Raw genomic sequence first — 115,343 nt, forward strand, 5'->3', positions numbered from 1 at the left:
TCCTATTCTTGCTGATTCTATTCCTCTCTCCGCTTTCCTATTTGGTGCCCGCTTATGCCACCGCTCCGGCCCTGATGTATGTCGGTTTGCTGATGCTAAGCAATGTATCCAAACTGGACTTTGACGATTTCGTTGACGCGATGTCCGGCTTGCTTTGTGCGGTATTTATCGTGCTGACCTGCAATATCGTCACCGGCATTATGCTGGGCTTCAGTTCACTGGTGATTGGCCGTATTTGCTCTGGCGAATGGCGTAAACTGAATCTCGGTACCGTGATTATCGCCGTCGCGCTGGTGGCATTCTATGCCGGCGGCTGGGCGATTTAGAGCTTACCCCATTAGGGCTATTTTATTGGCCATTTTGAACCTGGGCAGTGCTCAGAATCCTCACGTACTACGTGTACGCTCCGGTTCTTGCGCGCTGTCCGTGTTCAAACTGACTGCAACAATCACGCCTACTGGGATAAGTTCTTCATCCCAATCTTGTCACTTTTTATATATCCCTACTTTCTTTGTATTTTCCTGCCCTCAGCAACAGGTTTTTTCCCGTTTTATAAAAAAGTGATCTACTATCAAAAGCTGTGAGCCAGCCCTGTTTACGGGCGGGTGCGGTCAGGTCTTATGTTGTGTTGAGTCTAAGGAAAGCATGGAAATCTTTTTTACAATCCTCATTCTAATTTTGGTGGTGTCGCTTTCAGGCGTTGTCACGAGGATGCTACCGTTTCAAGTCCCCCTCCCTTTAATGCAGATTGTCTGTGGTGCCTTATTGGCCTTTCCCCACTTTGGTTTGCATGTCGATTTTGACCCGGAATTATTCCTGGTGCTGTTTATTCCGCCGTTGCTATTTGCTGATGGCTGGAAAACACCGACGCGGGAGTTTATTCATCATGGGCGGGAAATCTTTGGCTTGGCTCTGGCTTTAGTCTTAGTCACGGTGGTGGGGATTGGCTATCTGATTTACTGGATGGTACCGGGAATTCCGTTAGTGGCCGCTTTCGCGCTGGCTGCGGTATTGTCACCAACCGATGCCGTGGCGTTATCCGGTATCGTGGGGAAAGGGCGAATACCTAAATCTATTATGGGTGTGCTGGAAGGGGAGGCGTTGATGAATGATGCCTCTGGTCTGGTTGCACTGAAGTTTGCCATCGCAGTGGCGATGGGCACCATGGTGTTCACGGTCTCTGGCGCTACCTTAGAATTCCTGAAAGTGGCGATTGGCGGGCTGTTAGCGGGGGTGGCGGTGACTTGGTTGTACAGTAAGTCGCTGCGCCTGATGAGCCGCTGGAGTGGCGATGATCCGGCAACACAAATTGTTTTGCTGCTGTTGTTACCCTTTGCTTCTTATCTGATTGCTGAACATATTGGTGTTTCCGGCATCTTGGCCGCCGTGGCGGCGGGGATGACCATCAGCCAATCCGGGGTGATTCGTAATGCCCCACTGACGATGCGGTTACGCGCGGACAGTGTGTGGTCGATGCTGGAGTTTGTGTTTAACGGCATGGTGTTTATCCTGCTGGGGCTGCAATTGCCGGGGATTCTGGAAACCTCAATCGTGCAGGCTGAACTGGACCCAACCATTCAAACCTGGAACCTGTTTGCGGATGTCGCCATCATTTACGGTGCGCTGCTGGTCTTGCGTTTTGGCTGGCTGTGGTCGATGAAAAAAATCAGTAAACGCTTATTGAGCAAGCGGCCACTGGAGTTTAGCAATTACACCACGCGCGAGCTGTGGGTAGCGTCATTCGCCGGGGTACGTGGGGCGATTACCTTAGCGGGTGTGCTGTCTATCCCGCTCTTCCTCAGTGACGGCTCGGCCTTCCCATCTCGCTATCAATTGGTGTTTATCGCTACTGGCGTGATTCTGCTGTCGGTTATTGTCGGCGTCATTGCTTTACCGCCACTGCTGCGCGGTGTGGTTGTGGCAGATAAGAGCGCCAGCCGTGAAGAGATTCGTTTAGCGCGCGCCGCTGCGGCGGAAGTCGCGATTGTCAGCTTAAACAAGATGGAAGAGCGCCTGGCAGCCAGCAGTGAAGAAAATATCGACCCAGAGTTGCTCAAAGAGGTGAGCTCGCGCGTCATCGGTACTTTACGACGACGCACTGGCAGTAAAGATGAAATCGAGAACACCTTGTTGATCGAAAATCTGGAGCGGCGTTTTCGCTTAACTGCCCTACGGGCTGAGCGCGGCGAGCTGTATCACCTGCGCGCGACACAGAAAATCAGTAACGAAACCCTGCAAAAACTACTGCATGATTTGGATCTGCTGGAAGCGCTGTTGATCGAAAAAGAAGGTTAATTCCCCTCATCCGGCTGCTGCTCAGTGGCCGGTTTTATCTCCACTAACGATCCATTGGGCCAAAATTCACGGCAACGTGTAATCCACGCCTGAGCACTGTGAGAAAGGTAACTTCCTTGCCGCCAAATCAGCCCCAACTGCCACGGCATTAGTGGCTCTAAAGGCAACCATAGCAAGGCATTTTTATCCAGCCGCTGACAGATAGGTTCCGGCAAAATCGCGATACCAATATTGGCTTGCACCATGGCGGCAAGAAAATCCCACTGACCGCTGCGCACGGCGATTTGTGGGGTAAAACCTCCGGCAGTGAAAGCATCCATCAACTGACGATAAAGGGCGAAATCCTCGTTATAAATCAGGATGGGTTGGTCGGCTAATTCAGGAATACTGATGGTTGTGCGGTTGAGCCAAAATGCCGTGCGGGGGACCACGACACACAGTGGGTGGCTGAACAGCGGCAATGACGTCAGCGGTAAATCAGCATCAGCTGGCAGGGCGGTCAGCGCCAAATCCAATTCACCGGACAGCACTGCCTGTTGCACGGTTAAACCGCCGAACTCGGCAATTTGCAACTCTACCGCGGGGTAGCTGCGGCGAAATTCACTGATAAGCATCGCCATTTGTGTGCCAACCATGGGCGGAATACCTAGCCGCAGCATGCCTTTCTTCAACGAGCTAATATCTTCCAGCTCTGCTTCCAATTGTTGAAATTGGTCGAGTATTGCCAGTCCACGCTGATAGACCGCTTGTCCGCTGTCGGTCAAATGCAAGCGGCGGCCCTCACGGGTTAGCAGGCTACACTCCAGTTCGTTTTCCAGATTGCGCAGCATTTTGCTAATCGTTGGCTGAGTGACAAACAGTTTCTCTGCCGCTCGAGTGAAACTTTGCTGACGCACCACTTCGACGAAATAACGTAGCGTCCTAATATCCATCAGTTTTTCCTGTCAGTGAGTCACGCCAAAAGGGACGATGATAACTATGCCATTTAGGCATGATTATGATGATTTTAATTCATTTTTTGCAAGGTTGCCTGCGGCCTATACTGAGCACTGGCAAAATTTCCCTCTGAGGTTTCTCATGTTGTTGGCGTTACGCAGTTTTGCGCCGTCGGTTCTGACACGCTTACAGGTGCCGGTTCAGGTGGCACTGTATGCTGGTCTATTTATCATTGCTGATCAGCTGGTTAGTGTTTTCCATTTGCCATTGCCCGCTAATATCGTCGGCATGCTATTGCTGTTAGCCATGATTATGTTGCGGATTTTGCCAGTACGTTGGGTTCAGGCTGGCTCGCGTTGGTTGCTAGCCGAAATGCTGCTGTTTTTTGTGCCCGCGGTGGTGGCGGTGGTGAATTATGCTCAATTGATCATGGTGGATGGCTGGAAAATCTTTGCAGTCATCGCGGTCAGCACGACACTGACACTCGCGGCAACGGGCTTGGTAGTTGACCGGGTTTACCGTTTTGAGGTGTGGCTGCAACGCCGCAAGTCTACTCATCATGAATGATTTAATTATTAGCATTGCATGTTTTATGGCGACCTTGGCACTCTACTTCGCCAATAAAAAGCTCTATCGCCGCCGCCGTTCACTGCTACTGATGCCCTTAGTGCTGACCCCGATGGTTTTGGTGTTACTGCTGGTGGTCACCCATATCTCTTATCAAGATTATATTGGCGAAACACATTGGTTACTGTGGCTACTGGGGCCAGCGACTATCGCGTTTGCCGTGCCGGTTTATGAGAATTTATCGATAATTCGCCGCCATTGGCTCTCTCTCACTGCCGGTGTGATCACTGCCATCACAGTCGCGGTGGTCAGCTCGGTGTGGCTGGCGAAGTTATTAACGCTCTCGGAAGAAGTGCAACGTAGTTTGGCCGTGCGCTCAATTACGACCCCTTTTGCCCTGGAAGCGGCCAAGCAATTGGGCGGGCAGCCAGATTTAGTTGCACTGTTCGTCGTGATTACCGGAGTATTCGGCATGGCTGTGGGGGATTTACTGTTTCTGCGGCTGTCCGTGCGCAGTGGGCTGGCAAAAGGTGCTGGTCTGGGAGCCTCTTCCCATGGTGCTGGTACTGCTAAAGCTTACGAAATGGGGCAGCAGGAGGGCGTGGTATCCAGCCTGGTAATGATGCTCGCCGGTATTATCACCGTTATTGGCGCGCCCTTAATCGGCCATTTGCTATGGTGACAATCGGTTTTATTTTTTGCTGGAAATATTTAAAATTATATTTTATATGGTGAGCTAATTAACTTTTTGTATTTAATTTCCTGTGGGGATGTTATTTTTAAGGGGTTGTTTATTTTTTAAATAAACATTAATCTCTGTCGTCTAGAGCATTATTTTCTCTATTTACTACAAGGATACGTAGCATGATAAATTTCTCAGAATTTAATAGTAATAATGCTATAGAAGATAATGTGGTTGGTATAGCATTTACAGAGATGTTTAAGAAGAATGGCTTGCGAGCCTATGGAACTCGCGTTAAACAGGGGAAGCGAGTCGGTTGCCACAGCCATGTTAACGATGAAGAGTGGTATATTATTATCTCTGGTGAAGGCGCTATTTGGACCGCTGATGTTATTGCCGGAACGTTAAAAAATAAGCGTGTCGATCAGTTTTCTAAAGGTGCTGTATTTTGTATTTATCCTAATACAGCGCATCAACTTACTGCAAAGACTGACGTTGAATTTGTCTTTTTATGTCCAGAGTCACATATTTCCCATGACCGAATTTTGTTTGATGATATTGCGAACGATATGGACTGAAATAAATTTCAGTGAGTTAAATTTGAAGAATATAAAAAAGGGTGAGGAGAACCTCACCCACAAATACTCAATGAAAACGCCCAAAGTAATGAATACTGTTTAATCCCTTGTCAGTGAATAACTTGTGCCAGAAATGCTTTGGTGCGCTCAGATTTTGGATGAGAGAAGAATTCAGCCGGTGGCGCTTGCTCAACAATTTCTCCGCGGTCCATAAAAATAACCCGATCTGCAACGGTACGGGCAAAACCCATTTCGTGGGTGACGCACAGCATCGTCATCCCCTCATGCGCCAGACTTATCATGGTATCCAGCACCTCTTTGACCATCTCAGGGTCCAAGGCCGAAGTGGGTTCGTCAAACAGCATAATTTTCGGCTTCATACACAGCGAACGGGCAATGGCTACCCGCTGCTGTTGCCCACCAGAAAGCTGACCGGGGAACTTATGCGCATGCTCGGCAATTCGAACGCGTTGCAAATAGTGCATTGCCAACTCATCGGCTTCTTTCTTGGGTATTTTACGAACCCAGCTTGGGGCCAGAGTGCAGTTTTGCATGACGGTTAAATGTGGGAACAAATTGAAATGCTGGAATACCATGCCAACCTCGGTGCGCACTCGCTCGATGTTACGTAAATCATCGTTAAGCTCAATGCCATCCACCATGATTTTCCCCTGCTGATGCTCTTCCAAATGGTTGATGCAGCGGATCGTCGTGGATTTACCAGAGCCTGAAGGGCCACATAACACGATGCGTTCGCCGGGACGGACATGTAAATTGATATCTTTCAATACGTGGAACTGCCCGTACCACTTATTGACGTTTTCCAGCGTAATCATCATCTTATCGCCTTGGGTCGGCTGATTGTCGCTCATGTTTGGCCTCAATGTGTGGAACGTCCGGTGTGAAAGCGCTTCTCCAGATGCTGGCTATAGCGCGACATGCTGAAACAGAAAATCCAGTAAACTGCGGCGGCAAAAACATAACCCTCGGTTGACATCCCCAGCCACGCTGGGTCGACAGTGGCTTGTTGCACGCTGCTGAACAGATCAAATAAACCAATGATGATCACCAGACTGGTATCTTTAAACAGGGCGATGATGGTGTTCACCAGCCCCGGAATGACCATTTTCAGCGCCTGTGGCAGAATCACCAGCCCTTGTGTTTTCCAGTAGCCCAGCCCTAGCGACTCTGCGGCTTCAGTCTGGCCTCTGGGTAAAGCTTGCAGCCCGCCTCGCACCACTTCTGCCACATAGGCTGATTGGAACAACACCACCCCCACCAATGCGCGGATCAGCTTGTCGATGCTGGTGCCTTCCGTCATAAACAGCGGCAACATGACCGAGGACATAAACAGCACGGTAATGAGCGGCACCCCACGCCAGAATTCGATAAATACCACCGACAGAATACGTACGACCGGCATGCTGGAGCGGCGTGCCAGTGCCAGCAAGATGCCGAGCGGCAAAGCACCGGCAATACCGACGGCGGCGATGATCAGCGTGAGTGTCAGACCGCCCCATTGACGGGTTTCAACCAACGTTAGTCCGAAGAAACCGCCATATAGCATCATCCACACCAATAATGGATAGGCCACCATCCACACCACCAGATAGCGGCCACGACGTGGCATCGCGCGCCAAAACAGCGGTATCAACGTGAGCAAACCAATGATTAAGGTGGTATTGATACGCCAGCGCTGGTCGATGGGATAGAGGCCATACATAAACTGGCCAAAGCGCGCATGAATAAAGACCCAGCAGGCACCCTCGCGCGTGCAATCCGTGCGGGTTGTCCCGCGCCAGTTGGCGTGAAAAATAGCCCAATTCAGCAGCGGCGGGATCAATTGCCACATCAGCCATAAGCACAAGAGAGTCAGCAGGCTGTTGGTCCAACTGGAAAAAAGGTTCTTTCTGGCCCAAAAGACCATCCGATTCAACGGATTGCCGGGCCGCACTGCGCTGGGTGGTTCACGGCTTAATATCATCGTCATTCGCTTCCCTTAGCGCTCGACCAGCGCAATACGCCGGTTATAGAGATTCATTAAAAACGAAATAGACAGGCTGATAACCAAATAGACCGACATGGTGATGGCAATGGTTTCTATCGCCTGACCGGTTTGGTTCAGCACCGTTCCGGCAAACAGCGACACCATATCCGGGTAGCCGATTGCTGCCGCCAGTGAGGAGTTTTTGACGATATTCAAATATTGACTGGTCAGTGGCGGAATGATGACCCGCAGCGCCTGCGGCAGAATAACCTGGCGTAAGGTGACCGTATTGGGTAGCGCCAGTGAGCGTGCGGCTTCGTGTTGACCATGAGGGACGGACTGAATACCAGAGCGAATGACTTCAGCAATAAAAGTCGAGGTATAAACCGACAACGCCAACGTTAAGGCGGCCAGTTCAGGAATGAGCACCAATCCGCCTTTAAAATTAAACCCCTTAAGTTCTGGCAGCTCCCAGTGCAGCGCCGGGCCATACAGTAAATGAGCCAGTGCTGGCAGGACGATTAATAGCAGTAAACCAATAGGCCAGGTGCGATGAAATTGCCCGGTATGTAACTGGCGAAAATGGTTATAGCGAGATAATGCGATGATGAAAACAGCGGCTAGCAGCACGGCGAGTAATGCTGGCAAAAAACCGGCCGCAAACTCAGGGGACGGGAGATACAAACCGCGGTTGCTCAGGAATGCCACCCCGAAGGCATCCAAACTCTGCCTTGGCCCCGGTAAATTGCGCAAGACCGCGAAATACCAGAAAAAGATTTGTAGGAGCGGCGGAATATTACGGAATGTCTCGATATAGATAGTCGATAGTTTGCGTAATAGCCAGTTATCTGACAAACGCGCCAATCCGAGAAAGAAACCCAATATTGAAGCAAAGAAAATACACAAAACTGACACTAACAAGGTGTTGAGTAACCCCACCAGAAATACCCGGCCATAGGTATCGCCCTGTTGGTAGTCAATAAGGTGCTGAACAATGCCAAAACCGGCACTGTTATTCAGGAAGGCAAAGCCGGAGGTGATGCCCCGGGTTGAGAGGTTAGTAATAGTGTTATGGATTAGGTACGCACCGCATCCGATCAGTATCAAGAGCGCAATAATTTGATACAGCCAGGCGCGCACCGCTGGATTAGTCAGCGAAAAGGCACCTTTGACGGTTGGGCGTGGTGACATTGTGTGGGCCTCGGTCTGGGGAGTTCATCCGACAGGGCTGACCTGCCGGAAAAGTCGACTGTAATCAACGAATCGGAGGTGCGTATTGGAGGCCACCATTGTTCCACAACGCATTTTGACCGCGTTTGATTTTCAGCTCACTGCCCATCCCCACGTTACGGTCGAAGCTTTCGCCGTAGTTACCCACTTGTTTGACGATCTTAACTACCCAATCGTTAGGAACTTTCAAATCTTGGCCGTAGTTACCTTCTTGGCCTAACAGATGCGCCATATCGGGTGTGGTTGGTTTGGCCGCCAGAGCTTCGACGTTTTTCGACGTCACCCCCATTTCCTCGGCATTCAGCATGGCAAACAGGGTCCAGCGAACAATGGCGAACCAGTCTTCATCGCCACGGCGCACCACTGGGCCCAGTGGCTCTTTAGAGATAACTTCTGGCAATACGATAAATTCATCTGGTTTACCTAGCTTGATACGCAATGCATACAGTTGCGATTGGTCGGAAGCCAATGTGTCGCAGCGGCCAGAGTCCAGCGCTTTGGCGCTTTCATCGGAGCGATCGAAGGTCACTGGGGTGTATTGCATTTTGTTGGCTTTAAAGTAGTCAGCAACGTTCAACTCAGTGTCGGTACCGGCCTGAATGCAGACCGTGGCGCCGTCTAGCTCTTTGGCACTTTTCAGCCCGGCTTTATTGTGGGTCAGGAAGCCGATACCGTCATAGTAGTTCACGCCGGTAAACAACATGCCCATGCCTGCATCACGCGATGAGGTCCAGGTAGTGTTACGCGACAGAATATCGACTTCGCCAGATTGTAGGGCGGTGAAACGCTCTTTTGCCGTCAGCGGGGTGTATTTTACTTTTTCTGCATCACCGAAGATGGCGGCGGCCACGCCACGACAGACGTCAACATCAAGACCTGAGAATTTGCCGCTGGCATCTGCATAAGAGAAACCCGGTAACCCGTCACTGATACCGCATTGCACAAAACCTTTTTTCTTCACCGCATCCAAAGTAGTGCCCGCATGGGCTTGACCCGCTAATGCCACTAATGAAGCAGCAGCAACCAGCGTTGAAATCATTATTTTCTTCATGAAAGCGTCCTGTGAGGCAAAGTCGAGCCTATTTTAATTTTGTGGCGCACCCGTGATGCACCGTCGCTGTCTGTTGGCGTGTAGCCAGTTTGGTATTAGCAAACGGGATGCCAGAGTTGCACTTCATTGATCATCAGGCTAATTACTTGGGATTAACTCTTTGTAGGTGAATTCTGACAACGTGGAGTGCACATTAATGGGGCATTTGAGGGGGGATGGTGTCTTTTAGTGCAGAAAATTCTTATTTTCTTCGTGCGTCTGCGCTGAGAGCTTTAGCGCTGATTAACCCCCTGTATTGGGTCAATCGAATAACATAAAAAGCGGCATACACAGGTGAAATTCGGATTTTTTTAATCTCGAATCCGTTATCTAATCCCTTTGGGCGTGTTTTCAGCTAAACACATTAGATAAAAGGATGGGGATTATGCTTCATTATTTAACGGCCTTGATATTTGGATTGCCATGGCTGCTCAGTAATAGTTGCCTGGCACAAACGGATGTTGAATCAACCAAATGCAGCGATACGGATTTTTCTCATGTTCTGTCTTGCTATAAGGATAAATTGGCAGCAGAGCCGCTTACCTACAATTTGCTGAGCCAAGAAAATCTACCTGGGTTGGAATGGCGTCGCTATCAATTGACTTCGCAATACTGGACGCCGGAGGATTTAGTCTCTCCTGCCGCCTGGCAGCATGAGGTGGAGATCTTTATTCCCGAGGGGAGTACTTCGACGCAAGGGTTGGTGGTCATTAATAATGGTATTAACCATGGAACCGAGACTATTCCAGCCTCTGGCCCGACGGATTTTTCCATCGATACATTGCAAAATATTGCTCGTGCCACCAATACCCTAGTGATAGCGATTAGCACTATTCCCAATCAGTATCTTGAGTATCAACAGGATGGGACGCCACGGAAGGAGGATTACAGTGTTGCGCGGAGCTGGCGGCTATTTATGGAGGCACCGGAAACTCGCTCTACATTAGCGCTGAATATTCCTATGACTGCGGCAGTTTCTCAGGCCATGACCATGGCGCAGCAAGCTTTGCCGGAAAAAGCGTTAGACAGCTTTATTATAACCGGATTATCCAAGCGCGGCTGGACGACTTGGCTTACGGCCATTAATGACTCTCGGGTAAGTGCTATTGTGCCCTTTGTTATTGACCTTCTGAATACCCGTGTTGCATTAGAACATATGTATCAATCTTACGGCGGTAATTGGCCCATCGCCTTCGCGCCCTACTATCAGGACGAAATTGATAAAAAGCTGGAGACACCGGATTTCACTAAATTGATGCAGATTATTGATCCCTTGCAGTATTTGGATACGGAGTATCAGGCTCGGCTCAGTATTCCGAAATACATTATCAATGCCAGCGGTGATGATTTTTACGTGCCCGATAATACAGATTTTTATTACGATAAATTACCCGGCGTCAAAGCACTGCGGGTGGCACCCAACTCCAGTCACTATGGCATTACTGCTTTCAGCGAGCAGTCGCTGATTACCTTTGTTAATCGTCTGCACCAATCCACGTCAATGCCGCAAATGAATGCCAGTATTGGAATGAAAGATAAGATACAAACATTGACGGTGCATCTGTCTGAGGCACCAGAGAAAGCGGTGCTATGGGTGGCTGCAAATCCTGAGGCTCGTGATTTCCGCTATGCCTGTGGTGTGCGGTATACCGCATTTCCCTTGGCTATAACGCCGGAAAATACGATTGAGATGGCGCTTACGGTACCTGCCACTGGCTGGCAAGCTACGTTTATTGAAGCGACATTTAATGATGGGTTTGTTGCTACCACGCCTGTTTATGTCTTACCGAAGGATATCTATCCCAGCACTGCACCGCCAACCATCGGAGCGGCATGTAAAACGTTACCGGGGCGTAAGCTCGCGGCAGTAGACGATGTTGTGTCGCCGGATAGTGTGGTAGCGGTTACGCCGTGAGTGGATTTTTGGCAATAAAAAAACCCGGTACAGACCGGGTTTTTCTCATGCTTGGCAGTTAATAGAGTGACGACTCACCCGCAGGGCGGGTTTTGAAGCGGCGATGCAGCCAAAGGTATTGCTCTGGTGCCCGCATGATCTCTTTTTCAATCACTTTATTCATGTAACGGGCGGCAGCTATCTCATCGTCGATTGGATAATCTTCTAATGCTGGTTGAATTAGCAGGTCATAGCCGCTGCCATCTGTTTTGCGCAGTAACACTAACGGCAGCAAAGCCGGTTTTGCCAAGCGCGCCAGCATAAAGGTGCCGCTGGTGGTGGCCGCCTGATTAACGGCAAACAGTGGTGCAAAAACACTGCCTCGTGGGCCGTAATCTTGGTCTGGAGCGAACCATACCGCTTCACCTTTTTTCAAGGCTTGCACCATGCCACGGAGGTCTTTGCGATCCAGCATCGCTTTATTGGAGCGCATGCGGCCCCACGTCTGTACCAACTCCATCACTTTATTATTGTGCGGGCGGTACATGGCCATCATTGGCTGACATTGCCCCATCACGCGGCCACCCAGTTCCAGCGACATAAAATGCACGCCAATCACCAAGACACCGCGATTACCTTCTTGTGCCTTTTTCAGGTTATTCAGACCGGAGACGGTAAACCAACGTTTGACTCGGGCGTCCGACCAAAACCATGCCATACCGGTTTCTAGCAGCCCCATACCCAAGGATTCAAAATTCCCGACGATAGTGCGCTCAAGGACATTCTTGTCCATATCTGGGAAGCAAAGTTCCAGATTGCGTCGGGCGATGGAAACACGGCGTTTAAGAAAGCGCATTGAGGTGCGGCCAAGCCAAATCCCCAGTTTGTTTAGCACCGGGTAGGGCAGTTGGACTAACAGAAACAGGACGCCGAGGCCAAACCAGGTTAGCCAATAGCGCGGGTGGAGCAGGGAAATATGGAATTTCTGCGGCTTTATCATATGAACTCTATCGTTATGCGTTAAGTGCGAGCTTGTAACGCATATGGATATAACTCGATAGCGGTACATATCTTCAGACACCGTTGGTCGATTATCGTTTTCGTAGTAACGACAATTGACGCAATATTTACATTAAAAGCGGGGGTCGCGTAGTGAATGGTCACGAAAGGTGGGTGATCGATAAGCGAGGCTAGCTTTTGTCGCATTATATCATAACCGGAGTAAATGGAAGGAAAAATCAATACCGCGCCAGCATGACAGCGCGGTATTGTTACTTTTATCTCTGCCAGTGGATTACCAGAAGCCCAGCACTTTCCACCAGGCGCTACCAATAATCAGCCAGATAGGAATGACCACCAGACTCATTAAGAAGCCAATTTTCCACCAGGTTGCCAGCGGGATAAAGTTACAACCGAACAGAATTGGAGCAGGGCCGCCGGAATAATGGGTGGTTGCCATATACAGGTTACTGAACATACCAAATACTAATACTGTCAGCATGGGCGGAGCACCCGCTGCTATAGCAATGGAAACAAAAATCGCATACATGGCGCTGATATGGGCAATGGCACTGGCCATCATATAGTGGCTGTAATAGTACGCCAGCAGCAGAATACCCATCATCGGTACCCAGTTCATACCCTGTACCGAACCGGCAATCGACGATCCAAACCAGCTAATAAAGCCTAATTTATTCAGTTGGCTAGCTAGTGTGAGGAGCACCGCAAACCAAATTACCGTGTGCCATGCTTCTTTCTCGGCAATCACATCATCCCAAGCCAGTGCACCGCTCAGTAATAAGATGGCTAAACCAATAAAGGCGGTCATGGTGGCATCAATATTCAGTGCTGAGCCGCACACCCATAAGGTCACCAGCCCAATGAAGACGGATAATACGATCCACTCATTGCGGCTCATTGGCCCCATTTCTTTTAATTTTTCAATTGCCAGTGCGCGCATTTCTGGCGTTTTCTTTAATTCCGGTGGATAGAAGCGGTACAGCAGCAGCGGGATCACCGCCAGAGAGATTAAGCCGGGAACAATGGCAGCCAGTGCCCAACTGCCCCAAGTAATGGTGATACCCATTTCACCCGCCAGCTTGCCGATCATTGGGTTGCCAGCCATTGAGGTCAGGAACATTGCGCAGGTAATGGCGTTGCACTGGAAGATACATTGCACCAGAAATGCCCCGATTTTGCGCTCGGTTCCACGGTCGGGTGTTGACTCATAAGCTTCAGATATTGAACGGAACAGTGGGGTGATGATGCCACCACAACGCGCTGAAGTAGATGGCATCGCGGGGGCAAACAGTAAATCGGTCAGCACTAAACCATAAGCCAGGCCCAGTGAACTGTGACCGAGTTTACTGATAAATAGATAACCGACTCGGCGACCAAAACCCGTTTTGATAAAACCGCGTGAGATAAAGAAGGCGCACGCAATCATCCAGATAGTGGGATCAGCGAAGCCGACTAACACTTCTTTTATGCTCAACAGGCCAGTTGCCGCCACGACCGTCAAGCTGAATATAGCCATTGCACCCAGTGGATATGGCGAGAGGATCAGGCCAATAACCGTTGCCGCAAAGACCGCCATGAGGTGCCAGGCTCGCGGATCGACAGATTCAGGTACCGGGCTAAACCAGATACCTATCCCAATAAATAGGATAAGCAGCATTCTTCCTATACGTGTTTTGAATATCGACATGATTATTTACCCTGATGTTATTTTATGTACAGTGCTAATCATCGCCAGTAAAAAGAAGGTGATAATTCAATTATTAAGGCTGTGATTATATGAAGTAACTGTATCGGCAAAATAACGTAATCATTTTGATCAAAGTCATTCTTATATTCTACGGAGTATAGATGCAGGGCTGGGGAATATATTGTTCTGAACAGGGTAATTCAGACAAAATTTATCGATTACTTTACTTTTTTAATTATATTTGGCGGGATTTTATCTGTTGAAACAACATAATTTCGCATTAATAGACGAGTGGATAAGACAATTCAGATAATGGTTGGGATAAATCTTGTATATTAAATGATCTAATGAGAAATAATGTATAACGCATAAACTCAGCTTATTGAATTCCTTACTCTTGAGCCGCGAAAATTTAATATCACTATTAATCGATTGATATTCTAAGTAACAAAAAACCCGCACGAATGCGGGTTATTTTTTGGGAGTAATTTAACTGCTCAGGGCTATCACCTTCATCGCTATCGTAAATTACTCCGGTACCCTGTACCCTTGAAAATTCAGCTATATTTGCTGTAACTCCAATGAGTTGGGTATGTATTATTGACTCTTACAGAGCAATAACATTTACCGCTGATGGGCCTTTAGCGCCGTTCTCGATAGAGAACTCAACTTTTTGGCCTTCATCTAAGGTTTTGAAATCATTGCTCTGAATGGCAGAGAAGTGAACGAACACATCTTTGCTGCCGTCAGCAGGAGTGATGAAACCGAAACCTTTATCAGCGTTAAACCATTTTACTAAACCAGTCATTTTATTAGACATAGAGATACTTCCTTCATTTATATATTAATTGCCGCCATAGGCGAGCGAATAGGCTGGGGCACAACTTATGGGGCACTTAGAAGGAATTTCACGGAGAAGAGGTATCTGTCTGATAGCACTAATACGGGGAACTGCTTTACTAAAACTGCTTGGCATAAATGTTACTGTCAACCGGTACTGCTTTGTTACTTGGGGAGCGGCTACTCTGCTCGGGTCTGGCCGTCATCGCTGTCGGCAGCCTGCTCCCCGAATCATACTGTATTAATTACAGTGCGATTACGTTTACCGCTGATGGGCCTTTAGCGCCATTCTCGATAGAGAACTCAACTTTTTGGCCTTCATCTAAGGTTTTGAAATCATTGCTCTGGATGGCAGAGAAGTGAACGAACACATCTTTGCTGCCGTCAGCAGGAGTGATGAAACCGAAACCTTTACCAGCGTCAAACCATTTTACTAAACCAGTCATTTTATTAGACATAGAGATACTTCCTTCAATTATTTTTGCCACAATTGTGTAGCGAACGTGGTCTGTCTTTCAGAGGGTAACTTACTTAGGCACTTAGGAGGAGACTCACGGAGAAGGGATATCTATGGATAACGCTTGAACTGAGGACTGCTTTACTAAAACTGCTTTCATAAGGTCTGTGTTCCAAACCGATGAAGCTATTTAACCACAACACATTCCTCGTGGCAACCTAATATTTGACTACCATAACGAATATCAATGGTTTTTTCATCTGGATATCAATGGTAAATGTTGATTTTAATGTGATAAAACAGCTGATTACGCCGATAAAAGCCGGTGATAAATTTTAATTATTTTAGGTGTTTGATGCTAGACGCCGGAGGAGGTAATCCCCCGGCATTTGAATTTAACGAGGAGAAACGGTGACAGTACCGCTGCGATCACTGGCAATGATAACGCGTTGGCCGGCACTGAAGCGGGTTGGCCCCTGTGCCTGAACGACAACAATGCTGCTGCCATCATCCCGACGAATTTCCAATTGCACACCTTCACTACGGTTCATTGCGCTCTGCACACCCTGACCCGCCATACCACCAGCAACCGCACCACCTGCTGTTGCCAGGCTATTACCACGGCCACCGCCGATGGTATTACCTAAGAACCCACCGACCACGGCACCACCAATGGCCCCGGCTACATTATTCTCACTGCCACCCTGGATGGTTACCGGGCGAGCGGAGACGATAGTGCCATAGGTCACTGTCTGTACTTGCCGTGCCTGAGAGGCCGTGAAAGTATCACCAGATGCCGTTCTGTTGTTGGCACATCCACTTAATACGGTAGCGGCGAGCGCTACAACAATAATCAGTTTATTCATATTTAACCCCTATGTTTAGCACAAGTCAGATGTTGGTGATGCTTCAGCCATACCCCTCTTATTTGACGTTGCAGCGGTGTTGACTGTTTGTACTTATACGCCAACTACATTGAGTATAGATAGTTGTTAGTTATGACTATAGCGTGATAATGATTCATTTGAGGAGATAATATTAAGCAGATGTAATATAGGCGAGTTCCCGGTTTCTATTCGTGTTACCGTCAATGCTAATTATGGCTCTCTATTGCTTCAGGAATGCTGTCTTGTCACGCTCGATTCTTTCTACCAAGATTTTTCGCCTCGACCTCGGTCGCTTAATCCTTATTCTGGCTGTGATGAGTGCTTTTGTGACACTGGCGAATAGCTTTTATGCGAGTTATCGGGTGCAGCGACAGCTACTGATTGATAATACTTTGGAAGCCAATCGTGTCTATGCCACTAAGCTGGCGTCCAGCACCGAAATTTTTCTGAGAAGTGCGCAACGGCAACTTCATTACAGCAGCATGATTGCGGCAAAGCATTTCGACGATCAGGCGCTTCTGCAAGCTGAAACCGCGCGGCTAAAATACCAAACTGATAGCTTCAACTCGGTGGTCGTGACTGATGCTCACGGGGTTGTCCGCGCTACCTCACCTGATAGCCTCCAATTACTGGGCCATACCCTGACGTCACCTGGCTCAGTGGAAGCGCTCAAATTACGCCGCCCAATAATCAGCCGACCTTACATGTCAGCAGCCAATAATCTGGTGATCAATATTTCGACACCAATTATCACGCCGGATGGACGCTATCGCGGTTATATCGGCGGCACTATTTATCTGCGCAAACAAAGCATTCTAAACGAGTTACTGGGTGAGCATTATTATCGCGATGGTTCTTACATCGTGGTGCTGGATAATGAACGGCGGATTCTGTATCACCGCGATGCGAATCGTATCGGGGAAATTCTTGAGTCTAAACCCCTTACCGAGATGGCGAAAAACGCCACTAACGGCAGTTTGATGGTGACGAACACCGATGGTGAGTCAATGCTGGCGGGCTATGCCATCGTTGAGCCATCAGACTGGCAAATCATTACATTGCGGCCAGAGGCGGCGACCTTAAAACCCCTGGAAGGACTTATGCTGAAGGGGTTGGGCCATATCACGCCGCTGGCATTACTCACATTGATGGGCGTTTGGCTATTATCACGGCTGATTGCTCGCCCGTTGTGGCTGCTTGCGGGCAGTGCCAATGCCATGGACAAACCCGATATTGCCAGCAGTATCAAAGAAATACCTTCATGGTATTTTGAGGCCACCCAGCTTAAGCGGGCGCTGTTGATTGGTATCAGCCTACTGCAAAAGAAAATTGGTAAACTGCGGTTTGAAGCACAAACCGATCCCATGACCGGGCTGTATAACCGACGCGGGCTGGCCACGACACTTGAGCCAATCTCACAACTGGAACAGCACTTTTCTGTTATTGCGCTGGATATTGACCATTTTAAAGCGATTAATGACTCTTACGGTCATGATGTGGGGGATGAGGTTATCAAGCAGGTAGCGGTTCAGATCCGTGAAAGCTCTCGTGATACCGATATCCTGTGCCGTAGTGGCGGGGAAGAGTTCCTGATATTGCTGCCGGGCACCACTCCTGATGTGGCGATACAGGTCGCCAACCGGCTGCGCCACAATGTAGAAATGATGGTGATGCCAAACATTCGGCCTATCACTATTTCATTAGGGGTGGCGTACTGGAGTGGCGATGGGATGCCAGAGGATGCACTAAAAAGGGCGGATGAAGCATTATATCGCGCTAAAGATCAGGGTCGTAATCGGGTCGAAATTAGCTAATAAAAAAGGCGCGCTCCGTGTGGAGTACGCCTTTTTAAACAACACCTTAACTGACTAGTATCAGTTCATGCCGTATTTTTTCAATTTCTTACGCAGCGTGCCACGGTTGATGCCCATCATCAGGGCAGCACGGGTTTGGTTGCCACGGGTGTATTGCATCACCATGTCCAACAATGGCTGTTCAACTTCAGCCAGTACCAACTCATACAGGTCACTCACATCCTGACCATTCAGTTGAGCAAAATAGTTCTTCAGTGCTTGTTTAACCGAGTCACGCAAAGGCTTTTGAGTCACCTGATCTTGTGAATTTACGGTTGCAACGGTCAGTACGTCAGAATTTACGCGTTGTTCGAACATAGTTCTGTCAGCTCTTTTTTCTGTTTACGCAAGATTTTCGAAATATGCCTCCAACGCCTCCAGCTGTTCGCTGGCATCCTCAATGGCGTTGAATGTGCGCCGAAACTGGTCGTTAGGGGCGTGCTCCTGGAGATACCAAGAGACGTGCTTACGTGCAATACGAAATCCCTTGCCTGGACCATAAAAGTCGTGCAATTCCCGTATATGCCCATTTAACAAGCGCTGCACTTCGCCAAGTGGCATCGGTGGCAACAACTCCCCAGTGTCCAGGTAATGCTGGATTTCCCGGAAGATCCAAGGTCTTCCCTGAGCGGCACGTCCTATCATCAGGGCATCAGCCCCAGTGTAGTCGAGCACCGCTCTGGCTTTATGCGGGTCAGTGATGTCACCATTCGCGATAACGGGAATGGAAACAATCTGCTTAACTGCCCGAATGCTGTCGTATTCCGCCTCGCCATTAAACAGACAAGAACGGGTTCGGCCATGAATTGTCAGAGCTTGTATACCACAGCTTTCAGCTAGTTGGGCAATTTCTATACAGTTACGGTGTTCTGGCGACCAACCAGTCCGGATCTTCAACGTTACCGGCACATCTACCGCATTAACTACTGCGGAGAGGATCTGTTTGACCAGATCAGGATGCTGCAATAATGCCGATCCTGCCAGTTTGCGGTTCACTTTCTTGGCCGGACATCCCATATTGATGTCAATAATTTGGGCACCATTCGCCACATTAATTCTGGCGGCTGCTGCCATATCATCCGGGTCGTTACCGGCAATTTGCACGGTACGAATTCCAGGCTCATCACTATGAACCATGCGCAAACGCGACTTATCCGTCCGCCATACCTCTGGATTAGAGGAGAGCATTTCAGATACAGCCATCCCAGCCCCCATGCCATGACATAGCGCTCTGAAGGGGCGATCTGTGATACCCGCCATCGGGGCGGCAATCAGGCAATTTGTAAGCTGGAAGTGTCCAATACGCATAGACAAAGAATGACCACACTGTGTCCGTAAGGGCGCGTATATTACGCATTTTTGCGCTCAGATGAAAGGCCAAACTTTGACCAATTGATGAAAAAAGAGCGATAAATAACGGACTAAACTTGGCTAATTAATTATTTATTTATATATAACATGGCGTTAGTGCAAATTGGTTAATTTGTGCGCTTTAATATTTTCTATCAAACAACATAATTATCGACTGCGGACATAGCATAATATCGGTTGAAAGTGCTGATTTATTCAGCAAATCAAAGATAAAGCGCAGATATAAATGAGTCAGACATCTCATTTCGGTTAAAAATAGTGCCTGACGGATTGCGATCTGATGCCGGGAAATGCTAGCGGTTGCTCGTCGATTGAGTGAACCTCTATACCGAGGCTCACTCTACAAGTGAGTCACATCGCCAATAGCTTTCGATGTAATAATCTGTTCGCGCAGTATTATTTTTTGATACCGGTAATACGGCACCACTCTTCTTTCTCGGCCACCGGGTCTAGAGTGAATTTATCTTCGTAGGCCTGTGCCACGCCAGCCGCTTGTGTCGCCAGCACGCCTGACAGCCCAAGATGGCCGCCCGCAACCGGTAGGACACTGATCAGCGGTGCCAATTCCCGCAGCGGGCCTGCCAGAATATTGGCCACCACCACATCAGCAGATAAATCTGCTGGCTGGTCTTTTGACAGATACAGCTCCAAACGCTCTGAAACGCCATTACGCTGCGCGTTATCGCGACTGGCTTGGATAGCCTGCGGATCGATATCAATGCCAATAGCGCGCGTTGCACCGAGTTTTAGAGCTGCAATTGCCAGGATGCCGGAGCCACAACCAAAGTCGATAACGGTTTTACCGACCAAATCCAGACCATCGAGCCATTGCAAGCAGAGTGCCGTGGTTGGGTGGGTGCCGGTACCAAAGGCCAAACCCGGGTCCAGCATCACGTTCACGGCAGTTGGGTCGGGCACATCGCGCCAGCTTGGGCAGATCCACAGACGCTCACCAAAACGCATCGGATGGAAGTTATCCATCCATTCACGTTCCCAATCTTTATCTTCCAACTGCTCAATCTTGTGGATAAAGCCTTTACCGAGTTGCGGATTGTATTCCAGCATAGCAACCACTTCGGCCATGTCGGTCTCGGCATCATACAGGCCAATGACATCAGTATCGCCCCACAGGCGGGTCTCTCCCGGCAGAGGTTCAAACACCGGGTTATCGTGGGTATCTTGAAAAGTGACTGAAACTGCGCCACTTTCTACCAGCGCATCGCCAAGGGATTCGGCCTGATTACCGCTGGTGTTTAACTTGAGTTGGATCCAAGGCATAGCAATTCTCTCAAGGCCCCGTTTAGCCTAAGGCGATAAATGGGGCCATTTAAATTAGTTTTTAATCCGCGCTGACCACTGCGGGCTGGCGTGTTTTTGCTCGGTCACCAAACTGGTTGCCGATGTAAAACGCCAGCAGATTCAGTGCCAGCGATGGCACTATCGGGTGCAGACCGGCTATCTTAATATCGAAACTGGCCAGTACTGTATAGCATACCGCACCGACAATCATTGAGCTAAGAGCACCGTGGGCATTGGCGCGCTCCCAGTACAATCCCAGCACCAATGGCCAGAGGAATACCGCTTCAAGGCCGCCAAAGGCTAAGAGATTCAGCCAGATAATCATTTCTGGTGGGCGCCAAGCAGCAAGCAGCAATAACAGCCCAAGAATCAGTGTCGACATGCTGGAAATGCGGGTCAGCTTGCGTTCGTTCTTCAGCTCTTGTGGCCTTAGATTGAGGTATAAATCTTTCACAATAGTGGCCGACGATTGCAGCAGCTGGGCATTAATGGTCGACATAATCGCCGCCATAGGAGCCGCGAGAAAGATCCCGGCGGCAAAAGGTGGCAGCACGGTGATCATCAGTGTGGGGATCACCTGATCCGGGATCTTCAGATCCGGCAAGATAGCCCGGCCCAGTGCACCCGCTAAATGCATACCAAACATCAAGATGGCGACGACGATGGTGCCAATGATAATGCCACGGTGTACCGCTTTGCTATCACGATACGAAATACAACGCACCGCGGTATGTGGCAAGCCAATGACTCCAAAACAGACCAGGATCCAGAAAGAGGCCATAAATGGCAGGTCGAGGATCTGATCGCCGCCCTGAGGAGAGACCAATGCAGGGTCAATGTGCTGTAAAGTCTCAACCGCTTTATGTAGCCCGCCAGCTGCATGGATAACCGCCACTAACAGCAAAATGGTGCCGACCAACATCACCAGCCCTTGTAGGGCATCGTTGAGCACACTGGCTCGGAAGCCACCAAAAGAGGTGTATAGCGCGATACTGATGCCGAAGATCAATAAACCGGTGTCGTAAGGGATCCCAGCGGCGGTTTCCAGCAAGCGGGCTCCACCGATAAACTGCACTGTCATGGCCCCGACAAAGGCAACCAGTAAGCTGAGGCTAGCCAACCACACCAATAAGCGGCTCTGATAGCGGGCATACAGCATGTCGTTGAGGGTTACGGCATTATAACGGCGTGCCAGAATGGCAAACTTCTTACCTAACACGCCCAGCGATAGCCAGACCGCGGGCAGCTGAATCATCGCCAGCAATACCCAGCCCAACCCATACTTATAGGCAGCACCCGGCCCACCGATAAATGAACTGGCGCTGATATAAGTCGCGGTCAGGGTCATTGCCAGTACGAATCCCCCCATCGAGCGGCTGCCGATAAAGTATTCGTTGAGAAAATTCCCGGTCTGGCGGCGAGTATAAGCATAAATGGACAGGCCAAATACCATAACCAGATAGCCCACTAACGGCAGGATGACATCAGTTTGCATTGTCGTCCTCCAATGGGATATCGCGAAATATCACGCGCACCATTAAGTAGCACAGCACGATAAACAGCAGCGGCAGTGCAATACAGGCGGCTTCAAACCAGGCGGGCAGGCCGCTTAACCCAGGAATATTGCCCGGTAAATAGGCAGTTATTATCCAGCCCGCCAGATACGCCAGCGTCAAGCCAAAGGCCCAGCGTGCTTCTTTGTTTGCCTGTAGGAACCTTGTGTCCATTTTTCCCCTTCTTATTTGGCTTTGTAGCGGTGTTAGCCGCATCCATTGAAACGCCAGCTATGTCAATCAAAAGAAAAAGCCGGTCAGCATGATATTTCATAAACAGATTATTGTTTAGCTGAAATATCGTAAGCCTATTTATTCAGTTGCTTAACCTAATCAGAATGACGAGGTGTCTGGCAACACTTTCAGCCGATCTCTTCTTGTCTTGTGTGTATGCGTGTGTAGAATAAATATCAGGTTAGGAGGACATATGAAATCGACTGACCTGATAAAAGAGCTAATGGCCGCGGGGTGTGAACTTAAACGGCATAATGGAGGAAGCCACCAAATATGGTGGTCGCCAATAACAGGAAAGACATTTCCTGTACCACATCCGAAAAAGGATTTACCCATTGGTACTATTAGGTCTATCAAGAAAATGGCGGGGATCTGATCCCCGCCGACTTTGGAGGCTCATATGTTATTTTCAGTAGGTGTAGAGACACCAAAAGATGAAAAAACCGCATACGGTATAATTGTTCCGGCGTTTTCTGCTTATGAATACGGATGTTTCTCAGCTGCTGATGTTCAGGAAGATATTGCCGTTATGGCTAGAGAAGCTATTTTGCTAACCGTTGAAGATATGATTCTCAGCGGGAAGTTCTCGGTTGAAGATATCAAGGATGCTGGTTTTATGGTTTATGCGGCTAATCCTGAATATTCATTTTGCGATACATGGTTTGTTATTGATGTTGATCTATCTGAGTTTGAAGGGAAACAGCAACGGATTAACATTGCGCTGCCAGATATTTTAATAAAGCGGATTGATTATTTTGTGCGAAATAAAAAATCAATTTATCGCGATAGAAGCCATTTTTTTGCCGAGGCGGCGCGACATGAACTCACTCAAGATAATGAAATATCATCAGTTTCATCAAAATAAAATATCTTTTATTTCAATTTATTAGGCAATAAAAAAGGCCGGTGATTTACCGGCCTTGATAGAAAAATCAAAAGCATGAAAGACGCAATATCAGGTTTCTTGTAACCCGAGTTTTTTCTCCAGATAGTGGATATTGGTTCCACCGTGCTGGAAGTTTTCGTCGTTCATGATGCGCTGCTGCAACTCAACGTTGGTTTTAATGCCATCGATAATGAGTTCTGCCAGCGCATTCTTCATACGGGCAATAGCCACATCGCGGTTTTCGCCATAAGTGATCAGCTTGCCGATCATCGAGTCATAATACGGCGGTACAGTATAGCCGGCGTAAATATGAGACTCCCAACGCACACCAAAACCGCCCGGCGCATGGAAACGGGTAATTTTACCCGGACTTGGCAGGAAGGTATTTGGGTCTTCGGCGTTGATACGGCATTCTACTGCGTGGCCGTGAACTTTCACTTCATCTTGTTTGATGGAGAGAGGTTGGCCAGCAGCAATACGCAGCTGTTCTTTAATCAAGTCGACACCGGTGATCATTTCGGTAACCGGGTGCTCAACCTGAATACGGGTGTTCATTTCGATGAAATAGAACTCGCCGTTTTCATACAGGAACTCGAAAGTACCGGCGCCACGATAGCCGATTTCCACACAGGCTTTCGCACAGCGCTCACCGATATAACGGCGCATTTCGCTGGTGATGCCAGGTGCTGGAGCCTCTTCAACCACTTTCTGGTGACGGCGCTGCATAGAACAGTCACGTTCTGCCAGATAGATAGCACTACCCTGACCATCAGCCAAAATCTGAATTTCGATATGGCGTGGGTTCTCAAGGTATTTTTCCATATAAACCATGTCGTTATTGAAAGCTGCTTTAGCTTCCGCACGCGTCATGTTGATGGATTGCTCAAGATCTTTATCGTGACGAACCACACGCATACCACGACCACCGCCACCGCCAGATGCCTTGATAATGACCGGATAACCGATTCGTTTGGCAAAGGCTTTGTTTTTGGTAGTATCGTCGCTCAGTGGGCCGTCAGAGCCTGGTACGCAAGGTACACCGGCTTTCTTCATCGCGCTGATAGCAGAAACTTTATCACCCATCAGGCGGATGGTTTCGGCACGCGGCCCGATGAAGATGAAACCTGAACGTTCTACCTGTTCGGCAAAATCAGCATTTTCAGACAGGAAACCATAGCCGGGGTGAATAGCCACCGCGCCGGTGATCTCAGCAGCAGAAATGATTGCCGGGATATTCAGATAACTTTTAACAGAAGGCGCGGGACCGATACAGACAGTCTCGTCAGCCAATAACACGTGCTTAAGATCACGGTCTGCGGTGGAGTGAACTGCCACAGTTTTGATCCCCAGCTCTTTACAAGCTCGCAGGATACGCAGCGCAATCTCACCGCGGTTAGCGATTACGATTTTATCAAGCATGGAACGCCTCGTTACTCGATGACGACAAGAGGCTCGTCGAATTCAACCGGTTGACCGTTTTCAACCAGAATGGCTTTTACAGTACCGGATTTATCTGCTTCGATTTGGTTCATCATTTTCATCGCTTCAACGATGCAAAGAGTGTCACCAGCAGAAACTTTCTGACCTACTTCAATGAAGGCTTTAGCATCCGGGCTCGGGGTGCGGTAGAAAGTACCGACCATTGGGGAGCGCACGATATGGCCACTGATAGCTGCTGGTGCAGCGGCTTCAGCAGCTGGTGCTGGAGCTACGGCGGCGGCCAGAGCTGGCTGCTGCTGTGGTGCAGCAAAAGCATACGGCTGTTGCATCATTGGGTAGTTTGGTGCGGCGGGAGCACGACTGATACGTACTGACTCTTCGCCTTCTGAGATTTCCAGCTCTGAAATGCCGGACTCTTCAACCAGTTCGATCAGTTTCTTAATCTTACGAATATCCATGAGTGTGATTCCGTACTCTTTATGTGTTGCAATTATACCCATCATGCTTCGAGTTGCATGTGTGTTGACTGCCTTCGTTCACCCCAATCACTTACTTATGTAAGCTCACGGGACTCGCTCAGTTGCCGCCTTCCCACAACTCGAATTATTTCGGGTCTAGTTGGATTGTGACAAGCGATTTACCGCTGCCTGTAAAGCAAAGTTGTAGCCATCTGCGCCAAGTCCGCAGATTACGCCAACTGCAATATCAGAGAGATATGAATGATGACGGAATGGCTCCCGAGCATGCACGTTAGATAGGTGGATCTCGATAAACGGGATCTCCACACCTAACAACGCATCACGCAGCGCGACACTGGTGTGCGTAAATGCTGCCGGGTTGATCAGGATAAAGTCGGTATTACCCCGTGCCTGGTGAATTCTATCGATCAGCGCATGTTCTGCATTTGACTGCAAATGGGACAGCACCACATCCATTCCCTGAGCCTGAGTCTCTAACTGGCTGACAATATCAGTCAACGTAGTGTAACCGTACTTTTCCGGTTCACGTGTCCCAAGCATATTCAAGTTAGGGCCATTCAGAAGCAAAATGTGAAACTTATCCGACATTGTGCTGGTATCTCCGGCAATTAGTACATCATCGTAAAAAATAACCTGATGTCACCGATTTGTCACCTTTTTACGACGAATTTGACACTGCGATCGGCACTAAGGTCGAGCATTATAATGATATCGTAGCAATTAGCAGCTAAATACTGGTCTTATCAGCGAAGATATTCAATAGAAAAGAATACGAATTGTGCGTTCACTACCTAATTATGTCCTCCGTACATGATGTTGCACGGAGGTTAACGGGGTGCGCAGACTCAACTGACTGACGCTCACTGATAATGCCGAGAACTTTGGCTATAAAGCGTGGAGAACGCGGGTAAGTTCCAACTTTTAGCGGCACCATTGCCGAAATTTCTTATAACGCAGTGCCAATAATATGGCTGCTGTCACGGCATAAATAATGGGTAGGGGTGACAGAGTTTTCACCGACCAAAGATAATGAATCGGCGCGAGAATGGCGACAACATACACCAAATTATGCAGCTTTTGCCAGTTAGCTCCCATTTTTCGTTGTGCCCACAAGGTGGATGTCACAGCCAGTGACAGTAACAATAACCAACTAATGATGCCCAATGTCAGGTAGGGGCGAGTGACCAATTCACGGCCTAATAGGCCAATATTGCTCAGCCCTAGTTCCAGTACCGAATAGCTAACCAGATGTAATGTGCCCCAGGCAAAACACCATAACCCCAACAGCCGGCGACAGCGGATCAGCAGCGGTTGCTTGCCGTAGCGGGCCAACGGCGTGACCACCAGAGTTGCCAATAACAGTTTAAGGGTCATACGGCCGGTAAAGTGCTGAATATCTTTAGCGGGATCGGCACTAAACCAACCTTGGTCAACAGAGAGCACCAACCACAGGAAAGGCAGGGATGCTGCCAGCCAGATTGCGACCTTTAGCCATTTAATTTGCCGTAAGCTAAGCCGCATTAGAAATTCTCCCGTAGATCCAAGCCACGATAAAGGGAGGCGACTTGATCGGCATAACCATTAAACAGTAGGGTCGGCTGGCGCTGTACATCAAGGATGCCGCCGGAGCCAATAAAGCGCTCGGTTGCCTGTGACCAGCGCGGGTGGTCGACATGTGGATTTACATTGGCATAAAAACCATACTCGTCGGGTGCGCTCAGGTTCCAGGTCGTTGGGGGCTGGTCATGAGTCAGGCGAATATGAACAATGGATTTTATTCCTTTAAAGCCATATTTCCACGGCGTGATAAGCCGCAGCGGCGCACCATTTTGCGGAGGCAGAGCCTTGCCATAAACACCGAGTGTCATAAAGGCCAGTGGGTGCATGGCCTCGTCCAGTCGTAGCCCCTCTACATAAGGATATTTCAGGCCACCGCCAATAAAGCGATCTTCTTGCCCCGGCATTTGATCCGGTGCATAAAGTGTTTGGAAGGCGACGTAGCGAGCATTGCTGGTCGGTTCAACCAGCTTCAATAATTTCCCCAATTCAAACCCAATCCACGGCACTACCATTGACCAAGCCTCTACGCAGCGCATGCGATAAATGCGCTCCTCCAGAGGAAAGCGTTTCATCAGGTCATCAATATCGAGAGTCATCGGTTTTGCGACGTCGCCGTCGATCTTTATCTGCCAACCTTCGGTTTTGAGCGTACCGGCATTAGCGGCAGGATCAGCTTTATCTTGGCCGAATTCATAGAAGTTATTGTAACCGGTAACTTTATCTTCCGGGGTCATCGCCAAATTTGGGTGGTAAACCGTTGATTTGGTGAAATCCAGCGGCTTGCCCGATGGCGCTTTGGGGCGGTCATTACCTTTAAACCATGCCAGCAAATCGGCCTGCGCAGAGGTAGGCAGCGCAAGTGTAGCTGCGGTGATACCGAGGGCTTGCAATACCTTCCGACGCTGATAAAAAATGCTCTCTGGAGTCACATCAGCTTCAGTCAGTTTGCGCGGCACATTATGAGTGCTGGAAGCGTTGCTCTTGGAATTGAATAAAAAATTGCGCATAACATTACTCCATCAGAGTGGAAGTCACCCTTAATAGTAATAATCATGGCGGGTTATGGGAATAAGTGCGAGTAAACGAAGGAAAATTTCATATTTCCAATTGTTGCCATATGAAACCGGAGGTTTAAACCCCCGGCTTATTGATTAGCGAACTTTAACCAGTGTTCTGCCGGTAACATCGTTTGCCAGTAAACGCTCGGCAATGGCGGGGGCATCCGCCAATGTGATGGATTGCGATGCTTGAAGATAGAAACTTTCCGGCAAAATCTTCTGTAGCCGTTGCCAAGCTTGTAGACGCCGTTGTTGCGGTGTCATGACTGAATCCACACCTTGCAAGCGCACATTACGTAGAATAAATGGCATAACGGTTGTTGGTAACGTATAGCCACCGGCCAGGCCACAAGCGGCAACCGTACTGTTGTAATTCATTTGCGCCAGGATTTTAGCCAGCACTTTGTCACCCACAGTATCAATCGCGCCAGCCCACAGCTGTTTCTCCAGAGGGCGCGAAGCATCAAGATAGTCATTGCGGGATAACACCCGCTGAGCACCCAGACTTTTCAGGTAGTCGCTGTTACTGTCGCGGCCAGAAATAGCGGCAATGTTATAACCCAGAGCCGAAAGTAAGGCGATTGCAGTACTACCCACACCGCCACTGGCCCCACTCACGACCACTTCGCCGCTTTCAGGGGTTACGCCACCTTCTTCCAATGCCATCACGCATAACATAGCCGTGAAGCCAGCCGTGCCAATAATCATTGCTTTGCGAGGTTCTAGCCCTTCGGGCATCGGCACCAGCCAGTCGCCATTAACACGCGCCTGCTCGGCCAAACCGCCCCAATGGTTTTCACCGACACCCCAGCCAGTCAGCAACACGGATTGCCCAACATGAAAACGTGGATCTTCGCTGCTGTGGACGGTACCGGCAAAATCAATACCGGGAACCATAGGGAATTCGCGGATAATTTTCCCTTTGCCCGTGATAGCCAGCGCATCTTTATAATTCAGGCTAGACCAATTGACATCAACGGTGACATTACCGGCAGGGAGTTGTGACGGAGATATTTCACGCACTTCTGCGGTAGTACGGCCTTCAGTTTGCTCAAGGACAAGCGCTCGCATGTGGCACTCCAAAAATTCAAAAGAAGTATGAGTTAAGAGTGAGCCAATATAGCGACAACATCAACCTTCTAGCCTGATCAAAAACAAAAATCAGGCTATTGATCCTGACCCTGACTATCCTTTAGGTTGTGGGAGCTGAACTTCAGGGAAAAAGGCTGAGTTATTACGTTTTTGTCGCATTATGAAGTAAAAAGTCAGTATTATGATGCCTTTCTGTCATATAGTGTTTTCCTCGAGGGAACTGAGGCTTGTTTTTCACTTAATTGCGCTTCGCAAGGCTAAGGGATGCGATTTACAACCAAATTATCTGTGTTTATGACACTGCTGGTCGTTGTGGCCATGTGTCTGGTGTTACTGGGTAGCACCGCAAGTTTCTTTTATCTGTGTCAGAAAAAAATGGAGCATCGCCTTCAAGGCATTGTGACTGCTTATGATCAGTCACTGCTACAGCAACCTGCTGATAAAGAACGTGAATGGTTGCCTATCATGATGCGGACTCTGGGTGTGTTGGAAGTCAGTATCCAGAATGAAAACAGCACGCTTTATCAACTCAAGCTTCCTGCCATTTATGCTCCGTGGAATAGCCAAAGCCGCTACCGTAGTCTGGCGGTTCCGATGCTGCATCAGCCGGGGGCTTCGATGCATTTCACTTATATCGATCCCTTAAGCAGCTACGCCCGTTCCCTGTATGCGGCAGCCATTTTGTCATTGGCGGTCATTGTTATCGCGATGACACTGTTATTAAGTTTCCGCTGGTTGCGTGAGCAGACCGCAGGTCAGGAGAAGCTTGAGTGGCGGGCGAAGCGAATCCTTAATGGCGAGCGTGAACATGCCATTCGTAGTGAAGGCCATGAATGGCCGCCTTGTGCCAGCCGTGCCATTGACCATCTATTGGCAGAGTTAATCGAAGTGAGGGAAGAGCGCAATCGTGTTGATACATTGATACGGACTTTTGCGGCCCAAGATGCCCAAACCGGCTTCAGTAACCGCCAGTTTTTTGATAATCAATTGACGACTCAAATGGAAGAACCGGGTGCTCATGGCGTCGTGATGATGGTGCAGTTGCCTGATTTTGATAGCTTAACTGAAACGGATGACCATCAAAAGGTACAAGAATTGATGCATTCGTTAATTAACCTGCTTTCCACATTTGTTGCCCGTCATCCCTCGGCATTACTGGCTCGTTATCATCAAAGCGATATTGCCATATTACTCCCGCATAAAACGCTAAAAGATGCCGATGTCATGGCCGCTCAGCTGGTGCATGCAGTGGGATCGTTGCCCGACCCTCATGTTATTGACCGTGAGTCATTGCTGCATATTGGCATTGTGGCGTATCGCAGCGGCGATTCAGCAGAAGAGATTATGGATAATGCTGGACAAGCGACCAAAAATGCGGCGATGTATGGGGGGAATGGCTGGTATGTCTTCGATACTCAAGTGTCAGAAAAAGGGCGCGGCAGTGTCAAGTGGCGCACGTTGTTGGAGCAGACATTGGCTAACGGCGGTCCTCGGCTTTATCAGAAGCCGGTCGTGACGGTTGACGGGAAAATTCATCATCGCGAAATAATCAGCCGTATATATGATGGCGAGCAAGAGCTACGGGCAGCTGAATTTATGCCTCTGGTGCAACTGTTCGGTTTGGGCGAACGTTATGATCGTCAAAAAATTGATCGGATAATTCCTTTATTAGCTTTATGGCCGGACGAAACTCTGGCATTTTCTATCTGCGTTGATTCATTATTGCAACGTCCTTTCCAGCGCTGGCTGCGGGATACACTGCTCCAGTGTAGAAAATCTGATAGAGAGCGAATTATCTTTGAACTTGCAGAGGCAGATGTGTGTCAATATATCAGCCAAATCCGTCCGATGATGCGTTTGCTACTCGGTGTAGGCTGCAAGGTTATGGTGTCACAGGCCGGATTGACGGTTGTAAGCACCTCATACATTAAGTCTCTGCGGGTTGAAATGATCAAGCTTCATCCGGGATTAGTAAGAAATATTAATTTACGTTACGAAAATCAGTTGTTTGTCGATAGCCTGACCGGTGCTTGTGCAGGAACCCATGCGAAAGTTTTCGCCGCAGAAGTTCTTACCCGTGAAGAATGGCAAACTCTGAAAGAGAAAGGTGTTTACGGTGGACAAGGCAATTTTTTTGCTCCGCCAACCCTTTTGAACCCCGGAAAGAAAAAATATTCGTATTAGGGCCATGTTTAGCCTGATCGTTGAGCAAAAATTAACGTAGAATGTGCCAGTCATTTCCGTAAATCGTTGGTGGGCGCTTACTTCCGACGAGAATCAGGTTAAATGTTAGATTTTATGTGCTGTGTTACGCCGGTCGTTGCGCAGAATCCGTGTTGTGCCGAAGGTTTATTCAACCTTTTCAAGCTGCCTGGGTTCTGAACGGAACGAGACGTCAATAACGCAGCTACTTTTTCACCGAATCAGGACGTTTTTGCGCCTTGTCGCTGCTTCGTGTGGTTGGTAAAGTAGGCGGATTTTATTTTCCGCCCCCAGCTTGCAGGATTATCCTTTCGTTATGTTTAAGAAATTTCGTGGCATGTTTTCCAACGACTTGTCCATCGACTTGGGTACCGCCAATACCCTTATATATGTTAAAGGACAAGGCATTGTACTGAATGAACCTTCAGTGGTTGCTATTCGCCAGGATCGTGCCGGTTCACCGAAGAGCGTTGCGGCTGTGGGCCATGATGCCAAACAGATGCTGGGGCGTACCCCCGGCAATATCGCAGCTATTCGTCCGATGAAAGATGGCGTTATCGCCGACTTCTTTGTCACTGAAAAAATGCTGCAACACTTTATTAAGCAAGTTCACAGCAACAGCTTTATGCGCCCAAGTCCGCGTGTATTGGTGTGCGTACCGGTCGGGGCAACTCAGGTTGAGCGCCGTGCGATCCGTGAATCTGCTCAGGGCGCAGGCGCTCGTGAAGTGTTTCTGATTGAAGAACCTATGGCTGCGGCCATTGGCGCGGGCTTACCTGTTTCTGAAGCGACCGGTTCAATGGTGGTGGATATTGGTGGCGGTACCACAGAAGTGGCCGTTATCTCTCTGAATGGTGTGGTTTACTCTTCTTCCGTACGTATCGGTGGTGACCGTTTCGATGAAGCTATCATTAATTATGTGCGCCGTAACTACGGTTCACTGATTGGTGAAGCAACTGCCGAACGTATCAAACACAGCATCGGTTCTGCTTATCCGGGTGATGAAGTTCTGGAAATTGAAGTCCGTGGCCGTAACCTTGCAGAAGGTGTACCACGTGGCTTTACTCTGAATTCCAATGAAATCCTTGAAGCGCTGCAAGAGCCATTGACGGGTATTGTCAGTGCGGTGATGGTAGCGCTGGAACAGTGTCCGCCAGAACTGGCGTCGGACATCTCTGAACGCGGTATGGTGTTGACCGGTGGTGGCGCATTGCTGCGTAACCTGGATCGCTTGCTGATGGAAGAGACCGGTATCCCGGTGGTGGTGGCAGAAGATCCATTGACCTGCGTTGCCCGCGGTGGTGGTAAAGCGCTGGAAATGATCGACATGCATGGCGGCGATTTGTTCAGCGAAGAATAGTCAGCCAAAAGGAGAAGGGCCGGTCGGATAAATCGATACCCAAGGTAAGAAGTCATTGGCGTTACAGCCAGGCAATAAACACATTCGAATGCGCTGGCATCAGTCAGTCATTTGGGTGAGTCGCCATCATCTGCTGTAACGTCAAGTACGAAAGGGTGATTCAGATTTGGCGCTTCCTCCTTTATGCCGTCAAGGAATACCCATAATTTATGAAGCCGATTTTTAGCCGGGGTCCATCCCTGCAACTGCGGTTGTTCTTTGCCGTTCTTGCAGCCATTATTTTAGTTATAGCGGATAGTCGATTAGGTACATTTGTTAAAATACGTACCTATATGGACACCGCCGTTAGTCCTTTCTATTTTCTGGCCAATGGGCCACGCAAAGTTCTCGACAATGTTTCTGAAACTCTGGCTACCCATCAACAATTGGAGCTGGAAAATCGTGCATTGCGGCAAGAACTGTTGCTGAAAAATACTGACCTCCAGTTACTTGGGCAATTTAAGCAGGAAAATAACCGCTTACGTGAATTGCTCGGATCCCCGCTGCGTCAGGATGAACAGAAAATGGTGACTCAGGTGATGTCCAGCGGGACAGATCCCTATAGTGACCAAGTGGTTATCGATAAAGGCTCTAATAATGGTGTGTACGAAGGCCAGCCGGTTATCAGTGACCGTGGCGTCGTAGGCCAGGTCGTAGCGGTGAGTAAATTAACCAGCCGCGTATTATTGATTTGCGATACTTCCCACGCGCTACCTATTCAGGTACTGCGAAATGATATTCGGGTTATTGCTGCCGGCAGTGGTTGTACTGATGATTTGCTATTAGAGCACTTGCCTAGCAATACAGATATTCGTGTCGGTGATGTGTTAGTGACATCCGGCTTGGGGGGACGTTTCCCTGAAGGCTATCCTGTGGCGGTGGTTTCGTCGGTCAAAGTTGACAACCAGCGCGCTTATACGGTGATTCAAGCTCGCCCGACCGCTGACTTGCAGCGCTTACGTTACCTGTTGCTCTTGTGGGGCGCTGATCGTAATGGTGATGTACCATTGCCGCCTGATGAAGTTCGCCGTGTGGCAAATGAACGCTTGGCTCCCATGATGTCACAAGTATTGCCGGCCGCAGATGCTATGGGGCCTCCGGCACCGCCTGCGGTGACAACACCACCAGCAGTGACTGCTCCGGGAGTATCACCATGAACCGTTACAGCAGCAATGGCCGTTGGGTGATCTGGTTGTCCTTCCTCATTGCCATGGTGCTACAAATTATGCCGTGGCCTGAACAGATTTATATGTTTCGGCCTTCATGGCTGGCATTAGTCTTAATTTATTGGGTGATGGCATTACCGCATCGGGTGAATGTTGGCACCGGCTTTATTCTCGGGCTGATTATGGACCTTATTTTAGGTTCAACCCTCGGGGTCCGGGCTCTGGCGCTTAGCATTATCGCTTATCTGGTGGCATTTAAATTTCAGCTATTTCGCAATATGGCATTGTGGCAGCAGGCGCTCATTGTGATGCTGCTTTCGCTGACGATGGATGTGGTGGTGTTCTGGTCCGAGTTTTTAGTCAGTAATGTCTCATTCCGGCCTGAAGTATTCTGGAGTAGTGTAGTCAACGGCATTTTGTGGCCTTGGCTATTTTTGTTAATGCGTAAAATTCGCCGCCAATTTGCGGTGCAATAAGGACTTAAGACTCATGACCGCCCTGTATCTCGCTTCTGGCTCTCCGCGTCGCCGTGAATTACTGACCCTGCTTGGTGTGCCTTTTGAGGTGCTAAAAACTGAGGTTAAAGAGCAACGCCATCCAGAAGAGAGTGCGCAAGAATATGTTCGGCGTTTGGCAGAAGATAAAGCACGGGCAGGGGTGAGGGTCGCACCACAGGATTTGCCAGTTTTAGGGGCGGATACTATTGTGGTGTTAAATGGGCAAGTATTAGAAAAACCACGAGATAAAGCACACGCACAACAAATACTCAGTGCATTGTCCGGCCAACAACATCAAGTTATTACTGCGGTGTCGCTGGCTGACCGACAAGACATATTATCTGCCATGGTTGTGACAGATGTGACATTTCGCGTGTTATCCCAGTTGGAAATCAGTGACTATATTGCTACCGGTGAACCCATGGACAAAGCGGGCGCGTACGGTATTCAGGGGAAAGGTGGTTGTTTCGTCAGGTCCATTACCGGCAGTTATCATGCCGTGGTGGGGCTGCCGTTGGTAGAAACCCATGAATTACTAAGTAATTTCATTGCGCTACGTAATGTGAGAGGAATACATGACAGCTGAATTACTGGTCAATATTACACCGTCTGAAACGCGGGTTGCCTACATTGACGGTGGCATCCTGCAAGAAATACATATCGAACGTGAAGCCAAAAGAGGGATCGTTGGCAATATCTATAAGGGCCGTGTCAGCCGGGTTTTACCGGGCATGCAAGCGGCTTTTGTGGATATAGGTCTGGATAAGGCCGCTTTCCTCCATGCTTCCGATATCATGCCCCACACTGAATGCGTGGCTGGGGATGAGCAGAAAAACTTCAATGTGCGCGACATTGCTGAACTGGTTCGCCAGGGGCAGGATTTAATGGTGCAAGTGGTGAAAGACCCGCTCGGCACTAAAGGCGCACGTCTGACCACCGATATCACCCTACCTTCCCGCTATCTGGTGTTAATGCCAGGGGCCGCCCATGTGGGGGTTTCGCAGCGCATAGAAAGTGAAGCGGAACGTGAGCGCCTGAAGAAAACCGTGGCGGAGTACTGCGATGAGCAGGGCGGTTTTATTATCCGCACGGCCGCAGAAGGGATTGGTGAAGAGGAACTTGCCGCTGATGCCGCTTTCCTCAAACGTTTGTGGACCAAGGTTCAGGAGCGGAAAAAACGCAATATCACTAAATATAAACTGTATGGCGAGATGGCTCTGGCGCAGCGCGTGCTCCGTGATTTTGCCGGTGCGGCACTGGATAAAATCCGTGTTGACTCCAAATTGACCTATGATTTGCTGGTGGAGTTTACCAGCGAATATATTCCAGAAATGACTGAAAAGCTGGAGCTGTATGCCGGTAAACAGCCGATTTTCGATCTCTATGATGTCGAAAATGAAATACAGCGATCCCTGGAGCGCAAAGTTGAGTTAAAATCAGGCGGTTACCTGATTATTGACCAGACCGAAGCTATGACCACGGTAGATATCAATACCGGGGCTTTTGTTGGTCATCGTAATCTTGACGAAACCATTTTCAATACCAATATTGAAGCCACTCAGGCTATTGCCCGCCAACTGCGGATGCGCAATCTGGGTGGGATTATCATTATTGATTTCATCGACATGAGTAATGAAGAGCATCGTCGGCGTGTGCTGCATTCACTGGAGCAGGCACTGAGTAAAGATCGAGTAAAAACCAGTATTAACGGTTTCTCTCAGCTAGGCTTAGTGGAAATGACGCGCAAGCGCACGCGGGAAAGCATCGAGCATGTGCTCTGCAATGAATGCCCAACCTGTCGTGGCCGTGGCACCGTCAAATCGGTCGAGACCGTGTGCTATGAAATCTTGCGTGAAATTGTGCGTGTTCACCATGCTTATGATTCTGACCGCTTCTTGGTCTATGCTTCTCCAGCAGTCGGTGAGGCGCTGAAAGGCGAAGAGTCTCACGCACTCGCTGAAGTAGAAATTTTCGTCGGTAAGCAGGTTAAAGTTCAGATTGAGCCACTGTATAACCAAGAACAGTTTGATGTGGTGATGATGTAAGTGCCTCCCGGCCTTACAGGGATGGCGAGGAGAGAAGTGTGAGGCGACTGCCCAGGATAATGTTTGCGACAGGCGCCACAATGATTGTTGTGGTGGCACTGTTGGTCAGTGGGCTACGCATGATGCTGCCTCTCATCAACGACTATCGTCCGCAAATCGTGGCTAAGGTTCAGTCCATTAGCGGTATCCCACTGGAAGTGGGATTCATGCAAGGGACGTGGGAAACCTTTGGCCCAACGTTGGAATTGCGTGATATTCGCGCTCAATTGCCGAAAGCCGACTGGCAGGTGCAACGGGTAACTCTTGCGCTCGATGTCTGGCAATCCTTGCTGCATTGGCGCTGGCAGTTCCGTGACATGACTTTCTATCAATTACAGCTGGACTTGCACACCACGCTCGATAGGCAGCAGAGTAATAACAGCAGCCTTGAAGCCAGCAACATTACTGATATTTTCTTACGTCAATTAGACCATTTTGACCTGCGCAACAGTCGCATTTCATTTTTGACCCCATCAGGCCCACGTGCCGAATTAGAAATTCCACAACTGACTTGGCTTAACTCGCCGAGTCGGCATCGCGCTGAAGGGCAAATCAGCCTTTCGACCATCAATGGCCAGCATGGCGTAGTGATGGTGCGTATGGATCTGCATGATAACCAGGGCATTTTAAATAATGGCACGGTTTATATGCAGGCCGACAATATCGACCTGAAACCTTGGATTAGCCGCTGGCTGCACAATAATACCGGGTTGGACAGTGCTGAATTCAGCTTGGCCGCTTGGCTAAGTATTAAAAGTGGTGAAATTTACAGTGGCAATGTACTGCTCAGTCAGGGGCAAGCCAACTGGACGGTGGGCGAGCAATCCCATCAGTTAGCCGTAGATAATTTGGTACTGGAAGGCCGCCGTCAGGGCAATGGCTGGCAAATTGACGCGCCAGAGTTGAGCCTCAAAACAGATGGTCAAGCCTGGCCGAAAGGGCATCTGTCAGCTTTGTGGCTACCTGAAAATACCCAATTCATCGGCCCAGACCAATCTCAAGAATTACGTATTCGCGCCACCAATATTCAGCTCGAACGCGTTGGGCCGCTATTGCCAACCCTGTCACTTTTTACACCTGAATTGATGAAGCGCTGGGCTGATTTACGGCCGCAGGGCATTATCGATGCCTTGGCATTGGATATTCCAATCAGCCAACCGCAAAGAACACGTTTCCAGGCTCAATGGCACAATATCAGCTGGCAGCATTGGGATTTACTACCTGGCGTGAATAATTTTGCCGGTGTGTTGAGCGGCACAGCTGAACTTGGGCGGCTGGATATCAACCTTAAAGACAGCACCTTGCCTTATGGTGAAATGTTCCGCGCCCCATTAGAGGTGAGTCAGGCCAGTGGCACAGTGAAATGGCAGGTGGATGATAAAGGTTGGGAGCTCTGGAGCGACCAGCTAGATGTCAGGGCCAAATCCTTGTGGGGCAATGGCAGTTTCCGCTATATGCAACCGGATAAAGGGCAGCCATGGCTTAAGATCCTGACCGGCATTCGTCTGTATGATGCCACCGATGCTTGGCGCTACTTCCCAGTTCCATTGATGGGCAAGAAACTGGCTGACTATTTGACCGCGGCGTTACAGGGTGGGCAGGTGGATAATGCCACGCTGGTTTATAACGGCAATCCCCATGATTTTCCTTATAAACATAAAGAAGGCCAGTTCCAGGTCTATGTGCCGCTACGTAACGCGACCTTCGCATTCCAGCCAGATTGGCCTGCATTAGAGAATTTAGCCATTGACCTCGATTTCCTTAATGAAGGTCTGTGGATGAACGCGCCTCATGCCATGCTGGGTAATGTCACCGGCAGCAATATCAGCGCCATCATCCCGGATTATCTGCAAGAGAAACTCTATGTTGATGCTGAAGTGACGGGTGAAGGGCGTGATGTTCATGACTACTTTACCCAGACACCACTCAAGGACTCAGTGGCTGAAACACTTGAGGAGTTGCAGGTCGGGGGTAATGTTAGTGGGCGCTTACACCTAGATATCCCCTTGGAAGAGAACCGCATTACGCATGCCAGCGGCGAAGTGACGTTGAAGAATAACAGCCTGTTGGTTAAGCCGTTGCACAGCCAACTGGAAAATATCAGCGGTAAGTTCCGGTTCAATGATGGCAATCTGGATAGTGATACCTTATCCGCCAACTGGTTCGGGCAGCCGCTAACCGTTGATTTTACCACCCAAGAGCAACCTAAGAACTTTTTGGTCAATGTCGGGCTACACGGTGACTGGCTGCCGGCCAAATTACCCGGTGTACCGGACGATGTGGCGAAATTGCTGAGTGGCAGTGCCAACTGGCAAGGTAAAGTTGCCGTGCAGTTGCCTAAAAACGGCAAGCCGGATTATAAAATTGATGTCACGGCTGACCTTAAGAAAGTGAGCAGTCACTTACCGCCACCGCTAGATAAAGTCAGTGGTCAAACCTTACCATTACAGGTTAAGGCCGTCGGTGGGCTGGATAGCTTTACTCTGTCGGGTAGTGCGGGCGGCAACAATACCTTTAATAGCCAATGGCTGCTGCAAAAGGATCAGGTGGAGCTGGCGCGGGCTATCTGGCAGACCGACAGCAGCAAGACACCACCGTTACCTGATGACAAAGGATTGGTACTCAAGCTGCCTAACTTGGATGGTGAGCGCTGGCTGGCTTTGCTGGCTCCTGAGCTTTCAGCAGTGAGCGCGCCTTTTGCCTCCGCTGCTCAGCCCAAAATAAAAGGCAGCAGCGCTAATGTTATTTTCCCGAAGCGGCTGACATTGCAAACTCCGCAGTTGTTAATCGGCGGTCAGGCTTGGCATGGCCTGACATTACAACTGGAACCTTTGCTGGCGGGCACCAAAGTCACGGCCAAGGGGCAGGAAGTCGATGGCAGTCTGTTGATGTCTGACAGTGGGCCATGGCATGCCGATATTGATTACCTCTATTACAACCCGCAGTGGGCGGGGAGCGAAAAGAGTGATCCGTTGGCAAAAGCGGCATTGCAGGAGCCACAAAGCCCGAGCACGGTCTCGTTCCATAATTGGCCAGCTCTGCAACTGCGTTGTAAAGCTTGTTGGATTTTGGGGCAAAATGTCGGGCGGGTGACTGCGGATCTCACTCCGAAAGGCTCGGTGCTGACGTTATCAAGTGGGTTGATTGAAGCCGGTAATGGGCGGGCCAAGGTTTCCGGGCAGTGGCAGCAAGATCATCTGGGTGACAAAACCGCTCTTAATGTTGCACTGAGTGGGGCAAAAATCGATGAAACACTCTCGTTTTTTGGCCTGACAACCCCAATAAAAGATGCTTCATTTGATATCAATGCCGACATCAATTGGCGCGGTGTGCCGTGGCAGCCACAAATTAATAGCCTGAATGGGACACTCAAGAGCCGACTGGGGCGCGGATTACTCACTGATCTCGGTGGTGGCCGTGCGGGCCAGTTATTGCGTTTAGTCAGCTTTGACGCACTATTACGTAAGCTCCAACTCGATTTTAGTGATACGTTTAGTCGTGACTTCGCGTTTGATTCTATTCGCGGCAGCGCCAATATCAAAAATGGCGTGATGCATACCAATGATTTAGTGGTTGATGGGTTGGCGGCCGATATTGCCATGAGCGGCAATGTTGATTTGGTGAAACGCCAGATAGCCATGGAAGCGGTCATCACCCCAGAGATTTCTGCCACTGTCGGTGTCGCAACTGCGTTCGCGATTAACCCGGTGGTTGGGGCGGCAGTATTTGCTGCCTCCAAGATTTTAGGGCCGTTATGGAGCAAGGTCTCGCTGATTCGCTATCAGATTACCGGTAGCCTGGATCAACCGGCCATCCATGAAGTATTACGCCAGCTAAAGGAGAGTAAGGCGCCATGAAAAATGCCAATGTCGCATTATTACAGTTATGCAGCGGTGAAAATACCCGTGACAATCTGGCTCAAATTGAGCAGCAGATTAAACAGTTAAATTCAGGCATTCAACTGGTTATGACGCCGGAAAATGCCTTGTTATTTGCCAATGCTGCCTCATACCGCCACCATGCCGAACAACACAACGATGGGCCATTACAGCAGGAAGTGCGTGAGATGGCGCGTAGATACGGAGTCTGGATTCAAGTCGGCTCCATGCCGCTGATCAGCCGTGAATCACCGGACCTGATCACCACCAGCAGCTTGCTGTTTGATGATCAGGGTGAGCTTAAAGCCCGCTACGATAAAATCCATATGTTTGATGTGGATATAAACGACCTGCATAGTCATTACCGTGAGTCTGATACTTATCAACCGGGCCAGCAATTGACGGTAGTGGATACGCCAGTAGGCCGCCTTGGCATGACGATTTGCTATGATCTGCGTTTCCCCGGTTTGTTCCAGGCTTTACGTGCGCAGGGAGCAGAGATTATTTCAGTGCCTTCGGCCTTTACCAAAGTCACGGGTGAAGCTCATTGGGAAATTTTATTGCGCGCACGGGCGATTGAAAATCAGTGCGTGATATTGGCCGCAGCACAGGTGGGGCGTCACGGTGCCACCCGCCGGACTTGGGGCCATACCATGGCGGTTGATGCCTGGGGTAAAATTATTGGGCAAAACCCAGATGCGGTTGCTGCTTTAAAAGTCAAAATTGAAACCACAGGCTTGAAGACTATTCGTAACCAGATGCCGGTATTGCAGCATAATCGCTTCCAGGCGTCGCTGGTACCGCCATCGAATAAGCTATCATCTACTTCATGATAATCATCTAAATAAAGAGTGAAAACTATGAGCCTCTCGTTTGTCAGTGAGCAGTTACTCGCTGCTAACAAGCTGAACCATCAGGACTTGTTCTCAGTATTGGGGCAGTTGGCCGAGCGCCGCCTCGATTATGCTGACCTGTATTTCCAGTCCAGCTACCACGAGGCCTGGGTGTTGGAAGACAGCATCATTAAAGATGGCTCTTACAATATTGATCAGGGTGTCGGGGTGCGCGCAGTCAGTGGTGAAAAGACCGGTTTTGCCTACGCCGACCAGATAACCCTGAATGCTTTACAGCAAAGTGCCCATGCAGCGCGCAGTATTGTGCGTGATACTGGCAACGGTAAAGTGCATACCTTGGGTGAAATTAGCTATAAGGCGCTGTATCCATTACTCGACCCACTGCAAAGTCTCTCTCGGGAAGACAAAATTGCACTGCTGCACCGAGTAGACAAAGTGGCTCGTGCTGCCGACAAGCGGGTGCAGGAAGTGAGCGCCAGCCTGACCGGTGTCTATGAGCAGATTCTAGTCGCAGCCACTGACGGTACGCTGGCGGCAGATGTGCGCCCACTGGTGCGCCTGTCAGTCAGTGTATTGGTTGAAGAGAACGGCAAGCGCGAACGCGGTGCCAGTGGTGGTGGTGGCCGTTTCGGTTATGACTACTTCCTTGAGGTGGTTGACGGTGAAGTACGTGCCGATAATTTTGCTAATGAAGCCGTCAGAATGGCATTAGTGAATTTGTCTGCCATTGCCGCACCGGCAGGTGCCATGCCAGTGGTGTTAGGTGCTGGTTGGCCGGGCGTGTTGCTGCACGAAGCTGTTGGTCATGGGCTGGAAGGTGATTTCAACCGCCGTGGCAGCTCCGTATTCAGCGGGCAAATGGGTAAGTTGGTTGCTTCTGAGCTGTGTACCGTGGTTGATGACGGCACCATGCAAGGTCGTCGAGGCTCTCTTGCCATCGACGATGAAGGGGTGCCAGGCCAATATAACGTGCTGATTGAAAACGGTATTCTGAAAGGTTATATGCAGGATAAGCTCAATGCTCGCTTGATGGGGGTTGCGCCAACCGGTAATGGCCGCCGTGAATCCTATGCGCATCTGCCAATGCCGCGTATGACGAACACTTATATGCTGGCCGGTAAATCCACGCCAGAAGAGATCATCGCCAGTGTGGAATATGGCCTTTACGCGCCTAATTTTGGCGGTGGTCAGGTGGATATTACCTCCGGCAAGTTTGTCTTCTCGACTTCTGAAGCTTACTTAATCGAAAAAGGCAAAATCACCCACGCGGTGAAAGGGGCCACTTTGATTGGCTCGGGTATTGAAGCTATGCAGCAGATTTCTATGGTCGGCAACGATCTGGCGCTGGATAAGGGTGTTGGCGTCTGTGGCAAAGAAGGCCAAAGCCTGCCGGTGGGCGTGGGTCAGCCTACCCTGAAACTGGATAATCTGACCGTGGGCGGCACCGCGTAAGAAGAAATACAGCATGTTTGGTGCTCAGTTTAAGTCTAACTGGGCACCCAATAACTATGCTCATGTTATCGGTAGCCCTGATATACCTCAGCAACCCGCTTAAAGTATTCGGTTAAATAGTCGATACAGACTTGGACTTTAAGCGGCATTTTGTCTTTCTCGGTATACAGTGCATAAACCGGGCGGGGGTCAGAATGATATTTTTTGAAAAGCACTTCCACTTCACCGCGTTTTATCTCCTCAATCACCCACATTAATGGCGCATAGGCAATACCCGCGCCAGCGTTGAGCCAACGGATCATGGTTTGCGAATCATTGGTCACAAAACGGCCCTGCGGGGATATCTGTGTGGTAATACCTTCCGGCGCAATCAATTCAAAATTACTGTCCGGCCTGACACTGTATTCCAGCCACGAGAAATTGACCATATCCGAGGGTTTCTCCGGCGTGCCGTACTGTGCCAGATAGGATTTGGCGGCACACACCACCATTGGCATGGAACCCAGGCGGCGAGAAAACAGCCCTGAATCCTGTAAAGCTCCGACCCGAATCACCACATCCAAACCATCCGCAATCAGGTCCGGTGCCGGTATACCGGTGACCAAATTAACCGACAGCCCAGGGTATTCTTTCAGCATCTCCGCGGTCATGGTGGCGAGCACATTTTGCGCCATAGTCGATGAGCAGCCAATCCGCAGCGTCCCTGTCGGGGTATTGTTAAATGCGTACAGTTGTTCGTGGACTTCCTGCACTTCCTGCAGCATGCGCCGGCAGCCCTGATAGTAAATGCGGCCAGCCTCGGTTAAACCAATGCGCCGGGTACTGCGGTTAAGCAGCTTAACATTCAGCTCTGTTTCCAGCTTTGACACTGTCTGACTTATCGACGACACACTCATGGCCAACTGCCGTGCCGCGCCGGTAAAGGAACCGCACTCAACGACTTTGGCAAAGACTGACATTCGTTTTAATCTTTCCATGGTTTGCTCTATATGGACTGTTAGCGAGAGGGATTGTTAACTCTGGCTTAAAAGTGATTTAGATCACACATTGTAGATAACTTGATAATAAGCAGGCTAATATACTGCTGTCGGGAGAAGAGTCCGAAGCTTGAAAACCACGTAGCCGAAGTGTTGCCTCATCTCATGGCAAGCTACAGCCATAATAATCAACCAAGTTTAACCTATAAGTCAGTCTTATGGCTGGTGCTTTTAGCCGTGGCTATTGTAGTTGGATGTATTTCAGTTAACTGTCAGATTATTCATTTGGGCGTATTCACCGACACCCCACAACAGAAAGGATTTAAAAATGAGTTTGCTTCCGGTGATGGTGATTTTCGGCCTCTCTTTTCCACCGATATTTGTTGAGCTGCTGCTCTCGCTGGCCCTTTTTTTTGTCCTGCGTCGCATGTTACAACCCACGGGTATTTATGAGTTTGTCTGGCATCCAGCGCTCTTTAATACCGCATTGTACGGTTGTCTTTTTTACTTAATATCTCGTCTTTTTTCCTGAGGTCGCCGTGAGTACTTTTTCATTAAAAATAATCCGCATCGGCATCACCTTATTGGTGGTTTTACTGGCTATTGTTGCTGTCTTCAAGGTCTGGGCCTTTTACACTGAATCACCCTGGACCCGTGATGCTAAATTTACCGCAGATGTCGTTGCTATTGCACCGGACGTCAGCGGCTTGCTGACCGATGTCCCGGTTAAGGACAACCAATTGGTGCAGAAAGGCCAAATCCTGTTTGTCATTGACCAGCCGCGCTATGAACAGGCTCTGGCCGAAGCGCAAGCTGATGTTGCCTATTACCAAACACTGGCTGCTGAGAAACAGCGTGAGTCGGGTCGGCGTCAACGTTTAGGGGTTCAGGCACTGTCACAAGAAGAGATTGACCAATCTAGCAATGTGCTGCAAACCGTCCGTCATCAACTGGCAAAAGCTATCGCGGTGCGTGATTTAGCCCAGCTTGATCTGGAGCGAACTGTAGTACGCGCGCCCGCAGAAGGCTGGGTGACCAACCTGAATGTTCATGCTGGGGAATTTATTAATCGCGGCGCTACAGCGGTCGCCTTGGTGAAAAAAGATACTTTTTATATTTTAGCCTATCTGGAAGAAACCAAGCTGGAAGGGGTTAAACCGGGGCATCGGGCAGAAATTACCCCACTCGGCAGTAACCGTATTCTGCATGGTACCGTCGACAGTATCTCTGCGGGGGTCACCAACAGCAGCAGCAGTGTTGATAGCAAAGGGCTGGCGACCATTGATAATAATCTGGAGTGGGTACGTCTGGCGCAGCGTGTGCCGGTGAAAATCCGTCTGGATGATGAGGATCAACAGCATCCTTACCCGGCAGGGACGACTGCAACGGTGGTTATCACCGGATCGAATGATCGCGATCCCAACCAGGCATCGCCAATTGTTAAGCTGATGCATCGTCTGCGCGAGTTTGGCTAAGATGAGCAGCCCGACTTTCATTCGCCTGCGCTTTGCTTTTAAGCTCAGTTTTGCCATTGTGGCCGCGCTGTTTCTGGGCTTTCACTTGCAATTGGAAACGCCGCGTTGGTCAGTGCTAACGGCGGCGATTGTCGCTGCAGGCCCGGCTTTTGCTGCTGGTGGGGAGCCTTTCTCCGGCGCAATCCGCCACCGTGGCTGGTTGCGTATTATCGGAACATTTATCGGCTGTATTGGTGGCTTGATTATCATTGTTCTGACCATCAGAGCACCGGTGTTGACGCTGATGCTCTGTTGCTTATGGGCTGGGGTTTGCACGTGGATCTCATCATTAGTGCGTGTGGAAAACTCTTATGCCTTTGGTTTAGCTGGGTATACCGCCCTTATCATCATTGTGACAACCGGCGAAACTCCGCTGCTAACGCCCCAATTCGCCGTTGAGCGCTGTAGTGAGATTGTGTTGGGGATCGTCTGTGCGGTTATGGCTGATCTGCTGTTTTCACCGCGATCAATCAAACAGGATATTGATCGGCTGGTGGATAAAGTCTTGGTGGATCAATACCAGCTGTTGCAGCTGTGCATACATCAGGCCGAAAAAACGGATATTGACCGTGCCTGGAATGATTTAGTTAAAAATACCACCGCGCTCAATGGGATGCGCAGCTATTTGATGATGGAATCTTCCCGTTGGCAGCGCTGTAATCGTCGTTTACGGGTATTACACACCGAGTCTTTAGCACTGATAACCCAAGCGTGTGAAACCTATCTGGTGCTAGTCAATCATCCCGACATATTAACCGACCAACTGAAGGCCATGCTGAGCGAACCGGCACAAACTCCGGCGGAGATTCATCAGCGGATGAAAAAACTACGCCAGTTTATTGGTGCCAGCCACAGTGAGGCTATCCCGCATACCATCAGCAGTTGGGTGGGCGCGGCAACTCGCTATTTATTGCTGGCGAAAGGGATTCACACTAACAGCAGCATCAGCCGGGTTGAGGAAGATATTCTAGCCGGTGATGTTCCGGTGAAGCATGTCTCCGCTGAAGGCCATCACGCCATGATTAATGGCCTGCGTACCGGCATTGCGACCGCTATCGGCGGCTTGTTCTGGCTGTGGACCGGCTGGACATCTGGGGCGGGTTGTATGGTGATGATAGCGGTGGTGACGTCGCTGGCGATGCGCACCCCTAATCCGCGGATGGTGGCGATAGATTTCCTGTTGGGGGTGGTTATGGCGCTGCCCATCGGGGCGCTTTACTTTATGTTTATCATTCCCGCAACTCAGCAGAGCATGTTGCTGCTGTGTATTAGCTTGGGGCTGCTGGCGTTCATTATTGGTATTGAAGTACAAAAGCGGCGCTTGGGTTCACTGGGGACGTTAGCCAGCACCATCAATATTATGGTGCTAAGTAACCCGATGGAATTCAATGTCAGTTTGTTCCTCGACAGCGCATTAGGCCAAATTGTTGGCTGCTTCGTTTCTCTGATGGTGTTGTTGCTGATCCGCGATAATGCCAAAGACAGAACTGGTAGAACCTTACTCAACCGCTTTGTTTACAGCGCAGTATCCGCTCTCACGACCAACAAAGCTCGGCGCAGTGAAAATCATTTACCGGCGTTATACCAGCAACTGAACCAGTTATTGATGATGTTCCCCGGTGATATCGACAAATATCGGCTGGCATTAACATTGATCATCGCCCATCAGCGGCTCAATAAGACCGAGATCCCGGTTAATGCTGAGTTGAGTGCTTTCCATAAGCAAATTCGCTACACCGCGGATAGAGTGATTAATGCTAAAAACTCCCAGAAGCGGCGCTATTACTTCGCCCGACTGCTGCAGGAATTAGACCAATATCAGCAAAAACTGGTTGATTATCAGTCTCCTGATTCAGTTACTCGTCCAGTGAAACGGCTGGCAGATATGCTGCACCGTTATCAGAGTGCGCTGATATAATCACCGATTGAAAGGCGCTAAGCTGTTCCCATAGCTTTCTCAAGGGCTATACTGAATCTGGAACCATCCTTCCTAGCCCTCCATTGATGGGGGGCATCATTCCCCCGCAGGAGGTCGACAAGATGTCAGCACAAAACCCATTACACAGCCAAAAACAGAGCGACGGTGTTTACCATATCGGCTATTTTGTCGGCGGTTCTTGGCATCAAGCGCAGAGCACTTTCGAGGTGCGCAATCCGGCCACTGGCGCATTGGTCGCGAAAGTGGCGAAATCCGGCAAAGCAGAAACCGAAGCCGCGATTAAGGCCGCTAGCGAGGCATTCCCCGCCTGGCGCAAAACCCCCGCGAAACAGCGCGCAGAGATTCTACAGCGTTGGTATTTACTGATAATGGAGCACCAGCAATCATTGGCTGAGCTGATGGTTTCTGAGCAAGGTAAACCATTGAAAGAAGCATTGGGCGAGGTTGCATATGCCGCCAGCTTTATTCAATGGTTTAGTGAGCAAGCGAAGCGTGCCAATGGTGAAATCATTCCGCCCGCCAAAGAAGGTGCCCGCATTCTGGCAACCCGCGAGCCGGTTGGCGTGGTCGCTGCCATCACTCCCTGGAATTTCCCGCTGGCGATGCTCACCCGCAAATTAGGGCCCGCGCTGGCTGCTGGCTGCACCGGGTTGATTAAACCAGCCAACAATACGCCATTATCCGCCTTTGCTTTGCTGGCATTGGCAGAACAGGCTGGTGTACCGGCTGGGGTTCTCAATGGGGTTGCCGGTGATACCCATGCTATCAGCGACGCCATTATGGCTAGCCCTGAAGTGCGTAAAATCTCTTTTACCGGCTCGACGGAAGTGGGTAAAACCCTGATGCGCAATGCCGCCGCCACCATGAAGAAAATTTCCATGGAACTGGGGGGAAATGCCCCCTATATCGTGTTTGATGATGCTGATTTGGATGCGGCACTTGCCGGAGCCATGGCCTGTAAATTCCGCAATGCCGGGCAGGTCTGTGTTTGCGTCAACCGCTTCTATATTCAGGATGGCATTTACGACGAGTTTGTTAACCGCCTGGCAGCCGAAGTGAAAAAGCTGAAAGTAGGCAATGGCATGGACCAAGACGTCAACATGGGGCCACTTATCAATCTGGCAGGTGTTGAGAAGGTGGAAGACCACGTAAAAGATGCTCTGGAGAAGGGCGGCCGGTTGTTAGCCGGGGGGAGCCGTCATGAGTTAGGTGGCAACTTCTTCCAGCCGACGGTCATTGCCGATGCTACAGAGCAAATGAAAGTGGCTTCTGAAGAGACCTTTGGCCCACTGGCGGCCTGTTTCCGTTTCAAGACCGAAGACGAAGTGATCAAGCGGGCGAATAACACGCCATTCGGGCTGGCGGCTTACTTCTATACTCAGAACTTGCAGCGGGTATTTCGGGTTTCAGATGCGCTGGAAAGCGGTATGATTGGCGTCAATGAAAGCTCGGTGTCTACTGAACTGGCACCTTTCGGCGGGGTGAAAGAATCAGGCCTGGGTCGTGAAGGTTCAGTGCTGGGTTTAGATGAATTTATGGAAGTTAAAACTCTGCATCTGGGCAATTTATAAATCAGATGATACGGCATAGGTTATCGTAATGAGCAGCAGCTTGAGGGTTAAGGAGAACCATGAATAAGCGACTTATCACTATTCTGGGGGCAATACTGCTGCTAGCGGTGGCCGCATTTCAGGGTATTGACGGTGTCACGGCGCGTGATATTGGTCAGTCGCCGGATCTGGAACGTTCGCGGCCATCAGCCCCGGTTTCTATTGAACAGCTCACCCAGCACCAGCAGGTTGTAAAATACTTGCAAGCGCATCACCGCTTGCCGGATTTTTACATTACTAAGCAGCAGGCGCGTGAGAAGGGCTGGAATCCTAAAGACGGTAATTTGTGCAAGGTATTGCCGGGTAAAGCCATTGGCGGCGATCGTTTTTCTAATCGTGAACGTCAATTACCCGAAGCCAAGGGCCGTAATTGGCATGAAGCTGATGTGAATTATCGTTGCGGGCATCGTGGTACTGATCGTTTGCTTTACTCCAATGATGGCCTGATTTATCTGACTCAGGATCACTATAAGCATTTCATTCGGATGGAGTGAAAAGATGGTAAAAGTGGTATTCGATTTTGACCATATACCGGATCTTCCTGCATTTTACCGCGCATTTTCCCAACAGTTTGCGCTGAACGAAGGTTTTGGTGCCAATCTGGATGCGCTGTGGGATGTGGTAACAGGCGAGATAGCTTTACCGGTAGAGATTGAATTTATCCATTTCAATCACCGCCGGAAACGCCGTTTTGGGGCTATTGTGTTGCTGTTGGAAGAAGCTGAAGAAGAGCTGGCAGGCAGTTTACGTTTTAATATTGCCTGACTAGAACTTTATTGAGTCGGGAGCCGAGTTAGACCCGGCCCCGCCCGATTACTGCTGCTTTTCTGCTAATTCACGCAGATACTGGAAGATCTGACGGAATGACTTCGGCGGCTTGTTTGTGGCCTGCTCTTTCTGAGCATTGCGCACTAAGCTGCGTAGCTGCTGGCGGTCAGCATCTGGATACAATTCCAATACGGTTGGGATGGCATCATCACCTTCTTCAACCAAACGGTCGCGCAGTGTTTCCAGTTTATGGAACAGCGAAACTTGTTGGTTATGGCGGTTTTTCAGCTTATCCAATGCCGTTTGAATCGGTTCTACATCACGGGCACGCAGCATTTTACCAATTAACTGGATCTGGCGACGGCGGCCTTCTTTTTTGATCTTCTGCGCCAGTTCAACGGCCGCGAGCAGATCCTCATCCAATGGGATCTTCTCCAGGGCGTTTTTGCCTAGCTCAACCAGCTCGGTGCCCAAGTCTTTTAGCACTTCGGCATCACGTTTAATTTCACTTTTACTGACCCAGATGATCTCATCGTCATCGTCGTTTTTATCTTCTGGGACTTCATCTAGCCAGTCTTCGGGCTGTTTGTTCATGGTCAAATTCCTTAAAAAGAGGCTAATCGTAGCAGGTTGTTGGCTTTCTGCGAAATTGTACCAAGATCTCTGATAGACTCAGAACCATAGTGTTCTCTATTTTATCCGTGTAAGTCGTCGTATTACGACACTTTCTCGAACGATTATCTCATTAATTATGGCAGACTGATGAAAGTAGTCACTCAAGTTGCACAACAGCGTAAAACGCTGGAACAAGCAGTTGCACAGGCTTTGGAATTGGCCCGCGCGGGTTCTGATGCGGCCGAAGTTGCCGTAAGCAAAACCACCGGAATCAGCGTCAGCACTCGCTTTGGCGAAGTGGAAAACGTGGAGTTCAACAGCGATGGCGCGCTGGGCATTACTGTTTATCACCAGCAGCGTAAAGGCAGTGCGTCTACCACTGATTTAAATCCAGACGCGGTGGCACGTACGGTGCAGGCCGCTTTAGATATTGCCCGCTATACCTCCCCAGATCCTTATGCCGGCCCGGCTGAAAAATCTTTGCTGGCCTTTGATGCCCCAGATCTGGATTTGTTCCATCCGAGTGACTTGGATGCTGAGCAAGGTATCTTGTTAGCCGCTCGAGCAGAGCAGGCGGCATTGCAAGCGGATAAGCGCATTACCAATACGGAAGGTGGCAGTTTTAACAGTCACTATGGTATTAAGGTCTTTGGTAATAGCCACGGCATGCTGCAAAGCTACTGTTCGAGCCGTCATTCACTGTCTAGCAGTGTTATTGCCGAGCACAATGGCGATATGGAGCGCGATTACGCCTATACCATTGGTCGGCGGATAGAAGATTTAGCCAGCCCGGAATGGGTCGGTGAAGAGTGCGCCCGTCGTACCCTATCTCGCTTGTCACCGCGTAAATTACCCACCATGCAGTCGCCCGTGCTGTTTGCTGCTGAAGTTGCTACCGGCCTGTTCGGTCACTTGGTTTCGGCCATCAGCGGCGGCAATATCTATCGTAAATCGACCTTCCTGCTTGACCACCTCGGCAAACAAATTCTGCCTGAGTGGCTAACTATCGAAGAGCACCCACATTTACTGCGTGGCTTGGCTTCAACGCCATTTGACAGTGAAGGTGTGCGCACAATACAGCGGGAAATTGTCAAAGATGGGGTGCTGCAAACTTATCTGCTGACCAGCTATTCTGCGCGTAAGTTGGGGCTACAAAGCACTGGGCACGCAGGTGGCATTCATAACTGGCGCGTTGCCGGTCAGGGGCAGGATTTCGCGGGTATGCTTAAGCAACTCGATAAAGGCTTGGTGGTGACTGAACTGATGGGCCAGGGTGTCAGCACTGTTACCGGCGATTATTCCCGTGGTGCGGCAGGTTTCTGGGTTGAGAATGGTGAAATCCAGTATCCGGTGAGCGAGATAACCATTGCCGGTAACCTGAAAGATATGCTGCGCAATATCGTTAGCATAGGCAGTGATATCGAAACCCGCAGTAACATTCAGTGCGGTTCTATCTTATTACCTGCCATGAAGATTGCAGGCGAATAATAACCCACCTGTCATATTCTCGTGCCATATGCCGCCGGTAGAAATACGGGCGGTTTGGTTTGCTCACTTCCCTGACATGCTAATCTTCCCCAACTTAAATGGATGTTTTATAGTCAAAGGGAATGATTATGCCGGTATTGATGCGGGGAAGTTCAAACATGATTGTGATGCCAAGTACTTATAGCCCAGCCACCGTGGCCAGAGAGTTTGCGTTAATTCATGAATTTGAATTATCTAATACAGAATATGGCGTTATTTTTGACGAAAAAGTACCTAAAGCAGCCATTATCCGTATGAAAACAGAGGATTTTAATGGTATTCCGCGTCATCGGGTTATCGCGGGCCTTGATCTGGTCGCGAGACAAGAGTTTGGTGAAAGAACTCTTGCTGTTAAGCGGTTTTGGGAAGATTCCAAGCTCTTTCAAGTGGAAGGTATGGTGGTTGAACTGGAGGAACGTGGTCAAGGGCTTGCGACACTATTTTATGAAGTCCTAGTGCTCAAGTGCGGGGTGATTTTAATGAGCGATAATAAACAATATGAAGCCGGTCAAGCGCTGTGGCAGAAAATTGCGCGGGAGTCAGATAAGTTGGCCGTATTTATATTGGATTCTGAAGTCGGCAAGTTTTACCCCTATAGCGGCGATCGGATTCCTTATAATGGGGCCAGCATTCCGGAAGATAAAATCTGGAGCAAGCATCCCGATACAACGCAGTGGGGCGTCATTTTAATCGCGGAAAATAGAGAGAAAATTGCCGCTTACTGCTGATATCTATCCTCTCTCTCACTTCTTTGTCCCCATTTGCATAATCCCTGCTTTTTTCAACTGGTAATAAAAAATCGCTGTCAGTTTTGCCATCCATTGCCTATGTTAAGTATGAGCAATGTACCAATGATCAATGTGCTAATGATCTGATAACAATAACCCTACCCAGAGTCCTTGACGTCACAGTCAGGTAGCAAGCGCTGTAGCGCCAAGGCGAAGGGTATATAAGGAATGTGAGCATGGGTAAGAAAATGATGGCATTAATGGCGGCAGTATTACTCAGCGCCAGCAGTTTAGCGATGGCGGCCAGTGTGGCGGATAACATGGACACCATTGCCGAGAATTACGGCAAGGTACTTAAAGCCGACTCCACTGATGTGATGAAGCAAGGTTTAGCTGCCATGCGGGCTGCGGCTCTGGACGCGCAAAAAGGCATCCCGACTAAGTTAAAAAGTTTGGGTGAAGGCAGTGCCGAGGTGAAAGACTTCCGTCATGGTTTGGATCTATTGATTGGCGAAATTGATCAGGCGAAGGCGTTAGCAGACCAAGGCAAGCTGGATGAAGCAAAAAAAGCCGCGCAGGGCTTTAAAGCCACTCGCGATACCTACCATAAAAAATACCGTTAACCTCAATCTAGTCTAGCCATCAAGGGTAATAGCAATCGCCATTACCCTTCTTTAGCTAGCTATAAATAGGATAGATATTCTTCTACTCATAGCTTGCCAGATTTAGCGGTGGTACTCGCCAGCGGCTTCCGGCTGGTACAGCAATTCCAGCACGGTAATGCGGGCTTCATCCCCGCCCGGCAGCTTCCAACTGATTTCGTCATTCACGTGCAGCCCCAGCAATGCGGCACCCAATGGGGCCATAACTGAGAGTTGCTCGTTACTGTCTTTCAGCGACGCTGGATAAACCAACGTGCGAGTATGCTCTTCCTGATTGTTCAGATCGCGAAAACGTACACGGCTGTTCATCGTCACCACATCAGCCGGAATGGCGTTAGGTGGCAGAATTTCTGCTCGATCCAGTTCTTCATTGAGCGCTGTTGCGACCACAGAACCGGCAAAAGCCGGTTGCGCCAGTAACGCATCCAAACGTTCAGCATCCAGCTCGTTAATCGTGATGGTTGGCTTGGTCATACCACTCTCCAATTCAATTTCAGCAAAACATAAAAACAACACCCCCGCGCCATAGGAGAGGGGGTGTTAGAAAATAGCTTAATATTAATCTGATATTAGGCGCTTCCGGCTAGAAAAGAAAGAGATCCGGATCACGAACTTTTTTCCGCTGCCAGCTTTCACTGCCTATTTATATGAAAGTTATTTTGTTGTTAATGATTAAGTTAGGTAACTAACATGTCACTTTTGCGAAAGTGATCCCGCCGGTACATTACATTTCCACTTTGAACTGGAAAAAATGCCGCTACACACCTATTCAGCTTGCGGGTAGGGTGATGTTATAGCGCAGAGGCAAGGGACGACAGATAAATAACTGAACTTATCTTTGCAGTCATAAAGTGGTAGCAGCAAGGAATAGAGGATTGCCAGCGTGAATGATGTAGCCGCATTGAATGCAGCCGAGAACCCTGGAATGGAGGAAGCAATTATCATCACCGAGCGGGTATTAGCTGAAACTACCGCGATGTTAAATGCCGAGAATATTTTTACTAATGACGTTCAGCAGCAAATGTTGACATCACATCTTCGGGCCATGGTGTTACGTTCAATAACTGGCGAGCCATTACCTGAAGTGGATAAATCATTATTTGATGAGATTTCAGCACATTCGATGCAAATGGCACAGCAGGTGGTCGATAAATTTGCCAATTTACCTATTGAAGAAGCTTATTTGTTGTCGGTGCATTTTGAAGTAGCGAAAGATAATAACCCATAAAATACTGATCTGGAGAAGAGACTATGAGTCAAATTACCGTTGTGATTGGCGACCGTTTAGGCAAAGGCCAGAAAGTTGGGCAAGGCGTTGAATTAGCTGGTGGCCGCGTGGTGGTTATTCCCGGTGTTGCCGCAGATATGAAATTGGGCGATGTGATGAATAGCGAAAAAGCGGATTTCGGTATTTCATTCTGTGGCAGTGGCGGTGCCGGTGCTATTACCGCCCAAAATAAATATGGTTACAAAGCAAAGTACGGCATGCGTTCAGTCGAAGAAGGTGTGACGGCAATAAATGAAGGCTGCAAAGTACTGGGCTTCGGATTTATGGATAAAGAAGAATTAGGGCAGAAGTTAGTGGAAGCCTATATCAAGAAATATGGTCAGCCGTAATGAAAGAGCAATATACCACCCAGGTGCAGGTAAAAGGTAAAGGCGATACTAAAGCCAAAGCCTTCGCCAATGCACTCGGTAATGTCCAGAATACTGTGTTGAAATCGACGCAAAATATTTTACTGCGGATTGAACCACAAGACGTAAAAGTATTAAAAGCAGAATTATCAGTAAAAAATGAAAAGTTTTTATTCTTTTTTCTGCCTCGGGAAAGAAAGACGTACAGCGTTGAACTCGATATTACCGTGAGCGTAACAATCATTAATACAGATAAGGTTGTTTTCGTTTCTAAATAAAAACATAGCAACCTTCATTCTTGAAGCCGCAATTCCAATACATTGGGTTATTGCGATTAGCGAAAAGGATATACTGATGTTTCTAATCATTCTTTTTAAGTCGATTATTATCGGCGGACTGGTTGGCGTGGGGGTTGGTGTTGGGGCCGCCCGTATGTTCCATGCGCCTACCATACAGGGAATGGGGGCGTTTCGTACCTTGGGCGAGTTGAACTCGTGCGAGGGTGATCCGGCTTCACATTTCTCCTTTGGGTTAGGATTCTTCTTCAACGCCTGGGCCTCTTCAGTTGCGGCAGGTGCTTTTACTCAGGACGTTGACCACCGCATTATTCCTAACTGGGGTGCCGCAGCATTGATGATTAAAAATCGCAATGTGGCGGAGACCATGCATAACCCGAAAAAAATGGCGATTGCCTGCGGGATTATTGGGGTCATTGTTGTTAGCTTCCTAAATACCACCGCATCAGCTGTTCCGGCGGCATTACAGGTTACGGCAATTAAAGTATTGGTCCCGGCGGCGAATATTCTGGTTAACACCGTGATGCCCGTTATTTTCTGGCTAGCTGCAATTGATGCGGGGCGACGTTCTGGTTTCTGGGCCACTATTTTCGGCGGGTTGGCACAGTTAATTATGGGCAACGCAGTACCAGGCCTGGTTTTAGGTATTTTAATTGGTAAAGGTGTTGAAGAAAGCGGCTGGAATAAAGTCACTAAAATCATGATGACAGTCATTGTTCTGTTATTCGTGCTCAGTGGTTTCTTCCGCGGATTCGACATGAAATTCCTGGAGTCATTCAGTCTGAGTGCACCAGTGTGGCTTGAAACTATTCATAACGCATTGAGCGGAAAATAACACAGCGAGAGGAGCTTGATGATGGATGAACAAACCAAGAATAATTTCTGGTATGCCGACTGGTCATTTCCGATCTTTGTAGGATTATTATCCTCCGGCGTATTTGCTGGTACTCATATGTACTATCTATATGGTATTGGCGCATTTAACGAAGTGGCCTTTGTTTCAATGTTACGGGCAGGGATGGATACTGGGGTTTATGGCGCAGTGGCTGCGTTTGGTGCCAGTTTCTTATTCGCTCGTATTATTGAAGGCTCGCTGGTTGGTATTTTGGATATCGGCGGTGCAATTCAGACCGGTGTTGGTCTGGGTGTGCCAGCATTATTACTGGGCGCAGGGTTTGTGTTCCCAGTGGCTAACTTTGCTGCATCCTTAGTAACTGGTCTGATTATTGGTTTAGCAATCGGTTATCTGATTATTTTGGCGCGTAAATTCACGATTAACCAAAGTAATTCGACGTACGGTGCTGATGTCATGATGGGGGCAGGTAATTCATCGGGTCGTTTCTTGGGGCCATTGATTATTTTGTCAGCCATTACAGCATCCATTCCTATTGGGATTGGTTCTTTAGCTGGCGCATTACTTTTTTATCTGTGGAATAAACCTATCACCGGTGGTGCAATTTTGGGAGCTATGATTTTAGGCTCTATTTTCCCCGTCGCGATTTCCTGATCCACGGGGTAAATATTCAAATAACTGGATATTTACCCCGCCGCGGCATCAAGTAAAAAAGGTATAAGATAATGTATGACTTTATTATCACAGGGGCTGTATTAGTTGACGGTCGTCAGGTTGATATCGCGATTAATGACGGAAAAATAGTGGCGGTGAATGCGGCTATTTCTGCGGATAAAGAAAATCAAACAAAATCTCCGATTTATTCAGCCAAGAAAGTGCTGGATCTGGCTGGAAAATATTACCTCAGTGCGGGTTGGATTGATTCTCATGTTCACTGTTATCCCGCCTCGCCTATTTATCATGATGAAGCTGATTTAGTTGGTGTTGCCAGCGGTGTCACCACGGTAGTTGACGCAGGTAGTACCGGTTCCAACGATATAGATGATTTTTACCGCTTAACTCGATCCGCCAAAACTCAGGTTTATGCTTTCTTGAATATTGCAAAAACCGGCATCGTTACGCAAAACGAATTAGCCGATATGGCGCAGATTGATAAGCAAGCAGTCAGTCAGGCGATAGCGCGTAATCCTGGTTTTATTATTGGGATTAAAGCGCGCATGAGTAGCAGTGTGGTGGGTAAAAACGGCATCAAACCGCTGGTACGCGCTAAAGAAATTCAGCAAGAAAATAATCAACTACCGCTCATGGTGCATATTGGCAATAACCCGCCGGATCTGGATGAAATTGCCGATTTATTGACGCAAGGCGACATTATTACCCACTGCTACAACGGCAAGCCGAACCGGATTTTAACCCCGGCAGGTACCTTGCGTGAATCTATCCAACGCGCACTGCAACGCGGCGTATTATTAGATGTTGGCCATGGCAGCGCCAGTTTCAGCTTCGATGTCGCAGAGCTTGCCATCAAGCAAGGTATTTACCCACACACCATCAGTTCCGACATCTATTGCCGCAACCGTATTAGCGGACCGGTGCATAGCCTCGCGACTGTGATGTCCAAATTTTTCACCATCGGCCTGAGCCTTGAGCAAGTCATTCATTGTGTGACAGAAAATGCCGCCCAGGCACTGCGTCTCTCCCATAAAGGGGTGTTGGATGCGGGTTATGACGCCGACCTGACTATTTTTGAGCTGAAACAGCAGCCACAGGTCTTCAATGATTCAGAAGGTAAATCGGTAACCGGTGAAAAGTATCTGGTGCCACTGGCTGCGGTTGTTGCCGGTGACTTAGTATTAACTGATGAAGGGAAGTTAAAAGATGTCTTCAGTCTATGAAAAATACCAGTTAAAGCAGGTTATTAATGCTTCTGGCCGCATGACAATGCTGGGCGTTTCGACGCCACGACAAGATGTGGTCGAAGCCGTGGAATTGGGTCTGAATCATTACTTTGAAATGAAAGATCTGGTGAATAAAACCGGTGCTTACATTGCTGATTTACTGAATGTCGAAAGTGCAGTGGTTGTGTCCTGCGCCTCGGCCGGGATTGCTCAATCGGTTGCTGCCGTGATTGTCAAAGACAATGCGAATTTACTGGTTAATCTGCATGCAGCTCCCCGCACTGTACCCCATGAAATCGTGCTACCGAAAGGCCATAACGTTAACTTTGGTGCGCCAGTCGATACCATGGTGACACTGGGTGGCGGCAAAGTCGTAGAAGCAGGCTATGCCAACGAGTGCCTGCCTGAACAGTTAGAAGCTGCAATCACGCCGAATACTGCGGCGATCTTGTACATAAAATCCCACCATTCGGTACAAAAAAGCATTTTATCAGTCGAACAGGCAGTGGTTATCGCGCGCAAACATCAATTGCCATTAATTGTTGATGCGGCAGCAGAAGAAGACTTGCAGTGCTACTACCAGATGGGCGCTGATTTGGTGATATACAGCGGCGCTAAAGCCATCGAAGGGCCAACCAGTGGCTTGGTATTAGGCAAGAAAACCTATGTTGAATGGGTGAAGTTACAATCAAGTGGTATTGGTCGGGCGATGAAAGTGGGCAAAGAAGGCATTCTTGGCTTAACCCGTGCCATCGAAAGTTACATAACACTGGAGAAAGAGACGGGTCAGCAGATGGTTGCGAAAATGACGCCGTTTATCAGCCAGTTAGATACTATCGATGGCATTTCAGCCCGAGTGGTTTGGGATGCCGCCGGGCGTGATATTGCTCGGACTGAAATCAGTTTTGATGAAGCTAAAATTGGCCGTTCGACGCCGGAATTGGTTGAAGCGCTCAAAAATGGTGATATCGCGATTTATTTCCGCGCCTATAAAGCCAATGAAGGCAAGATTGAAGTCGATGTGCGCAGCGTGACGCCATCGCAACTTGAGACGATTTATACCTGTATTAACCGTTTGGTTAAGGGAGCCTGAGTAATGAAATTGACCCCAAATTATTATCGTGACCGGGTATGCCTGAATGTGCTGGCCGGTTCAAAAGAGAATGCGCGTGAGATTTACCAAGCCGCCGAAGGGCATGTGCTGGTGGGTGTGTTATCGAAGAATTACCCGGATGTCGACAGTGCCGTCAAAGATATGCGCGAGTACGCCGCACTTATCGATAATGCTTTGTCCGTTGGGCTGGGGGCCGGTGACCCTAAGCAATCGGCGATGGTTAGCCAGATTTCGCAGCAGGTTCAACCGCAACATGTGAATCAGGTCTTTACTGGTGTTGGCGCGAGTCGTGCCTTGTTGGGCCAGAACGATACTGTCGTCAATGGTTTGATTTCACCGACCACTAAAGTGGGTTACGTGAAGATTTCTACTGGCCCGCTCAGTTCACAACAAAAAGACGCCATTGTGCCCATCACCACGGCGATTGCCATGTTGAAAGATATGGGTGGCAGTTCGGTGAAATTTTTCCCGATGAATGGGCTGGATTCTATCGATGAATATCGCTATGTCGCCGAGGCTTGTGCGGCGACCGGTTTCTGGCTGGAGCCAACCGGTGGCATTGATCTGGAGAATTTCGAGCAAATTCTGCAAATCGCGTTAGATGCTGGCGTGACAAAAATTATTCCGCATATTTATAGCTCAATTATTGATAGTAAAACTGGCAATACCCGCCCGGAAGATGTGAAAACCTTGATGGATATCGTGAAGCGGATCGTGCCATAACAGCCTGCTCTGGCTGCAGGGTTGCCTGGCGATAACATTTTGATTTATTAGCATAAAGCTTGACGGAAAGTCAGTGTTCACAGGGTGCCCAATCGGGTGCCCTGACTGTGAGGTTGGATAGTTCCATACCATTCGATAACCATTCCCTATGAGTAAGGATCCATATGCATAACAGCTCAACAGATTCTGGTTTAACAGGCCTGACTGGCTTAAAAAGCCTATCAGCGGGCATCGCACTGGCCACGGTGGCGTTGTTTAATCCGCTGGCACATGCCGAGCAAACAGCTAATAAATCATTCGCTTATGTCGGTACTTATAATCCGAATGGCGAAGGAGTTTATCGCCTACAAGTCGACACCCAAACCGGTGAATTAACCGAGAAAACCTTGGTCAGTTCACTGGCTAACCCGGCGCAACTGGTGGTGGATGCTCAGGGCAAGACCCTATATGTCGCCAGCGAAGTGGCTGATTACAATGGGGGTAAGCACGGTGCTATTGCGGCCTATAGTATTAACCCTGTCGATGGCAGTCTGACACTGATTAATCAGGTGGATTCTCAAGGGGCGGGGCCGGTGTACCTCTCACTGACACCGTCTGGCAGTCATTTGTTGGTAGCCAACTATATCAGTGGTTCAGTGGCTGTTTTCCCGGTGCAAAGTGGTGGAAAACTGTCTGATGCCAGCTCAGTACAGCAAGATGAAGGCCCGGCGGGTGCGGCAAAACCGGCCGCGGCAGTGGAAGGGAGCTTTGCCATCAGTGACCACAATGGCCCCCATGCACATATGGTCGCCAGCTCGCCAAACGGTAAGTTTGTATTTTCTACCGATCTGGGGCTGGATCGGATTTATCAATACCGCTTTGATGCAGACAATGGCAAGTTGATAGCCAATGACCCGCCGTATATCAGTGCATCATCAGCCGGTGCTGGTCCACGTCATTTTGTGTTCCATCCTAACGGCAAGACGCTATTCTTAATTAATGAAGAAGCCTCAACCCTGACCAGCTATCAACTAGACCCACAAAAAGGCACGTTAAAACAGCTGAATACAGTATCTTCATTACCAGCAGATTATCGTGGTACTAGCTTTGCTGCGGGTTTGACGCTATCGAAAGACGGCAAATTCTTGTACGTGGCGAATCGTCTGCACAACAGTATCGGCCAGTTTGCGGTGACAACTGACGGTAAATTTAAGCCAGTGGAAGATGTGTGGACGCGGGGCGATTATCCACGCACATTGGTGCTCGACCCAACCGGCCACTACCTGTACGCGATGAATCAGCGCAGCGATAACATAACCCGCTTTAAAGTTGATCAGCAAAGTGGCAAATTGACCTTTGTACCCGGCTATACCGCCGTCGGCAGCCCATCACAAATGGTGTTTGTGCCGCCAGTGCAGAAAAAGTGATGTGAAAAATACCCCCCGACGGCGATGCTGGCGGGGGCTAGCTTCTGAATAATGATGTTCTAAACAACGGAGTGGAGCAGTGAGATTTCCCTATCAACGTCTGGCCTATATGTTCGATGCACTGCAATCGGAAACGCTGCCTCAGGAGGAGTTGGCGAAGCGTTTTGCGGTCTCGACACGTACTGTGCGGGCAGATATTACGGCGTTGAATGAGATCCTTGAGCATTATGGCGCGCACTTTGTGCATAACCGGGGTTTTGGCTATCGGCTGAGGGTTGATGACGCCGAGCGTTTTCGTGCTTTACAGCAACAAAACCGCAAAATGCACCTGACCCCACGCACTGCCAATGAGCGGGTGCACTATCTGTTAATTCGTTTTCTGACCTCTGCCTTTTCATTGAAGCTGGAAGATTTGGCCGATGAATGGTTTGTCAGCCGTGGCACATTACAAAATGATATGGCTGAGGTGAGAGAAAGACTAAACCGCTACCATCTGACGATTGAAACCAAACCGCGTTATGGCATGAAATTGTTTGGTACCGAATTAGCCATTCGGACCTGTCTGACGGATTTATTGTTCCAGTTACAACTGCAAGATGCCGATAACCCATTATTAAAAAATGAGTTTCTCAGTATCCAGACCATCCCGGAATTGACTGGGTTACTGCACGAATTATTAGCGCAATATACCGTGCGGTTAACTGATGAAGGTGAGCAATATCTGATTTTCTACTGTGCAGTGGCGATAAAACGCATCACTGATGGCTATCCATTATCTGATTTTGATGCAGAAGATGTGGATGAGGCGGTTAAGCTGGCCTCTGGGCGTTTGGCCAATGAGCTTAAGCTTTTATCGGGTAAAGATATTTCAGCGGCAGAAGAGGCTTATCTGCGGGTCAATATTGCTGCTCGCCGGGTGCAGGCCAGCCAGCCCAGTGCCAGCCGCCCCAGTGAAATCAATGCCGATGACGAAGAGATGCTGGTGGACTATATCCTCTCGTATATCAATGCTCACTATAATTATAATTTGCAGGGCGATAAGCAGTTGCGGGTTGATTTACTCACCCATATCAAGACCATGATAACCCGGGTAAAGTATCAGATTACTATTCCTAACCCGCTGTTATCTAATATTAAACAGCACTATCCGATGGCTTATGATGTGACATTGGCCGCGGTTTCCAGTTGGGGGAAATACACGCCTTACAGTCTGAGTGAAAATGAAATCGGCTATCTGGTGCTGCATATCGGGGTCGGGCTAGAGCGCCATTATAATATTGGTTATCAGCGCCATCCGCAGGTGATGTTGGTGTGTGACACGGGTAATTCTACCACTCGCATGATTCAGGCGCAGATTTCCCGTAAGTATCCGCAGATTGTGATGACACAGACGATTTCCCTACGAGATTACGAAAATCTCGACCATATCGACGAAGATTTTATTATTTCTAACTCGCGCTTAGCGGAAAAGAACAAGCCGGTGGTGGTGATGTCGCCATTCCCAACAGAATATCAGTTGGAGCAGTTGGGTAAGCTGGTTTTGGTTGATCGCACCCGGCCTTATATGCTGGAAAAGTTTTTTGATAGTAACCACTTTATGATTATCGACCAGCCGATGACTCAGGAGCAGTTGTTCAAAAAAGTCTGTCGTCAGTTGGAAGACGAAGGTTTTGTCGATGCTGATTTTTACCCCTCAGTTGTCGAGCGTGAGGCGATTGTGTCCACGATGCTGGGCGAGGGGATTGCGCTGCCACATTCACTGGGGCTATTAGCCAAGAAAACCGTGGTCGTCACCTTGCTGGCTCCCAATGGCATCGCCTGGGGGGATGGCGAAGTCGCACATGTTATTTTCCTGCTGGCTATCAGCAAGACCGATTATGAAGAAGCCATGGCGATTTACGATCTGTTCGTGACCTTTGTGCGTGAGCGCTCTATGAGCCGTTTGTTGAGCAGCCAGCATTTTGATAGCTTTAAGGCTATTGCGATTGATTGTTTGAGTCGCATTTAGGTTTTTGTTTTTTTATGGTGATTGGTTCGGTTGGTAATTGTTCAGTGATCTGGTTCGGTTGACATAAGATTGGCAGTTACCTCACCTCTGATGCCTCAACCGAGCAGGAGGGCAGGCCGGCCCTCCTGCACCTGCGGCTTGCGCGAAATATTACTGCTATTCGCAGTGCCCTCCGGCAGTTTGCAGGCTAATCGAACCGAGGCTGACTCGCTCCCAGCTCGACAGCCCCTTTCGCCGCGTCCATGCGGCTCATTCGGCCTGCAATCTTTGTCGGTAATATTCCTGATTGCGCTCAACGTCAAAAGAGAAATTCAAAACCATGGTGTTGACCTTAATCTTTTAAAGCACATTTGAGCAGCCGAGTGAAGAGTGTAGCCAGGGCAATCCGCCATGGACGGCGGGTTGAGGCGTCGTGAGCATGGATGCGAATAAAGCCGTCCCGTCAGCGAAACGATGAACGAGGGCCACCCACGTAGTGGGCTAGCGATACGTGCGCAAGCGCGGGGATTCCAAAGGGGTCACGCGCTTGTGACCTCTTTGGCGGTTGGGGCATCGGAGGAGAGGCCGTCGCTAATCTTATGTCAACCGAACCCAATCATCGGAATCAATATCAACCGAAAACAGCTCCGATACCTAACAGCCGAATTGGATTCCCCTTAAATTTGAAATAAAACTCAAATCACTGCCACCCATATCTCCTGACAAACCAGCCTTTCACTAACTGCGTGGTCACCATATACCCAATCAAAATCATAATCAGCCATGGGAAATAGGAGAGTGGTAGCGCCTGTAATTGCAGGAACCCGGCCAGTGGTGAGAAGGTCAGCCCGACACCGACGACAACTACCGCCAGCGTCATCAAACACAGCGGCCATGAGGCGCGGCTCTGGATAAATGGAATCTTGCGGGTACGAATCATATGCACAATCAATGTTTGAGACAGCAGCCCCTCGACGAACCAACCGGACTGGAACAGTGTCTGCATTTCTGGCGTATTAGCCTTAAATACCCACCACATCAGGCTGAAGGTTAAAACGTCAAAAATGGAACTTATCGGGCCAAAGAACACCATAAAACGCCCCAGATCACCGGCGTTCCAGCGCTGTGGTTTGGTCAGTTGCTCTTCGTCGACGTTATCAAACGGAATGGCAATCTGAGAAATATCGTACAGCAAGTTCTGGATCAACAGATGCAGTGGCAGCATGGGCAGGAAGGGTAAAAATGCACTGGCAATCAACACGCTGAAGACGTTACCAAAGTTGGAACTGGCAGTCATTTTTATGTATTTCAGCATGTTGGCAAAGGTGCGCCGGCCCTCTATTACTCCCTGTTCCAACACCATCAGGCTCTTTTCCAGCAAAATAATATCAGCGGCTTCCTTGGCAATATCCACGGCAGAATCGACGGAGATCCCAATATCAGCGGCCCGCAATGCTGGAGCATCATTGATGCCATCCCCCATAAAACCAACCACATGGCCCGCATCACGCATGTTTTTTACGATGCGTTCTTTGTGCATCGGGGTCAACTTGGCGAACACTGTTGTGGTACGAGTGGCTTCAGTCAGTTCTGCTTCGCTCATCTGTTCAATGTCATTGCCGCGCAAAACGCGATCGACAGACAACCCGACATCTTTACAGACTTTACGTGCGACTAACTCATTGTCACCGGTAAGAATTTTGACGTTAATGCCATTTTGTTTCAACGCCTGGAGTGCTGGCGCGGTACTCTCTTTTGGCGGATCAAGGAAGGCAATATATCCCTCAAGAATGAGGTCATATTCGTCGATAACCGCATAATTTCGCTGATAAGCAGGTAAAATTCGAGTGGCAACCGCCACAACTCGCAACCCTTGCTGGTTTTGCTCATCAGTAATTCGACGGATACGAGCCATCAATGCATCCGTCATTGGAATAACGTCATCTCCTTGTCGGACATGGCGACAAATAGACAGCATCTCTTCCAATGCGCCTTTGCAGATAAGCTCATGATAATCAGACTGATCGCTGACGACCACCGACATCCGACGGCGCTCAAAATCGAAGGGGATTTCGTCTATTTTACGGTAGCCCGCCAGTGTGTCGGTAGACTGAGATTCCGCTATGGCGGAGTCGGTCATGGAAGAAAGCACCGCCACATCCAGCAGATTTTTTAGTCCGGTTTGGTAATAGCTATTGAGCCAGGCGTAGCGCAGCACTCGTTCACAATTGGCACCAAATACATCGGTATGGCTCTCTAGCACGATTTTGTCTTGTGTCAGAGTACCGGTCTTATCGGTACACAGAATATCCATCGCGCCAAAGTTTTGGATAGCATCTAATCGTTTGACGATAACTTTCTGTTTTGACAGCTTTACCGCCCCTTTGGCCAATGTCGATGTGACAATCATTGGCAACATTTCTGGGGTCAACCCGACCGCGACGGAGAGAGCAAATAGCGCCGCTTCCCACCAGTCACCTTTGGTAAAGCCATTGATCAACAACACAATTGGCGTCATGACCAGCATAAAGCGGATTAGCAACCAACTGACTTTACTGATGCCACTCTGAAAGGCATTGGGTTGCTCATCTTGATGAGTTACGCGCTCAGCCAACAGACCAAAATAGGTTTGGTTGCCCGTTCCGATGACAATAGCCAGCGCCGAGCCGCTCACCACATTGGTACCCATAAAGCAGAGCGTATCCCGCTCTAATGGGTTCTGCTCATCACATTCACGACATTGCGCGACTTTCTCTACCGGCAGTGATTCACCGGTCAAGGCGGCCTGGCTGATAAACAGATCTTTGGCGAGCAAAATCCGCAAATCTGCCGGGATCATGTCGCCAGCGGAGAGCTTGATAATGTCGCCGGGCACCAATTCGGAGATAGGGAGCTCATGGTGTTCGCTCTTGCCGGTATGGGCATCACTGCGGATCACCGTGGCGGTATTGCTGACCATGGCTTTTAAAGCATCGGCTGCGCGGTTGGAGCGGGCTTCCTGAATAAAATGCATCAGGGTGGAGATCAGCACCATGGCACCAATCACCAACGCTGCGGTGAGGTCTTCAGTGGCATAGGAAATCAGTGCCAGAATAGTCAATAGCAGGTTAAACGGGTTGCGATAACAGTGCCATAAGTGAACCCACCAACTGACAGCTTGCTGATTTTCAATCAGATTGTTGCCACTGACCAAGCGAATAGCCTCCGCTTCCTGCTCGGTCAGCCCTTCTGGATGGCTTTGAAAACGTTGATAAAGTTGCTGTGGCGTTTCATTGGCACATAGCAAACGCTGCCGAGTTAGGTCAGCGGGGATATCTTTAGCCGCACTTCCCGCTGAAACCCCTTCGAGCATGGTTTCCCGACGAATTAGGCGGCGGGGCAGGTTACGGCTCAATACATTGAGCAACTGCCGGGTGAAATTTTTAACTTGCATGGTTCAAACCTTACTGTCATACCCTGAAATGGTGTTTAGGACCATTTCAAGTTGCGCCCACGGCAAACCTGCCGTAGCAAGGGCAAAACATCAGCAGCAGAAACCAACGCGGGGGAAGTGCGCAGTGACTGCCTATCAGATTGTTATCCGATAAGGCAACCACGTTAGACGGGGAATGACCTTACCGGTCCACCCAAAGGGTGTAGGTTATGGGAACAGGATCCACTGGGTCATTAACCTCCGGTAAGTGAAAAAGCAGTTTGTTTGAGGCTAAAACACTCAAACAGCTATACAAACTATAAACCGCATTACTATAGTTGCCACAGCAAAAATCGCCCTGACGGCAATATAATCCGTTAGGGTAACAACATGTTGCTGGTCACTGGGATATCATGCGCTGAGTCTGATTCTGCGCACTCGAGGCTTCCCACGACTTTGGCTATTTAAATAATCAGTTTATTATATGTATCCAAACCTAAACATTAGGTAAACCATGCAAAACCGTTTGACTATTAAGGACATTGCTCGCATGAGTGGAGTTGGAAAATCCACGGTTTCGCGGGTACTCAATAATGAAGGCAGTGTCAGCCCACAGACGCGTGAGCGAGTCGAGGCGGTTATTCGTCAGCAGGGTTTTACGCCGTCTAAATCTGCCCGAGCCATGCGGGGGCAGAGCGACAAAGTGGTGGGGATAATTGTCTCCCGTCTGGATTCTCCGTCCGAAAATCAGGCAGTGCGCACCATGTTGCCGCTGTTTTATCAGCAAGGTTACGACCCGATTCTGATGGAGAGTCAATTTGATCCCGCCCTCGTCACTGAGCATCTGCATATACTGCAACAGCGTAATGTGGATGGCGTGATTCTGTTTGGTTTCACCGGGTTAACCGCCGAAATGCTCTCTCCGTGGCAGGAAAAAATGGTGGTGTTAGCGCGGGAATATGAGGGTTTTTCTTCAGTTTGTTATGACGATGAAGGGGCGGTGCGCTTGTTGATGGATAAGCTGCGTCAGGCTGGGCATCGTCATATTAGCTATATCGGCGTGCAGCCAACCGATGCCACTACCGGTCTGCTTCGTCACCAATCTTATCTTAATTACAGCCAGCAACATGGCTTGATACCCACAGTCGCGCTAGGTGAATTGAGTTATCAGAGCGGGTTCCAGTTAGCGCCGCAAGTGATAAAGCCAGATACCTCGGCGTTAGTCTGTGCCTCTGACACCATCGCTATGGGGGTGAGTAAGTACTTGCAGCAGCAAGGGCAGCAACATATTCAGGTTTGCGGCATCGGGAATACACCCCTGTTGCACTTTTTATTCCCCAATAGCCTGTCTGTCGAGCTAGGTTATGGCAGCGCCGGGGTAAAAGCCGCGCAGCAATTGCTGGATCAACTCAATAATAATCAAAAAATTCAACAAATTATCATTCCCGGCCAACTTGCTTGATACCTCTGTTCTCCGCCTGATGTTGCTGACCCTCCCATCCTGAGTGGTGGGGGCGGCTGGTGGTAGTGCAACCCTGAACTTTAGATAAAAAATTGTACAAAAAATTGTCAAATTGTGATCTTTAACTCAAGTTGGGAACGTTCCCATTTCATAAAAATAAATACATAGCTAATCTTTAATGAGCTGAATATTTAATCGGCCATTATTTTTAATTTGTTTTTATTTAAGCCAGAACAGATAGATTTCAGAAAAAATCTTACAACTCAGCATGCTACTCCACCTTTACGAAAGGTACGTTGAAATGAGCAAAGTAAAACAACAAGACATCGATCAGTTGATCGTATTGGTGGGGGGCAGAGAGAATATTGCCACCGTCAGCCACTGTATTACCCGGTTACGTTTTGTGTTAAATGACCCGTCGAAAGCTTCTCCTAAAGAGCTTGAAAAGCTATCGATGGTCAAAGGTTGCTTTACCAATGCCGGGCAATTTCAAGTCGTTATCGGGCCAGAAGTCGATGATTACTACCAAGCATTGATTGCCAAAATTGGCTTGAATGAAGTGGATAAAGAACAGACCAAACTGGCGGCACGGCAGAACATGACGTGGTTTGAGCGCGGAATTTCTCACTTTGCCGAGATCTTCTTCCCACTGTTACCGGCGCTGATTAGTGGCGGCTTGATCCTCGGCTTCCGTAATGTGATCGGCGACATTCCCATGTCTGATGGCAAAACGCTGGCGCAGATGTATCCGGCGTGGAAGACCATTTACGACTTCCTCTGGTTACTGGGCGAAGCCATCTTCTTCTATCTACCTGTCGCGATTTGCTGGTCGACAGTGAAGAAAATGGGTGGCACACCCGTGTTGGGGATTGTGCTGGGTATCACCTTGGTTTCACCTCAGTTAATGAACTCCTATCTGCTAGGGCAACAAATTCCAGAGGTATGGAATTTTGGCTGGTTCACCATTGAAAAAGTGGGTTATCAGGCACAGGTTATCCCCTCGATTCTGGCGGGCTTAGCACTGGGCTGGATTGAAACCAATCTGAAGAAAATTATTCCCGCTTACCTTTATCTGGTGGTGGTGCCGGTGGTTTCTCTGCTACTGGCGGTGTTCCTTGCCCACACATTGATTGGGCCATTTGGCCGCATGATTGGTGATGGCGTGGCATGGGGCGTGAAAGCGGTGATGACCGGCAGTTTCGCACCTATTGGGGCGGCACTGTTTGGTTTCCTGTATGCGCCATTAGTCATTACCGGGGTGCATCAAACCACGCTGGCCATTGATATGCAGATGATTCAGAGCATGGGCGGTACACCGGTTTGGCCATTAATTGCCTTGTCGAATATCGCGCAGGCTTCTGCGGTACTGGGCATTATCATTATCAGCCGTAAGGTCAATGAGCGCGAAATCTCTGTTCCGGCGGCCATTTCGGCCTATCTCGGTGTGACAGAGCCCGCCATGTACGGTATCAATTTGAAATACCGCTTCCCAATGTTGTGCGCCATGATTGGTTCTGCCCTGGCTGGCCTGATTTGCGGGCTAACAGGTGTGATGGCGAACGGGATTGGAGTGGGTGGTTTACCGGGTATTTTATCCATCAAGCCGCAATTCTGGGCAATTTATGCTTTGGCGATGCTGGTGGCGATTGTGGTGCCGCTGGTGCTGACCATCTTGGTTTATAAACGTAAAGATAGCCGCGGCGAATTGCCGGTCTAAGTCATGAACCTCCGCCAGTGGTCATTACCTGGCGGAGTGATTGTTAATTCTTTCGGTTTTTCTACAAATAAGAGTCTGTTATGAATAATCCTATCCCCTGGTGGCAAAACGGTGTCATTTATCAAATTTACCCGAAGAGTTTTCAGGACAGTACCGGCAATGGTTTCGGTGATCTGGCAGGTGTGACGCAACGGTTGGATTATCTGCAAAAGCTGGGTATTGATGCCATTTGGCTGACACCGGTTTATGTCTCGCCGCAAGTGGATAACGGTTATGACGTTGCGGATTACTGCGCTATTGACCCGGCGTACGGTACTTTGGATGATTTTAAACATCTGGTCGCGCAAGCCCATCAACGTGGTATCCGTATCGTGATGGATATGGTGTTTAACCACACTTCCACTGAACATGCCTGGTTTAAAGCAGCACAAGACCGCAACAGCCCCTATCGTCAGTTTTATATTTGGCGTGATGGTGAGGGCGATAATTTACCGAATAACTGGCGCTCAAAATTTGGTGGTAATGCCTGGCAATGGCACGCTGCCAGTGGTCAGTATTATCTGCATTTATTCGCCACCGAGCAGGCTGACCTCAATTGGGAGCATCAGCCGGTACGCGATGAACTGAAAAAAGTGTGTGAATTTTGGGCTGATATCGGTGTAGATGGCTTGCGGTTAGACGTCATCAATCTGGTGTCTAAACAGCAAGATTTCCCGGACGATTTTGACGGTGATGGCCGCCGTTTTTATACTGATGGCCCACGTATCCACGAATTTTTGCAAGAAATGAGCCGCGATGTGTTTCAGCCGCGCGGCCTGATGACCGTGGGCGAGATGTCCTCCACTCGCCTTGAGCATTGTCAGCGGTATGCCGCCTTAGGGGGTGATGAGCTGTCGATGACCTTTAATTTCCACCATTTGAAAGTGGACTATCTCAATGGCGAAAAATGGTCGTTGATACCACCGGATCGTGTTGAGTTAAAACAGATTTTTAACCAGTGGCAGCAGGGCATGCATAACCGGGCATGGAATGCGTTGTTCTGGTGTAACCACGACCAGCCGCGCATTGTGTCGCGTTTTGGTGACGAAGGGGCGCTGCGCCTACCTGCGGCCAAGATGCTGGCGATGGTGCTGCATGGGATGCAGGGCACGCCCTATATTTATCAAGGCGAAGAGATTGGGATGACCAATCCAAACTTCAGCTCGATTGATCAATATCGTGATGTTGAAAGTTTGAATATGTTTGCTGAGTTAAGTGCTCAAGGGCGCGATTCTGACGAGTTACTGGCGATTTTAGCGACGAAATCCCGTGATAATGGCCGTACGCCAATGCAATGGGATCGCCGCCGTAATGCTGGATTTAGCCAAGGGACACCGTGGATAGAGCCTTGCAGTAATTATACTGAGATTAACGTTGATGCCGCTTTGGCAGATGCTGACTCGGTTTTTTATGCCTATCAATATCTTATCGCCCTGCGCAAACAGCATGATGTGTTCACCTTTGGTGACTATCAGGATCTTTGCCCACAGCACCCTGATTTATGGTGCTATTTGCGCAGCTGGCAAGGCAAGCAGCTACTGGTGGTAGCGAATCTGAGTGCTCAAGCGCAGCAATGGTCGCCAGAGGGGATTGAACTGGATGGTAACTGGCAATTGTTGATGAGTAGCTATGGCGAAAGTGCTTTCCAGCCACAAGAAATGACACTGCGGGCGTTTGAGGGGATTTATTGGGTTCGGGGTTAAATGTAGATTAACTGATTTATTTCAAACATATATTGGTACCCAGCTCAGTGCCTGTGTTAACGCAAAAGTTAATATTATCTTTTGCGTTAAGTTAACTTATGCGATAATTCGAACAGCATAAGGAGCATGCAATGTTCGAACTTTTATATCATCCAGAAGCTGTACAGGAAGTGGCGGATTTACCGGATATTCTCCGAGGTAAAATGGCCAGGCTATTGGAACAGTTGGAGTGTCGGGGGAATGATTTGCGCTTTCCTCTGACTCGCCCAATCAGAAATGGATTATTTGAATTGCGGGCGTCTGGAACTGATATAGCACGGACGTTGTTTGTTTTTCAGCAAGGGAAGCAAATTTTTATCTTGCGGTGTTTTATCAAAAAGTCAGAAAAAACACCCCCAAAAGAGATTATGCTGGCCTTACAACGATTGGAGGATTTAACTGATGCCTAAAGTCACTGCAGTGAGCCACACTGAGGTCAAAAAACGTCTGTTAAATACGCCAGAGGCCATTGCCGCCTATGAAGAGGCGGCTGATGAATATGCGCTGCTTGAGCAGTTAACTGAATGGCGTACCAAGGCGGGCCTCACGAAAGCGGATGTTGCTCAACGTATGGGGGTTAAACCTCCGGCGATAAATCGCCTTGAAAACAATATCACCAAAGCTTCATGGCAAACCTTAAGGCGCTATGCCGCAGCTTGTGGTGTCTCGTTGGCGATTATTGCGCGTTCATAATTCAGTAACTTAATGAACACTGTGGAGTTTTGTGGGCTCTCAAGTGATTACAGCACGAGAAAGTGTGAGCCCCCCCAAATCACGCCCCCAGTTTTAGTGGCGGTAATTGAGAAAAAATACTAACCAGACCTTCACCCCACCCTTTGCGGATCATCATAAAATAGGGGTGATCTTCGGTGATCCGATACTGTTGTTCGGTGCTAAAACTGTCGAGTGGGTAGATCATCACATCCAGTGGCAACCCCACCGACAAATTACTGCGCAAGGTTGAATCCATCGAGATCAACGCGCACTGCATTGCTTGCTCCAGAGGGGTGTCATAGCCCAACACGCGATCAATAATCGGCTTGCCGTACTTACTTTCGCCAATCTGAAAATAGGGCGTATCCTGCGTGGCCTCAATAAAATTACCTTGCGGATAAATATGAAATAGCCGCAGTCCTTCGCCTTTAATTTGCCCACCTAACAGTAAGTTACAGTTGAAATCGGTCCCGCCGCTGTTTTGTTGCGCGCCACTGTCCCGGTTAATTACCTCCCTCACTGTTTCGCCCAGTAATGTGGCGGCTTCGTACATTGAATGCACGTTCATCAGGTTGGTTTGTTCCGAGTCCAGACAGCGGCGTTGCAGCAAACTGACAATGCTCTGTGTGGTAGCCAGATTGCCCGCACTTTGCACCACCAGCGTTCGTTCGCCATCTTGCTGAAAGAGATGCAATTTTCGGAAAGTGGAAATATGATCCACTCCGGCATTGGTACGGGAATCTGAAGCAAACACTAGCCCGGACGACAGCCGCATGGCCACACAGTAGGTCATAATATATACCCTTATCTATTAGGTTGTTCGCCGTCAGTAGCACGTTTATTGCGACATATCTTGTCGCGGATTGGATAACATATGCACAGCAGCAATGGTTTGCATATCTTCATAACCACCGCCACGGCGAATACCGCGCACCGGACAGGCATCCAGATAATCGATACCCACCGCCAGTTTCAGATGCTGATTCGGTTTACAGGTATTATTGGTGACATCAAAACTCTGCCAATGCCCATTCAGCCACACTTCCGCCCAAGCATGGGTCGCCACATGACTAGAGGATTCTGTATAAAGATAGCCGCTAACATAGCGCGCCGGAATATTTAAACTTCGGCAACAGGCAAGAAAGACGTGGGTATGGTCCTGACAGACCCCTTGTTCAGCAGCAAAAGCCTGAGCTGCGCTGTCTTGCACTGTTGTCGTGCCTGGGCTATAGGGCATTTTAGCCAGTAACTCCCCCATCATTTGGGTCAGACAATCTAACTGGGCCTCTGCGCTGGTGACGCCCTGACAATAGCCCGCGGCAAATTGGCGGATGGCTGAATCGGGTTGAGTCAGTGGGCTATGGCGCAAAAAGACCAGTGGGGAGAGATGGTCGCCGCTGTCATCCTCAACATTGTCTTCAATGTCTACCACGCCCTGAGCTTGAATGGTTATGGCCTGATGCGGCTTATCCAATGTCAGCACATGCAGTACATTGCCGAAAGCGTCCGTGGTGCAAATTGCGTCTTCCGGCAAGGTTAATTGCCAAGACAAAATGCGCTGATGAGCGGAATCCTGCGGGGTCAGACGCAAATACTGAGTGCTGTGCTGCACCAACTGGGCATAAGTGTAATGGGTACTGTGATCGACATTCAGTCTCATTGGACCTCCAAATAGGTTTGACGAATGCTGTCAGCGATAGCATTTATCTTGCCTAAAAAATCCATCAGATAGACGTGCAGGCCATCGGCCATGACATCGGTGATGCTGCTAAAACGTAACTCGGCCAGCAAAATACTGACTAAGCGCCGAGGCTGATTGCTACGATTGCCACCAATCAATGCCAATTGCTGCTCCATATCATTGATGCAGGCCAGCAGAGATCGTGGGATTTCATTGCGTAAAATCAGTAGCTCAGCAATGGCTTCCCGGCTCAGTTGTTGCTTATACAAACTGTGGTAAGCCTCACGGGCACTGACGGCCCGCAACAAGGTGTCCATCCGGTAATATTCGCGCACTGGATCATCGTCACTATCCAGCAACTGATTTTTCACATCCAACAGACGGGCGGTACTGTCAGCTCGCTCAATCAAGGTGCCCAGGCGAATAAAATAGAGCGCATCACTGCGCAGTAAGGTGCCATACACCGCACCACGAAACAGATGTGAGCGCTCCTTAACCCAGTCAAAAAAGGCATCAATTCCGGCGGCGCTGATTCCTTGACGGCGTAACTGTTTCATCTCAATCCACGTGGCGTTAATGCTTTCCCACACCTCTGACGACAAACTGCCCCGCACCGCATGAGCGTTATTCCACGCCATCTGTAAGCAACTGAAAATACTGCTGGGATTGTTGCTATCGAGCACGAAAAAGTTCAGCAGGTGGGTCATGGAGACCTGCGGATAATGCTCGGCAAATAGCGCCTGAGTATTGCTCAAGCTAAGAGGCACCAGTAAATCAAAATTTACGCGATTGCTGGTGGGCATCATCGACAGGCGGTTGGTGACATCCAGTACCCGGGTAATGTTCTCTGCCCGCTCGAGATAACGGGCCATCCAATAAAGCTCACTGGCTGTTCGGCTTAGCATGCATCATCCTCCAATACCCAGGTATCCTTGGTTCCGCCGCCTTGTGAGGAGTTAACCACCAGCGAACCTTCGGCTAGTGCCACGCGAGTCAGACCGCCGGGAACCAAGCGAATTTCTGCACCAGACAGAGCAAAAGGACGTAAATCAATGTGGCGCGGAGCCAGTCCGCTGTGAACAAAGGTGGGGCAGGTCGAGAGTGCGAGAGTCTCTTGTGCAATGTAGTTTTGTGGCCGAGCCAGTAGCAATTGGCGGAATTGGGCAATTTCGGCTTGTGTCGCCGCCGGGCCAATCAACATGCCATAGCCGCCAGCACCATGGACTTCTTTGACGACCATTTTTTCAAGATTGGCTAATACATAGGAAAGATCAGCGGGTTGACGGCATTGCCAAGTGGGAACATTTGCCAGAATAGGTTCTTCGGCAAGATAAAAACGAATCATCTCCGGCACATAAGGATAGATAGATTTATCATCTGCAACACCGGTACCAATAGCATTGGCTAATACCACTCCACCGGCCCGATAGACCGATAACAATCCGGGAACCCCTAGCATCGAATCAGGGCGGAAGGCCAGTGGATCAAGGAAGGCATCGTCGACTCGCCGATAGATAACATCAATCTTACAAGGGCCGGCGGTGGTGCGCATAAACACCGCCCCTTCTTTGACGAACAGATCGGCACTTTCGACCAGTTCGACGCCCATCTGTTGCGCCAGAAAACTGTGTTCAAAGTAAGCGCTGTTAAAGCGCCCGGGAGTCAATACCACCACGGTAGGTGAGTTTACTGGCGTGCTTTCACGCAGGGTTTGCAACAGATGAGAAGGGTAGCGCTCGACTGGAGCGATGCGCTGTTCGGCGAACAGTTCCGGGTAGAGCCGCATCATCATTTTGCGGTTTTCCAGCATATATGAGACGCCGGATGGAGTGCGCAGGTTATCCTCCAACACGTAATAGAGGCCATCACTATTGCGCACCATATCCACGCCAATAATATGTGCATAGATGTCGCGGTGCAGATTTACTCCCTGCATGCAGGGCTGATATTGGTCATTAGCCAACACTTGTTCAGCCGGAATAATGCCCGCTTTGAGAATATGCTGTTCGTGGTAAATATCATGTAGAAAAGCATTGAGCGCTTGAACACGTTGGCGAATGCCACGGTCAAGCATTTGCCATTCGCTGGCGGGAATAATGCGCGGCACACTGTCGAACGGGATGAGCCGCTCTGCGCCGTCATCGTCACCATACACGTTAAAGGTAATGCCCACCCGGTGAAACAGCAGCGCAGCTTCTTCGCGTTTACGCGCAATGGTGAGCTGATCGGCCTGTTGTAACCATTGCCAGTAAGCATCGTAATGGCCTCGGTGTTTCCCCTCAGCCAGTAACATTTCATCGAAAAATCTGGATACGGAAAGGTCGATGTTCAGCATTCTCACCTCGCTAACAGAACAGGCTGTATTCGGGATCACGCATAAACTGTGCCAGCTCGTAAAACAGGCAAAATAAGAGGGATTAGAGCGATTTCAGCACTATTTGGGTGCAAGTAGTGAGCAGGGTGCTTTATTACTGAGCAGGAAATTGCCACATACTGATCATTATGATCTGCAATAGCGCATTGAGAAAGGTAGAGCGGAAATATTAGCAAATGGCTGGTAATCAGATTACCAGCCCTGTGACATCAGAATTAACGACGCACTGCGATAGCTTCGATCTCGATTTTGACATCTTTTGGCAGACGAGCAACTTCAACACATGAGCGCGCAGGGAATGGCGCATTGTGTTCAGTGAAGAAAGCTTCGTAAGTGGCGTTAACTGTACTGAAATCATTTAGATCTTTAACGAATACCGTGGTTTTCACGATGTCGGCAACTTTCAGGCCTGCCGCTTCGACGATCGCTTTCACGTTTTCCAGTGACTGGCGCGCCTGAGCTGAAACGTCATCTGCGACCAGACCGGTTTTTGGATCAACCGGGATCTGACCGGAAGTGATGATCATGCTGCCCAGATCGACACCTTGAACATAAGGGCCAATAGCGGCAGGGGCGAGCTCAGTGCTGATAATGCGTGACATGTAGACTCCTGATTTACGGGTAATGGTAGGGGGTAAGAATTATCTCCACCATTATAAAGATGAGGGGGATTACGGCAACCCACTCAGACTAAGTTTGCTTATAGCCCGTAACTGTAAATATTTACGGGCAGCAGTATTCATCTGAGTTGCGGATTAATCCGCTGGTAACGTTAATCGGCTTGTAGCACGACCTGATGGTCGAACTCTTTCTCGCAATATTTACATTTAAGGTAGATATCACCCTGCTTAGCGGTCACTTTGAAGCTGGAATCCACCGGCTCATTGTGGCTAATACAGTTGCTGTTAGGGCAGGTGAGTACCGCGTCAATATGTTCTGGCAGGCTAAGTGTTAGCTTCTTTACCACTTCGTAGTTGTCGATGCGGTTAACGGTTGCATCCGGTGCATACATGGCCAATTGGTTGGCTTGTTGTTCGGTCAGGAAGGTATTTTCTATTTTAATCAGATCCTTACGACCTGAGCGTTTTGACGGCAGATTCAGCCCGATAGTAATGCGCTGGTCAGTCGCGGTCAATTTGAACAGCGACAACAATTTGAACCCGATTTGTGCCGGAATATGGTCAATCACGGTGCCGCATTTAATCGCTTCAACCTGTAGTTTATAATCCTGAGTCATATTCAATCCCCCCTTAAAGAGCCAATTCTTGGTTTAATACCAGTGCCAGCAGCGCCTGACGAGCAAAAATCCCATTACCAGCCTGTTGGAAATAGTAGGCATAAGGGGTTTTGTCGACATCGGTGGTGATTTCATCAATACGTGGCAGTGGGTGCAGCACTTTTAGATTATCCCGTGCGCCATTCAAGTCTGCGGCGCGTAGGACAAACTGCGCTTTGACGTTGGCGTACTCTGATGGGTCAAGGCGCTCTTTCTGTACGCGGGTCATGTAGAGAATGTCTAATTCTGGCACCACTTCTTCAATGCTTTCGTGCAGGCTGTATTCGATGCCTTTTTCTTCCAGCATTTGTAGGATATAAGCAGGCATTGCCAAGGCATCTGGGGCGATAAAGAAGAAGCGGTTGCCATTGAATTTTGCCAGCGCTTGCGTCAGTGAGTGTACCGTGCGGCCATATTTTAGGTCACCGACCATGGCGATATTGATGTTATCCAGTCGCCCTTGGGTTTCCTGAATGGTGAATAAATCGAGCAGAGTTTGGGTCGGATGTTGGTTGGCACCATCACCGGCATTCACGACTGGGACATTACCGGAGAACTGGGCGGCCAGACGAGAAGCGCCTTCTTGTGGGTGGCGCATGACGATGGCATCAACATAGGTGCTGATCACTGACATGGTATCTGCCAGTGTTTCGCCTTTTTTCCCAAGCGAGGTATTGCTGCTGTCCGAAAAACCCACGACCGAGGCGCCCAAGCGGTGAATGGAAGTTTCAAATGACAAACGGGTGCGGGTTGAGGCTTCGAAAAAGCAACTGGCGATCACTTTATGTTTCAACAACTCAGGCTGCGGATGGCTTTTTAGGCTGGCGGCAGTGCGCAGTACCAGTTCCAGTTCCTCGCGACATAAGTCGTTAATTGAGATGATGTGCTTGTGATACAACGGGTTGGCCATTTTCGCTCTCCTCTGTGGTTACCCGTGGTATCGGGCTACCTTAATTTTTAATCAGTTGTCATGGTGTTGAATTGGGTGCCAATCAGCAGACAAAAAAAAGCCCCTCAATGAGGGGCCTTACAGGATCGGTTTAGCAACGGGAGAAAGAACGGCAGCTGGCTGCCTGCTGGCAGGCAATTTTGTCGACCATAGATAGGGTCATTTTCAACAAAACGCGCTTGGCTTTTCATCATATCTCCCGGCAAATTGTGGCGAATTATACTCGCGTGTGATTTCTCCGCAAGAGGGGAAAGCCGCATTTTTTATGATGAGCAAACGATTACTTAGCCTATTTTGATTTTAAATATATTTTATTAAGGTGGGGAGAGGGTTGGATACCGGATATTGGATCAGGTTGCGGTTGATATTTATCCGGTGGCTAGTCTAATAGCAGCTGAAATCTGAACTAACTTCGCCCATCACAGATTATGTGAATGGAGAACCTTAATCCTCATCAAACCCTGAATTAAACAACTCAATAACCGCAGTCAGTGCTTGAATCTCATCAGGCCCAGTGGCCTCCACCTCAATCTGGCGACCTTTGGCGGAGTCGAGCATCAGCAGTGCAATCACACTGCTGGCTTCGGCTTCGGTACCACTGTCATTGCGTAACATCACTTCAGCATCAAAACTCTGCACCAGCTCGAACAATTTCATGGCGGGTCTGGCGTGCATCCCCAACTTGTTTTTGATCTCAACGGTCTGTTTGACGGTCATTATTTACGCTTTTCCAGAGTGCGATGACGTGATTGGACATTCTTGCCGCGGGCGCGGAAATAATCGGCCAATTGTTCAGCAACATAGACTGAGCGGTGTTTACCACCGGTACAACCAATAGCCACCGTCAGATAACTGCGGTTGTTGGTTTCCAGCATCGGCAGCCACAGTTCCAGATAGCTGCGAGTCTGATAAACAAAGTTATGCACTTCAGTATGGCGATCAAGGAAGGAGATAACCGGCTTATCCAAGCCTGTCATTGGGCGTAATTTCGGGTCCCAATGTGGGTTTGGCAAGAAGCGCACGTCAAAGACATAATCCGCATCAATAGGAATGCCATGTTTAAAGCCAAAGGATTCAAACACCATTGTCAGCTCACGCTCGCGTTTGCCCAACAGGCGGGTACGCAGCATTTCTGCCAACTCATGGACTGACATTTCTGAGGTATCAATGATCAAATCAGCCCGTGAGCGCAAAGGCTCTAGCAAGGCGCTCTCTTCATCAATAGCACTTTCTAATGATAGGTTTTTGGTCGACAGTGGGTGCAGACGACGGGTATCACTGTAGCGACGAATCAGGGTATTGCGATCAGCATCCAAAAACAGCAGCTGCGGTGAGAAGCTCTCAGGCAGTTGAGTCATGGCATGTTCAAATACCTCAGGAGATTCAGGCATATTGCGCACGTCAATGCTCACTGCGGCGGAGATATTCCTCTCGGCAAGTGTACTCGCCAATTGCGGCAGCAGAACCACAGGCAAGTTATCGACGCAATAAAAGCCCATATCTTCCAATGCGCGCAAAGCAACAGACTTCCCTGAACCGGAACGGCCGCTGACAATCATCAGCACCATGTGAGTGACTCCCCTTGGTATCTTATGTGCCCTGCGTACTTGAAGCCGCAGGGGTGTTAGCTACGCTCTTTCACCCGAATCACTTACTTGGGTAAGCTCATAGGGACTCATTTGCTTGCTGCCTACCCGCGACTCCAATTACTTTGGGCAGTATCCTGCGTACTTGAAGCGCAGGGGTGTTAGCTACGCTCTTTCACCCGAATCACTTACTTGAGTAAGCTCATAGGGACTCATTTGCTTGCTGCCTACCCGCGACTCCAATTACTTTGGGCAATATCCTGCGTACTTGAAGTGCAGGGGTGTTAGCTACGCTCTTTCACCCGAATCACTTACTTGAGTAAGCTCATCGGGACTCATTTGCTTGCTGCCTACCTGCGACTCCAATTACTTTGGGTAATATCCTGCGTACTTGAAGTGCAGGGGTGTTAGCTACGCTCTTTCACCCGAATCACTTACTTGAGTAAGCTCATCGGGACTCATTTGCTTGCTGCCTACCTGCGACTCCAATTACTTTGGGCAATATCCTGCGTACTTGAAGCCGCAGGGGTGTTTCGCACGATTACGCCGTCTCTGGCGGTAATTCAGTAATTATCTGATAAAGCTCTTCATCACTTTGTGCCGCCCGTAGACGACGACACACTGTTTTATCAGCTAATCGCTTGGCTACTAAAGACAAAGTGTGTAAGTGAGTTTTACATTGATCTGCTGGAACCAACAAGGCAAATAATAGGTCAACCGGTTGGTTATCAATCGCATCGAAAGCGATGGGTTGTTCCAAACGGATAAATACACCCACGGCACGCAGGGTGTCTTCTTCCAACTTGCCATGAGGTATCGCGATACCACTGCCAATGCCAGTGCTGCCCATACGTTCGCGGGTTAATACAGCATCGAAAACGATCTGTGACGGCAGGTTAAGCTGTTTGGCAGCTAACTCGCTGATAATTTCCAAAGCCCGTTTTTTACTTGAGCAATGTACGGAGCTTTTGGTGCACTCGATATTTAATACCGAGCTTAATTGCAATGCTGGATCGTTGATCATCTCATCTTTCACTTAAGCGCTGTTTTAGACCTGATACCAGCGGGGAAATTTTCTTTCCACCGCTGGAACAGATTATGTAGCGAGTGTAGAACCTTTATCGGTTAATGTTGCTTCAATTTATCTTTATGCTTGTTCAACTGGCGGGCCAGTTTATCAACCAGAATATCAATTGCGGCGTACATATCCTCCTGCTCTGAGCTTGCATGCAACTCGCCCCCATTCACATGTACCGTGGCTTCTGCAATTTGTTTTACTTTTTCGACACTTAAAACCACATACACCTGGTTAATTCGATCAAAATATTGCTCAAGTTTGGCAAATTTAGTGGTAACAAACTCGCGTAATGCTTCGGTTATTTCGACATGATGTCCGGTAATATTGAGCTGCATAGTGTCTTCCTTCTCAGTTCAGGTCAAACCAACTGTTTACGTTGATTTGACGGCGGGATGGATAACGACTCTCGGTACTTCGCGACAGTTCGGCGCGCCACCATAATGCCTTGTTCACATAATAGTGTGGTCAGCTTGCTGTCACTCAGTGGTTTGGCAGGGTTTTCTGCCGCAACCAATTTTTTCACCAGCGCACGAATCGCGGTAGAAGAAGCTTCACCTCCGCTATCTGTATTGACGTGGCTGGAGAAGAAATATTTCAGCTCGAAAATACCCCGAGGACTATGCAGGAACTTCTGCGTGGTCACGCGGGATATTGTCGATTCATGCATATCCACGGCCTGAGCAATGTCAGCCAGTACCATGGGTTTCATAAATTCAGGCCCATTCTCAAAGAACGCCACTTGCTGTTCAACAATGCAACGCGCCACTTTCAGCAACGTTTCATTGCGGCTTTCAAGACTTTTTATCAACCATTTTGCTTCTTGCAGATTGCTGCGAATAAACTGCCCGTCGCTATCATTGCGGGTATTGTTACCCATCGCTGCATATTGCTGGTTAATTTTCAGGCGTGGAATGCTATCGGCATTCAGCTCGACCGTCCAGTGCCCTTTGTCTTTACGTACCAAAACATCTGGAATGACATACTCCGACTCCCCAGTATTGATAGACTGGCCTGGGCGCGGATCCAGTGACTGAATCAGGGCGATGGCTTCTTTAAGTGTATCTTCTTTTAGCCGACTTAAGCGGATCATCGTGCGGAAATCGTGGTTACCCAGCAAGTCCAGATAATCGCTAATAACCAAGCGAGCTTCGGCAAGATAGGGGGTGTCTTTCGCATATTGCGACAACTGCACCAATAAACATTCGCGCAGATTGCGAGCCGCAACGCCAATAGGATCAAAGTGTTGTATCCGTTTAAGCACGGCCTCAACTTCATCCAACCCGACGTTTTCATCCCCCATACTTTCCAGAATGTCTTCCAGAGGAACGGTAAGATAACCGGTTTCATCAACGGCATCGACGATAGAGGTCGCGATCGCGGCATCGGTTTCTGAAAAGGGGGTCAAATCGACTTGCCACATCAGATAATCTTGCAGTGTTTGAGTGGTTTCACCCTGATAAACCGGCAGTTCATCATCACTGTAATCATTGCCCATGCCCGATGGGGTGCCTGCGGTGTAAATCTCATCCCAGGTGGCATCCAGCGGTAACTCTTCCGGCATATCTTTTTGTTCCAGCGCTTCGCGAGTGTCGAGCGATTCACTGTCTACGGTTTCTTTGGCATCAATCTCTTCATGAAGATCGGTTTGCTCAAGCAGGGGGTTACTCTCCAGCGCTAACTGAATCTCCTGCTGGAGCTCAAGCGTAGAAAGTTGCAACAGGCGAATAGCCTGTTGAAGCTGCGGAGTCATTGCCAGTTGTTGGCTAAACTTGAGTTGCAAACCTTGCTTCATAATACGGTATCAATTTTCCTTAATGGATGACGAAACGGCTTTCGAGTGAAGATTAGAGGCGGAATTCTTCACCCAGATAGACACGTTTAACTTGTTCGTCAGCCAAAATTTCCTGTGGTGTGCCGTGAGCAATTAAATGCCCTTGGCTTACAATATAAGCCCGCTCACAAACGTCCAATGTTTCACGTACGTTGTGGTCGGTAATCAGAACTCCAAGGCCGCTGTCACGCAGATGCTCAATAATTTTTTTGATATCAATAACAGAAATTGGGTCGACCCCGGCAAAAGGCTCATCCAGCAGAATAAATTTAGGATTTGCTGCCAGTGCGCGGGCAATTTCAACACGGCGGCGTTCACCACCAGAAAGCGATTGGCCTAGACTGTCACGTAAATGAGTAATATGGAACTCTTCCATCAACTCATCAGCACGTTCTTGACGTTGTTCAGATGAGAGGTCTTTACGGATTTCCAGCACCGCCATCAGATTGTTAAATACACTCAGGCGGCGGAAGATGGAAGCTTCTTGCGGCAAATAGCCAATCCCACGCAGGGCGCGTTCATGGAGCGGCAAGAGGCTGATATCTTCGTCATCAATCACAATACGCCCGGCGTCACGCTGGACAATGCCGACGACCATGTAAAAAGTGGTGGTTTTACCCGCACCATTCGGCCCAAGCAGGCCGACAATCTCACCGGACTTTACTGTCAGGCTAACGTCTTCGACCACTTTACGGCCTTTGTACGCCTTAGCCAGTTTTTCTGCGATTAATGTTGCCATAAATGATTACTTACTCTTCTTTTGGCCTGAAGCTGCTGGCCCTTTGTCTTGTAATTGGGACGGTAATAGCACGGTAGTGACGCGATTGCCTTTGTTACTAAAGGCTTCCATCTGCTGTTTTTTCACCAGATAAGTGATGCGATCACCTTTGATATTGCTATCAAGCTGCTCCAGATAGGCGTCACCGGTCAATATGACTAAGTCATTAGCGACTTCGTAACGCAGTTTCTGCCCGTGGCCTTTGACCGGTTTACCGCTATCTTGCATCTGATAAAAAGTCACCGGATTACCAAAACCTTCGATGACCATTTTGTTTTGATCACCGCCCGGACGAGTCACGACAACTTTATCAGCCTTAATCTCAATGGTGCCTTGCTTGATAACCACATTATCAGTAAATGTGACGGTATTCGCCGCCATATCTAACGCTTGTTTGACCGAGTCGACTAGAACGGGTTGGTCCGAATCGCCGGTTAAAGCCAATGCAGGCAAGCTTGCGGCCAAAAGTGAGCTGGCAAGCAAAAAATGACGAATTTTATTTTTGGATTTCATAAGAGGTTTTAACCTTTTCAATCAGCTCGGCGGTCTTATCCCGCAAGTTCCCACGCATTTTCATGCCGTTAGATGTAAATCCAACACCAAAGAGGGTAACTTCATCGTCTGAGGATACATCCTGAGTGATCAAATTAACCTGGGCGTTATCGGTTCTAATTTTTTGTAACTGGGCATCTGGGGTCAGGCTATCAACCTCAACGTGACCATACAAATAAAGCATTTTATCATTGGTCAGCTTGGCGCGATCAGCTCGTACTGTCCAAGTGGCGACAGCATTCTCATCAAACATGGTCATGACCGGTCGGGTAAACCATGTCAGTTCCTGTGCCGCGAAGTTCTGAACCTCTTCTGCCACCAATTTATAACTGAGTTGCCCGACCGGATTAAAGACCACGGTCACAGTATGCTGGCTTTGTGAAGAGGGCTCAGTATCATCAACCACCGGTTGAGTGGCTTGCTGATTAAAGCCCGACATATTCCAGCCAATCAATGCTAATGCAATCAGTGCTAAGGATATCGTTATCCATAGTCTTGTTTTACTCATATCGACAATCCTTTGGCACCTTCGAGTTTACCTTGGGCCAATAATATCAAATCACATATCTCGCGTACTGCACCGCGTCCGCCATTGATATGCGTAACATAATGCGCCTTGGGAATGAGCAATGGATGGGCATCAGCTACTGCAACAGATAACCCCACTTGCGCCATGACGGGCCAATCAATCAGGTCATCGCCAATATAAGCCACTTGCTCAGGCTGGCATTTTAATGCTGTCAATAACTCGTTATAGGCGACCAGCTTATCAGATTGCCCTTGATAAAGGTGGGTAATGCCTAAGGTGTTGGCGCGGTCTTCCACTAATTTGGCACGGCGACCGGTAATAATGGCCACTTCAATACCTGAGGTTATCAGGCAGCGGATGCCATAGCCATCGCGCACGTTGAATGCTTTCAGCTCTTCGCCCTGATTACCCATGTAAATCAGACCATCAGACATCACACCATCAACATCACAAATCAGTAGGCGAATGTTTGTCGCGCGCTGCATGACGCTGTTAGCCACGGGTCCATAACAGGTGTCCAGATAAACGGTACTGCTCATAATTTACCCTTAATTAAACCACGCCAGCTCTCAGCATGTCGTGCATATGCACCACGCCCAGTAATTGATCACCATCGGCGACCAACACCGCGGTAATATGACGTGACTCCATCAGATTAAGTGCATCGACCGCCAACATGGTTGGACGAACCCGAATACCGCCACTGGTCATCACATCGGCAATTTTCGCATTATTCAAGTCCACGCCCATATCAAATACCCGGCGTAAATCACCGTCGGTAAAGATACCTTTAATCATCATCAAGTCGTCACAGATTACGGTTAAACCCAGATTTTTCCGAGTAATCTCCAGTAATGCATCTCGTAACGAGGCATCGGGACTGACATGTGGGATATCAGCGCCAGTGTGCATAATATCGCTGATTCGCAGCAGTAACTTGCGCCCCAGTGCGCCGCCGGGGTGGGAGAGCGCAAAATCTTCTTGAGTGAAGCCCCGCGCTTGTAACAGTGCCACGGCAAGAGCATCGCCCATCACCAGTGTGGCGGTGGTGCTGGTGGTTGGTGCCAAGCCCAGTGGGCATGCTTCTTGCGGTATTTTAATACATAAATGAATGTCGGCCGCTTTACCCATAGTGCTGTCTGGGTTGTTACTCATACAGATCAGCTGGATTTTCTGGCGCTTCAGTACCGGGATCAGCGCAAGAATTTCGTTAGATTCCCCCGAGTTGGAGATGGCTAACACAATATCTTGCGAGGTGATCATGCCGAGGTCACCATGACTGGCTTCGCCCGGGTGGACAAAGAATGATGGCGTGCCCGTGCTGGCAAAGGTCGCGGCAATTTTGCAGCCAATATGGCCTGATTTGCCCATTCCCATCACCACAACTTTGCCGCGGCAGTTAAATATTGCCTCACAAGCTTTGGCGAAATCGTCATTAATGTATTGATCGAGTTGTGCCAACCCTTCGCGCTCAATCTGTAATACTTGTTTACCCGCCTGCTGAAAATTCATTTTTGGCTGTGAATCTACATCTGACTGTGAATTAACGCCCGGCTGTAAATTAAAAGAGGACATACTTGGTTCCCGCTCAATGTTGGTAAACAACATGGGTTACGCTGCGCTTAAAGGCGCCCAAAATAGCACCGCGAGATACGCGATAAAGCCACATAATAACAGAGCGCCCGCCACATGACCGATTCTATGTTTACGCCCCAGACAAAGAACAGTGAATACCACACTGACACCCAGCATGACCCAATAGTCACGTTGGAAAGCTTCAGGATTGATATCCCCAGGGGATAGCAGTGCGGGAACGCCTAACACAATAACAATATTAAAAATATTCGAACCGATGATATTGCCGACCGCCATATCATCTTCCCCTTTCAGCGCACCGGCAATGAAAGTGGCCAGCTCTGGTAAACTGGTACCAATGGCGATTACTGTCAGCCCGATAACCAATTCACTGACGCCAGCGACTCGGGCAATAACCGTGGCATTGTCGATAATCATTTTGGCTGATAGAGGCAAAATAATAAATGCCAGCACCAGCCACAGTAACGCGACGGTATTATTGCTGTCCTGCGGTAATTCAGCCAGCTGTTCGCGGGTCAGAATGTCATTTCCCTCGGCATGGGCTAGTCGGGCAATTTTTAGCATCAGGATAATAAAAGCTGCCGCCGCCAGGAGCAAAATAACGCCATCCCCACGGCTGAGATGATTATCTGCCAGCAGAAAACCGCACAGTACCGTCACGACCAACATTAGGGGTAATTCGCGGCGTAAAATCTCAGAACGCACGGTGAGTGGCCGTATCAGGGCCGCACCACCAACAATCAATAACAGATTGGTAATATTGGAGCCCAGCACATTGCCAACCGCCATATCGGTTTGGTTATTCAACGCCGCAGTGACTGAAACAATCAGTTCCGGCAACGATGTGCCAATACCGACGATGGTCATCCCAATAATAAGTGGCGGAATACCGAAAGAACGGGATAACACGGCCGCGCCGTAAACTAATCGATCGGCACCGTACACCAATAAAACCAAGCCAATGATTAATAGTGTTATCGCAAGAAACATGCAGAGTCCTTTATTAGGTATAATCCCGATCCGTTGGTCAACATCACTGAAAACGCTTTACGCTCTTTTTTAGTTACACCCTAATTTTGACTGTGAGTGCCAGAAAAGTAAAACTTATGGCAACTTTGGCTACGAAAAAGCGTTAATAAGTTGCCAAAATACTTCCCAATTGCGCTCGTTACCGCTATTTGCTGTAGCATTGGCGGTTATATGAGTAAAAAAAGGCCTAAGGGACGAATGATAATGAACCAACTGGCGCCGAATTTAATAGAGATCCGTGGGATGAGTTTTACCCGTGGTGAGCGTCCGATATTCGCCGATATCAACATGACAGTCCCGCGTGGCAAAGTTACCGCGATTATGGGGCCATCGGGGATTGGTAAAACCACATTGTTGCGCCTGATTGGCGGGCAACTGACACCCGATGCCGGTGAAATCTGGTTCGATGGTGATAATATTCCAACGCTTTCGCGCCAGCGTTTGTATGATGTGCGCAAGAAAATGAGCATGCTGTTTCAATCTGGCGCGTTATTTACCGATTTAACTGTGTTTGAGAACGTGGCTTTTCCATTACGTGAACATAGTCGCTTACCGGAGGAGTTGCTGCACAGCACGGTGATGATGAAGTTAGAAGCCGTTGGGCTACGTGGTGCGGCCAACTTGATGCCAGCCGAACTTTCCGGCGGTATGGCTCGTCGTGCGGCATTGGCGCGGGCAATTGCTCTTGATCCTGAATTGATTATGTTTGACGAGCCGTTTGTCGGTCAGGACCCTATCACCATGGGGGTCTTGGTCAAACTGATTGATGAGCTGAATCATGCACTGGGTGTCACCTGTGTGGTGGTATCCCATGATGTGCCTGAAGTACTCAGTATTGCTGATTATGCTTATATTGTTGCCGACCAACATGTTATTGCTGAAGGAACACCTGAGCAGTTGCAAGCCAACGATGATATGCGGGTACGTCAGTTCCTCGATGGTATTGCCGACGGGCCGGTGCCTTTCCGTTTCCCGGCCGGGGATTATAAAACTGAATTGTTAGACGCAAAGTGATGGAGTCTTCATGTTAGTACAGGCGTTAGCGTCTTTAGGGCGCAAGGGCATTAATGTCTGCGCATCCTTTGGTCGCGCAGGTTTAATGCTGTTTAATGCGCTGGTCGGGCGGCCTGAACCACGAAAACAATGGCCATTACTGCTCAAGCAGCTGTATAGCGTTGGGGTGCAATCCCTATTGATTATCGTGGTCTCTGGTCTGTTTATCGGCATGGTTCTGGGATTACAGGGCTTTTTGATTCTAACGACCTACAGTGCAGAAGCCAGCCTTGGCATGATGGTTTCTCTATCACTGCTGCGTGAGCTCGGGCCGGTTGTCACGGCGCTGTTATTTGCGGGGCGTGCCGGTTCAGCCCTGACGGCAGAGATTGGGCTGATGAAAGCCACTGAGCAGATTTCCAGTCTGGAGATGATGGCTATAGATCCTCTGCGGCGTGTGGTTGCGCCTCGGTTCTGGGCCGGTCTTATCAGCATGCCATTATTGACCGCTATTTTTGTCGCCGTGGGTATCTGGGGCGGTTCTGTGGTGGGTGTTGATTGGAAAGGAATTGATGGCGGCTTCTTCTGGTCAGCCATGCAAAGTGCCGTAGAGTGGCGCACAGATTTACTGAACTGCCTAATTAAGAGCTTGGTATTTGCTATTACCGTGACCTGGATTGCGCTGTTCAATGGTTATGATGCGATCCCAACATCTGAAGGGATTAGCCGGGCAACGACCCGTACTGTCGTGCATTCGTCACTGGCGGTATTGGGATTAGATTTTGTGCTGACAGCACTGATGTTTGGGAACTGAGTCGATGCAAACGAAGAAAAGTGAAGTCTGGGTAGGCGCGTTTATACTGATCGCTATTCTGGCAGTGGTATTCCTCTGCTTGAAAGTTGCGGATATTAAATCAGTGGGCAACCAGCCGACTTACCGGATTTATGCAAACTTTGACAATATTGGTGGCTTGAAAACCAATTCTCCGGTGAAAATTGGTGGTGTTGTGGTGGGCCGGGTGGCAGAAATAACCTTGGACACCCAAAATTACAGCCCACGAGTGGCAATAGATATTCAGCAACGTTATAACCATATTCCGGACACCAGTTCATTAGCGGTGCGCACTTCCGGCTTATTGGGTGAGCAGTTCCTGGCGTTGAATGTCGGTTTTGAAGATCCAGATATGGGCACCAGTATTTTAAAAGATGGTGGCGTGATTCAAGACACCAAATCTGCATTGGTTCTGGAAGACCTTATCGGCCAGTTCTTGTACAAAAGCGACGGTAATGGTAATTCTGATGCACCTGCGAGTGAACCTGCAGCACCAACGGTTGCGGCACCCGCACCGGCAGCAACGGGTAGCTTGCCTGCAACTCAACATCCTTAAGAGGGTATCGAATGTTTAAACGTTTACTTATGGTCGCGTTGCTGGTGGTTGCACCATTGGCAAATGCTGTCGATCAAACCAATCCATACCGTCTGATGGATGAAGCAGCGCAAAGAACATTTACGCGCCTGAAAACCGAACAGCCGAAAATTAAGCAGAATCCCGACTATTTACGCACTATCGTACGTGAAGAGCTGCTGCCGTTTGTCCAGATTAAGTATGCTGGGGCGCTGGTTCTGGGGAGCTACTACAAAGCGGCAACGCCTGCACAGCGCGAGGCGTATTTCAATGCATTCAGCCAATATCTGGAGCAAGCCTATGGTCAGGCATTGGCGTTGTACCACGGCCAAACTTATGACGTCGCACCAGACCAACCGCTGGGTGATGCCAATATTGTCGCTATTCGCGTCACTATCTTTGACCCGAATGGTCGCCCGCCAGTACGTTTGGATTTCCAATGGCGTAAGAACAGTCAAACGGGTGCATGGCAGGCCTATGACATGATTGCCGAAGGGGTCAGCATGATCAGCACCAAGCAGAATGAGTGGGCTTCTATCCTGCGTCAGAAAGGGGTTGATGGCTTAACTCAGCAACTGCTGATTGCTGCGAAACAGCCAATCACATTAGATAAACAGTAATGATGAATATTATATCAGGTGAACTGAGCTGGCAGTCACAGCAGGAAACGCTGGTACTGCAAGGTGAATTAGACCGCGAAACCCTGTTGCCTCTGTGGCAACAGCGAGAAACTTTGTTGGCAGGCAAAACACATATTGATGTCAGCCAATTACAGCGTGTCGACTCATCCGGCCTGGCACTGCTGGTTCATTTTCGTGAGCTGCGCAGCAAGCAGGGAGTCTCACTCACCATTACCGGTGTCAGTGATCGACTGTCAACCTTGATAGAGCTGTATAATCTTCGGCAAATCATTCCGGTGGAAACAGTTGCCTCAATGAAAACAGCCAACATATAGCCATTGGATTTAAGCCGGCTCTCTTTTGTGTCGTTTATTGCCAAAGCAAAAGACTAAGTTTTTAAAAAGCTAAAGTTTTCAAGCCCCTGTGCGTAATAGCAAAACAGGGGCTTTTCTTTAGTTTCAGAGAAAGCCGTATTCCACTAATATGTGAAGCTGATTACTATCCTCTTAAAATAGAATGAATCTTATGGATACCAACGAAATTAAAGATGTGCTGATGCAAGCATTAGCATTACAAGAAGCGCATGTTACCGGTGACGGCAGCCACTTTCAGGTGATTGCTGTGGGTGAGCTATTCGCTGATATGAGCCGGGTGAAAAAACAGCAAGCTGTGTATGCGCCTTTGATGGAATATATCGCTGATAACCGCATTCATGCCTTATCCATTAAGGCCTATACGCCACAAGAGTGGCAGCGGGATCGCAAACTAAACGGCTTTTAATGCTGTTGGCTCCAGAATTGTCTTCAGGCCCGTTTTTAGCGGGTTGATAGGCAGTTACGAAGGCGGGCAGTGAATTCGAATTGACAACAGAGAGTGGTCACAATGGATAAGTTTCGTGTGCAGGGGCGGACTCGCCTGAGCGGTGAAGTCACTATTTCCGGAGCGAAAAACGCCGCATTGCCTATATTGTTCGCGGCGTTGTTGGCCGAAGAACCGGTAGAGTTGCAAAATGTCCCACAGCTAAAAGACATTGATACCACGATTAAATTGCTTAGCCAATTAGGCACTAAAATTGAGCGTGATGCTTCAGGCTCTGTTTTTGTTGATGCCAGCGGTGTGCATGAATTTTGTGCGCCTTATGACTTGGTGAAAACCATGCGTGCTTCTATTTGGGCTTTGGGGCCGCTGGTTGCTCGTTTTGGTAAAGGGCAAGTCTCTTTACCGGGCGGCTGTGCGATCGGCGCACGTCCAGTTGATTTGCACATCACGGGTTTGGAACAGCTGGGTGCAGAAATCAAGCTGGAAGAAGGCTACGTTAAAGCTTCCGTTAATGGTCGTCTGAAAGCTGCGCATATCGTGATGGATAAAGTCAGTGTTGGCGCAACAGTGACCATTATGAGTGCGGCAACTTTGGCTGAAGGTACCACGGTAATTGAAAACGCTGCTCGTGAGCCGGAAATTGTCGATACAGCTAACTTCCTGAACACTCTGGGTGCCAAAATCACCGGCGCCGGGACTGACCGTATTACCATCGAGGGGGTTGCCCGCTTAGGTGGTGGTGTCTATCGTGTGCTGCCTGACCGTATTGAAACCGGTACTTTCCTAGTTGCTGCAGCGATTTCTGGCGGTAAAGTGGTGTGTCGTCAGACTCGCCCAGATACGCTGGATGCTGTACTGGCTAAGCTGCGCGAAGCAGGTGCGGATATAGAAATCGGTGACGATTGGATCAGTCTGGATATGCATGGCCAGCGTCCTAAAGCTGTCACCCTGCGCACCGCACCGCACCCTGGTTTCCCGACCGATATGCAGGCGCAATTCAGCTTATTGAATTTGGTGGCTGAAGGCACCGGTGTTATCACTGAAACTATCTTTGAAAACCGCTTTATGCATGTGCCAGAGCTGATTCGTATGGGCGCACACGCAGAAATCGAGAGCAATACCGTGATTTGCTATGGTGTTGAGCAGTTGTCTGGTGCTCAGGTGATGGCAACTGATCTGCGAGCTTCTGCCAGTTTGGTATTAGCAGGCTGTATCGCTGACGGGGTAACTATTGTTGACCGTATTTATCACATCGATCGTGGTTATGAACGTATCGAAGATAAACTGCGTGCGTTAGGTGCCAAAATTGAGCGTGTAAAAGGCGAATAACCGCCCCTTATTCATGATTTTTGGTATGTAACTCGCTGAATATGTGAAAAAATGCCAGCCGATATGTTCGAGCTGGCATTTTTTATGTTGGTAGTGAAAGTATTTTTAACCGTGAACTTATCACTCAGCAAAACAGCGCGGTTACTGTGCAGGCTGCTGACCGAGAACTTCATTTTGATCTAATTCGGTGATAGTAATTTGTGCAGTGATTTGCTGACCATTGCGCAGTAACAGTACCGGAATCGTAGTTCCTGGGCGAATTTCTGCCACTTGGTCCATGGTTTCTATCACAGATGTCGCAGGCTTGTTATTCACACTGAGAATAATGTCACCCACTTGCAAATCAGCATGCGCGGCTGGACCGTTGGGGGATATTTTATTCACTTTAATACCATGAATTCGATCACCACCATTGCCGCTAGCATTGAATGGTGGATATTCCTCACCGGTAATACCGATATAGCCACGAATGACTCGCCCATCACGAATCAGCTTTTCCATCACTTTGGTGGCAAGTGCGGTCGGAATAGCAAAACCAATACCTTCCGGTGTTTCACCGTTGCTGCTTTTATCAAAGGATAACGTGTTAATCCCCATCAGCTCACCCAAGGTGTTTACCAATGCGCCACCAGAGTTACCTTGGTTGATTGAGGCATCGGTCTGGAGGAAGTTTTGCCGCCCGGAATCACTCAACCCAATACGCCCAGTGGCACTGATAATCCCCTGAGTCACGGTTTGCCCGAGGTTGTAAGGGTTGCCGATTGCCAGAACAACGTCGCCAATATGGGGGGTACGATTAATATTGATGGGAATGACTGGTAGATTAACTGCATCGATTTTCAACACCGCTAAATCAGTCAAATTATCCGAGCCGACCAGCAATGCTTCAGAGATGCGGCCATTTTGTAATGCCACAATGATCTGTTCAGCATTATTGATAACGTGCTTGTTCGTCAGGATATAGCCCTTATCACTCATGATTACGCCAGAACCCAATGTTCGAATGGCTAACCCTTCCTGATTGGGACTTAGGCTACGGTTGTAGACGTTAACAACCGCCGGAGCCGCCCTGCGCACCGCCTGATTGTAACTGGCAGGAGTCTCTTCATCGACACTATTGGCGTTGCCGGAAAAAAAGTGACCCGGGCTACGGAGCATAGGCATGGCGACCAGCAAAATACCGGCGACAATTAGCCCCAAAATAATAGAACGCAATAGCTTAAGAAACATGAAGTTTAAGGCATGAATGAATAGATAACGCGAGGATAGCATGAGTTTGGCGGACACAGCATTGTGCTGTGTCCGATTTTTCTGCAAATTAGCGGATTAACAGGTAAATATTCTCTTCACCGCGCACAATATTCAGCGCAATCACCGCAGGTTTAGCTTCGATAGCTTTACGCAGCTCCGCGATATCCTGCACTCGTACCCGGTTTACGGCGATAATCACATCGTCTTTCTGTAAGCCAGATTGTGCAGCAGGTGAGCCTTTTGTCACGCTTTCAACTTTAACCCCTTTACTGCCACCTTTGATTTCGCCATTGCTCAGGGACGCGCCCTGCAATGATGGCGACAAAGTATCAGCGCTGGTTGAAGTTGGGCTGCTGTTCTCTAGCGTTACAGTGACTTCAAGTGGCTTGCCATCACGGAGTAAGCCAACTTTAATCGCTTTACCCGGACCGGTAGTCCCGACTTTGGCGCGCAATTCAGCAAAGCTGCTGATAGCTTTACCATCGACGGAAACCAGCACGTCGCCAGCTTTAATGCCGGCTTTAGATGCTGCTGATTTTGGCAATACTTCGCTGACAAAAGCACCACGTTGGGCATCAATATTAAAGGCTTTCGCCATATCCGCAGTCATTTCGCTACCACGGATGCCCAGCAGGCCGCGTTTCACTTCACCAAACTCAATCAACTGCTGGCTAAGGTTTTGCGCCATATTACTTGGAATGGCAAAGCCGATACCGATGTTGCCGCCACCCGGGGCCAGAATTGCAGTATTAATCCCGATTAATTCGCCATTCAGGTTAACCAAAGCACCACCAGAGTTACCCCGGTTGATGGAGGCATCGGTCTGGATAAAGTTCTCTAACCCTTCTAGATTCAGGCCACTGCGCCCCAGTGCTGAAATAATACCGGAGGTGGCGGTTTGTCCCAGACCAAATGGGTTACCTACGGCAACAGCGAAATCGCCGACCCGCAGGTTATCTGAGTCTGCCATTTTGATAGCGGTCAGATTTTTGGCATCGGTCAGCTGTAATAACGCGATATCGGTTTGTTCATCACGACCAAGCAATTTGGCATCATATTCACGGCCATCATTGAGCTGAACACGAATTTTATCTGCGTTATTGATAACGTGATTGTTCGTCAGCACATAACCTTTTTCGGCGTTAATAATGACGCCAGAACCCAAACCTTCAAACGGACGGTTGCTCTCTTTGCCGGTTGGTGCATTCGGGCCAAAGAAGAATTTGAACTCTTCCGGCAAGCGTTGCTGCTGGGCTTGAGTACCAGAGACGTGAACGCTGACAACCGCAGGCAAGACTTTTTCCAGCATCGGAGCCAAGCTAGGGACTGATTGCCCGGCCACGGCTGTAGGCAGCGCTGCTGCGTTCACCATAGGAACAGATGCGAGACCTAAGCCGACACTCATTGCCAGCGCACTAAGAAATAATGACTTTTTCTTCATTGATTTAAACTCTCTCAATACCTAACGGTGAATGAATAGGGTGGATGGCTGTTACAGGCCCGTTGTAAATTCAGACTCTGAATTAGCTGAAAAATTCACTTATTTCAAAAGGCTACTGCTGTTCTAAAAATAAGCATCCTAAGATATCGCTTGATATAAGGGCCGCGATAAAGCAATTCAAGGAGAGGTAAGTATAGAAGTGTAAATGTGCTGACTACGATAGAGCGTCGCTCTACCGTAGTCAGCATGATAGGTATGTGTTTAGTCGCGAGTCTGATGCTCCGGGCGCAACAAACCGGATGCCCCTTCAGAATAGTCCCGAGGTGGCATTTTAACCGGCGCTTGATCATTATCCGCTTCAGATTCAGACAGACGGTAGCGGAACGGGTTATCCTGCAACGGCAAGTCCGGCAGTAAGTTATTAGAGCTCTTCGCCATATGCTGATAAAGCTGACGATAGTCGCGAGCCATGTTATCCAACAACTCAGCACTGCGGGCAAAATGCCCAACCAGTTCCTGGCGATACTCTTCCAGATCTGCTTTGCTCTTCTCCAGCTCATTTTGCAGCACTTGCTGCTGACGCAATTTGCGGTTGCCAAAGCGCATAGCTACCGCGCCAATCACAACACCAACAACCAACCCAATAAGCGCATACTCCCAGGTCATGATGACTCCTTTTTTGACTTCATTGTTCAGCAGGACTTTTTCACTTAATAATACCCACTATAACCGTTAACCTTGTCCGAGTGGAATCCTGATACAACTTTGCCTATGGTTATCAGGCTTTTTCCGCAATATCAGAGTCGGTAAATGCTGCGATTGCCCGATAAATCAGCAAGAAAGCGCAGCCAAAAGTAGATAACTATTTTATCAGGGATTGTTGATAAACATGCAACCTAGTTCACCTATAGCACTTTACCAGCAGGCACTTGATGCCGGCGACTACCAACCCGATGATGTGCAGCGTCGTACCGTAGCGCGGCTGGACACTCTTTATCAAGAGTTGAATCAACGCCAGAATACGCCACCGGCCAGCGCTGGTCTGCGCGGGCGTTTGGGGCGTTTGTTGGGGCGTCCGGCACCACGAGTGTCAATACGACCGGCCCAGGGTTTATATATGTGGGGGGGAGTTGGGCGTGGTAAAACCTGGCTGATGGATATGTTTTTCCACAGCTTGCCGGGTGAGCGCAAACTTCGTCTGCACTTTCACCGCTTTATGTTGCGGGTACAGCAAGAATTGATGGCGTTGCAAGGTCATGAAGATCCATTAGAAATTATTGCTGATGGCTTCAAGGAACAGACCGATGTGCTGTGTTTTGATGAATTCTTTGTTTCAGACATCACTGACGCCATGCTGCTGGCAACATTGCTGGAAGCACTCTTTGCCCGCGGTATCACATTGGTAGCCACATCCAACATCCCGCCGGATGATTTGTACCATAACGGTTTGCAGCGAGCTCGCTTCCTACCCGCCATTGCGCTGATTAAGCAATATTGTGATGTGATGAATGTTGATGCCGGAATCGACTACCGCTTACGCACCTTAACTCAGGCCAATCTTTATCTGACACCGTTAAGTCCGCAAACTGAGCATGCCATGGAGGAGATCTTCGTCAAACTGGCGGGTAAAGAGGGGGAACAGGCTCCGGTGCTGGAGGTTAATCACCGCCCCTTGCCAGCTATTTGCTCGGCACAGGGGGTTCTGGCGGTTGATTTCCATACGTTATGTGAAGAGGCACGCAGCCAACTGGATTATATTGCGCTCTCCAAGCTCTATCACACGGTATTGCTGCACAATGTTCACCGGATGGCGACAAAAGATGAGAATACTGCGCGGCGTTTTCTGGCATTAGTCGATGAGTTTTATGAGCGGCGGGTAAAACTGATTATTGCTGCTGAAACATCAATGTTTGAGATTTATTGCGGTGAGCGCCTTAAATTTGAATATCAGCGCTGTTTATCGCGACTACAAGAGATGCAGAGCGAAGAATATCTGTCTTTACCGCATTTGCCGTAAGGATATCTGCACTGCTGTTATTCACTTTTTACCTGCTAAAATGCTACTCTGTTGTGGGCGATCGTCCTTCGCCCTTACTTAACATGTTTAATTTATACCTTTCTCGTCAAAAACAGTTCGATCTTTAACGTCGACTTCTCTATAATCTTGCGACCCCACGTTACAACAAAGTTTTTTTTTCCCAAAAACTTTGATAGTGCCAGCATTGGCTATTCGAAGGGGTAGGTTTGCTGGACTGATGGTCGTGTGAGCCTCAACTGTTTTTGAACGTTTGGGTGTTCACCAACGTGTAACTTATTAATTGGGTAAGCTTTTATAATGAAAACTTTCACAGCTAAACCAGAAACTGTAAAACGCGACTGGTATGTTGTTGACGCGAATGGTAAGACCTTGGGTCGCCTCGCTACTGAACTGGCTAGTCGCCTACGCGGCAAGCATAAAGCGGAATACACCCCGCACGTTGATACTGGTGATTACATCATCGTTCTGAACGCAGAAAAAGTTGCCGTAACCGGTAACAAGCGTACAGACAAGATTTATTACCGTCACACCGGTCACATCGGTGGTATCAAACAAGCGACCTTTGAAGAGATGATTGCCCGCAGTCCTGAGCGTGTGATTGAAATCGCGGTTAAAGGCATGCTGCCGAAGGGTCCGCTGGGCCGTGCAATGTATCGTAAACTTAAAGTTTACGCTGGTACTGAGCACAATCATGCGGCGCAGCAACCGCAAGTTCTGGACATTTAATCGGGATTATGGCAATGGCTGAAAATCAATACTACGGCACTGGTCGCCGCAAAAGTTCTGCTGCACGCGTTTTTCTTAAGCCGGGTAGCGGTAAAATCGTTATTAACCAACGTAGCCTCGAAGTTTACTTCGGTCGTGAAACTGCCCGCATGGTAGTTAACCAACCGTTGGAACTGGTAGACATGGTTACCAAGTTTGACATGTACATCACTGTTAAAGGTGGTGGTATTTCAGGTCAGGCTGGCGCTATCCGTCACGGTATCACCCGTGCACTGATGGAATATGACGAGTCTCTGCGTGGTGAACTGCGTAAAGCTGGCTTCGTAACGCGTGATGCGCGTGAAGTTGAGCGTAAGAAAGTGGGTCTGCGTAAAGCACGTCGTCGTCCACAGTTCTCCAAACGTTAATTTTTTGCCTTTACGGCATCAGATTAATGGTAAAAACCCGGTGTCTCACCGGGTTTTTTTATGCCTGAAAAACAACTTTCCACCATTTTATACACATTATTTTTATCGCTAAACTGTTGTCTGATAGACAATTGATCACGAAATCGCAGCGCCATCCCCACAAAACATGCAAAATCTGGTAAACTATCATCCACTTTTGTGCCTGTTCGGCGAACTGTTGGCGTCCGTGTATCTCCCTGGCTGAATTATTCTCTCGACCAAGGCTTATTTACGGCAACAGCTGTCGAGATTGCGAACCGGCGGTAAAACGACTCAGGATAGCAACGTCATCGTGGGCTATTCGCATTGTTTTCTAGATAATCTTGGAGGTTTTCATGGCTGTCGCTGCCAACAAACGTTCGGTAATGACGCTGTTTTCCGGCCCGACCGACATTTTTAGCCATCAAGTACGTATCGTACTGGCGGAAAAAGGTGTCAGTGTTGAGATTGAGCAGGTTGAAGCTGATAATCTGCCGCAGGACCTGATTGACCTCAATCCTTACCGTACCGTCCCTACTTTGGTTGATCGCGAGCTGACGCTGTATGAATCCCGCATCATCATGGAATACCTGGATGAGCGTTTTCCTCACCCGCCATTGATGCCGGTATACCCTGTTGCTCGTGGTAGCAGCCGTTTGATGATGAACCGCATTGAGCAGGATTGGTACTCTCTGCTACACAAAATCGAGCAAGGCAACGCGCAAGAAGCTGATGCGGCACGTAAGCAGTTGCGTGAAGAGCTGTTGTCTATCGCGCCGGTATTTAACGAAATGCCTTTCTTTATGAGCGAAGAGTTCAGTCTGGTCGATTGCTACCTGGCTCCGCTGTTGTGGCGTTTGCCGGTGTTAGGTATTGAGTTCACTGGCGCGGGTTCTAAAGAGCTGAAAGGCTATATGACCCGTGTGTTTGAACGTGATGCATTCTTGGCTTCTCTGACTGAAGCTGAACGTGAAATGCATCTGAAAACTCGGGGTTAATTGTTATGGAGATGTCTGATATGTCTCCGCGCCGCCCTTATCTGTTGCGCGCATTCTATGAGTGGTTGATTGATAATCAACTGACTCCGCATCTGGTGGTGGATGTTACCCGGCCAGGTGTTTCGGTGCCGATGGAGTTTGCTCGTGATGGGCAAATTGTATTGAATGTGGCACCGCGTGCAGTGGGTAATCTGGAACTGGGTAATGATGGCGTGAGCTTCAATGCCCGTTTTGGTGGAGTTCCCCGTCAGGTTACCGTACCTATGGGTGCGGTGATGGCAATCTATGCGCGCGAGAACGGTTCGGGCACAATGTTTGAGCCTGAAGAAGCTTACGATTCTGATGCTGATGGTAATTTTGTTGGCATAGAAGAGGAAGGTAGCGAAACTGCGTCGACTGAAAGCCTGACATTGGTAACGGATGATACTCAGGCACCAGAGGGCGAAGGTCACTCTCCTGATGATGAGCCGCCGCAACCGCCACGCAGTGGTGGTCGTCCGGCATTACGGGTTGTGAAGTAATCGCCTTCGTTTCGGGCAAAAAACGATATACCCAAAGGGCGGCATTGGCCGCCCTTATCATTTCTACCTAACCTGCCACTCAACCTATCTTTTTCAATTCCGCCAGGCAGCTATCACGCTGGCTCATCATGTCGCTATTTCTAATCGTCGATAAGGTATGGGAAGCGCGTTGCTGGAAGCTAGCTTTAGCGGCACTGTCTTTGGCATCAGCCGGTGCGGTACAAATTTCTGACAGTGTTAATGTCTTACTGTCACTGACTGCTTTGAGTACTGCGGCCGGGTTATAAATCAGCGCGGAAGAGAGAGCTGATTTTACACCCGCGGTGAAGCTTGCATTTCCACCATCGGCCAGTTTAGGGGCCATAGCAATCCAGTTATCATCACCCAGCTTAATATTATTCTCTACTGCGGGTAGTTGCCCAGCCCGAGCCAGCTCGGCGACAACTGCGCGTGCGCCACGCGCTTCAATATTGTAACCAACTTCTTGATAATTAAGAGACATCGCAAATGCGCTGCCGCTAATAGCCAGCAAGCCGCCGGCCATGAAAAGTAAGTGAGATTTCATAACAGATAATCCTTTCTTTAAAACAAGGCGTAATAAACGTATAGGAAAAATAGCTGTGTGGGGCCAGATAAGCAGGCCCAAAAACATCAGTAAACATAAACTCGGGCTTTACTATAGCGCCTCAGGCATAAAATGCTGCAATTAAGCCGAATTGAGATTGTTACAAAATCTTGAATGGGAGTGGCGATGCGGGGGAAAAAGGCAGTAAAAAGGGCTGGATAGCCAGCCCTTGATTATTTTGCGTCTCTTCCAAAATCTGGTTTTTAGACTTCCAGATAATTCATGATGCCTTCTGCGGCTTTACGGCCTTCAGCAATGGCCGTTACCACTAAATCAGAGCCACGGACAATATCGCCACCGGCAAAGATTTTTGGGTTGCTGGTCTGGAAAGCATTATCTGTGCGCTCAGGTGCAACGACACGGCCTTGCTTATCCAGTGCGACGTCGTGAGCCGCTAACCATTCCATGCTGTGTGGACGGAAACCAAACGCCATAACCACTGCATCTGCTGGCAACACATGTTCTGAACCTGGGATCTGTTCAGCCATGCTGCGGCCCTGTGCATCAGGTGCACCCAATTGGGTACGTACCATCTTCACACCACAGACTTTGCCATTACTGTTGACTTCGATGCTCAGCGGTTGCAGGTTGAATTTAAATTCGACCCCTTCCTCACGGGCGTTTTTCACTTCCCGTTTAGAGCCCGGCATGTTGACCTCGTCACGACGGTAAGCACAGACCACATCTGTTGCCCCCTGACGGATTGAGGAGCGCACACAGTCCATTGCGGTATCACCACCGCCAAGTACCACCACGCGCTTGCCTTGCATGCTGATATAAGGCTCGTGTGGCGCCGCTTCATAACCCATCAACTGCTTGGTATTGGCAATCAGGAATGGCAGAGCATCGTAGACACCGGATGCATCTTCGTTTTCCAGACCACCACGCATTGATTGGTACGTCCCGACACCGAGGAACACCGCGTCATACTCTTTAAGCAGCGCATCCATTTGGATGTCTTTGCCAATTTCAGTATTCAACTGGAATTCAATGCCCATCTCGGAGAAGATTTTACGCCGCTTAATCATCACTTCTTTTTCCAGCTTAAAGGCCGGAATACCAAAGGTCAGTAGGCCACCAATCTCTGGATGACGGTCAAATACCACCGCTTGTACGCCGTTACGGGCTAACACGTCGGCACAGGCCAACCCCGCAGGGCCAGCACCAATGACTGCAACGCGTTTACCGGTTGGGTGAACATGAGACATATCAGGTTTCCAGCCCATTTCGATGGCTTTGTCACTGATATAGCGTTCAATGTTACCAATGGTGACGGCACCAAACTCGTCGTTCAGGGTGCAAGACCCTTCACACAGACGGTCTTGTGGGCACACCCGGCCACAAACTTCCGGCAAGCTGTTGGTCTGGTGAGCCAGATCCGCCGCTTCCATAATCCGTCCTTCATTGGCCAGTTTCAGCCAGTTAGGGATGTAGTTATGCACCGGGCATTTCCATTCACAGTAAGGGTTGCCGCAAGACAGACAGCGGTCTGCCTGTGCTTTCGCCTGTGTTTCCGAGAATGGTTCGTAAATTTCAACAAACTCAATTTTACGGATCTTCAGCGGCTTTTTCGGCGGATCTACGCGCTGTAGGTCGATAAACTGATAAACATTCTGACTCATTTCAACCCCTTACTGCGCTTGAACCCGCAGCTCAGCTGCGGAACGGCTACGGTGGCCCAACAGTGCTTTCACATCGCTGGATTTTGGTTTAACCAAAGCAAACTTGGTCACCCACTCTGGCCAGTTAGCCAGAATTTCTTCGCCACGGCTAGAACCTGTCAACTGAACATGCTCAGTGATCAGCCCACGCAGATGCTCTTCATGGATGGCCAGTTGATCAACATCCAAGACCTCTACCAGCTCAGGGTTAACACGTTTACGGAATTCGCCATCTTCATCAAGGACGTAAGCGAAACCACCGGTCATACCGGCACCGAAGTTAATCCCGGTGCGGCCCAATACGCAGACAATCCCGCCAGTCATATATTCACAGCCGTTATCGCCGATACCTTCAACTACGGTGATAGCACCGGAGTTACGTACTGCGAAACGCTCACCGGCACGGCCTGCGGCAAACAATTTACCGCCAGTGGCGCCATACAGGCAGGTGTTGCCGACAATGCTGGCTTCGTGGCTGCGGAAGTTAGACCCTACCGGAGGGCGTACCGCGATGCGGCCACCGGCCATACCTTTGCCGACGTAATCGTTGGCATCACCGGTCAGTGTCAATTCGACACCACCGGCATTCCACACCCCAAAGCTCTGACCGGCAGTCCCGGAGAAGTAAGCTTTGATAGGGTCGGTTGCCATGCCTTGGTCACCATGTTTAGTGGCAATCGCGCCAGATAATGCGGCACCCACTGAGCGGTCGGTGTTGCGAATATCGAAGTAAAACGTCTTGCTGTGTTTGGCTTCAATATGTGGCTCAGCTTGTGCCAGCAACTCTTTGTTCAATAAGCCTTTATCGAACGGAGGGTTACTTTCGGTGCAATGCAATGCTTTACCCGGATGCGGCGTAGCTGTTTTCAGCATTGGCGACAAGTCCAGTTTGTTCTGTTTGGCAGAGATCCCGTCAAGCTCCAGCAGCATGTCAGTACGGCCAATCAAATCAACCAGTTGGCTAACACCCAGCTCAGCCATGATTTCACGGGTTTCACGGGCGATAAACTGGAAGTAGTTCACCACACGCTCAGGTAGGCCGTGATAATGGTCGCGACGCAGTTTTTCATCTTGAGTTGCCACACCGGTAGCACAGTTATTCAGGTGGCAAATACGTAGGTATTTACAACCCAGCGCCACCATAGGGCCAGTGCCAAAACCGAAGCTTTCAGCCCCCAGAATGGCCGCTTTAACAATATCAACGCCAGTTTTCAGGCCACCATCCACTTGCAGGCGGATTTTATGGCGCAGGCCGTTGGCAACCAGTGCTTGTTGCGTTTCAACCAGCCCCAGTTCCCACGGACAACCTGCATATTTCACCGAAGAGAGTGGGCTGGCACCGGTACCGCCGTCATAACCGGCAATGGTAATCAGGTCGGCGTAAGCTTTCGCCACACCGGTGGCGATGGTGCCTACACCTGGCTCAGAAACCAGTTTCACCGAAATCAGCGCCTTCGGGTTAACCTGTTTCAAGTCGAAAATAAGCTGTGCCAAGTCTTCGATTGAGTAAATATCATGGTGTGGCGGTGGGGAAATCAATGTCACACCCGGCACGGAATAGCGCAGTTTGGCAATATACGGCGTGACTTTATCACCCGGTAATTGACCACCTTCGCCGGGCTTCGCACCTTGAGCGACTTTGATCTGGATAACATCGGCGTTCACCAGATACGCTGGCGTGACCCCGAAACGACCAGAAGCAACCTGCTTGATGCGGGAAACCTTATTGGTGCCGTAACGTGCTGGATCTTCGCCACCTTCACCGGAGTTTGAGAACCCACCAAGGCTGTTCATCGCGATCGCTAAGGATTCGTGAGCTTCTGGGCTCAATGCGCCAATAGACATCGCGGCGGTATCAAAGCGGGTGAACAGCGATTCCGCTGGCTCGACCTGATCCACAGGGATCGGCGTGCCTTGAGGTTTAATGGCCAGTAAGTCACGCAGAGTGGCAATCGGGCGCTCATTAACCAGTTTGGCATAGACTTGATAATCACTGTATTCGCCACTGTGAACCGCAGTTTGCAAGCTGCTGACCACATCTGGGTTATACGCATGGTATTCGCCGTTATGGACAAACTTCAGTAACCCGCCTTGATCCAGTGGCTTACGTTTCAGCCAGGCGCGTTTGGAGAGATTCTGTAAATCCTGTTGGAAATCACTGAAACTCGCCCCACCGATGCGGCTGACAACCCCTTGGAAACAGAGGTTGGACAGGTCACGATGCAGGCCAACGGCTTCAAACAGTTTGGCGCAACGGTACGAGGCCACAGTCGAGATGCCCATTTTGGACATGATCTTGTACAGCCCTTTATTGATACCGTTACGATAGTTCAGCATCACATCGCGATACTTTTTATCAATCGCTTGGCTATCAACTAATTTAGCCAATGATTCATAAGCTAAATAAGGATAAATCGCGGTAGCACCAAAGCCGAGCAATACGGCGAAGTGGTGTGGGTCACGGGCGCTAGCGGTTTCAACAATGATGTTGGCATCGCAACGCAGATTTTTTTCTACCAGCCGGGTCTGCACCGCGCCGACAGCCATTGGCGCTGGAACTGGCAGGCGGTTAGGGGCGATAGCACGGTCTGACAGCACCAGCATAACGGCACCATCACGCACTTTGCGCTCAGCTTCGTCACACAGAGCCAGCACCGCCTGCTCCAAATCAATTTCAGCCGGATCAAAAGTCAGATCCAAGCGATCTGCGCGGTAATGCTCCCCTTCCAGCGTGGTTAGCTGTTGGAAGTCAGAGAACAGCAAAATTGGCGATTTAAAGCTCAGACGGTGCGCCTGACCTTCAGCTTCGCAGAACACGTTCATTTCACGGCCAATACTGGTCGCCAGTGACATGACATGCGCTTCACGCAGCGGATCGATTGGCGGGTTGGTCACCTGCGCAAACTGCTGGCGGAAGTAATCGTAAATGATGCGTGGGCCGCTGGAGAGCACGGCGAACGGGGTATCATCGCCCATTGAGCCTGTTGCTTCCTGACCAATTTCACCCAATACGCGGATGACCTGATCCAGCTCTTCACTGCTGTAACCGAACTGTTTCTGATAGGTTTCCAACTGAGAATCATCTAGCTGGCGGCTACCCACCTGATCTTCTGGCAGATCTTCGAACGGCACCAAGCGCTTAACGTTCTTTTCCATCCACTCTTTATAAGGATGGCGGCTTTTCAAATCGTTATCGGTTTCGGCGGAGTGCAAGATCTTGCCGCTGCGGGTATCAATCACCATCAGCTCGCCCGGCCCGACACGGCCTTTTTCTACCACTTCATCGGGCTGGTAATCCCAGATACCGACTTCAGAGGCGCAGGTGATCAGCTTATCTTTGGTGATGACGTAGCGCGCAGGGCGCAAGCCATTACGGTCAAGGTTACAGGCAGCATAACGGCCATCTGACATCACGATCCCGGCCGGGCCATCCCATGGTTCCATATGCATGGAGTTGAAATCAAAGAAGGCGCGCAGGTCGGTGTCCATATCCGGGTTGTTCTGCCAGGCCGGTGGCACTAACAGACGCATGGCACGAATCAGGTCCATACCGCCGCTGAGGAACAGCTCCAGCATGTTATCCAGTGAACTGGAGTCAGAGCCGGTCTCATTGACGAAAGGAGCCGCATCTTGCAAATCGGGGATTAATGGCGTTTTGAATTTGTAAGCACGCGCCCGTGCCCATTGGCGGTTACCGGCGATGGTATTGATTTCGCCGTTATGTGCCAGATAGCGGAACGGTTGAGCCAGTGGCCAGCGTGGCACGGTGTTAGTTGAGAAGCGCTGGTGGAACAGGCAGATTGCCGATTCAAGGCGCAGGTCAGCCAAATCGAGATAAAAGCGTGGCAGATCCGCAGGCATACATAAGCCTTTATAGATCGTAACCAGATTAGAGAAGCTACAAACGTAGAAATCTTTGTCGTTTGCAATCCGCTTCTCGATACGGCGACGCGCCACAAACAGGCGGCGTTCCATATCACGTGGACGCCAGCCAGCAGGGGCGTTCACAAAAATTTGTTCAATCCGAGGCAGGGAGGAGAGGGCGATTTCACCAAGAACATCAGGATTCGTCGGCACTTCACGCCAACCGATGATCGACAGCGTTTCGTTTTGCAGTTCTTCTTCTACAATGCGGCGGCTTGCCTTGGCGAGTTCTTCATCCTGACTGAGAAACATCATGCCTACGGCATAGTTTTTGGCCAAACGCCATCCGCGTTCTTCAGCGACCATCCGGAAAAAGCGATCCGGTTTTTGTAACAGTAGGCCACAACCATCGCCGGTTTTACCATCGGCGAGTATTGCTCCACGGTGCTGCATGCGGGCCAGTGCGTGTATGGCGGTACGCACGACTTTATGGCTTGGTTCGCCTTCTATGTGGGCGATGAGACCAAAACCGCAATTGTCCTTCTCTTGGGATTTATCGTACAACATATCAGTGAACCTCCCCAGGCTCTGCGTGACTCTCACAACCTACTGCGAGGGACAATTCACGGTGACGGGTGGGCTGACAGGCGCGTATTTCGCGGCAAATCTGCTTTTCCGCCCTCCGCCAATGACCTCTCGTGACGGGTCTCACAAGTGGTATATGACTTGTTTTAAGAGGGTGTCTTAAATAACTGCATAATTATGACTAGACGTTTGCCCGTCTAGAAAGCTTCCAGCGGACCTCCAACTTAGCGAGAAAGAATACTCAGGTCAAATATAGGCCTAAGAACTATCTCTAAGCTAATAATGATGGTTATCATTATGAAATATATAATATTATCGTCTTTTTTACCCTCTTGGATACTTCATAGGATAGGCGCTAAAATGTGAGCTGTCTCACTATAGTGCAATCGACAAATCTCTGCACCATGCTAGTGCTGGCGGGGATGTTGGAGTTACATGCTAGGTTTTTTATATTTTTTGGTGTTTAAAACTATTTTTCACTGAATTGTAATAGAAGCGCTAAGAGGTTGGTGGAAATAAGAAAATTTAATCATCGGTCAAGTGATTTTATTTGCATTTATAATGAATGGTTATGCGAAGTTGCACCCAAGGGCATGGGAGTTGATCTCTGTCATCGCGCACAACATCGTTGGCGGGTAGGCTTACCCCTCTTTCTTGAAGCTACAGCGATGTTAGCGGCTTACTCACCCGAATCACTGACTTAAGTCAGCTCAGCGGGATTTACTCGTTTGCTGCTTTGCTGTAACTCCAACTATTTTGGGTAATAAATATTTTTTGACAGGCAGCGATAAGATTATGCAGTTGCAGCAATTAGTCAATATGTTTGGTGCGGATTTACAGCGCCGCTACGGTGAAAAAATTCATAAACTCACGCTACACGGCGGGTTTAGCTGCCCTAACCGTGATGGAACACTGGGGCGCGGCGGTTGTACTTTCTGCCAGGTGGCCTCCTTTGCGGATGAACAGATGCAGCAACAGAGTATTGCTCAGCAGCTTGCTACTCAGGCCAAGAAAACCAATCGGGCCAAACGCTATCTGGCTTACTTTCAGGCCTATACCAGTACTTATGCCGAAGTAAATGCATTGGCGGCAATGTATGAGCAGGCTTTGGCTGAAGCCGACATTGTCGGTTTATGTGTCGGAACCCGGCCTGACTGTGTGCCGGATGCGGTGCTGGATTTACTCAGCAGCTATCATCAGCAAGGTTATGAGGTCTGGCTTGAACTGGGGCTACAGACCGCGAATGATAAAACCCTCAAACGCATTAATCGTGGTCATGACTTTGCCTGTTACCAACAGACAGCACGTCGCGCGCGCGCCAGAGGCTTGAAAGTCTGCTGCCATTTAATTGTTGGGCTGCCCGGAGAGAATCAGGCGCAGGGCATGGAAACGTTAGAGAAAGTTGTCGCGACCGGTGTTGACGGTCTGAAACTGCATCCATTACATATCGTAGAAGGCAGTACCATGGCAAAAGCATGGCGGGCCGGGCGTTTACCCGAGCTGGCACTGGAGGAGTATATCGTCACGGCGGGTGAAATGATCCGCCATACGCCCGCCGACATTGTTTACCACCGCATCTCGGCAAGTGCCCGTCGGCCAACATTGCTTGCGCCATTATGGTGCGAAAATAGATGGACTGGCATGAATAAGCTGAATGATTACTTACTCAAATATGGGGTACAGGGCTCTGCTACTGGGGATATCTATCGCTATCAACCTCAATAGGGTCTTATTCCTCTAAAACTAATTGATTTGCAATCTTTTCCACACTTCTTGGTAACTCGCCTTATCTCTTTCCGGTTTTACGGTATGATTTATATCCTTCGTATTTGAAGTTGCAGAGGGTCGCGGCAACGCCAACTACTTTGGGTATATCCGGAAACACAGACAGGGGTTGCTATGAAGCAAATCAGGGTATTAGCCCAGTACTACGTTGATTTAATGGTTAAGTTAGGGCTGGTTCGCTTCTCACTGCTACTGGCATCTGTGCTGGTGTTGCTGGCCATGGTGGTGCAGATGGCGGTGACATTCGTATTGAGTGGCTCGGTTGAAACCCTCGATTTAGTGCGCTCTATTTTCTTCGGCCTGTTGATCACGCCGTGGGCCGTGTATTTCCTGTCGGTGGTGGTTGAGCAGTTGGAAGAGTCGCGCCAGCGCTTGTCGCGCTTGGTTGATAAACTTGAAGTGATGCGCCATCGCGATTTGGAGCTGAATAAGCAACTGACCGAAAATATTGCTCAACTTAATCAAGAAATTGTGGAACGTGAGAAAGCAGAGAAAGCTCATCTGCAAGTGGTCGATAAGCTGAAAGAAGAGATGGGCCACCGCGAACAGGCTCAGGTTGAGCTAGGGCAGCAGTCCGCCTTGTTACGATCTTTTTTGGATGCCTCCCCGGATCTGGTCTATTACCGTAACGAAGCCAATGAGTTTTCTGGCTGCAACAGAGCAATGGAATTGCTGACGGGCAAAAGTGAGAAGCAATTGGTTGGGCTAACCCCCAAAGATGTCTATGCGCCGGATATTGCTGAAAAAGTCATGGAAACGGATGAGAAAGTTTTCCGTCATAACGTTTCTCTTACCTATGAGCAGTGGCTGGTTTATCCCGATGGCCGGAAAGCCTGTTTTGAACTGCGCAAAGTGCCATTTTACGATCGCGTCGGTAAGCGGCATGGTCTGATGGGCTTTGGACGCGATATAACCGAGCGTAAACGCTATCAGGACGCGCTAGAGAACGCCAGTAGGGATAAGACCACCTTCATCTCAACAATCAGCCACGAGCTGCGTACGCCGCTTAATGGCATTGTAGGCCTAAGCCGCATCCTGCTTGACACTGAATTAGACAGCGAACAACTGAAATACCTGAAAACCATTCACGTCAGTGCAATCACCCTCGGGAATATTTTTAACGATATCATTGAGATGGATAAGTTGGAGCGCCGTAAAGTTCAACTTGATAATCAGCCAATTGATTTTACAGGCTTTATGGCGGATCTGGAAAACCTCTCTGGCTTGCTGGTACAGCCAAAAGGGCTGAAGTTTATTATGGAGCCCCAGTTGCCCTTGCCAGAGAAGATCATTACTGATGGCACTCGCTTGCGCCAGATTCTGTGGAATTTGATCGGCAACGCGGTGAAATTTACTCAGCAGGGCAAAATTGTAGTGCGGGTACGGCGTGAAGGGAGTGACCGCCTGACCTTTGAAGTGGAAGACTCTGGCATGGGGATTCCTGAAGATGAACAGGACAAGATTTTTGCCATGTATTATCAGGTCAAAGACAGTAACGGCGGGCGACCGGCGACCGGGACCGGTATTGGTCTGGCAGTGTCTAAACGTTTGGCCCAAAGCATGGGGGGTGATATCACGGTGAAAAGCACCCAAGGCGCTGGGTCATGCTTTACCCTGACCATCAAGGCGCCAGCCGTGCAGGCGGTTTCTACCACGCCATCAGGCGACGACCTGCCACTGCCCGCTCTTCATGTCTTGCTGGTGGAAGATATCGAGCTGAACGTCATTGTTGCGCGCTCGGTACTGGAGAAACTGGGCAATAGTGTTGAGGTGGCGATGAATGGCCACGATGCCCTGGCGATGTTCAAGCCCGATGATTTTGATTTAGTGCTGCTGGATATTCAGTTACCCGATATGAGCGGCTTGGATATCGCCCGCCAGATTCGGGCGAACTATGATAATCAATCACTGCCGCCATTGGTGGCACTAACCGCCAACGTCCTTAAGGATAAAAAAGAATATTTAGATGCTGGGATGGATGACGTGCTGAGCAAGCCGTTATCTGTGCCTGCGCTCACGGCCATGATTAAGCAATTCTGGGATCAGAAGCCCTCTTCCTCCGCTAAAAAACAGGAATATAAAGTGATGCAAACCCATGAATCGTTACTTGATACTGCGATGCTGGAACAATACATCGATTTGGTTGGCCCACAATTGATTCATCAAAGCCTGGAAATGTTTGAACAAATGATGCCGAGTTATTTGGCGGTGCTGGATTCAAACATGACTGCGCGGGATCAAAAGGGGATTACTGAAGAGGCGCATAAGATTAAAGGGGCCGCGGGTTCTGTTGGCTTACGTCATATCCAGCAGCTTGCACAGCAAATTCAAACACCGACACTGCCAGCATGGTGGGACAACGTGCAAGATTGGGTCGATGAATTAAAATCAGAATGGCGTAATGATGTTCAGGTGTTGCGGGAGTGGGTAGCGGAAGCTGAAAAAAAATAACCCCGACCGAGGCCGGGGTGCGCGAATACTGCGCCAACACCAGGGAAATCGTTAACCTGCGTATTATTTCGATTTCGAATGGATTCGCAGGTTGTAAGGATTCTTCCATACATCATACAGGCAACAACATAGCAAATGTAAGCGCTCTTGTTACAAGATTCATTAAAATTTGTGATAGAGATACGTCTTTGTCACTAGAACAGGTTAAGCGATTGACAGAGTGAGAAAAGGAGAGGTGTGATGAAAACCGTCGGTGTAGTGCTGAGTGGATGCGGTGTTTTTGATGGGGCAGAGATACATGAATCTGTCTTAACAATACTGGCATTAGATCGTGCTGGAGCACGTGTTTTATTCTTCGCACCAGACAAACCGCAACTGCATGTTATTAATCATCTTACTGGTGAAGAATTAACAGAGCAGCGCAATGTTTTAGTGGAGTCTGCGCGCATTACTCGTGGGCAGATAAACCCCCTTTCTTCAGCCAATTCAGAGCAGTTAGATGCCCTTATTGTCCCTGGTGGTTTTGGCGCGGCAAAGAACCTCAGCGATTTCGCAATTAAGGGTTCTGAATGCACGATAGATCCAGATTTAACTAAGCTAACTCAATCAATGCATAAGTCCGGTAAACCAATTGGTTTTATGTGTATTTCTCCAGTGATGCTGCCTAAATTGTTGGGCAAACCTATCCGTCTGACTATTGGTAACGATCCCGATACCATTGATGCGATTGAAGTTATGGGTGCAGAGCATGTAATTTGTCCGGTCGATGATGTAGTGGTTGATGCGGAGAATAAAGTGGTCACAACACCGGCTTACATGTTGGCTGAGTCTATTTCTGAAGCCGCTAAAGGCATTGATAAACTCGTGGCGAAGGTGCTGGATTTAACCGAATGATTTCAGTCAGGCGTGGATTACGTTGGCTTTGGTATTGGGGAAAACGGGGTGCTCTTGGTATTGTCGCTCTGTGGCTGGCCGGTATTTTAATTTTTGCTTTTTTACCGGTTCCGTTTTCCATGGTGATGCTTGAAAGGCAACTCGGGGCCTGGCTGACAGGTGATTTCTCCTATGTCGCGCATTCTGATTGGGTGCCAATGGATGAAATTTCGCCTTATATGGCACTGGCAGTGATGGCGGCGGAAGATCAAAAATTCCCGGAGCATTGGGGGTTTGATGTGGGGGCTATCGAGTCGGCGTTATCTCATAATCAGCGTAATCAAAATCGTATTCGCGGCGCATCGACGTTATCGCAACAAACGGCAAAGAATCTATTTCTTTGGGACGGGCGTAGCTGGATACGTAAAGGGCTGGAAGTGGGATTGACTGCTGGCATTGAGTTGGTCTGGACTAAGCGGCGTATCCTGACGGTTTATCTGAATATTGCCGAGTTTGGTGACGGTATTTTTGGTGTGGAGGCGGCGTCTCGCCATTTCTTCAATAAACCAGCCAGCAAATTGAGTTCATCAGAAGCGGCTTTATTGGCTGCGGTGCTGCCCAATCCGCATCGTTTCAAGGTTAATGCCCCGTCAAATTATGTTATTTCCCGCCAGCAGTGGATTTTGCGCCAGATGCGTCAGTTGGGTGGAAAGGAGTTCTTACAAGAAAACTCCCTTCTTCATTGAAGTTGCAGGGGGTTAGCTGCGCTCTGTCACCCGAATCACTTACTTGAGTAAGCTCATCGGGATTCTTTCACTTGCTGCCTACCTGCAACACCCATGACTTTGGGTATAAGAGTTATTATGAGTTTAAAAAGGGCTTAGATTGCTCTAAGCCCTGAATAAATCTGGTGCTATCTACCTAAACTGGCTGATTTTACGGCCAAATTATTTCACGATAGTAAACGCGGTCGTCACGTGTTTCACACCACTCACTTGGCTGGCTATCTGCGCAGCGGATTGCCCTTCTTGCTGAGTGACCAGCCCCAAGAGGAAGACTTCGCCATTCTCGGTGGTGACTTTCACATTGGAGGATTTAACCGAGTCTGCGGTCAGTAGCTGTGACCGGACTTTGGTGGTGATCCAGGTATCCATTGACGCGGTTGCTAGGTCGACGGGTTTACCCAGACGCATCTCGTTATACACTTCCGTGGCACCATCAACCCCTGCAGCGATTTGCTTGGCGCGGTTAGACAGTTCAGCAGTTGGCGATTGCCCAGTCAGCAAAACTTTCCCTTGATATGCGGTGACCACAAAACGTGTTTGGCTTTTTATCTGCTGATCTTTGCTCAGTGCATTGACGACTCTGGCCTCGAGTGTGCCATCGTCTACCTGAGTGCCAACAGAGCGTGGATCTGTAGCGGATTTAGTGGCGACTGCGGCGCTGCCGACAACGACGGCACCAACACAGCCTTGTAATAGCAGGGCGCTGAATAGCATGGCAAAAATATAACCAACCTTCATTCGTGCTCCTTTAATCGTCCTGATGAGGAAATAGAGTGTTATCAATTAAGTCACACAAGCAATTCACTGTGAGCATGTGTAATTCTTGAACCCGGGCACTACGGTGCGAAGGTATGCGGATTTCGACATCCTGTTGACCTAACAAGCCAGCCAGTTCACCGCCATCGTAGCCAGTCAGGGCGACAATGGTCATATCGCGGGTGACTGCTGCTTCGACCGCTTTAACAATATCACGGCTATTGCCACGAGTGGAAATAGCGAGCAAAACATCGCCCGCATGACCGAGTGCACGTACCTGTTTGGCATAAACTTCATCATGCAAGCGGTCATTGGCAATGGCGGTGAGTACGACATTATCAGCATTCAAAGCAATAGCGGGCAGACTAGGCCGTTCTGTTTCGAAACGGTTTATCATGCTGGCAGCAAAGTGTTGCGCGTTAGCCGCAGAAGTCCCATTACCGCAGCAGAGAATTTTATTGCCGTTGAGCAGTGACTGAACCAATGTCATTGCTGCACGGGATATGGCGTCGGGCAGAGCCTCAGCCGCGGCAATCTGGGTTTGAATACTTTCTGTAAAGCAACCTTTGATTCTATCCAGCACGTTGATTTAACCCACTCAGTAATAACCCGGTATTAAACCGGAGAAAAATCATCAATCCGCATTGAAGGCGTTCGGCAACCATTCTAACTGGCTGCCAGTGATGGCAAAAACATCAAAACGGCACGGTGTTGTGGCAAAACAGGCATCTCGCTGGGCCAGCCAAAGAGCGGCAGCTCGGAGTAACCGTTGCTGCTTGCTATAAGTGACACTGGCGGCAGCACCGCCAAATAGGGCATTGCGCCGAAAGCGAACCTCAACAAACACCCAAGTAGCACCATCGCGCATGATAAGGTCAATTTCACCACTTTGATAGGTGACATTGGCCGCCTGAAATATTAAACCCGCCCGCTCAAGATAATTGCGGGCTTGATTTTCATAGTGTGCGCCAGTGTTCCGTTGGCTCATATTTCCTTCGTCCTTGAAGTTGCAGGGGTGTTAGCTACATTCACTCACCCGAATCACTTACCTGAGTAAGCTCATCGGGATATGTTCATTTGCTGCCTACCTGCAACACCAATGACTTTGGAAATGTCCTTCGTGCTTGAAGTTGCAGGGGATTCACTCACCCTAATCACTTTACGCTGCTGGTACCACCATACCCTGACGATATTGCAGCCAAGGTAATTTACGGGTGATAACACAATCAGCCGATGCAGTTAAATCGCCAGTGGTGCCGCTTACCTGGAAACCAGGAATTTGGCGCATTTCAGCAAAATGATTCGATAATGTCCAAGCATCAATGCCCATGGCGTACAAACGCACCAGTGAATAATCGTTGGCATATTTAGCGGCTGCTTGCTGCATCAGAGCTGGATTTGACCCTGCCATCAATGGAATATCACTAAATTGAACGCCTTCCATCTCCAGACGGTAATCCGGGCCTGCACCGGCTTGATAGCTACGCGAGCTGGCGAACAGCGCCGGTTTGGTGCGGGTGCTGGTGGCCATATCAATCATCGGCTTAATCAGTGTCAGCTCAGCGGGTGTTGCAATGATATACACCGCATCAATGTTACCACCGGCAGAGGTTGAAACGACGGGCGCATCAACCGGAGGAGCTGGAATAGTCAGGCCCGCAATGGTCACGGATGCTGGGGCCGCAGCCGGAGTATTCGAAACCGCCACTGGCTGACCGGTTAAGCGGATACCTGCACCACTGTTGATGGCTTGTTTCAACTCAGCCGTCGAACCGAAGTTTTGCTGCAATACCGTCTGCCCGCCTTGCTTTTGCCACTCTTCAGCAAAAGCCTTGGCGATGCGGTCACCAAAAGCACCGCGCGGTGTCAGCAACAGCGGCATTCTCTTTTCCTGACTCCACAAATGATGCGCAGCATCGCGGGCTTCATCTTCTGGGGACAGAGCGAAGTAACAGATATTTGGGCTGTTGGTACTGACCTCTGGCTGATTCAGCGCCAGAATATTCAGTGTGCTTGGCGTGGCACTCAGTTGCTCGACTTCGGGCTTCAACAGTGGACCAACAACCAAAGTAGCGCCATCCTGCTGGGCTTGAGCCAACAATGCTGCCACCGGTTGGGTGGTAGTGTCGTAGACTTTCACCTGAGCATTGCTGGTTGCCACCGGTGCCGCGACAGGGGCAGGTGTTGCCACTGGAGCAACATCTGTCACAGGGGCTGTTGTGCCATCGGCAGCCGTGGTTGCTGTTGCATCTGGCGTTACAGGTGCAGCCGGTGTCACCGGAAGACC

At 49.2% G+C, this 115,343-nt stretch carries 111 protein-coding genes (2 of these 111 cut by a window edge); 58 read left to right on the forward strand and 53 right to left on the reverse strand.

The window, feature by feature from the left end:
• Together FTA96_RS21605 and FTA96_RS21610 are read left to right on the forward strand one after the other, a co-directional pair.
• A protein-coding gene (locus FTA96_RS21605) for an NCS2 family permease (RefSeq protein ID WP_050110795.1) crosses the window boundary here: on the forward strand, positions 1 to 326 show its 3' portion. 1,042 nt of this gene lie to the left of the window's left edge; 326 of the gene's 1,368 nt are visible here — the last part of the coding sequence; its start codon lies off the left edge, out of view; it ends in the stop codon at positions 324 to 326.
• Between the two features lie 319 nt (positions 327 to 645).
• The gene (locus tag FTA96_RS21610; RefSeq protein ID WP_050110793.1) at positions 646 to 2,295 is read left to right on the forward strand and encodes a Na+/H+ antiporter; all 1,650 of its coding nucleotides are present in this window, start codon (positions 646 to 648) and stop codon (positions 2,293 to 2,295) included.
• Here the strand turns inward: FTA96_RS21610 and FTA96_RS21615 are convergent.
• On the reverse strand, positions 2,292 to 3,227 hold the full coding sequence (locus FTA96_RS21615; RefSeq protein WP_145535542.1) for a LysR family transcriptional regulator: 936 nt from the start codon (positions 3,225 to 3,227) through the stop codon (positions 2,292 to 2,294). The genes FTA96_RS21610 and FTA96_RS21615 overlap by 4 nt on opposite strands.
• Before the next feature lie 145 nt (positions 3,228 to 3,372).
• Here FTA96_RS21615 and FTA96_RS21620 point away from each other — a divergent pair, with 145 nt between their 5' ends.
• The 3 genes from FTA96_RS21620 (at position 3,373) to FTA96_RS21630 (ending at position 5,058) form a co-directional block, all read left to right on the forward strand.
• Positions 3,373 to 3,798 carry a CidA/LrgA family protein gene (locus FTA96_RS21620; protein ID WP_050123183.1) on the forward strand — a complete coding sequence of 142 codons (426 nt, stop codon included), beginning with the start codon at positions 3,373 to 3,375 and terminating at the stop codon, positions 3,796 to 3,798.
• Positions 3,791 to 4,480 carry an LrgB family protein gene (locus tag FTA96_RS21625; RefSeq protein WP_050152443.1) on the forward strand — a complete coding sequence of 230 codons (690 nt, stop codon included), beginning with the start codon at positions 3,791 to 3,793 and terminating at the stop codon, positions 4,478 to 4,480. The genes FTA96_RS21620 and FTA96_RS21625 overlap by 8 nt, the downstream gene beginning before the upstream one ends.
• Before the next feature lie 182 nt (positions 4,481 to 4,662).
• Positions 4,663 to 5,058, forward strand: a complete 396-nt coding sequence (locus tag FTA96_RS21630) for a cupin domain-containing protein (protein ID WP_050110788.1) — start codon at positions 4,663 to 4,665, stop codon at positions 5,056 to 5,058.
• 110 nt (positions 5,059 to 5,168) lie between these two features.
• On the opposite strand, the gene FTA96_RS21635 is transcribed toward FTA96_RS21630, so the two are convergent.
• The 4 genes from FTA96_RS21635 to FTA96_RS21650 form a co-directional block, all read right to left on the reverse strand.
• Positions 5,169 to 5,930: an amino acid ABC transporter ATP-binding protein gene (locus tag FTA96_RS21635; RefSeq protein ID WP_050110785.1), complete on the reverse strand. Its 762-nt coding sequence runs from the start codon at positions 5,928 to 5,930 to the stop codon at positions 5,169 to 5,171.
• A gap of 8 nt (positions 5,931 to 5,938) precedes the next feature.
• Positions 5,939 to 7,048 (reverse strand): amino acid ABC transporter permease, encoded by a 1,110-nt coding sequence (locus FTA96_RS21640; RefSeq protein ID WP_050110784.1) that lies wholly within the window; start codon positions 7,046 to 7,048, stop codon positions 5,939 to 5,941.
• 9 nt (positions 7,049 to 7,057) lie between these two features.
• Positions 7,058 to 8,236 carry an amino acid ABC transporter permease gene (locus FTA96_RS21645; protein WP_145574871.1) on the reverse strand — a complete coding sequence of 393 codons (1,179 nt, stop codon included), beginning with the start codon at positions 8,234 to 8,236 and terminating at the stop codon, positions 7,058 to 7,060.
• A gap of 64 nt (positions 8,237 to 8,300) precedes the next feature.
• Positions 8,301 to 9,326: an amino acid ABC transporter substrate-binding protein gene (locus FTA96_RS21650; protein WP_050110780.1), complete on the reverse strand. Its 1,026-nt coding sequence runs from the start codon at positions 9,324 to 9,326 to the stop codon at positions 8,301 to 8,303.
• A 424-nt stretch (positions 9,327 to 9,750) separates the two neighbouring features.
• Between FTA96_RS21650 and FTA96_RS21655 the strand changes: the two genes are divergently transcribed.
• Positions 9,751 to 11,280, forward strand: coding sequence for a PhoPQ-activated pathogenicity-related family protein (locus FTA96_RS21655; protein WP_145574874.1), 1,530 nt, complete (start codon positions 9,751 to 9,753; stop codon positions 11,278 to 11,280).
• A 58-nt stretch (positions 11,281 to 11,338) separates the two neighbouring features.
• Here FTA96_RS21655 and lpxP read toward each other — a convergent pair whose 3' ends face one another.
• The 5 genes from lpxP to FTA96_RS21680 form a co-directional block, all read right to left on the reverse strand.
• Complete coding sequence (gene lpxP / locus FTA96_RS21660; protein ID WP_050110777.1) at positions 11,339 to 12,259, reverse strand: kdo(2)-lipid IV(A) palmitoleoyltransferase; 921 nt, start codon at positions 12,257 to 12,259, stop codon at positions 11,339 to 11,341.
• A 294-nt stretch (positions 12,260 to 12,553) separates the two neighbouring features.
• A complete protein-coding gene (locus FTA96_RS21665) occupies positions 12,554 to 13,966 on the reverse strand; it encodes an anion permease (RefSeq protein ID WP_050110775.1) in 1,413 nt (470 codons plus the stop codon).
• Between the two features lie 607 nt (positions 13,967 to 14,573).
• Positions 14,574 to 14,786 (reverse strand): cold shock protein CspG, encoded by a 213-nt coding sequence (gene cspG, locus FTA96_RS21670; RefSeq protein ID WP_005163087.1) that lies wholly within the window; start codon positions 14,784 to 14,786, stop codon positions 14,574 to 14,576.
• A 265-nt stretch (positions 14,787 to 15,051) separates the two neighbouring features.
• On the reverse strand, positions 15,052 to 15,264 hold the full coding sequence (gene cspE, locus FTA96_RS21675; protein ID WP_005174354.1) for a transcription antiterminator/RNA stability regulator CspE: 213 nt from the start codon (positions 15,262 to 15,264) through the stop codon (positions 15,052 to 15,054).
• A 394-nt stretch (positions 15,265 to 15,658) separates the two neighbouring features.
• Positions 15,659 to 16,129: an outer membrane lipoprotein gene (locus FTA96_RS21680; protein WP_050110712.1), complete on the reverse strand. Its 471-nt coding sequence runs from the start codon at positions 16,127 to 16,129 to the stop codon at positions 15,659 to 15,661.
• Between the two features lie 275 nt (positions 16,130 to 16,404).
• Here FTA96_RS21680 and FTA96_RS21685 point away from each other — a divergent pair, with 275 nt between their 5' ends.
• Positions 16,405 to 17,964, forward strand: a complete 1,560-nt coding sequence (locus FTA96_RS21685) for a GGDEF domain-containing protein (RefSeq protein ID WP_050145829.1) — start codon at positions 16,405 to 16,407, stop codon at positions 17,962 to 17,964.
• A 60-nt stretch (positions 17,965 to 18,024) separates the two neighbouring features.
• Here the strand turns inward: FTA96_RS21685 and fis are convergent, their stop codons facing one another.
• The 5 genes from fis to FTA96_RS21710 all read right to left on the reverse strand — a co-directional run bounded on the left by fis (position 18,025) and on the right by FTA96_RS21710 (position 22,400).
• Positions 18,025 to 18,321: a DNA-binding transcriptional regulator Fis gene (gene fis, locus FTA96_RS21690; RefSeq protein WP_002210061.1), complete on the reverse strand. Its 297-nt coding sequence runs from the start codon at positions 18,319 to 18,321 to the stop codon at positions 18,025 to 18,027.
• A gap of 24 nt (positions 18,322 to 18,345) precedes the next feature.
• Positions 18,346 to 19,311 (reverse strand): tRNA dihydrouridine synthase DusB, encoded by a 966-nt coding sequence (gene dusB, locus FTA96_RS21695; RefSeq protein WP_032911567.1) that lies wholly within the window; start codon positions 19,309 to 19,311, stop codon positions 18,346 to 18,348.
• Between the two features lie 459 nt (positions 19,312 to 19,770).
• Positions 19,771 to 20,652, reverse strand: coding sequence for a 50S ribosomal protein L11 methyltransferase (prmA, locus tag FTA96_RS21700; protein WP_050110714.1), 882 nt, complete (start codon positions 20,650 to 20,652; stop codon positions 19,771 to 19,773).
• A gap of 61 nt (positions 20,653 to 20,713) precedes the next feature.
• The gene (gene panF, locus FTA96_RS21705) at positions 20,714 to 22,168 is read right to left on the reverse strand and encodes a sodium/pantothenate symporter (RefSeq protein ID WP_050123190.1); all 1,455 of its coding nucleotides are present in this window, start codon (positions 22,166 to 22,168) and stop codon (positions 20,714 to 20,716) included.
• Complete coding sequence (locus tag FTA96_RS21710; protein ID WP_050135550.1) at positions 22,158 to 22,400, reverse strand: YhdT family protein; 243 nt, start codon at positions 22,398 to 22,400, stop codon at positions 22,158 to 22,160. Before FTA96_RS21710 ends, panF begins: the two co-directional genes overlap by 11 nt.
• Positions 22,401 to 22,653: 253 nt before the next feature.
• Here FTA96_RS21710 and FTA96_RS21715 point away from each other — a divergent pair, with 253 nt between their 5' ends.
• Together FTA96_RS21715 and FTA96_RS21720 are read left to right on the forward strand one after the other, a co-directional pair.
• On the forward strand, positions 22,654 to 22,836 hold the full coding sequence (locus tag FTA96_RS21715) for a type II toxin-antitoxin system HicA family toxin (protein ID WP_050100546.1): 183 nt from the start codon (positions 22,654 to 22,656) through the stop codon (positions 22,834 to 22,836).
• Positions 22,837 to 22,860: 24 nt separating this feature from the next.
• The gene (locus tag FTA96_RS21720) at positions 22,861 to 23,325 is read left to right on the forward strand and encodes a type II toxin-antitoxin system HicB family antitoxin (RefSeq protein WP_050110719.1); all 465 of its coding nucleotides are present in this window, start codon (positions 22,861 to 22,863) and stop codon (positions 23,323 to 23,325) included.
• A 90-nt stretch (positions 23,326 to 23,415) separates the two neighbouring features.
• Here the strand turns inward: FTA96_RS21720 and accC are convergent, their stop codons facing one another.
• The 6 genes from accC to acuI form a co-directional block, all read right to left on the reverse strand.
• On the reverse strand, positions 23,416 to 24,765 hold the full coding sequence (accC, locus tag FTA96_RS21725; protein ID WP_050110721.1) for an acetyl-CoA carboxylase biotin carboxylase subunit: 1,350 nt from the start codon (positions 24,763 to 24,765) through the stop codon (positions 23,416 to 23,418).
• A gap of 11 nt (positions 24,766 to 24,776) precedes the next feature.
• Positions 24,777 to 25,244, reverse strand: a complete 468-nt coding sequence (gene accB / locus FTA96_RS21730; protein ID WP_050100552.1) for an acetyl-CoA carboxylase biotin carboxyl carrier protein — start codon at positions 25,242 to 25,244, stop codon at positions 24,777 to 24,779.
• Positions 25,245 to 25,400: 156 nt separating this feature from the next.
• Positions 25,401 to 25,853 (reverse strand): type II 3-dehydroquinate dehydratase, encoded by a 453-nt coding sequence (gene aroQ, locus FTA96_RS21735; protein ID WP_050110723.1) that lies wholly within the window; start codon positions 25,851 to 25,853, stop codon positions 25,401 to 25,403.
• 333 nt (positions 25,854 to 26,186) lie between these two features.
• Positions 26,187 to 26,786, reverse strand: coding sequence for a protein-methionine-sulfoxide reductase heme-binding subunit MsrQ (gene msrQ, locus FTA96_RS21740; RefSeq protein ID WP_050110725.1), 600 nt, complete (start codon positions 26,784 to 26,786; stop codon positions 26,187 to 26,189).
• On the reverse strand, positions 26,786 to 27,832 hold the full coding sequence (msrP, locus tag FTA96_RS21745; protein WP_050110727.1) for a protein-methionine-sulfoxide reductase catalytic subunit MsrP: 1,047 nt from the start codon (positions 27,830 to 27,832) through the stop codon (positions 26,786 to 26,788). The genes msrQ and msrP overlap by 1 nt, the downstream gene beginning before the upstream one ends.
• Positions 27,833 to 27,976: 144 nt before the next feature.
• On the reverse strand, positions 27,977 to 28,954 hold the full coding sequence (gene acuI, locus FTA96_RS21750) for an acrylyl-CoA reductase (NADPH) (RefSeq protein WP_050135552.1): 978 nt from the start codon (positions 28,952 to 28,954) through the stop codon (positions 27,977 to 27,979).
• 285 nt (positions 28,955 to 29,239) lie between these two features.
• On the opposite strand from acuI, the gene csrD reads away from it, so the two are divergent.
• The 9 genes from csrD to tldD all read left to right on the forward strand — a co-directional run bounded on the left by csrD (position 29,240) and on the right by tldD (position 42,507).
• A complete protein-coding gene (gene csrD / locus FTA96_RS21755; RefSeq protein ID WP_145530273.1) occupies positions 29,240 to 31,159 on the forward strand; it encodes an RNase E specificity factor CsrD in 1,920 nt (639 codons plus the stop codon).
• Between the two features lie 334 nt (positions 31,160 to 31,493).
• Positions 31,494 to 32,537 carry a rod shape-determining protein MreB gene (mreB, locus tag FTA96_RS21760; protein WP_002228205.1) on the forward strand — a complete coding sequence of 348 codons (1,044 nt, stop codon included), beginning with the start codon at positions 31,494 to 31,496 and terminating at the stop codon, positions 32,535 to 32,537.
• 209 nt (positions 32,538 to 32,746) lie between these two features.
• A complete protein-coding gene (gene mreC, locus FTA96_RS21765) occupies positions 32,747 to 33,733 on the forward strand; it encodes a rod shape-determining protein MreC (protein ID WP_050110733.1) in 987 nt (328 codons plus the stop codon).
• Positions 33,730 to 34,218, forward strand: coding sequence for a rod shape-determining protein MreD (gene mreD, locus FTA96_RS21770; protein WP_032911561.1), 489 nt, complete (start codon positions 33,730 to 33,732; stop codon positions 34,216 to 34,218). The genes mreC and mreD overlap by 4 nt, the downstream gene beginning before the upstream one ends.
• A 13-nt stretch (positions 34,219 to 34,231) precedes the next feature.
• Positions 34,232 to 34,825 (forward strand): Maf family protein, encoded by a 594-nt coding sequence (locus FTA96_RS21775; RefSeq protein ID WP_050110735.1) that lies wholly within the window; start codon positions 34,232 to 34,234, stop codon positions 34,823 to 34,825.
• On the forward strand, positions 34,815 to 36,284 hold the full coding sequence (gene rng, locus FTA96_RS21780; RefSeq protein ID WP_032911560.1) for a ribonuclease G: 1,470 nt from the start codon (positions 34,815 to 34,817) through the stop codon (positions 36,282 to 36,284). Before FTA96_RS21775 ends, rng begins: the two co-directional genes overlap by 11 nt.
• A gap of 38 nt (positions 36,285 to 36,322) precedes the next feature.
• Positions 36,323 to 40,180, forward strand: coding sequence for an AsmA2 domain-containing protein YhdP (gene yhdP, locus FTA96_RS21785; RefSeq protein ID WP_145574877.1), 3,858 nt, complete (start codon positions 36,323 to 36,325; stop codon positions 40,178 to 40,180).
• Entirely contained in the window at positions 40,177 to 41,034 is an 858-nt protein-coding gene (nit1, locus tag FTA96_RS21790) for a deaminated glutathione amidase (protein ID WP_050110739.1), read from the forward strand. The genes yhdP and nit1 overlap by 4 nt, the downstream gene beginning before the upstream one ends.
• Positions 41,035 to 41,061: 27 nt before the next feature.
• Positions 41,062 to 42,507, forward strand: coding sequence for a metalloprotease TldD (tldD, locus tag FTA96_RS21795; protein ID WP_050123197.1), 1,446 nt, complete (start codon positions 41,062 to 41,064; stop codon positions 42,505 to 42,507).
• A gap of 65 nt (positions 42,508 to 42,572) precedes the next feature.
• Here tldD and aaeR read toward each other — a convergent pair whose 3' ends face one another.
• The gene (gene aaeR, locus FTA96_RS21800) at positions 42,573 to 43,484 is read right to left on the reverse strand and encodes an HTH-type transcriptional activator AaeR (RefSeq protein WP_004711000.1); all 912 of its coding nucleotides are present in this window, start codon (positions 43,482 to 43,484) and stop codon (positions 42,573 to 42,575) included.
• A gap of 328 nt (positions 43,485 to 43,812) precedes the next feature.
• On the opposite strand from aaeR, the gene aaeX reads away from it, so the two are divergent.
• The 6 genes from aaeX (at position 43,813) to FTA96_RS21830 (ending at position 49,312) form a co-directional block, all read left to right on the forward strand.
• Positions 43,813 to 44,016 carry a p-hydroxybenzoic acid efflux pump operon protein AaeX gene (gene aaeX / locus FTA96_RS21805; protein ID WP_050123201.1) on the forward strand — a complete coding sequence of 68 codons (204 nt, stop codon included), beginning with the start codon at positions 43,813 to 43,815 and terminating at the stop codon, positions 44,014 to 44,016.
• A 7-nt stretch (positions 44,017 to 44,023) separates the two neighbouring features.
• Positions 44,024 to 44,959: a p-hydroxybenzoic acid efflux pump subunit AaeA gene (gene aaeA, locus FTA96_RS21810; RefSeq protein WP_050110744.1), complete on the forward strand. Its 936-nt coding sequence runs from the start codon at positions 44,024 to 44,026 to the stop codon at positions 44,957 to 44,959.
• A 1-nt stretch (position 44,960) separates the two neighbouring features.
• The gene (gene aaeB, locus FTA96_RS21815) at positions 44,961 to 46,916 is read left to right on the forward strand and encodes a p-hydroxybenzoic acid efflux pump subunit AaeB (RefSeq protein WP_050110745.1); all 1,956 of its coding nucleotides are present in this window, start codon (positions 44,961 to 44,963) and stop codon (positions 46,914 to 46,916) included.
• Positions 46,917 to 47,038: 122 nt separating this feature from the next.
• Positions 47,039 to 48,508 (forward strand): NAD-dependent succinate-semialdehyde dehydrogenase, encoded by a 1,470-nt coding sequence (locus FTA96_RS21820; protein WP_050123205.1) that lies wholly within the window; start codon positions 47,039 to 47,041, stop codon positions 48,506 to 48,508.
• Positions 48,509 to 48,567: 59 nt separating this feature from the next.
• Positions 48,568 to 49,041 (forward strand): ribonuclease, encoded by a 474-nt coding sequence (locus FTA96_RS21825; RefSeq protein WP_050110748.1) that lies wholly within the window; start codon positions 48,568 to 48,570, stop codon positions 49,039 to 49,041.
• A gap of 4 nt (positions 49,042 to 49,045) precedes the next feature.
• A complete protein-coding gene (locus tag FTA96_RS21830) occupies positions 49,046 to 49,312 on the forward strand; it encodes a barstar family protein (protein WP_032911556.1) in 267 nt (88 codons plus the stop codon).
• Positions 49,313 to 49,360: 48 nt separating this feature from the next.
• Here FTA96_RS21830 and yjgA read toward each other — a convergent pair whose 3' ends face one another.
• Entirely contained in the window at positions 49,361 to 49,909 is a 549-nt protein-coding gene (gene yjgA, locus FTA96_RS21835) for a ribosome biogenesis factor YjgA (RefSeq protein ID WP_050110751.1), read from the reverse strand.
• A 168-nt stretch (positions 49,910 to 50,077) separates the two neighbouring features.
• On the opposite strand from yjgA, the gene pmbA reads away from it, so the two are divergent.
• From pmbA to cybC, 3 genes are all read left to right on the forward strand, one after another.
• Positions 50,078 to 51,418, forward strand: a complete 1,341-nt coding sequence (gene pmbA / locus FTA96_RS21840; RefSeq protein WP_050150512.1) for a metalloprotease PmbA — start codon at positions 50,078 to 50,080, stop codon at positions 51,416 to 51,418.
• Positions 51,419 to 51,540: 122 nt separating this feature from the next.
• Complete coding sequence (locus FTA96_RS21845; protein ID WP_050150515.1) at positions 51,541 to 52,185, forward strand: hypothetical protein; 645 nt, start codon at positions 51,541 to 51,543, stop codon at positions 52,183 to 52,185.
• 236 nt (positions 52,186 to 52,421) lie between these two features.
• A complete protein-coding gene (gene cybC / locus FTA96_RS21850; protein ID WP_050110757.1) occupies positions 52,422 to 52,808 on the forward strand; it encodes a cytochrome b562 in 387 nt (128 codons plus the stop codon).
• A 102-nt stretch (positions 52,809 to 52,910) separates the two neighbouring features.
• On the opposite strand, the gene rnk is transcribed toward cybC, so the two are convergent.
• Entirely contained in the window at positions 52,911 to 53,321 is a 411-nt protein-coding gene (gene rnk / locus FTA96_RS21855; protein ID WP_050110771.1) for a nucleoside diphosphate kinase regulator, read from the reverse strand.
• A 409-nt stretch (positions 53,322 to 53,730) separates the two neighbouring features.
• Here rnk and FTA96_RS21860 point away from each other — a divergent pair, with 409 nt between their 5' ends.
• The 10 genes from FTA96_RS21860 (at position 53,731) to FTA96_RS21905 (ending at position 62,780) form a co-directional block, all read left to right on the forward strand.
• Positions 53,731 to 54,075, forward strand: a complete 345-nt coding sequence (locus FTA96_RS21860; protein ID WP_050123216.1) for a PRD domain-containing protein — start codon at positions 53,731 to 53,733, stop codon at positions 54,073 to 54,075.
• 23 nt (positions 54,076 to 54,098) lie between these two features.
• Complete coding sequence (locus tag FTA96_RS21865; RefSeq protein WP_004392359.1) at positions 54,099 to 54,464, forward strand: glycine-rich SFCGS family protein; 366 nt, start codon at positions 54,099 to 54,101, stop codon at positions 54,462 to 54,464.
• A complete protein-coding gene (locus FTA96_RS21870; RefSeq protein ID WP_050110761.1) occupies positions 54,464 to 54,760 on the forward strand; it encodes a DUF4312 family protein in 297 nt (98 codons plus the stop codon). Before FTA96_RS21865 ends, FTA96_RS21870 begins: the two co-directional genes overlap by 1 nt.
• Positions 54,761 to 54,836: 76 nt before the next feature.
• The gene (locus FTA96_RS21875; protein WP_004710975.1) at positions 54,837 to 55,613 is read left to right on the forward strand and encodes a DUF4311 domain-containing protein; all 777 of its coding nucleotides are present in this window, start codon (positions 54,837 to 54,839) and stop codon (positions 55,611 to 55,613) included.
• Between the two features lie 21 nt (positions 55,614 to 55,634).
• Positions 55,635 to 56,285 (forward strand): DUF4310 family protein, encoded by a 651-nt coding sequence (locus FTA96_RS21880; RefSeq protein WP_025376851.1) that lies wholly within the window; start codon positions 55,635 to 55,637, stop codon positions 56,283 to 56,285.
• Positions 56,286 to 56,356: 71 nt separating this feature from the next.
• Positions 56,357 to 57,526, forward strand: a complete 1,170-nt coding sequence (locus FTA96_RS21885; RefSeq protein ID WP_145506253.1) for an amidohydrolase/deacetylase family metallohydrolase — start codon at positions 56,357 to 56,359, stop codon at positions 57,524 to 57,526.
• A complete protein-coding gene (locus FTA96_RS21890) occupies positions 57,510 to 58,622 on the forward strand; it encodes a DgaE family pyridoxal phosphate-dependent ammonia lyase (RefSeq protein WP_050135564.1) in 1,113 nt (370 codons plus the stop codon). Before FTA96_RS21885 ends, FTA96_RS21890 begins: the two co-directional genes overlap by 17 nt.
• Before the next feature lie 3 nt (positions 58,623 to 58,625).
• On the forward strand, positions 58,626 to 59,366 hold the full coding sequence (gene dagF / locus FTA96_RS21895) for a 2-dehydro-3-deoxy-phosphogluconate aldolase (protein ID WP_145574883.1): 741 nt from the start codon (positions 58,626 to 58,628) through the stop codon (positions 59,364 to 59,366).
• Between the two features lie 164 nt (positions 59,367 to 59,530).
• Positions 59,531 to 60,772 carry a lactonase family protein gene (locus tag FTA96_RS21900; RefSeq protein WP_145574885.1) on the forward strand — a complete coding sequence of 414 codons (1,242 nt, stop codon included), beginning with the start codon at positions 59,531 to 59,533 and terminating at the stop codon, positions 60,770 to 60,772.
• Between the two features lie 79 nt (positions 60,773 to 60,851).
• Entirely contained in the window at positions 60,852 to 62,780 is a 1,929-nt protein-coding gene (locus tag FTA96_RS21905; protein ID WP_145574887.1) for a BglG family transcription antiterminator, read from the forward strand.
• A 679-nt stretch (positions 62,781 to 63,459) separates the two neighbouring features.
• Here FTA96_RS21905 and mgtA read toward each other — a convergent pair.
• The gene (mgtA, locus tag FTA96_RS21910) at positions 63,460 to 66,192 is read right to left on the reverse strand and encodes a magnesium-translocating P-type ATPase (protein WP_050111162.1); all 2,733 of its coding nucleotides are present in this window, start codon (positions 66,190 to 66,192) and stop codon (positions 63,460 to 63,462) included.
• A 493-nt stretch (positions 66,193 to 66,685) separates the two neighbouring features.
• On the opposite strand from mgtA, the gene treR reads away from it, so the two are divergent.
• From treR to FTA96_RS21935, 5 genes are all read left to right on the forward strand, one after another.
• The gene (gene treR, locus FTA96_RS21915; RefSeq protein WP_050111164.1) at positions 66,686 to 67,633 is read left to right on the forward strand and encodes a trehalose operon repressor TreR; all 948 of its coding nucleotides are present in this window, start codon (positions 66,686 to 66,688) and stop codon (positions 67,631 to 67,633) included.
• 301 nt (positions 67,634 to 67,934) lie between these two features.
• A complete protein-coding gene (gene treB, locus FTA96_RS21920; protein ID WP_050111170.1) occupies positions 67,935 to 69,350 on the forward strand; it encodes a PTS trehalose transporter subunit IIBC in 1,416 nt (471 codons plus the stop codon).
• Between the two features lie 80 nt (positions 69,351 to 69,430).
• The gene (gene treC, locus FTA96_RS21925; RefSeq protein ID WP_145574889.1) at positions 69,431 to 71,092 is read left to right on the forward strand and encodes an alpha,alpha-phosphotrehalase; all 1,662 of its coding nucleotides are present in this window, start codon (positions 69,431 to 69,433) and stop codon (positions 71,090 to 71,092) included.
• 131 nt (positions 71,093 to 71,223) lie between these two features.
• Entirely contained in the window at positions 71,224 to 71,541 is a 318-nt protein-coding gene (locus FTA96_RS21930) for a type II toxin-antitoxin system RelE/ParE family toxin (RefSeq protein WP_050111174.1), read from the forward strand.
• Positions 71,534 to 71,824, forward strand: coding sequence for a helix-turn-helix domain-containing protein (locus FTA96_RS21935; RefSeq protein WP_050111176.1), 291 nt, complete (start codon positions 71,534 to 71,536; stop codon positions 71,822 to 71,824). The genes FTA96_RS21930 and FTA96_RS21935 overlap by 8 nt, the downstream gene beginning before the upstream one ends.
• A gap of 79 nt (positions 71,825 to 71,903) precedes the next feature.
• Here the strand turns inward: FTA96_RS21935 and FTA96_RS21940 are convergent, their stop codons facing one another.
• The 18 genes from FTA96_RS21940 to FTA96_RS22025 all read right to left on the reverse strand — a co-directional run bounded on the left by FTA96_RS21940 (position 71,904) and on the right by FTA96_RS22025 (position 87,065).
• Positions 71,904 to 72,638 (reverse strand): proteasome-type protease, encoded by a 735-nt coding sequence (locus FTA96_RS21940; RefSeq protein ID WP_050111177.1) that lies wholly within the window; start codon positions 72,636 to 72,638, stop codon positions 71,904 to 71,906.
• Between the two features lie 45 nt (positions 72,639 to 72,683).
• On the reverse strand, positions 72,684 to 73,505 hold the full coding sequence (locus FTA96_RS21945) for a transglutaminase family protein (protein WP_050111179.1): 822 nt from the start codon (positions 73,503 to 73,505) through the stop codon (positions 72,684 to 72,686).
• Positions 73,502 to 74,431, reverse strand: a complete 930-nt coding sequence (locus FTA96_RS21950; RefSeq protein WP_032911548.1) for an alpha-E domain-containing protein — start codon at positions 74,429 to 74,431, stop codon at positions 73,502 to 73,504. The genes FTA96_RS21945 and FTA96_RS21950 overlap by 4 nt, the downstream gene beginning before the upstream one ends.
• Positions 74,425 to 75,861, reverse strand: a complete 1,437-nt coding sequence (locus FTA96_RS21955; protein WP_050111181.1) for a circularly permuted type 2 ATP-grasp protein — start codon at positions 75,859 to 75,861, stop codon at positions 74,425 to 74,427. Before FTA96_RS21955 ends, FTA96_RS21950 begins: the two co-directional genes overlap by 7 nt.
• A 254-nt stretch (positions 75,862 to 76,115) precedes the next feature.
• Positions 76,116 to 76,502 carry a 2-iminobutanoate/2-iminopropanoate deaminase gene (ridA, locus tag FTA96_RS21960; RefSeq protein WP_050100626.1) on the reverse strand — a complete coding sequence of 129 codons (387 nt, stop codon included), beginning with the start codon at positions 76,500 to 76,502 and terminating at the stop codon, positions 76,116 to 76,118.
• Between the two features lie 170 nt (positions 76,503 to 76,672).
• Positions 76,673 to 77,137: an aspartate carbamoyltransferase regulatory subunit gene (pyrI, locus tag FTA96_RS21965; protein ID WP_004710945.1), complete on the reverse strand. Its 465-nt coding sequence runs from the start codon at positions 77,135 to 77,137 to the stop codon at positions 76,673 to 76,675.
• Positions 77,138 to 77,150: 13 nt separating this feature from the next.
• Positions 77,151 to 78,086, reverse strand: a complete 936-nt coding sequence (gene pyrB / locus FTA96_RS21970) for an aspartate carbamoyltransferase (RefSeq protein ID WP_004710944.1) — start codon at positions 78,084 to 78,086, stop codon at positions 77,151 to 77,153.
• Between the two features lie 483 nt (positions 78,087 to 78,569).
• Positions 78,570 to 78,842 carry a PTS phosphocarrier protein NPr gene (gene npr, locus FTA96_RS21975; RefSeq protein WP_032911546.1) on the reverse strand — a complete coding sequence of 91 codons (273 nt, stop codon included), beginning with the start codon at positions 78,840 to 78,842 and terminating at the stop codon, positions 78,570 to 78,572.
• A complete protein-coding gene (gene rapZ, locus FTA96_RS21980) occupies positions 78,842 to 79,693 on the reverse strand; it encodes an RNase adapter RapZ (protein WP_050111184.1) in 852 nt (283 codons plus the stop codon). Before rapZ ends, npr begins: the two co-directional genes overlap by 1 nt.
• Positions 79,694 to 80,252: 559 nt before the next feature.
• Positions 80,253 to 80,735, reverse strand: a complete 483-nt coding sequence (gene ptsN, locus FTA96_RS21985; protein WP_050111004.1) for a PTS IIA-like nitrogen regulatory protein PtsN — start codon at positions 80,733 to 80,735, stop codon at positions 80,253 to 80,255.
• A gap of 101 nt (positions 80,736 to 80,836) precedes the next feature.
• Positions 80,837 to 81,124, reverse strand: a complete 288-nt coding sequence (gene hpf / locus FTA96_RS21990; RefSeq protein WP_004392031.1) for a ribosome hibernation promoting factor — start codon at positions 81,122 to 81,124, stop codon at positions 80,837 to 80,839.
• 23 nt (positions 81,125 to 81,147) lie between these two features.
• Positions 81,148 to 82,581 carry an RNA polymerase factor sigma-54 gene (gene rpoN / locus FTA96_RS21995; protein ID WP_050111001.1) on the reverse strand — a complete coding sequence of 478 codons (1,434 nt, stop codon included), beginning with the start codon at positions 82,579 to 82,581 and terminating at the stop codon, positions 81,148 to 81,150.
• 52 nt (positions 82,582 to 82,633) lie between these two features.
• Positions 82,634 to 83,359, reverse strand: coding sequence for an LPS export ABC transporter ATP-binding protein (lptB, locus tag FTA96_RS22000; protein WP_004710935.1), 726 nt, complete (start codon positions 83,357 to 83,359; stop codon positions 82,634 to 82,636).
• Positions 83,360 to 83,365: 6 nt separating this feature from the next.
• Positions 83,366 to 83,911 carry a lipopolysaccharide ABC transporter substrate-binding protein LptA gene (lptA, locus tag FTA96_RS22005; protein ID WP_032817008.1) on the reverse strand — a complete coding sequence of 182 codons (546 nt, stop codon included), beginning with the start codon at positions 83,909 to 83,911 and terminating at the stop codon, positions 83,366 to 83,368.
• Positions 83,895 to 84,458, reverse strand: coding sequence for an LPS export ABC transporter periplasmic protein LptC (gene lptC / locus FTA96_RS22010; protein ID WP_050111000.1), 564 nt, complete (start codon positions 84,456 to 84,458; stop codon positions 83,895 to 83,897). Before lptC ends, lptA begins: the two co-directional genes overlap by 17 nt.
• The gene (gene kdsC, locus FTA96_RS22015) at positions 84,455 to 85,018 is read right to left on the reverse strand and encodes a 3-deoxy-manno-octulosonate-8-phosphatase KdsC (RefSeq protein ID WP_050110999.1); all 564 of its coding nucleotides are present in this window, start codon (positions 85,016 to 85,018) and stop codon (positions 84,455 to 84,457) included. The genes lptC and kdsC overlap by 4 nt, the downstream gene beginning before the upstream one ends.
• Before the next feature lie 13 nt (positions 85,019 to 85,031).
• Positions 85,032 to 86,054: an arabinose-5-phosphate isomerase KdsD gene (gene kdsD / locus FTA96_RS22020; RefSeq protein WP_087816735.1), complete on the reverse strand. Its 1,023-nt coding sequence runs from the start codon at positions 86,052 to 86,054 to the stop codon at positions 85,032 to 85,034.
• A gap of 36 nt (positions 86,055 to 86,090) precedes the next feature.
• Positions 86,091 to 87,065 carry a calcium/sodium antiporter gene (locus FTA96_RS22025; protein ID WP_004710925.1) on the reverse strand — a complete coding sequence of 325 codons (975 nt, stop codon included), beginning with the start codon at positions 87,063 to 87,065 and terminating at the stop codon, positions 86,091 to 86,093.
• Between the two features lie 243 nt (positions 87,066 to 87,308).
• Between FTA96_RS22025 and mlaF the strand changes: the two genes are divergently transcribed.
• The 7 genes from mlaF (at position 87,309) to murA (ending at position 92,271) form a co-directional block, all read left to right on the forward strand.
• Positions 87,309 to 88,118: a phospholipid ABC transporter ATP-binding protein MlaF gene (gene mlaF / locus FTA96_RS22030; protein WP_050110997.1), complete on the forward strand. Its 810-nt coding sequence runs from the start codon at positions 87,309 to 87,311 to the stop codon at positions 88,116 to 88,118.
• Between the two features lie 10 nt (positions 88,119 to 88,128).
• Positions 88,129 to 88,911, forward strand: a complete 783-nt coding sequence (mlaE, locus tag FTA96_RS22035; protein ID WP_032911543.1) for a lipid asymmetry maintenance ABC transporter permease subunit MlaE — start codon at positions 88,129 to 88,131, stop codon at positions 88,909 to 88,911.
• Between the two features lie 4 nt (positions 88,912 to 88,915).
• Entirely contained in the window at positions 88,916 to 89,485 is a 570-nt protein-coding gene (mlaD, locus tag FTA96_RS22040) for an outer membrane lipid asymmetry maintenance protein MlaD (RefSeq protein ID WP_050123233.1), read from the forward strand.
• Positions 89,486 to 89,496: 11 nt separating this feature from the next.
• Positions 89,497 to 90,123 (forward strand): phospholipid-binding protein MlaC, encoded by a 627-nt coding sequence (gene mlaC, locus FTA96_RS22045; protein ID WP_050110995.1) that lies wholly within the window; start codon positions 89,497 to 89,499, stop codon positions 90,121 to 90,123.
• An 11-nt stretch (positions 90,124 to 90,134) separates the two neighbouring features.
• Positions 90,135 to 90,458 carry a lipid asymmetry maintenance protein MlaB gene (gene mlaB, locus FTA96_RS22050; protein ID WP_050111003.1) on the forward strand — a complete coding sequence of 108 codons (324 nt, stop codon included), beginning with the start codon at positions 90,135 to 90,137 and terminating at the stop codon, positions 90,456 to 90,458.
• 190 nt (positions 90,459 to 90,648) lie between these two features.
• Positions 90,649 to 90,903: a BolA family iron metabolism protein IbaG gene (gene ibaG, locus FTA96_RS22055; RefSeq protein WP_004710915.1), complete on the forward strand. Its 255-nt coding sequence runs from the start codon at positions 90,649 to 90,651 to the stop codon at positions 90,901 to 90,903.
• A gap of 102 nt (positions 90,904 to 91,005) precedes the next feature.
• Positions 91,006 to 92,271 carry a UDP-N-acetylglucosamine 1-carboxyvinyltransferase gene (gene murA / locus FTA96_RS22060; protein ID WP_145574892.1) on the forward strand — a complete coding sequence of 422 codons (1,266 nt, stop codon included), beginning with the start codon at positions 91,006 to 91,008 and terminating at the stop codon, positions 92,269 to 92,271.
• 141 nt (positions 92,272 to 92,412) lie between these two features.
• Here the strand turns inward: murA and degS are convergent, their stop codons facing one another.
• The 3 genes from degS to zapG form a co-directional block, all read right to left on the reverse strand.
• Entirely contained in the window at positions 92,413 to 93,501 is a 1,089-nt protein-coding gene (gene degS, locus FTA96_RS22065) for an outer membrane-stress sensor serine endopeptidase DegS (RefSeq protein WP_050134374.1), read from the reverse strand.
• A gap of 88 nt (positions 93,502 to 93,589) precedes the next feature.
• The gene (degQ, locus tag FTA96_RS22070; RefSeq protein WP_050110993.1) at positions 93,590 to 94,963 is read right to left on the reverse strand and encodes a serine endoprotease DegQ; all 1,374 of its coding nucleotides are present in this window, start codon (positions 94,961 to 94,963) and stop codon (positions 93,590 to 93,592) included.
• A 261-nt stretch (positions 94,964 to 95,224) separates the two neighbouring features.
• On the reverse strand, positions 95,225 to 95,629 hold the full coding sequence (zapG, locus tag FTA96_RS22075) for a Z-ring associated protein ZapG (protein WP_050110992.1): 405 nt from the start codon (positions 95,627 to 95,629) through the stop codon (positions 95,225 to 95,227).
• Between the two features lie 223 nt (positions 95,630 to 95,852).
• Here zapG and zapE point away from each other — a divergent pair, with 223 nt between their 5' ends.
• From zapE to sspB, 5 genes are all read left to right on the forward strand, one after another.
• Positions 95,853 to 96,980, forward strand: coding sequence for a cell division protein ZapE (gene zapE / locus FTA96_RS22080; protein ID WP_050145797.1), 1,128 nt, complete (start codon positions 95,853 to 95,855; stop codon positions 96,978 to 96,980).
• 318 nt (positions 96,981 to 97,298) lie between these two features.
• Complete coding sequence (gene rplM / locus FTA96_RS22085; RefSeq protein ID WP_004710905.1) at positions 97,299 to 97,727, forward strand: 50S ribosomal protein L13; 429 nt, start codon at positions 97,299 to 97,301, stop codon at positions 97,725 to 97,727.
• A 14-nt stretch (positions 97,728 to 97,741) separates the two neighbouring features.
• A complete protein-coding gene (gene rpsI / locus FTA96_RS22090; protein ID WP_005162424.1) occupies positions 97,742 to 98,134 on the forward strand; it encodes a 30S ribosomal protein S9 in 393 nt (130 codons plus the stop codon).
• A gap of 374 nt (positions 98,135 to 98,508) precedes the next feature.
• Complete coding sequence (sspA, locus tag FTA96_RS22095; RefSeq protein ID WP_004714928.1) at positions 98,509 to 99,150, forward strand: stringent starvation protein SspA; 642 nt, start codon at positions 98,509 to 98,511, stop codon at positions 99,148 to 99,150.
• Between the two features lie 5 nt (positions 99,151 to 99,155).
• Positions 99,156 to 99,671, forward strand: coding sequence for a ClpXP protease specificity-enhancing factor (gene sspB / locus FTA96_RS22100; RefSeq protein WP_050110990.1), 516 nt, complete (start codon positions 99,156 to 99,158; stop codon positions 99,669 to 99,671).
• A gap of 79 nt (positions 99,672 to 99,750) precedes the next feature.
• Here the strand turns inward: sspB and FTA96_RS22105 are convergent, their stop codons facing one another.
• From FTA96_RS22105 to gltB, 3 genes are all read right to left on the reverse strand, one after another.
• Positions 99,751 to 100,236 carry a hypothetical protein gene (locus tag FTA96_RS22105; RefSeq protein ID WP_050134145.1) on the reverse strand — a complete coding sequence of 162 codons (486 nt, stop codon included), beginning with the start codon at positions 100,234 to 100,236 and terminating at the stop codon, positions 99,751 to 99,753.
• A gap of 263 nt (positions 100,237 to 100,499) precedes the next feature.
• On the reverse strand, positions 100,500 to 101,918 hold the full coding sequence (locus FTA96_RS22110) for a glutamate synthase small subunit (RefSeq protein ID WP_050110988.1): 1,419 nt from the start codon (positions 101,916 to 101,918) through the stop codon (positions 100,500 to 100,502).
• A 9-nt stretch (positions 101,919 to 101,927) separates the two neighbouring features.
• A complete protein-coding gene (gene gltB, locus FTA96_RS22115; RefSeq protein WP_145540327.1) occupies positions 101,928 to 106,388 on the reverse strand; it encodes a glutamate synthase large subunit in 4,461 nt (1,486 codons plus the stop codon).
• Between the two features lie 813 nt (positions 106,389 to 107,201).
• Here gltB and FTA96_RS22120 point away from each other — a divergent pair.
• From FTA96_RS22120 to mtgA, 4 genes are all read left to right on the forward strand, one after another.
• Positions 107,202 to 108,131, forward strand: coding sequence for a TIGR01212 family radical SAM protein (locus FTA96_RS22120; protein WP_050110986.1), 930 nt, complete (start codon positions 107,202 to 107,204; stop codon positions 108,129 to 108,131).
• A gap of 174 nt (positions 108,132 to 108,305) precedes the next feature.
• The gene (gene arcB / locus FTA96_RS22125) at positions 108,306 to 110,642 is read left to right on the forward strand and encodes an aerobic respiration two-component sensor histidine kinase ArcB (RefSeq protein WP_134956651.1); all 2,337 of its coding nucleotides are present in this window, start codon (positions 108,306 to 108,308) and stop codon (positions 110,640 to 110,642) included.
• A 240-nt stretch (positions 110,643 to 110,882) separates the two neighbouring features.
• On the forward strand, positions 110,883 to 111,536 hold the full coding sequence (gene elbB, locus FTA96_RS22135) for an isoprenoid biosynthesis glyoxalase ElbB (protein ID WP_145574894.1): 654 nt from the start codon (positions 110,883 to 110,885) through the stop codon (positions 111,534 to 111,536).
• On the forward strand, positions 111,533 to 112,261 hold the full coding sequence (gene mtgA / locus FTA96_RS22140; protein ID WP_050134148.1) for a monofunctional biosynthetic peptidoglycan transglycosylase: 729 nt from the start codon (positions 111,533 to 111,535) through the stop codon (positions 112,259 to 112,261). The genes elbB and mtgA overlap by 4 nt, the downstream gene beginning before the upstream one ends.
• A 201-nt stretch (positions 112,262 to 112,462) precedes the next feature.
• Here mtgA and dolP read toward each other — a convergent pair whose 3' ends face one another.
• The 4 genes from dolP to FTA96_RS22160 all read right to left on the reverse strand — a co-directional run.
• Positions 112,463 to 113,038, reverse strand: coding sequence for a division/outer membrane stress-associated lipid-binding lipoprotein (gene dolP / locus FTA96_RS22145; protein ID WP_050110982.1), 576 nt, complete (start codon positions 113,036 to 113,038; stop codon positions 112,463 to 112,465).
• Positions 113,039 to 113,048: 10 nt separating this feature from the next.
• Positions 113,049 to 113,639 (reverse strand): DnaA initiator-associating protein DiaA, encoded by a 591-nt coding sequence (gene diaA, locus FTA96_RS22150; RefSeq protein WP_004710884.1) that lies wholly within the window; start codon positions 113,637 to 113,639, stop codon positions 113,049 to 113,051.
• A 51-nt stretch (positions 113,640 to 113,690) separates the two neighbouring features.
• A complete protein-coding gene (locus FTA96_RS22155; RefSeq protein WP_050318957.1) occupies positions 113,691 to 114,044 on the reverse strand; it encodes a YraN family protein in 354 nt (117 codons plus the stop codon).
• Positions 114,045 to 114,215: 171 nt separating this feature from the next.
• A protein-coding gene (locus tag FTA96_RS22160; RefSeq protein WP_050134149.1) for a penicillin-binding protein activator crosses the window boundary here: on the reverse strand, positions 114,216 to 115,343 show its 3' portion. It continues 855 nt past the right edge of the window; the window shows 1,128 of its 1,983 coding nt (coding positions 856–1,983); the start codon falls outside the window, past its right edge; its stop codon occupies positions 114,216 to 114,218.

Source organism: Yersinia alsatica, from assembly GCF_902170305.1.
In the GTDB taxonomy this organism is placed as follows: domain Bacteria; phylum Pseudomonadota; class Gammaproteobacteria; order Enterobacterales; family Enterobacteriaceae; genus Yersinia; species Yersinia alsatica.

Bases quoted from the DNA above. Each gene is read 5' to 3' on its own strand.
- FTA96_RS21610 (WP_050110793.1), top strand. From the start codon at position 646: ATGGAAATCTTTTTTACAATCCTCATTCTAATTTTGGTGGTGTCGCTT.
- FTA96_RS21615 (WP_145535542.1), bottom strand. From the start codon at position 3,227: ATGGATATTAGGACGCTACGTTATTTCGTCGAAGTGGTGCGTCAGCAA.
- FTA96_RS21620 (WP_050123183.1), top strand. From the start codon at position 3,373: ATGTTGTTGGCGTTACGCAGTTTTGCGCCGTCGGTTCTGACACGCTTA.
- FTA96_RS21625 (WP_050152443.1), top strand. From the start codon at position 3,791: ATGAATGATTTAATTATTAGCATTGCATGTTTTATGGCGACCTTGGCA.
- FTA96_RS21630 (WP_050110788.1), top strand. From the start codon at position 4,663: ATGATAAATTTCTCAGAATTTAATAGTAATAATGCTATAGAAGATAAT.
- FTA96_RS21635 (WP_050110785.1), bottom strand. From the start codon at position 5,930: ATGAGCGACAATCAGCCGACCCAAGGCGATAAGATGATGATTACGCTG.
- FTA96_RS21640 (WP_050110784.1), bottom strand. From the start codon at position 7,048: ATGACGATGATATTAAGCCGTGAACCACCCAGCGCAGTGCGGCCCGGC.
- FTA96_RS21645 (WP_145574871.1), bottom strand. From the start codon at position 8,236: ATGTCACCACGCCCAACCGTCAAAGGTGCCTTTTCGCTGACTAATCCA.
- FTA96_RS21650 (WP_050110780.1), bottom strand. From the start codon at position 9,326: ATGAAGAAAATAATGATTTCAACGCTGGTTGCTGCTGCTTCATTAGTG.
- FTA96_RS21655 (WP_145574874.1), top strand. From the start codon at position 9,751: ATGCTTCATTATTTAACGGCCTTGATATTTGGATTGCCATGGCTGCTC.
- lpxP (WP_050110777.1), bottom strand. From the start codon at position 12,259: ATGATAAAGCCGCAGAAATTCCATATTTCCCTGCTCCACCCGCGCTAT.
- FTA96_RS21665 (WP_050110775.1), bottom strand. From the start codon at position 13,966: ATGTCGATATTCAAAACACGTATAGGAAGAATGCTGCTTATCCTATTT.
- cspG (WP_005163087.1), bottom strand. From the start codon at position 14,786: ATGTCTAATAAAATGACTGGTTTAGTAAAATGGTTTAACGCTGATAAA.
- cspE (WP_005174354.1), bottom strand. From the start codon at position 15,264: ATGTCTAATAAAATGACTGGTTTAGTAAAATGGTTTGACGCTGGTAAA.
- FTA96_RS21680 (WP_050110712.1), bottom strand. From the start codon at position 16,129: ATGAATAAACTGATTATTGTTGTAGCGCTCGCCGCTACCGTATTAAGT.
- fis (WP_002210061.1), bottom strand. From the start codon at position 18,321: ATGTTCGAACAACGCGTAAATTCTGACGTACTGACCGTTGCAACCGTA.
- dusB (WP_032911567.1), bottom strand. From the start codon at position 19,311: ATGCGTATTGGACACTTCCAGCTTACAAATTGCCTGATTGCCGCCCCG.
- prmA (WP_050110714.1), bottom strand. From the start codon at position 20,652: ATGCCTTGGATCCAACTCAAGTTAAACACCAGCGGTAATCAGGCCGAA.
- panF (WP_050123190.1), bottom strand. From the start codon at position 22,168: ATGCAAACTGATGTCATCCTGCCGTTAGTGGGCTATCTGGTTATGGTA.
- FTA96_RS21710 (WP_050135550.1), bottom strand. From the start codon at position 22,400: ATGGACACAAGGTTCCTACAGGCAAACAAAGAAGCACGCTGGGCCTTT.
- FTA96_RS21715 (WP_050100546.1), top strand. From the start codon at position 22,654: ATGAAATCGACTGACCTGATAAAAGAGCTAATGGCCGCGGGGTGTGAA.
- FTA96_RS21720 (WP_050110719.1), top strand. From the start codon at position 22,861: ATGTTATTTTCAGTAGGTGTAGAGACACCAAAAGATGAAAAAACCGCA.
- accC (WP_050110721.1), bottom strand. From the start codon at position 24,765: ATGCTTGATAAAATCGTAATCGCTAACCGCGGTGAGATTGCGCTGCGT.
- accB (WP_050100552.1), bottom strand. From the start codon at position 25,244: ATGGATATTCGTAAGATTAAGAAACTGATCGAACTGGTTGAAGAGTCC.
- aroQ (WP_050110723.1), bottom strand. From the start codon at position 25,853: ATGTCGGATAAGTTTCACATTTTGCTTCTGAATGGCCCTAACTTGAAT.
- msrQ (WP_050110725.1), bottom strand. From the start codon at position 26,786: ATGCGGCTTAGCTTACGGCAAATTAAATGGCTAAAGGTCGCAATCTGG.
- msrP (WP_050110727.1), bottom strand. From the start codon at position 27,832: ATGCGCAATTTTTTATTCAATTCCAAGAGCAACGCTTCCAGCACTCAT.
- acuI (WP_050135552.1), bottom strand. From the start codon at position 28,954: ATGCGAGCGCTTGTCCTTGAGCAAACTGAAGGCCGTACTACCGCAGAA.
- csrD (WP_145530273.1), top strand. From the start codon at position 29,240: ATGCGATTTACAACCAAATTATCTGTGTTTATGACACTGCTGGTCGTT.
- mreB (WP_002228205.1), top strand. From the start codon at position 31,494: ATGTTTAAGAAATTTCGTGGCATGTTTTCCAACGACTTGTCCATCGAC.
- mreC (WP_050110733.1), top strand. From the start codon at position 32,747: ATGAAGCCGATTTTTAGCCGGGGTCCATCCCTGCAACTGCGGTTGTTC.
- mreD (WP_032911561.1), top strand. From the start codon at position 33,730: ATGAACCGTTACAGCAGCAATGGCCGTTGGGTGATCTGGTTGTCCTTC.
- FTA96_RS21775 (WP_050110735.1), top strand. From the start codon at position 34,232: ATGACCGCCCTGTATCTCGCTTCTGGCTCTCCGCGTCGCCGTGAATTA.
- rng (WP_032911560.1), top strand. From the start codon at position 34,815: ATGACAGCTGAATTACTGGTCAATATTACACCGTCTGAAACGCGGGTT.
- nit1 (WP_050110739.1), top strand. From the start codon at position 40,177: ATGAAAAATGCCAATGTCGCATTATTACAGTTATGCAGCGGTGAAAAT.
- tldD (WP_050123197.1), top strand. From the start codon at position 41,062: ATGAGCCTCTCGTTTGTCAGTGAGCAGTTACTCGCTGCTAACAAGCTG.
- aaeR (WP_004711000.1), bottom strand. From the start codon at position 43,484: ATGGAAAGATTAAAACGAATGTCAGTCTTTGCCAAAGTCGTTGAGTGC.
- aaeX (WP_050123201.1), top strand. From the start codon at position 43,813: ATGAGTTTGCTTCCGGTGATGGTGATTTTCGGCCTCTCTTTTCCACCG.
- aaeB (WP_050110745.1), top strand. From the start codon at position 44,961: ATGAGCAGCCCGACTTTCATTCGCCTGCGCTTTGCTTTTAAGCTCAGT.
- FTA96_RS21820 (WP_050123205.1), top strand. From the start codon at position 47,039: ATGTCAGCACAAAACCCATTACACAGCCAAAAACAGAGCGACGGTGTT.
- FTA96_RS21825 (WP_050110748.1), top strand. From the start codon at position 48,568: ATGAATAAGCGACTTATCACTATTCTGGGGGCAATACTGCTGCTAGCG.
- FTA96_RS21830 (WP_032911556.1), top strand. From the start codon at position 49,046: ATGGTAAAAGTGGTATTCGATTTTGACCATATACCGGATCTTCCTGCA.
- yjgA (WP_050110751.1), bottom strand. From the start codon at position 49,909: ATGAACAAACAGCCCGAAGACTGGCTAGATGAAGTCCCAGAAGATAAA.
- pmbA (WP_050150512.1), top strand. From the start codon at position 50,078: ATGAAAGTAGTCACTCAAGTTGCACAACAGCGTAAAACGCTGGAACAA.
- FTA96_RS21845 (WP_050150515.1), top strand. From the start codon at position 51,541: ATGATTATGCCGGTATTGATGCGGGGAAGTTCAAACATGATTGTGATG.
- cybC (WP_050110757.1), top strand. From the start codon at position 52,422: ATGGGTAAGAAAATGATGGCATTAATGGCGGCAGTATTACTCAGCGCC.
- rnk (WP_050110771.1), bottom strand. From the start codon at position 53,321: ATGACCAAGCCAACCATCACGATTAACGAGCTGGATGCTGAACGTTTG.
- FTA96_RS21865 (WP_004392359.1), top strand. From the start codon at position 54,099: ATGAGTCAAATTACCGTTGTGATTGGCGACCGTTTAGGCAAAGGCCAG.
- FTA96_RS21870 (WP_050110761.1), top strand. From the start codon at position 54,464: ATGAAAGAGCAATATACCACCCAGGTGCAGGTAAAAGGTAAAGGCGAT.
- FTA96_RS21875 (WP_004710975.1), top strand. From the start codon at position 54,837: ATGTTTCTAATCATTCTTTTTAAGTCGATTATTATCGGCGGACTGGTT.
- FTA96_RS21880 (WP_025376851.1), top strand. From the start codon at position 55,635: ATGGATGAACAAACCAAGAATAATTTCTGGTATGCCGACTGGTCATTT.
- FTA96_RS21885 (WP_145506253.1), top strand. From the start codon at position 56,357: ATGTATGACTTTATTATCACAGGGGCTGTATTAGTTGACGGTCGTCAG.
- FTA96_RS21890 (WP_050135564.1), top strand. From the start codon at position 57,510: ATGTCTTCAGTCTATGAAAAATACCAGTTAAAGCAGGTTATTAATGCT.
- dagF (WP_145574883.1), top strand. From the start codon at position 58,626: ATGAAATTGACCCCAAATTATTATCGTGACCGGGTATGCCTGAATGTG.
- FTA96_RS21900 (WP_145574885.1), top strand. From the start codon at position 59,531: ATGCATAACAGCTCAACAGATTCTGGTTTAACAGGCCTGACTGGCTTA.
- mgtA (WP_050111162.1), bottom strand. From the start codon at position 66,192: ATGCAAGTTAAAAATTTCACCCGGCAGTTGCTCAATGTATTGAGCCGT.
- treR (WP_050111164.1), top strand. From the start codon at position 66,686: ATGCAAAACCGTTTGACTATTAAGGACATTGCTCGCATGAGTGGAGTT.
- treB (WP_050111170.1), top strand. From the start codon at position 67,935: ATGAGCAAAGTAAAACAACAAGACATCGATCAGTTGATCGTATTGGTG.
- treC (WP_145574889.1), top strand. From the start codon at position 69,431: ATGAATAATCCTATCCCCTGGTGGCAAAACGGTGTCATTTATCAAATT.
- FTA96_RS21930 (WP_050111174.1), top strand. From the start codon at position 71,224: ATGTTCGAACTTTTATATCATCCAGAAGCTGTACAGGAAGTGGCGGAT.
- FTA96_RS21935 (WP_050111176.1), top strand. From the start codon at position 71,534: ATGCCTAAAGTCACTGCAGTGAGCCACACTGAGGTCAAAAAACGTCTG.
- FTA96_RS21940 (WP_050111177.1), bottom strand. From the start codon at position 72,638: ATGACCTACTGTGTGGCCATGCGGCTGTCGTCCGGGCTAGTGTTTGCT.
- FTA96_RS21945 (WP_050111179.1), bottom strand. From the start codon at position 73,505: ATGAGACTGAATGTCGATCACAGTACCCATTACACTTATGCCCAGTTG.
- FTA96_RS21950 (WP_032911548.1), bottom strand. From the start codon at position 74,431: ATGCTAAGCCGAACAGCCAGTGAGCTTTATTGGATGGCCCGTTATCTC.
- FTA96_RS21955 (WP_050111181.1), bottom strand. From the start codon at position 75,861: ATGCTGAACATCGACCTTTCCGTATCCAGATTTTTCGATGAAATGTTA.
- ridA (WP_050100626.1), bottom strand. From the start codon at position 76,502: ATGTCACGCATTATCAGCACTGAGCTCGCCCCTGCCGCTATTGGCCCT.
- pyrI (WP_004710945.1), bottom strand. From the start codon at position 77,137: ATGACTCAGGATTATAAACTACAGGTTGAAGCGATTAAATGCGGCACC.
- pyrB (WP_004710944.1), bottom strand. From the start codon at position 78,086: ATGGCCAACCCGTTGTATCACAAGCACATCATCTCAATTAACGACTTA.
- npr (WP_032911546.1), bottom strand. From the start codon at position 78,842: ATGACCGTCAAACAGACCGTTGAGATCAAAAACAAGTTGGGGATGCAC.
- rapZ (WP_050111184.1), bottom strand. From the start codon at position 79,693: ATGGTGCTGATGATTGTCAGCGGCCGTTCCGGTTCAGGGAAGTCTGTT.
- ptsN (WP_050111004.1), bottom strand. From the start codon at position 80,735: ATGATCAACGATCCAGCATTGCAATTAAGCTCGGTATTAAATATCGAG.
- hpf (WP_004392031.1), bottom strand. From the start codon at position 81,124: ATGCAGCTCAATATTACCGGACATCATGTCGAAATAACCGAAGCATTA.
- rpoN (WP_050111001.1), bottom strand. From the start codon at position 82,581: ATGAAGCAAGGTTTGCAACTCAAGTTTAGCCAACAACTGGCAATGACT.
- lptB (WP_004710935.1), bottom strand. From the start codon at position 83,359: ATGGCAACATTAATCGCAGAAAAACTGGCTAAGGCGTACAAAGGCCGT.
- lptA (WP_032817008.1), bottom strand. From the start codon at position 83,911: ATGAAATCCAAAAATAAAATTCGTCATTTTTTGCTTGCCAGCTCACTT.
- lptC (WP_050111000.1), bottom strand. From the start codon at position 84,458: ATGAGTAAAACAAGACTATGGATAACGATATCCTTAGCACTGATTGCA.
- kdsC (WP_050110999.1), bottom strand. From the start codon at position 85,018: ATGAGCAGTACCGTTTATCTGGACACCTGTTATGGACCCGTGGCTAAC.
- kdsD (WP_087816735.1), bottom strand. From the start codon at position 86,054: ATGTCCTCTTTTAATTTACAGCCGGGCGTTAATTCACAGTCAGATGTA.
- FTA96_RS22025 (WP_004710925.1), bottom strand. From the start codon at position 87,065: ATGTTTCTTGCGATAACACTATTAATCATTGGCTTGGTTTTATTGGTG.
- mlaF (WP_050110997.1), top strand. From the start codon at position 87,309: ATGAACCAACTGGCGCCGAATTTAATAGAGATCCGTGGGATGAGTTTT.
- mlaE (WP_032911543.1), top strand. From the start codon at position 88,129: ATGTTAGTACAGGCGTTAGCGTCTTTAGGGCGCAAGGGCATTAATGTC.
- mlaD (WP_050123233.1), top strand. From the start codon at position 88,916: ATGCAAACGAAGAAAAGTGAAGTCTGGGTAGGCGCGTTTATACTGATC.
- mlaC (WP_050110995.1), top strand. From the start codon at position 89,497: ATGTTTAAACGTTTACTTATGGTCGCGTTGCTGGTGGTTGCACCATTG.
- ibaG (WP_004710915.1), top strand. From the start codon at position 90,649: ATGGATACCAACGAAATTAAAGATGTGCTGATGCAAGCATTAGCATTA.
- murA (WP_145574892.1), top strand. From the start codon at position 91,006: ATGGATAAGTTTCGTGTGCAGGGGCGGACTCGCCTGAGCGGTGAAGTC.
- degS (WP_050134374.1), bottom strand. From the start codon at position 93,501: ATGTTTCTTAAGCTATTGCGTTCTATTATTTTGGGGCTAATTGTCGCC.
- degQ (WP_050110993.1), bottom strand. From the start codon at position 94,963: ATGAAGAAAAAGTCATTATTTCTTAGTGCGCTGGCAATGAGTGTCGGC.
- zapG (WP_050110992.1), bottom strand. From the start codon at position 95,629: ATGACCTGGGAGTATGCGCTTATTGGGTTGGTTGTTGGTGTTGTGATT.
- zapE (WP_050145797.1), top strand. From the start codon at position 95,853: ATGCAACCTAGTTCACCTATAGCACTTTACCAGCAGGCACTTGATGCC.
- rplM (WP_004710905.1), top strand. From the start codon at position 97,299: ATGAAAACTTTCACAGCTAAACCAGAAACTGTAAAACGCGACTGGTAT.
- rpsI (WP_005162424.1), top strand. From the start codon at position 97,742: ATGGCTGAAAATCAATACTACGGCACTGGTCGCCGCAAAAGTTCTGCT.
- sspA (WP_004714928.1), top strand. From the start codon at position 98,509: ATGGCTGTCGCTGCCAACAAACGTTCGGTAATGACGCTGTTTTCCGGC.
- sspB (WP_050110990.1), top strand. From the start codon at position 99,156: ATGGAGATGTCTGATATGTCTCCGCGCCGCCCTTATCTGTTGCGCGCA.
- FTA96_RS22105 (WP_050134145.1), bottom strand. From the start codon at position 100,236: ATGAAATCTCACTTACTTTTCATGGCCGGCGGCTTGCTGGCTATTAGC.
- FTA96_RS22110 (WP_050110988.1), bottom strand. From the start codon at position 101,918: ATGAGTCAGAATGTTTATCAGTTTATCGACCTACAGCGCGTAGATCCG.
- gltB (WP_145540327.1), bottom strand. From the start codon at position 106,388: ATGTTGTACGATAAATCCCAAGAGAAGGACAATTGCGGTTTTGGTCTC.
- FTA96_RS22120 (WP_050110986.1), top strand. From the start codon at position 107,202: ATGCAGTTGCAGCAATTAGTCAATATGTTTGGTGCGGATTTACAGCGC.
- arcB (WP_134956651.1), top strand. From the start codon at position 108,306: ATGAAGCAAATCAGGGTATTAGCCCAGTACTACGTTGATTTAATGGTT.
- elbB (WP_145574894.1), top strand. From the start codon at position 110,883: ATGAAAACCGTCGGTGTAGTGCTGAGTGGATGCGGTGTTTTTGATGGG.
- mtgA (WP_050134148.1), top strand. From the start codon at position 111,533: ATGATTTCAGTCAGGCGTGGATTACGTTGGCTTTGGTATTGGGGAAAA.
- dolP (WP_050110982.1), bottom strand. From the start codon at position 113,038: ATGAAGGTTGGTTATATTTTTGCCATGCTATTCAGCGCCCTGCTATTA.
- FTA96_RS22155 (WP_050318957.1), bottom strand. From the start codon at position 114,044: ATGAGCCAACGGAACACTGGCGCACACTATGAAAATCAAGCCCGCAAT.